We start from the raw sequence: 90,669 nt of genomic DNA on the forward strand, positions 1-90,669 counted from the left end.
ATGTCAGACCGCTATCGCGAGCAAGCTCGCTCCCACAGGTCTGGATGGTTTGAATCAGTGTTTCTGCTTGTCGTCGCCGGAAGACAAATCATGCAAATGACGACGGGACAACGCGAGAAAACGCGGGGTTGGGCCGATGTCTTCGTACAGCGGATCGCCTTCTTCGTCGGTGGCCACGACGGTCGAACCTTTCACGTACGGGAAGCTTTTTTCAAGTTCTTCGAGCGCAGCGCCGATCAACTCGCCGAGCAGTTCTTCGGGGTGCCGTTTGGGGTACATCTCGATGATCGCCGCGAGTCGTGCGGCGGCCTCCACATCCAGATGAATCGCGTAGCCGGTGTCGGTCAGGCGACCCTTGGCGTTTTCTTCCCAATGATGGGCAAGCTCGCGGATTTTCATAAAAACCTCATGGCGCGCCTGCTCGTGGCAGGCAGGGTAAGTGTCCGGTCATGGCCGGCGAAAGCCGTTGTACGGCTTACTCTTCAGACTAGCTCGCGGGCCCAAGGTTTAAAGTCCCTTCGTCGTGTGCTTGTAAGAAGTGCTTTACGGCGGCACTCTTTAACGCACGAAGCACACCGGATTTTTCGCTGGAGAACGGCTGATGACCGATATTGATGCACGCTTGCGCGAGGACGTTCACCTGTTGGGTGAGCTGTTGGGCAACACCATTCGTGAGCAGTACGGAGACGATTTTCTCGACAAGATCGAGCAGATCCGCAAGGGCGCCAAGGCCGACCGTCGCGGTTCGATGGACGCCGAACTGAGCGCCAGCCTCAATCAGTTGAGCGAAGACGAGTTGCTGCCGGTGGCGCGGGCGTTCAACCAGTTTCTCAACCTCGCCAACATCGCCGAGCAATATCAACTGATCCATCGCCGCGAAGCATCGCAGCCCGCGCCGTTCGAAGCGCGTGTGTTGCCGGAGTTGCTCGCGCGCCTGCGCGCCGAAGGCCATGGCGCCGAATCCCTGGCCCGGCAATTGGGACGGCTGGAAATCGAACTGGTCCTGACCGCGCACCCGACCGAAGTCGCGCGTCGCACGCTGATCCAGAAATACGACGCCATCGCTGCGCAACTCGCGGCACAAGATCATCGCGACCTGACCAGCGCCGAGCGCGAGCAGATCCACGCAAAGTTGCAGCGCCTGATCGCCGAAGCCTGGCACACCGAAGAAATCCGTCGCACCCGCCCGACGCCCGTGGACGAGGCCAAATGGGGTTTCGCGGTGATCGAGCATTCGCTGTGGCAAGCGATCCCGAACTATTTGCGCAAGGCCGATAAAGCCCTGCATGACGCCACCGGCCTGCATTTGCCGCTGGAGGCTGCGCCGATTCGCTTTGCGTCTTGGATGGGCGGCGACCGCGACGGCAACCCCAACGTGACCGCTGCCGTGACCCGTGAGGTGTTGCTGCTGGCGCGCTGGATGGCTGCTGATTTGTACCTGCGCGATGTCGATCACCTTGCGGCCGAATTGTCGATGCAACAGGCCAGTGACGCCCTGAAAGCCAAAGCTGGGGACAGCGCCGAACCGTATCGCGCCGTCCTTAAACAACTGCGCGAACGCCTGCGCGCCACTCGAAACTGGGCCCACACGTCTTTGACGACCGCCACGCCGGCCCCCGCCGATGTGCTGCAAAACAACCGCGATTTGCTTGATCCGCTGGAGCTTTGCTACCAGTCGCTGCACGAGTGCGGCATGGGCGTGATCGCCGATGGACCGTTGCTTGATTGCCTGCGTCGTGCGGTGACATTTGGTTTGTTCCTGGTGCGTCTCGATGTGCGTCAGGATTCGTCCCGTCACACGGCGGCGATGACTGAAATCACCGATTACCTCGGCCTCGGTCGCTACGAAGACTGGAGTGAAGAGGAGCGCATCGCCTTCCTGATGCGCGAGCTGAACAACCGTCGTCCGTTGCTGCCGGCGTACTTCAAGCCCTCCGCCGACACCGCTGAAGTGCTCGCCACGTGCCAGGAAATCGCTGCGGCACCGGGTGCTTCGCTCGGTTCGTACGTTATTTCCATGGCCGGCGCCGCCTCCGATGTGTTGGCTGTGCAACTGTTGCTCAAAGAGTCTGGCGTGTTGCGGCCGATGCGCGTGGTGCCGCTGTTCGAAACCCTCGCTGACCTGGATAACGCCGGCCCGGTGATTGAAAAGCTGTTGCTGCTGCCGGGTTATCGCGCGCGCCTGCAAGGCCCGCAGGAAGTGATGATCGGCTATTCCGACTCGGCCAAGGACGCTGGCACCACGGCGGCGGCCTGGGCGCAATATCGGGCGCAGGAACGGCTGGTCGACATCTGCCGTGAGCAGCAAGTGGAACTGCTGCTGTTCCACGGTCGCGGTGGCACCGTGGGCCGTGGCGGCGGCCCGGCGCACGCGGCGATCCTGTCGCAGCCGCCGGGTTCGGTGGCGGGGCGTTTCCGCACCACCGAACAAGGGGAAATGATTCGTTTCAAATTCGGCCTGCCGGACATCGCCGAACAGAACCTCAATCTGTACCTGGCGGCAGTGCTGGAAGCGACTTTGCTGCCACCGCCACCGCCGGAACCCGCCTGGCGCCATTTGATGGACGAATTGGCCGCAGACGGTGTCAGCGCTTACCGCGCCGTGGTGCGGGAAAATCCGCAATTCGTCGAGTATTTCCGCCAGTCCACGCCGGAACAGGAATTGGGGCGCCTGCCGCTGGGCAGCCGCCCGGCCAAGCGCCGTGCCGGCGGGATCGAAAGCCTGCGGGCGATTCCGTGGATCTTCGGTTGGACCCAGACACGCTTGATGCTGCCAGCCTGGCTCGGCTGGGAAGCCGCGCTGAGCAAGGCGCTGGAGCGTGGCGAAGGCGAGTTGTTGGGGCAGATGCGCGAGCAGTGGCCGTTCTTCCGTACGCGCATCGATATGCTGGAAATGGTCCTGGCCAAAGCCGACGCCGATATCGCCCGCTCCTATGATGAGCGGCTGGTCGAGCCGGATCTGCTGCCTTTGGGGGCGCATTTACGCGACCTATTGTCGCAGGCGTGTGCAGTGGTGCTTGGTCTGACCGGTCAGTCGCAGCTACTGGCACATAGCCCAGACACCCTCGAATTCATCCGCCTGCGCAACACTTACCTCGACCCGCTTCATCTATTGCAGGCCGAGTTGCTGGCTCGTTCGCGACAACAGGAGGTGGCACAGGGTAGCCCGGTGGAACAGGCGCTGCTGGTGTCTGTGGCGGGTATTGCCGCCGGTTTGCGAAATACCGGCTGAGGTTTTCGTCGTGGGTTCGGGCGCTCGATACGGGCGTCGAGTGTCGGTCCGCGCAGGGCTGGAAAGTGCTGCCAGGCGACAGTTATTGATGGGGTTGCGACTTGGGGTACCCCGTCGCAGGGTCACACAAGGCGGGGGTTTCTCCGACTTTCGGCGGCTTGTGTGGTCCGGGCCTGCTGTGTATCTTGATCAGCCTTTGGCCGTTTGGGCGGTCACGACCCTGTTTTTGAGATTGGCCCCACGAGGCGAATCCGTTGTTATCTATATAAAAAATTGAGGAGCACATCGATGCGCGTCATTCTGCTGGGAGCTCCCGGGGCCGGTAAAGGTACTCAGGCTAAGTTCATCACCGAAAAGTTCGGCATCCCGCAAATCTCCACCGGCGACATGCTGCGTGCTGCAGTCAAGGCCGGCACCGAGCTGGGCCTGATCGCCAAGAGCGTCATGGACAGCGGTGGCCTGGTTTCCGATGACCTGATCATCAATCTGGTCAAGGAACGCATCAGCCAGGCGGATTGCGCCAACGGTTTCCTGTTCGACGGTTTCCCGCGCACCATTCCTCAGGCTGAAGCCCTGGTGAAGGCCGGCGTCGAACTGGACCACGTGGTCGAAATCGCCGTCGATGACGAAGAAATCGTTCAGCGTATCGCCGGTCGTCGCGTTCACGAAGCCAGCGGCCGCGTGTACCACACCGTCTACAACCCGCCAAAAATTGCTGGTAAAGACGACATCACCGGTGAAGATCTGGTGCAGCGCAAGGACGACACTGAAGAAACCGTGCGTCATCGCCTGTCGGTCTACCACTCGCAGACCAAGCCGCTGGTCGAGTTCTACCAGAAGCTGTCGGCCGCCACTGACGGCAAACCGAAGTACAGCCACATCGCTGGCGTCGGTTCGGTTGAAGCGATCACCGGCAAGGTGCTTGAAGCGCTGAGCTGAAAAGTCTGAACCGCTTCATCTTCTACGGCCCGCTTGCGGGCCGTAGTTGTTTATACTGGCGCACTTTTTCTGACCTCTCTTACGGAAACATCGATGAGCACCTTGCTGGCCCTGGACACCGCGACTGAAGCTTGCTCCGTTGCCTTGCTGCATGACGGCAAAGTGACGAGCCATTACGAGGTGATCCCGCGCCTGCATGCGCAGAAGTTATTGCCGATGATCCAGCAATTGCTCGCCGATGCCGGGACCACCTTGCAAGCGGTCGATGCCATTGCTTTTGGCCGTGGGCCGGGCGCATTCACCGGCGTGCGGATCGCCATCGGCGTGGTACAGGGCCTGGCGTTTGCTCTGGATCGCCCGGTACTGCCGGTGTCGAACCTGGCGGTGCTGGCACAACGGGCGTATCGCGAACACGGTGTGAGCCAGGTCGCGGCCGCCATCGATGCGCGCATGGATGAGGTTTATTGGGGCTGCTACCGCGAAACGGCGGGTGAGATGCGCCTGGTCGGCAATGAAGCGGTGTTGCCGCCGGAAGTGGCGGCGTTGCCGGCGGATGCCAGCGGTGACTGGTTTGGCGCCGGCACCGGTTGGGGCTATGCCGAACGTATCGCCGTCACCCTGAGCGGTCAGGACGCAGGCATGCTGCCTCACGCCGAAGACCTGCTGACCCTGGCGCGATTTGCCTGGGCGCGCGGCGAGGCGATTGTGGCGGATGAGGCGCAGCCGGTTTATCTGCGTGACAAGGTTGCGACGCCGAAAGCGCGTTGAATTAGCCAGTACCGAGTTAGCCCCATCATGCTGGCAAGCCAGCTCCCGCAGGATTCGCGTCGGGCACAAAATGTGTTTGCGACGCAAACCTGTGGGAACTGGCTTGCCAGCGATGGCGATCCAACAGATGTCACCAATCGTCGTTTTATCCCCCCGCTTTTAAACCTTTTCGCTTTTCTGTGTTCTAGTTATCACTCGGCGGTTTGCGAAGTGGGTTATGTGCCACTAGACTGCCATCATCGATACCGAGCATGACTTTATGCGTATAGACGGCCTTTCCTCTCAGTCCTACCCCATCAAGCGCAAGCCTCGCAAAGGGCATGTGGTTGAGGACGAATCCGTCGATATCGAGGGCGAGCTGGAGTTCCCTTCCGAGGAGCAACTGGCGGCCCGCGCTGCCAAAGCCTCCGCGCAGCGCCTGAGCAATCTCCCCGCGCGTCAACAAGACATGATTTACCACCGCGCCATGAGCAAAAGCGTCGCGATGGCTCTGGCCAGCTACCTCAGCACCGCCGGTTTTGTCGATTGGGATTCGGACGTGCTGGGCCTCGACCTGTACATCTGATGCTGCAGCCTTACTACCTTGGCTGCCCGTCCTGGAGTGAAAACGCCTGGCGCGATTACCTCTATCCGCAAGACGCGAAACCCTCCGAATTTCTCACTCTCTATTCTCAAGTATTCAACGCCGTTGAAGGCAACACGACCTTCTACGCAAGCCCGGCTGCCAGCACCGTGCAGCGATGGGCCGAGACCATGCCCGAACACTTTCGCTTCACCGCCAAATTCCCCGGTGACATCAGCCACGGTGGTGACCTGCGCGAACAATTGACCGCCACCGAAACCTTTTTGCAATTGCTCAGCCCGCTAGGTGAGCGGGTGTCGCCGTTGTGGTTGCAGTTGTCGAAAAGCTTCACCCCGCAACGATTGCACGAGCTGGCGGGTTTTATCGACGCGGTGGACCGGCCTCTGGCCATCGAAGTGCGGCATGACGCGTTCTTCGCCAAGGGCGATGCCGAGCGTTCGCTCAATCGCCTGTTGCTGGACCGGGGTGTCGAGCGTATCTGCCTTGATCCACGCGCACTGTTCAGTTGCACCTCGACCGATCCTTCGGTACTCCACGCCCAATCGAAGAAACCCAGGGTGCCGCCCCGTCCGGCGGCTTTCACTCAGTTCCCGCAAGTGCGCTTCATCGGCCATCCGCTACTGGAGGCCAACGACCCGTTCCTGGTGCCCTGGGTCGAGAAAATCGCCCAGTGGATCGAAGAGGGGCGCACGCCGTATATCTTCCTGCACACCGCCGACAACTTGCTGGCGGCGAAACTGGCGCAACGTTTTCACGCAAAACTGATGCTGCGTTTGCCTGGCTTGCCGCCGCTGCCTGAGCTATACAGAGAGCCCGCCGCCGAGCAACTTGGCCTGCTCTGAGGCGGATTCCCTGCCTTTTTCAGGAGCCTGCCAATGGATGCGCAAACCCTTCGAGCCCAGGCGTTCAAAGCACTGCATGAACGCGCCGGCGCTTTTGTCATTCCTAACCCGTGGGACGCCGGCTCGGCGAAAATGCTCGCCAGCTTGGGCTTCGAGGCACTGGCGACCACGAGCGCCGGTTATGCCTTTTCCCAAGGCCGACCCGATGGCGGACTGACACTGGACGATACCCTGGCGAACGTTCGAGCGATCGTCGCGGCGACGGACCTGCCGGTTGCGGTCGATCTGGAAAACGGTTTTGCCGACGACCCCGCCGAATGCGCCCAAAGCATTCTGCGAGCCGCCGCAGCGGGCGCGGTCGGCGGTTCGATCGAAGATGCCACGGGACGCGCAGGCGCTCCGATCTACTGCTTCGAGCATGCGGTGGCGCGGATCGAAGCCGCCGTCGCCGCGGCACGCAGCTTGCCATTCCCCTTCACGCTGACGGCCCGCGCCGAGAACTTCCTGCACGGCAATCCTGATCTGGACGATACGATTCGCCGTTTGCAAGCGTTCGCCGAGGCCGGTGCCGACGTGCTGTATGCGCCGGGTTTGCGCAGTGCCGAAGACGTGTTGGCCGTGGTACGCGCCGTGGCGCCGAAACCGGTCAATGTGTTGATGTCCGGTGGGTTGAGACTGACGGTCGAACAGTTGAGCGAAATGGGCGTCAAGCGCATCAGTGTCGGTTCGGCGCTCGCGCTGGCGGCGCTTGGCGAATTTTATCGGGCGGCGCAAGAGATCAAGACTTCGGGTACGTTCAGCTTTACCTCGCGCTCGATGCCGTATGCGCAGGCCAATCAATTGTTCAAAGGCTGACGATGCGGTTTTTGCGGGTGCTGCTGGTGTTGGGGCTGATGGTGGGTGCGGCAGGGGTGAGCATCTGGCGCGGCTGGATCGCGCTGCCGCCGCAGTGGAACCCGTGGGCGCCGCTGGACGTGAAGGCCGAACCGAACCTGCTGACCCGCTACAAACTGATGCGGCTGCGTGACAACCCGCAATTGTGCGAGCAAGCCCTGAGCAGTTCAGGATTACGCGTGGCTCATCAGGCCGACAGTCCCGACGCAAAGTGCCCGTTGTCCGACACCTTGCGCGTGCAGGGCGGCGACGTCGCGCTGAGCAGCAGTTTCCTCGCCAGTTGCCGCCTGGCGGTGTCGTTTGCCCTGTTCGAGCATCACGCGTTGCAACCTGCGGCGCAGGCGGTCTATGGGCAAGCAGTCACTCGCGTCGACCATCTCGGCAGTTTTGCCTGTCGCAACGTCTACGGCCGCGAGAACGGCAGGCTAAGCCAGCATGCCAGCGCCAATGCGCTGGATATCGCCGGTTTTCGCCTGGCGGATGGGCGCGCCATCAGCGTGCTCAAGGATTGGCCGAAGGACAATCAGGACGCACGTTTTTTACGTCAGGTCCGCGACGGCGCCTGCGACGTGTTCAGTGTGGTGTTGAGCCCGGACTACAACAGCGCCCACCGCAATCATTTTCACGTGGATGTCGGACCGTGGTGGGTGTGTCGCTGAGGGTCAGGCGGCGATGCGCAGGTTCTGCAGCACGATCGGGCGTGCCCAGCCGATATCGAAATCGAAGTTTTTCTGTTGTTCCGCCAGCTCTTCGGGCGGGAACGGCGGGAATGGCTTGTCCAACAGATCGAGTTCGAATTCAGCGATCGGCAAGTGCAGCGCACGCGGTTGCGGTGCGGCACCTGGGACTGGCAGCGGTTGGCCGTTGGTCAGAACGATCGGGCGAACCCAGCCGCTTTCGAAATCCTGCTGTTTCTGTTGCGCAACGATTTCTTCTGCCGGGAACGGCGGGAATGGTTTGTCGGCCAGGTCCATTTCGAACTCGGCAATCGGCAGGAACAGCGGCTCGGGTGGCTTGACCTGGGTTTCCGTCACATCGCATTCGCGTTGGGAAACGATGTGCGCCAGCAGTTCGCTGCCAACCGTGGGTTCTTCCGGGCTCTCGAGATCGACCGGGGGAAAGTTGAGAGACGCCGGCACGACATCGCCCGACTGATCGGCCAGGGCCTGGGCAAAAAAATCCTGCCACAGGTGACTGACGCCGCTCAGTGCTTGGGAGTTTCGCAGGCCAAAATCGCCGTGGGGCGAGATGTAACCTATCGATGTGCGTTGAATGTCTGACATTTCTCTCGGTCGACGCTCAGCTCTGGCAAAATGCTCGTTAGTTTTGTTATCGGCCGTTTTTGCCGATCATTAATTTTTTGAGCGTGTTTTCCCATGATTGAGCAACCGGCGGCTTGCCGCATCCGTGTCGAGGCCCTGGGCGCGGCGTTTCAGCCACAGGCCGAGCAATGGGCCGAGCGCCTGGGCCTGCCTTTGCAGGTCGATGACGGCGAATTTGCCTTGCAGGTGGGTGAACAGGGTTTGCAACTGCAACAGCTCGGCCCGGACGCACCGGGACCGGTGCGGGTGGACTTCGTCGAGGGCGGCGCCGCCCATCGGCGCTTGTTCGGTGGTGGCACCGGTCAGATGATCGCCAAGGCGGTTGGCATTGCCCAGGGTGTGCGTCCGCGGGTGCTGGATGCCACGGCCGGGTTGGGCAAGGATGCGTTTGTGCTGGCGAGCCTGGGCTGCGAGATGAGCCTGATCGAACGTCAGCCGCTGATTGGTGCGTTGCTTGAGGATGGGCTGGCGCGTGGCGCGGAAGATTTCGATGTGGCGTCGATTGTGGCGCGCATGCGATTGCTCAAGGGCAATTCGATCGAGGTGATGCGCAACTGGGAAGGCGAGCCGCCGCAGGTGATCTACCTCGACCCGATGTTTCCCCATCGTGAGAAAACGGCGTTGGTGAAGAAGGAAATGCGCCTGTTCCGGCCGTTGGTGGGGGATGACCCGGATGCGCCCGCGTTGTTGGAGGCGGCGTTGGCATTGGCCAGTCACAGGGTGGTGGTGAAGCGCCCGCGCAAGGCGCCGTGCATTGCCGGGCCGAAGCCGAGTCATGCGCTGGACGGGAAATCCAGTCGGTATGACATTTATCCGAAGAAGGCGCTCAAGCCTTAAGTCCGAGGCGCTTTCATCGCGAGCAAGCTCGCTCCCACAGGGTTTGCGTGATCGCAGATGTTGAACACGACACATATCCTGTAGGAGCGAGGCTTGCCCGCGAAGGCGTCCGTCAGAACGCAATTGATTGATCAGACTGTCTCTGGCCGATAAGCCCGCATAAACAACCCCACCACTTCCCGCACATGTTCCTCGGCCGCATCACCGGTCAACGGCTCGCCACAGCCATACAACAAGCGAAAATTCCCCGCGCCCTTGAGCAGGCAAAAGAAATGCTCCGCCGCATTGCGGGGCTTGTCGATGCTCAACGCACCGCTCTGATCCACCTTGCTCAGCAACCGCTCCATGCCATGCAGCATGCGCTCCGGCCCGGCCTCGAAGAAAATTTGCGAGAGCTTCGGGTCCTGGCTGCCCAGCGTCATCATCAACCGGTGCAGGTTCACCGATTCATCACTGTTGATCAGGTGATGAAAACCGCGCGCGATGTTCAACAGCACCGTTTCCACTGAAATGCCGTCAGGCAACTCGAAAAACAGCGTAGGCAGTTGTTCTTCGCACTTGGCCATAACCGCGGCGGAGAACAGCGTCTCCTTGTCGTTGAAATGGCTGTAGACGGTCAGCTTCGACACCCCAGCCTCGGCCGCGACGGCGTCCATGCTGGTGCTCGCATAACCATTGCTCAGAAACAGGATTTTCGCCGCATTGAGGATGGCCTGGCGCTTGGCCAGATCCTTGGGGCGGCCCGGACCATTGGGTGCTGAAAGATTGTTCGGCATATTCGTTTTTAATACTGGACTGGTGAGTTTGCTATTAATAACATACTGCTCAGTATAATTATTCCAAGCACCATTAGCGAAAGGTCCTTCACCATGTTCCGCTATGCCTTGCCCCTCGCATTGCCAGTCAGTCTGGCGTTTTTATTGTCTGCGTGTGGTCACGAAGAGGCGCCGCAAGTCACTGTTCGGCCGGCCATGGTCGTGCAGCCAGAGCCCTCGGCCCAGGCGATGGAAAGCTTTCCCGGTGAAGTCCGTGCCCGCTATGAGCCGGACCTGGCGTTTCGCATCGGTGGCAAAGTCAGCCGACGACTGGTCGAAGAAGGGCAGCGGGTCAAGGCCGACCAGCCTTTGGCGGAACTCGATCCCCAGGACGTGCGCCTGCAACTGGAAGCTACCCGCGCACAGGTCGCGGCTGCCGAAGCCAATCTCAATCTCGTACGCGCCGAGCGTGATCGCTACAAGACACTGATGGACCGTCAGATGGTCAGCCGTTCCCAGTACGACAATTCTGAAAACCTCTACAGATCCGGTGAAGCGCGCCTGAAGCAGATCAAGGCCGAGTTCAACGTCTCTACCAACCAGGCCAGCTACGCCGTATTGCGCGCGCCTCAGGACGGTGTTGTGGCCAAGCGCGCGGTGGAAGTCGGGCAAGTCGTCGCTGCCGGTCAGACCGTGTTTACCCTCGCCACCGATGGCGAGCGCGAAGTGTTGATCAGCCTGCCGGAGCAGAGCTTCGGTCGATTCAAGGTCGGGCAGCCAGTGTCGGTGGAACTCTGGACCCAGCCCGATCAACGGTTCGCCGGACGCATCCGCGAGCTGTCGCCCGCCGCCGATCCAAAGTCCCGCACCTTCGCCGCCCGCATTGCGTTCACCGCCGGCAAAGTCCCGGCCGAACTCGGCCAGAGCGCCCGGGTATTTATTCAGACTGCCGATGTGGTCTCGCTGTCGGTGCCACTGTCGGCGCTCACCGCGGAAAACGGTGCCACCTACGTGTGGGTCCTTGGCGCCAACAACACCCTGAAAAAAGCCCCGGTCCGGGTCGGTGCATTCGGCGAGAAAACCGTGCCGGTGCTCGAAGGCCTGAACGCCAGCGACTGGGTGGTGGCCGCCGGTGTCCATGTGCTTCATGACGGGCAGCAAGTGCGCCCGGTGGATCGCTCCAACCGCGTGGTCAATCTGGCGGACAAGGAGTAATCCCCGATGGGTTTCAATCTTTCCGAATGGGCGCTGCGTAATCGCCAGATCGTACTGTTCCTGATGCTGTTGCTGGCGATCGTCGGCGCACTTTCCTACACCAAGCTCGGCCAGAGCGAAGACCCGCCGTTCACCTTCAAGGCGATGGTGATCCGCACCAACTGGCCGGGGGCCACCGCCGAGGAAGTGTCCCGCCAGGTCAGCGAACGCATTGAAAAGAAGCTGATGGAAACCGGCGAGTACGAGCGCATCGTGTCGTTCTCTCGCCCCGGCGAATCCCAGGTGACGTTTGTCGCTCGCGACTCCATGCACTCGGTGCAAATCCCGGACCTCTGGTATCAGGTCCGCAAGAAGATCAGCGACATTCGTCATACCTTGCCGCCGGGTATTCAGGGGCCTTTTTTCAACGATGAATTCGGCACTACGTTCGGCAATATCTATGCGCTGACCGGCGACGGTTTTGATTACGCGGTGCTCAAGGACTACGCCGACCGCATCCAGATTCAGCTGCAACGGGTCAAGGATGTGGGCAAGGTCGACCTGCTCGGATTGCAGGACGAGAAAATCTGGATCGAACTCTCCAACGTCAAACTCGCCACCCTCGGTTTGCCGTTGGCAGCGGTGCAGCAGGCGCTTGAAGAGCAGAACGCGATGTCCACGGCTGGCTTCTTTGAAACCACCAGCGAGCGATTGCAACTACGGGTTTCGGGGAATTTTCAGACGGTCGAAGAGATCAAGAACTTCCCCATCCGCGTCGGTGATCGCACGTTCCGTATCTCCGATGTCGCGGACGTGCACCGTGGTTTTAACGATCCACCGGCGCCACGCATGCGCTTCATGGCCGAAGACGCCATCGGTCTGGCCGTGGCGATGAAGGACGGCGGCGATATTCTGGTGCTGGGCAAGGCGCTGGAGATCGAGTTCGCCAGAATCCAGAAAAACCTTCCGGCCGGCATGCAACTGCGCAAGGTTTCCGATCAGCCCGCTGCGGTGAAAACCGGTGTCGGTGAGTTTGTACAGGTGCTGGTGGAAGCCCTGGCCATCGTTCTGTTGGTGAGCTTCTTCTCCCTCGGCGTGCGCACCGGCATGGTGGTGGCGCTGGCGATTCCGCTGGTGTTGGCGATGACCTTCGCCTGCATGTATTACCTCGGCATCGGCCTGCACAAGATTTCCCTCGGTGCGCTGGTGCTGGCGTTGGGCTTGCTGGTGGACGACGCGATCATCGCCGTGGAAATGATGGCGATCAAAATGGAGCAGGGCTTCGACCGGATCAAAGCCGCGAGTTACGCCTGGACCAGCACCGCGTTCCCGATGCTTACCGGCACGCTGATCACCGCTGCAGGCTTTCTGCCGATTGCCACTGCGCAATCGGGTACTGGCGAGTACACCCGCTCGATCTTCCAGGTCGTGACCATCGCGCTGCTGGCGTCGTGGATTGCCGCCGTGGTTTTCGTGCCCTATCTGGGGGAAAAACTCCTACCGGATCTGGCGAAGATTCATGCCGCCAAACACGGCGCCGGTCAACCGGATCCGTACGCCACGCCGTTCTATGAGCGTGTCAGACGTCTGGTGGAATGGTGCGTGCGCTGGCGCAAGACGGTCATTGCGCTGACGGTGGTGTTGTTCATTGCCTCCATCGTGTTGTTCCGTTTTGTGCCGCAACAATTCTTCCCGGCCTCCGGGCGACTGGAGTTGATGGTCGATCTGAAACTCGCCGAAGGTGCTTCGTTGAGCAACACCGCCGACGAGGTTAAACGTCTTGAAGGTTTACTGAAGGATCACGCGGGCATCGATAATTACGTGGCCTACGTCGGCACCGGTTCGCCGCGCTTTTACCTGCCGCTGGATCAGCAACTGCCTGCGGCGAGCTTCGCCCAGTTTGTCGTCCTGGCCAAGACCATCGAGGATCGCGAAACCCTGCGCACCTGGCTGATCGAAACCCTCAACGAGCAATTCCCGGCCCTGCGCTCGCGGGTGACGCGTCTAGAAAACGGCCCGCCGGTCGGCTATCCGGTGCAGTTCCGCGTTACCGGTGAACACATCGAGGACGTCCGCGCCCTGGCCCGCAAAGTGGCGGCGAAGGTTCGCGAGAATCCCCATGTGGCCAACGTCCATCTGGATTGGGAAGAGCCGAGCAAAGTGGTTTATCTGAACGTCGATCAGGACCGTGCCCGAGCGCTGGGCGTAAGCACGGCGAACCTGTCGAAGTTTCTGCAAAGTTCACTGACCGGTTCCAGCGTCAGCCAATACCGCGAAGACAACGAGTTGATCGAAATCCTTCTGCGCGGCACGTTGCATGAACGCACTGAACTGTCGCTGCTGCCAAGCCTGGCGGTGCCGACCGATAACGGTCGTAGCGTGGCGCTGTCGCAAATCGCGACGCTGGAATACAGCTTTGAAGAAGGCATCATCTGGCACCGCAACCGCTTGCCGAACGTGACCGTTCGCGCCGATATCTACGGCAAGGAACAACCGGCGACGTTGGTGCAGCAGATCATGCCCACGCTTGATCCGATCCGCGCCGAACTGCCTGACGGCTACTTGCTGGAAGTCGGCGGCACCGTGGAGGATTCGGCCCGTGGGCAGAACTCGGTGAAGGCTGGTGTGCCGCTGTTCATCGTGGTGGTGCTGACATTGTTGATGCTGCAACTGCGAAGCTTCTCACGCACCGTGATGGTGTTTCTCACAGCACCCTTGGGTTTGATCGGCGTAACCCTGTTCCTGATGGTGTTCCGCCAGCCGTTTGGTTTTGTGGCCATGCTCGGGACCATCGCGTTGTCCGGGATGATCATGCGTAACTCGGTGATTCTGGTGGACCAGATCGAGCAGGACATCGCCGCCGGGCTCAAACCCTGGCAGGCGATCATCGAGGCCACGGTGCGGCGTTTCCGACCGATCGTGTTGACCGCACTCGCTGCGGTGCTGGCGATGATCCCGCTGTCACGCAGCGTGTTCTTCGGGCCGATGGCGGTGGCGATCATGGGCGGATTGATTGTGGCGACGGCGTTGACGTTGCTGTTTTTGCCAGCGCTGTATGCGGCGTGGTTCCGCATCAAGAAAGAACCCGCCTGACCACTCCTACATCTATTTCAGAAACCTCTGATATTGAGTCAGAGGGACCTGAATGCTGTACTCAAGCCTCGGTTTCATGAGGTTTTGAGACAGCAATAATGAAAAAACCACCGATGCTGAAGGGGCGGACCGATCCGGTTTTCGACCTGTTGGGCAAGTCACCCCACAAAGAGCGGCTTTCGGACTACCTCGCCCTGCTCAAACCGCTGGATGATCAAGGGCGCTATCGACCTTTCGGCGAGTTGCGTTACCGCTGGGCGCTGGGGCTGGATTCGAGCCTGTGCTGGGCGCTGGTCAAGAAAGCCCGGATTGCTCAGTACTCAAGCCTTCTGCCACTGGGCGAACCGCTTCAGTGGGGCAACTTCGTGCTCACGCCGCTGGCGCAAAAAGCGATCTCCGCCGTCGATCGACAAGCGACTACGGCCGCGCTGGAATTCATGACCAGTCAGATTGGCGAGCATGCGCACTTCAGCTATCTGCTCAACGATCTGATCGAAGACGAGGCGATCAGCAGCAGTCAGCTCGAAGGTGCGGCGACCACAACGCAGGTGGCCAAGGACATGCTCAAGCGCAAACGCCTGCCACGCACACCGGACGAGCGAATGGTGATCGGCAATTTCAAGATGATGAACTTCGCCTGGGAAAAGCGTTGTGAACCGCTGAGTGTCGAGCTGATTTCATCCATGCACCGGGTTGGCGTCGAGGGCATCGATGATGCTCAGTACTCGCCGGGGCAGTTCAGGGACAACGATGACGTGGTGGTGCAGGACGGCGAAGGCAACACCGTTCATACGCCTCCTCCTGCCGCCGGGGTGCTGTCACGATTGCAATTGCTGTCGAAGTGGATCAACCAGCCGCACAACGATCCCGAGCATGCGGAGTACCTTCACCCACTGATCAAAGGCATCGCGCTGCATTTTGCCTTGGGCTATGAGCATCCTTTCCGTGATGGTAATGGCCGGGTCGCACGGGCGCTGTTTTACTGGTTCATGTTCAAGAATGACTTCTCGGCCTTTCGCTACATTGCGATCAGCATTTTGCTGCGTAACGCGCCGGTGAAATACGGGCGGTCTTATCTGAACACTGAAACCGATGACCTCGATCTGACGTATTTCATCGACTTTCAGTGTGCGGTCATCCTGCGGGCTGTCAGGGGTTTTACCGAGGCTTATCGGAAAAGTCTGGCGTATGCCGACAGCTTTGACCGCTGGTTGTTGGAGTCCGGTTTTTTTGAGCAATTGACCGAGAAGCAGCGTGCCGTATTTCAAGTGGCCAAGAGTGGGATGGCCAAGGAATTTACGGCGGTCAATGTAAAGGAAAATCTGGATTGCTCTTACAACACGGCATCGGCCACCCTGAACGGGTTGGTCGAGATGAACGTGTTCGAGAAGAGGAAGATGGGGCGCGAATGGGTGTTCTTTCTACGGGCTGGATCGACGAGCTGATTCCTGTGGGAGCGAGCAGGCTCGCTCCCACAGGCTCGGTCTTGAGGCTTAAAGCGTACCAAACACCTTCTTCGCCAGACTGGTCGCCGCAGCCGCCGGATTCTTGCGAATGGTTTCTTCCTGTTTGCCGATCATCTCGAACAGACCGTTCAGTGCCTGCTCGGTGACGTAGCTTTCGATGTTGGCATTTTTTGTATCGATCACGCCCATGGTCGCGGCTTGCCCGGCGAACGAGTTGTACTGCTTGGCCAGACCTACCTGGTCGGTGGCTTGCTTGACGATTGGCAGGAACTTGGCGCGGATCTGTTCGCGGCTGGTTTTATTCAGGTATTGAGTGGCCGAATCGTTACCGCCGCTGAGAATCCCTTTGGCATCCTCCACGCTCATTTTCTTCACTGCATCCACAAGGATCGGCTGGGCCTGGGTCACGGCGGTTTCAGCCGCTTTGTTCATGCTGGCTTCCAGTTGATCCACCTGGTCACCCATGCCGAACTGCTTCATCTTGCTGGCGACCTTGCCCAGCTTGCCCGGCAGTTCGATTTTCACGTCCGGGTTGTTGCTGAACCCGCCCGGTGTACCGAGTTGTTTCACAGCCAGTTGCGCACCTTGGGTCAGGGCATCCTTGAGGCCGCCGGTGGCGTCTTTTTGCGACAGGTCACTGAGCGACAGCGCCATGGCGCTGGCGGAAATCATCAAGCCTGCGCAGAGGCCGGCGAAGCGAAGGGTAGGGCGGAACATGGCGGCTTCCTTGTTCATAAAAAAGTGTTCAAAAAAATAGAATTAACGGGCTGCGTCTACGCGGATTTTCAGTGGCTGCGGATCGCTGCCATCCAGCTGCACGGCGTGATGTTCGGTGGTGATGAACATCAGCTTGCCATCCAACTCGATGCGCGCGCTGACTGAGTAACGATGGCCCGGTTTGACCTGAGCCGGATCGTAGCTCAGATGAAAGGGTAATGGCACCTGACCCTTGACGGGGCCTTTCTGTTCGTCGAGGACCACGGCGGGGGCATCGGCCAGAGACACGTCCTGCAAGCTGACGCTCAGGATGGCGGTCGGCGGCAGGGCGATGCGCTGGAGGTAGAAGACTTCGCCATCAAGGCTGGTTTTGGCGGCGGGTTGCATCGATTGGCAGGCGCCGAGCAAAGCGGTCATGGCCAATAGAGAGAGTTTTTTCATCGTACATCTCCACTTGATGCGGGAGCGAGCCGGCTCGCTCCCGCAGGGTTTTGCGTTAGTTCTCGGGTTGTGTGGGGGCCAGATCCGCCGCATCTTCACTGCGATGCAACGCCACCTGACGGATCGACAAACGAATCTCCGCCGGCAATACCCGTTTCGCCGCGCCTTCGGCCAGTTCACCGAGCAGTTCGTGATAGCTCAACTTGCCCGCTTCGTCGCGCTTGAGCACGTCGAGGTCGAGCATCGTCTGGATGAAGTGGCGGAACAGGCTCTTGTCGAAAAATTCCGGTGCGTTCAGGCCATGCAGGATCGACAGGCGCTGGGCCATGACGGTGCAGAGGTCTTCCAGTTCTTCGGCGCTGATGCTGTTCTGGCCGCTGTTGAGCAGCAGGGAAACCGTCATGTAGAAGCGCTGCAAGGTCTGGGCGATGCTCTTCGACAGCAGCGTCAGCAGCACGAAATGTCGCGAACTTGGCGCCGGGCGCAGATAAACGTCGTTCTCGAAACGCAACAGGCCTTGCTCGACGAACGCTTCGAGCCATTGATCAATCACAGCATCCAGTTCGTCCAGCGACCAGCGAATGAACAGCTCCGATTGCAGGTACGGATACAGCGCGCGGGTGTAGCGCAGGATCTGCTCACGGCTCATGCGCGACGCGCTCTGGAAGAAACTCGCGAGCAACGACGGCAACGCGAAAATGTGCAGCACGTTGTTGCGGTAGTAGGTCATCAGGACGGCGTTCTGCTCGTCCAGGTACAGAATTTTGCCCAGCGCATCGCTCTGCTCGGACAACAGGTCCATGTCCTTCACATGCTCGATCAACGCGCGCCCGTCACCTTCCGGCAGCGTGGTGTGTGGCGAGTACGGAACCTTGCGCAACAGCGCCAGATACAGATCGAGCACCCGCGCCATGGCCCGATCATCCAGCGCGAGGCGGCTGGTGGACAGCAATGCCAACGCCACGAGGTTGACCGGGTTGATCGCCGCCGCTTCGTTCAGGTGCTGCGCGACTTTCTCGCCGAGGCGGTTGGTGGTTTCGTTGAGCCACGCCGGTTTGAACTGCGGGCCGAGTTCCTGTTGACGCCAGTCCGGCTGCTCGCTGTCGAGGAATTCCGCCAGTTTGATCGGCTCGCCGAAGTTCACCGCCACTTGACCGAAGCGCTGCTTGAGCGCGCCGATGACTTTGAAGATGTCGAAGATCGATTCTTTCTTTTTGCTCGCGCCGCGCAGCTCACCGAGGTAAGTCCGGCCTTCAAGCACGCGCTCGTAGCCGATGTAGACCGGCACGAACACGATCGGCATGCGCGACGAACGCAGGAAGCTGCGCAGGGTGATCGCGAGCATCCCGGTTTTCGGTTGCAGCATGCGTCCGGTGCGCGAGCGGCCGCCCTCTACGAAGTACTCGACCGGAAAGCCTTTGGTGAACAGGGTGTGCAGGTATTCGTTGAACACCGAGGTGTACAGCGGGTTGCCCTTGAATGTGCGGCGCATGAAGAACGCGCCGCCACGGCGCAGCAGGCTGCCGATCACCGGCATGTTGAGGTTGATCCCGGCGGCGATGTGCGGTGGGGTCAGGCCATTGCGGAACAGCAGGTACGAAAGCAGCAGGTAGTCGATGTGGCTGCGATGGCACGGCACGTAGATCACTTCGTGACCTTGGGCGACTTTCTGCACGCCTTCGATGTGGTTGACCTTGATCCCGTCGTAAATCTTGTTCCAGAACCAGCTCAGCACCACTTCCAGAAAGCGAATCGCGGTGTAGGTGTAGTCCGAGGCGATTTCGTTGCCGTAGCGCAGGGCCTGGGCCTTGGCTTTCTCCGGGGAGATGTTTTCGCGCTCGGCTTCATCGAGGATCGCTTGCTTGACCAGCGGCTGATTCAGCAGGCCTTTGACCAGGTTGCGGCGGTGGGAAATGTCCGGGCCGATCACGGCGGCTTTGAGGTTGCGGAAGTGCACCCGCAAGATGCGCTGGGCCATGCGCACGGTGCGCTCGTGGCCCTTGTTGTGGTCGATCAGTTCGCGCAAGTGGATCGGCGCGGAGAACTGCACGCGGGTCTTGCGTCCCAGCACGATGATGCTCAGCAAGCGCCGCAGGCGCCCGGTAACCGCCCAGCTGTCGGCGAACAGCAGTTTCCACGGGCTTGACTCGCTGTCCGGCGACTGGCCCCAGAACACGCTGACCGGAATGATCTGCGCGTCTTCGGCGGCATTCTGACTCAGGGCGCTGACCAGGCGGGTCAGGGTCGGCGGCGCGCCGCGTTTGTCCTGGCGGCCGAGCCAGTCGGGCTCCGGTGTCAGGTAAAAGAACGCGGCGGGTTCCAGCAGGTTGCCGACAGACACCGGCAGCACCGGGCGCGGCAGGCCCGCCTTGCTGCATTCGGTGTCGACCACGGCGAGGTCGGTCAGCGAAGGGTTTTGCAGGACATAGAACACCGGTCGGCTGCGGTCGAGGTTGAGGGTGAACGACGACTGATTGATCGTCTCTGAGCGAACCCAGAGATAGAGCAGTCGGCGCAGGGTGCCAAACACAAGACGGCGGAACGGGGAACGGGTCATACGGCTTCTGCGTGAGTGAATAAAACCGAGCGTTTGCTCGGGCGGTCGATAGTGTGCCGGATTAGGCGAAAATCGGCAAAAAAGCGCCTAAGTAAAGTGAGTTGAGAGTTTTCATGCCTGTCATATACTCGGCGAGCCCGCACTGGCCAGACAGTGGCACCGATCAGTGCAAGCAATGTTCCCGAGGCTTTCCTGCGAAAAGCCCGATCAATAATAAAAAAGGAGTATGAACAGATGGCAACGCGCGAAACCGGCAATGTGAAGTGGTTCAACGACGCCAAGGGTTATGGCTTTATTCAACGCGAAGACGGGGTGGACGTGTTCGTGCACTACCGCGCGATTCGCGGCGAAGGGCACCGCTCGCTGGCTGAAGGTCAGCAGGTTGAATATGCCGTGGTGACCGGCGAGAAAGGCTTGCAGGCTGAGGATGTGGTGGGGCTGTAAACCCACTCTTCAGAACACCAAAGACCACTGTGGGAGCGAGCTTGCTCGCGATTGCGGTGTGTCAGCCACAGTTGATGTCGACTGACACGCCCCCATCGCGAGCAAGCTCGCTCCCACAGGTTTTGTGTACTGTTTTAAGCGGTTTTCCAGGTGATCTCTTCTTCGCCATCGGCACTGATGCGCATCCAGCGATCCGCTGTCTCTTCACCTTCTTCCTCGACCCAACTGCCCGGCGCACAACGCACTTCGACGTTCAGCGCGGCAAACGCGGCGCGGGCGCAGGCGATGTCGTCTTCCCACGGGGTCTGGTCGCTTTCCAGGTACAAGCTGTTCCATTTTCCTACAGCTTTCGGCAGCCAGGTCACCGGCACGCTACCGGCCTTGCACTTGTAGGTCTGACCTTTCTGAACCCAGTCGGTGCACGGGCCCAAAGCTTCGCCGAGCCACGTGGCAACGGCCTTGTAGTCGACGTCGGCGTCTTTCAGGTAAATCTCGATATCGGGTTGGCGCATGGATGTCCTCACTGCGGGTCTGAAAAATCCATTCGCGGATTTAGCCGGCCTCAAGCTGTTGCTCAAGACCAAAAATTAAGATTGAAGAACAAAGTAATCGTAGCGCATCGAAACGGTGACCTCGAACGGCTCGGCCTGCTCGATGACCGCTGTCCGGCGTTCGGCACTGGCGCGCCAGCCGTGGGGTGTCATGGCCAACAGGTTGGCGCGATCCTGACCATTTGAAAGCGTCAGTTTGAACTCCAGGGTTTCACTGTGTTGCAGCGCCATGCCTTCCGGCACCAAGGCCAGATGCTTGTCGTCGGTGTACTCGCGCACTTCATCGTAGAGCCGTTCGCGCAATTCCATCAGATGGCCGCTGGTCGGCCCGACTTTCATCAAGCCGCCGCCGGGGCTGAGCAAGCGCTTGGCTTCTTCCCAGTCCAGCGGACTGAAGACGCTGGCAAGAAACTGGCAACTGCCAGACGCCAACGGCACCCGCGCCATGCTGGCGATCAACCAGGTCAGCTGCGGGTTGCGTTTGCAGGCGCGTTTGACCGCTTCCCGGGAGATGTCCAGCGCGTAACCGTCAGCGTTGGGCAGGGCCTCGGCGATTTGCGCGGTGTAGTAACCCTCGCCACAACCGATGTCGAGCCAGCGCTGCGGCGCGTATTGCGCTGCCAGTTCTGCCAGTCGCTTGGCCACCGGCGCATAGTGGCCGGCGTTCAGGAAATCGCGACGGGCTTCGACCATCGCCAGGTTATCCCCAGGGTCGCGGCTGTTTTTGTGCTGCACCGGCAACAGGTTCAGGTAACCCTGGCGCGCGCGGTCAAAACGATGCCCGGCGGGGCAGGCCACGCCGTTGTCCACCGCGTTCAGCGGTTCGCTGCAGATCGGGCAGGCGAGCATCAGGCGAGCAACTTGATCAGGGTCTGGTAGTAGATTTCGGTCAGCACATCGAGGTCGGCGGCCAGTACGCGTTCATTGACCTGGTGGATCGTCGCGTTGACCGGGCCCAGTTCAACCACTTGTGTGCCCATGGTCGCGATGAAGCGGCCGTCGGAGGTGCCACCGCTGGTGGACGCCTTGGTGTCGCGCCCCGTGATGTCCTTGATGCTCGACGCCACGGCATCCAGCAACGCGCCCGGTTCGGTGAGGAACGGCAGGCCGGACAGCGCCCAGTCGATATGCCAGTCCAGGCCATGCTTGTCGAGGATGTCGGCAACGCGCTTCTGCAAGCCTTCGACGGTGGATTCGGTGGAGAAGCGGAAGTTGAACACCGCCACCAGATCACCCGGGATCACGTTGGTCGCGCCGGTACCGGAATTCACGTTGGAAATCTGGAAACTGGTCGGCGGGAAGAAATCGTTGCCATGGTCCCAGTGCTCGGCGGCCAGTTCGGCCAGCGCCGGGGCGGCGAGGTGGATCGGGTTCTTGGCCAGGTGCGGATAGGCCACGTGACCCTGCACACCGTGTACGGTCAGTTTGGCGCCAAGGGAACCGCGACGGCCGTTCTTGACCACGTCACCCACCAGCGTGGTGCTCGACGGTTCGCCGACGATGCACCAGTCCAGACGTTCCTTTCGCGCTGCAAGGCGCTCGACGACCGCCTTGGTGCCGTGATGCGCCGGGCCCTCTTCATCGCTGGTGATCAGGAACGCGACCTTGCCCTTGTGATCCGGGTAGTCGGCGACGAAACGCTCGGCTGCCACGGTCATGGAGGCGAGGCTGCCTTTCATGTCCGCCGCGCCACGGCCGCAGAGCATGCCGTGTTCGTCGATCAGCGCGTTGAACGGGTCGATCTGCCAGGCCGTTACCGGGCCGGTCGGGACCACGTCGGTGTGACCGGCGAAGCACAGCACCGGGCCATCGTGTTTACCGTGGGTGGCCCAGAAGTTATCCACATCTTCGATGCGCATCGGTTCCAGGGTGAAACCGGCATCGCCCAGGCGCTGCATCATCTGCTTCTGGCAATCGGCGTCCAGCGGCGTCACGGACGGACGGCGGATCAGGTCGATGGCGAGTTGAAGGGTCGGCGAAAGGTCGGCGTGGGCCGTCATGGAAAAACTCCGGAGATCATGAATGTGGGCGCGGACTAAATGTGGGAGCCAGCCTGCTGGCGATGGCGGTGTGGCAGTCAACATAAATGGTGATTGTTACATTGCCATCGCCGGCAAGCCGGTCTCGCTCCCACAGGGATGGATATCACGCCAAGCCCTGCAAAATGGCGGTTATCTTAAAGCAAAACGGCGGCCATTGGCCGCCGTTTAGTGCATCTGCAAAGATTTAGACTGCCGGTGCCGTTTCGGCTTCGACTGCCGGTTTCGGCAGCGAAGACAGGAACGCCATGATCAGTGCTGCCAGGTACGGCAGCGACTGCACCAGCAACATGATCACCCAGAAGCGCATGTCGTTGCTCGGCAGCCCGTTCACCAGGAAGATCCCCAGCGCCGCGCCCCACAACAGCAACATGATGAACACCTCTTCACGCGCCTCCGAAATCGCCACCCAGAAGCCGTGGTTATCGGCGTTTTTCGGCGTCCGGAAGAACGGAATGCTGCTGGTGAAGAAGCCGTACAACACCGCTTTGGCGATGGTGTGCGACAACGCCAGCCCGGCCAGTGCGGCGCAGAATGCATCTTTGAGGTTCACGCCAACGGCGCGACGGTAAAGGAAGATGATCTTGCCGACCTTGAACACGAACAGCGCCAATGGCGGGATCGCGAAAATCAGCAACGGTGGATCGACACGCTGCGGCACGATGATCATCGCCGCCGACCACAACAGCGCGCCGACGGTGAAGAAGATGTTCATGCCATCCGCCACCCACGGCAACCAGCCCGCGAGGAAGTGGTAGCGCTGGCCACGGGTCAGCTCGGTGTCCTTGCCGCGCAGCAAACTGGCGGTGTGACGCTTGATGATCTGAATCGCACCGTAGGCCCAGCGGAAACGCTGTTTCTTGAAGTCGATAAAGGTATCCGGCATCAGGCCTTTGCCGTAGCTGGTGTGGTAATACGCCGCCGACAAACCTTTCTCGAACACGCGCAGACCCAGTTCGGCGTCTTCACAGATGCACCAGTCGGCCCAGCCCAGCTCCTCGAGCACCGAGCGCCGGGTCATGGTCATGGTGCCGTGCTGGATGATCGCGTCGCGGTCATTACGGGTGACCATACCGATGTGGAAGAAGCCTTTGTATTCCGCATAGCAGAGCTTCTTGAAGGTGCTTTCGTTCTGGTCGCGGTAATCCTGCGGCGACTGCACCACAGCGATTTTCGGATCGGCGAAGTGCGGCACCATGTGTTTGAGCCAGTTCGGGTCGACGCAGTAATCCGAATCGATCACCGCAATCACTTCGGCATCCTTGGCGGTATGCGGAATCAGGTAATTCAGCGCGCCGCCCTTGAAACCGGCCAGCGGTGCGACGTGGAAGAACTTGAAGCGCGGGCCGAGGGTTGCGCAGTAATCGCGCACCGGTTCCCAGACAGCCGGGTCCTTGGTGTTGTTGTCGATGATCAGGACTTCGAAGTCCGGATAGTCTAGGTTGGCCAAGGCGTTGAGGGTCTGTTTGACCATCTCTGGCGGCTCGTTGTAGCAAGGGACGTGAATCGAGACTTTTGGCCTGTAGTCCGAATCGCCCACCACCGGCAGGAATTCGCGCCGGCGTTTGTGGGTCCAGACCGCTTCGGCCAGTTCATGCGCCTCGGTCAGCAGAACGATAAACACCCCGAGCGCGCCGAGTGCGAGGAGAAATCCTACGGTCAGGCTGAACCAAGTGCTGTATTGCTGGCTGTAGTCGTAACCGATCCACACCAGCACCGAACCGCAGAGGAACGCGATAAAGGTCAGGAAGGTGCGGCCACGTTGACGCAGGGCCGAGCCGTCGATCATCAGCAAGGTCAGGGACAGCAAGGCCAGCACTGCGGAACCGATGGCCAGCACGCGCCATTGCGGAATCGCGACCACCGGGCCTTCGAAGTTGAATTTCTGCTGCCGCGCGGCGTTGAACACGCCCCAATACGCACCTACCGAGCCTTCGTCACTGGCCTTCCACGGTTGGTCAAACGCTTCGATCACGAAGTAGTTGAAGCCCTGACGGTTGAGCTTGTTCACCAGCGTGCGCAGGTAGATCGCCTGATCCGCCGGGCTCGCATCGGTGCCGCCACGCATGCGGCCGTTGCTCGGCCAGCCAACCTCAGAGAGCAGCAGCGGTTTTTTCGGGAACATCTTTTTAAGGTCGCGGGCGCGGTCGAGGACGAATTGACCGGCCTTGTCCACCGGGACGTATTCCCAGTAAGGCAGGACGTGCGCGGCAATCAGGTCGACGTGCTTGGCCAGTTCCGGATGCTCTTCCCAGACGTGCCACTGCTCGGACGTGGTGACCGGCACCTTCACGGCGGCACGGACGCGATCAAGGATCACACTCAGTTCCGCTGCGGTAATTTCCTTACGGAAAATCGCCTCGTTGCCTACAACCACGCGAACCACGCTGCGGGAGGAGTTGGCGATTTCGATGGCCCGGGTGATTTCCCGCTCGTTGCGTTCCAGGTCCGGGCTGATCCAGATGCCGAGGGTGACCCGCAGGCCGAACTCTTCAGCCAGCTTGGGAATGTCGCCCAGGGTGCCATCGACCGAGTACGTACGGATGTTGTCCGTCAGCTTGCTCATGATCTCCAGATCGCGGCGCATTTGATCGTCGGTCGGGTACTGCTCTTTCTGCGGGTACTGGCCTTGCTGGAACGGCGAGTACGAGAAGCCGGAGATCTGTTCTGGCCAGTTCGGGGCGGTGACCGGGCGATTGATCAGCGCCCAGAAGCCGGTAAACAAGGCTGCGATGGCGAGCACCACAACCAGGTTGAGTCCAAATTTACGCGATGACATAGCTATTTCGGGTTCCAAAGGCTGTGGAACGAAGGAACGGTCGGCATGGTGCCAAGGGGCGCGCATCCTACACCGTGCTTTCACTGAGCGTACAGCGGACAGGGAAAAGCCTGACGTTGGGCAATCCGGTTTCACATAAGTTCTTACACTTGTAACTGGAAACTTAAAACTTGCCGCTTTGTAGCCCTATAATGCGCGCCGGTTTTTGGGGTATTGGTCATGAGCACAGAAGATCCGCGGTTTGCAGGCATCGCCCGTTTGTATGGCATCGAAGGGCTTGAGCGCTTGCGCGCGGCCCACGTGGCGATTGTCGGCATCGGCGGTGTCGGCTCCTGGGCGGCGGAAGCCATCGCCCGGTGTGGTGTCGGCGAGATTTCGCTGTTCGACCTCGACGACGTCTGCGTCAGCAACGCCAACCGTCAGTTGCATGCGCTGGACAGCACCGTAGGCAAACCCAAGGTCGAGGTGATGGCCGAACGCCTGCGCGGGATCAACCCGGATTGCACGGTGCACGCGGTGGCAGATTTCGTCACCCGCGACACCATGGCCGAATACATCACGCCGAACATCGATTGCGTGATCGACTGCATCGACAGCGTCAACGCGAAAGCGGCGCTGATTGCCTGGTGCAAGCGCCGCAAGATCCAGATCATCACCACCGGCGGTGCGGGCGGGCAGATTGACCCGACGCTGATTCAGGTCTGCGACCTGAACCGCACGTTCAACGATCCGTTGGCTTCGAAAGTGCGCTCGACCCTGCGCCGCGATTACAACTTCTCGCGCACCGTGACCCGTCATTACAGCGTGCCGTGCGTGTTTTCCACCGAGCAACTGCGCTATCCGAAACCGGATGGCAGCATTTGCCTGCAGAAGAGTTTTGTCGGGGATGGCGTGAAACTGGACTGCGCCGGCGGGTTTGGTGCGGTGATGATGGTGACGGCGACGTTTGGCATGGTCGCGGCGACCAAGGCTGTGGATAAGATTGTGGCGGGTGTGCGGCGCCCTGCGGACCGGGTTAAACCTCAAGTTTGAGATTGCGAGTGATGGCCCCTTCGCGAGCGGGCTCGCTCCCATGTTATTGGAATGCGTTCCCCTGTGGGAGCGAGCCTGCTCGCGAAGGCGATTAACCCGCCAACTCATTCATTCGCTGGAGCACGGCGTTGAGGCCGTTACTGCGTGAAGGCGACAGTTGCCGACTCAATCCAAGCTGATTGAACCACTCCGGCAAATCCACCTGCCGCAACTCAACCGCCGACAGCCCGTTAACCCGCGCCAGCAGCAACGCCACCAACCCACGAATCAACCGTGCATCACTGCTCGCCGAAAACTGCCAATGAGCGTTTTCCAGCGAGCCCACCAACCACACCTGACTTTCACAGCCATGCACGCGGTTGGCATCCACCTTGTCCACATCGCTCAACACGGGCAGACGGTCGCCCCATTGCATCAGCAGTCGCGCCCGTTGTTCCCAGCCAGCGGCAGCCTGAAAGGTTTCGAGTGCCGTGACGGCATCAGCGGGCAAGTTCATCGCAACAACTCCAACGCTTGATCCAGCGCTTCAAAGAACCGCTCCAGATCCTCGGAATCGTTGTAAAGCGCCAACGACACCCTAATCGCCCCGGCCAGTTCAAAGCTTTTCAGCAGCGGCATGGCGCAATGATGCCCGGCGCGCACCGCGATGCCTTGTTCCGTCAGCAAATGCGCCAGATCAGCGTTATGCACACCCTCGACGATAAAACTCGCCAGCGCCAGTTGCGGTTTGCCCAGCAGCCGAATGCCGTTGCGCGCTTCCAGGCCTTTCAACAAATAGTCATGCAGGGCGGCTTCATGAGCCGAGACCGCGTCCTGATCGAGGCCAGCGAGGTAATCCAGCGTCGCCCCAAGACCAATCACGCTGGAGATCGGCGGTGTACCGGCCTCAAACCCCAGTGGCGCGGGGCGAAAGCGTGCGTGCTGGTAATCTGCGTCCAGCACCATTTCGCCGCCGAACTGCCAATGGCGCAGTTGCTTGAGCGCCTCATGACGGCCGAACAACACCCCCAGGCCATCGGGGCCATAGAGCTTGTGGCTGGAAAACACATAAAAGTCGCAACCCAGCACTTGTACGTCGTGTCGGCCATGCACCACACCTTGGGCGCCATCGACCACGGTCAATGCGCTGTGTGCCTTGGCCATCGCCAGCAAGGCGGGCAGTGGCTGCCAGGCACCCAGTACGTTGGACAACTGACTGACTGCCAGCAAGCGAGTCTGCGGGCCGATCAGCGACGCAGCGGCATCGAGGTCAATCAAGCCGTCGACATCCAGCGGCAGGACCACCAGGTTCAACTCGCGACGGTGGGCCAGTTGCTGCCATGGCAGCAGGTTGGCGTGATGCTCCAGAGCGCTGATGACAATTTCGTCGCCCGGATTGAACAGGTGTTCCAGGCCATAGGCCAGGAGGTTCAGCGCGGAGGTGGCGCCGTGGGTAAAGATAATCTGCCCGCAATCACCGGCATTCAGCCAGTGGGCGGCTTTGCGGCGGCTGTCCTCGAACGCCTGGGTGGCATGCGCGCCGGGCAAGTGTTGTGCCCGATGCACGTTGGCTGCGCCATTGGCGTAGTAATGCGCCAGGGCATCCAGCAGGGCTTGAGGTTTTTGTGTGGTGGCGGCGTTGTCCAGATAGGTCTGGTCTTGCCGTTGCAGAGCGGCGATGGCCGGAAAATCGGCGCGCCAGGGAGAAGGAATCATCATGGTGTTCGGCCCTGGTCAACATGGGCGGATATGCGCCTGACCTTGTGGGAGCGGGCTTGCCCGCGAAGCTTTTGGCGGCCTCAAGGACCCCTTCGCGGGCAAGCCCGCTCCCACAGGTTCAGTTTCGTTGCCCGTGACGCTTAGTTGTGAGCGTGCAGCGCTTCGTTCAGTTCGATGGCCGACTTGTGGGTTTTGCATTCCACGGCACCGGTTTCCGAATTGCGACGGAACAGCAGGTCAGGTTGACCGGCCAGTTCACGGGCCTTCACGACCTTGACCAGCTTGTTGTTCTCGTCCAGCAGCGCCACTTTGGTGCCGGCGGTCACGTACAGGCCCGACTCAACGGTGTTGCGGTCGCCCAACGGGATACCGATACCGGCGTTGGCGCCGATCAGGCAGCCTTCGCCGACCTTGATCACAATGTTGCCGCCGCCCGACAGGGTGCCCATGGTCGAGCAACCGCCGCCCAGGTCCGAACCCTTGCCGACGAACACGCCAGCGGAAACGCGGCCTTCGATCATGCCCGGGCCTTCGGTGCCAGCGTTGAAGTTGACGAAACCTTCGTGCATCACGGTGGTGCCTTCGCCGACGTAAGCGCCCAGACGGATACGCGCTGCGTCAGCGATACGTACGCCGGCCGGCACGACGTAGTCGGTCATTTTCGGGAATTTGTCGACCGAGAACACTTCCAGCAGCTCGCCGCGCAGACGGGCTTCCAGTTGATGTTCGGCCAGTTCGGCCAGGTCGATCGCGCCCTGGCTGGTCCACGCGACGTTCGGCAGCAGCGGGAACACGCCCGCCAGGTTCAGGCCGTGCGGCTTGACCAGGCGGTGGGACAGCAAATGCAGCTTGAGGTAAGCCTCAGGCGTGGAAGTCAGCGGCGCATCTTCGGCCAGAATGGTTGCGACCAGCGGCTTGTGGCTCTCGGCCAGACGGGTCAGCAGGGCGGCCTGGGCTGCGTCGACACCTTTGAGTGCTTCAGCCAGTTGCGACGCCTGGGCAGTGCTGAACGCGATGGCCTGATTGCCTTCGGTGTAACCCAGAACCGGCGCGATGGCTGCAATCAGATCGGCCGACGGGTTGAGCAGCGGCTGTGCGTAGAACACTTCGAGCCATGCGCCCTGACGGTTTTGAGTGCCGACACCAAAGGCCAGGCTGAATACGGAAGTGGACATGTAAATACCTCTAACAAAATTGAACGGGCTGGCTTACTTGAGCGCTGCCGCGTAGATATCTGGCTTGAAGCCAATCAGGGTTCGGTCACCGAGATCAAGCACCGGGCGCTTGATCATCGAGGGTTGTGCGAGCATCAGTTCGATGGCTTTACGCTGGTCGAGATCGGCTTTGCGTTCGTCGTCGAGCTTGCGAAAGGTCGTGCCTGCACGGTTCAATACCACTTGCCAGCCGTGCTCGTCGCACCATTGGGTCAGGTGTTCGCGGTCGATTCCGGCCGTTTTGTAATCATGAAAGTCGTAGCGGACAGCGTGTTCATCGAGCCAGGTGCGCGCCTTTTTCATGGTGTCGCAGGCTTTGATGCCGAAAAGGTGCAACGTTTTGCTTGAATCGGTCAAGGAATTGCCCCCTTTGCAGGTGCTGGAAAAAAAAGGTGAAGGATTATGCCATGACCAGACGGTTTCGCGTCGGCCTTGGTTGTTTCGTCACTCTGTAGGAGGGCGGTTTCCAGGCGATGCGACATTGGTGCAGCGGTCAACCAGTAGGGTAAGCGGCTAATATGGCACTTCGATGCTGTCGATTGCCGGGGAACCGAGCTTTATGCAAACCGCCTACACCGTCCTGATCCTGTTGATGCTGGTCAGCGTTTCGCGCCTGGTCGGACGGGTGATCCCGTTGCCATTGCCGCTGGTGCAAATCGGTGCCGGCGCGTTGCTGGCCTGGCCGACGCTCGGGTTGCACGTCGCACTGGACCCGGAGTTGTTTCTGTTTTTGTTCCTGCCGCCGTTGCTGTTCTCCGACGGCTGGCGTATGCCCAAGCGCGAATTTTGGCGGTTGCGTGGGCCGATCCTGACCCTGGCGGTCGGTTTGGTGCTGTTTACCGTCGTCGGTGCGGGTTACTTCATCCATTGGTTGTTGCCGAGCATTCCGCTGCCGGTGGCTTTTGCTCTGGCGGCGGTGTTGTCGCCAACGGACGCCGTGGCCGTCTCGGCGATTTCGCAGAACCGCTTGCCGACGCCGCTGATGCACATGCTGCAAGGCGAGGCGTTGATGAATGACGCCTCGGGTCTGGTGACGTTCAAGTTCGCCCTGGCAGCAGCGGTGACCGGCGTGTTCTCCCTGGCCAACGCCAGCGTGACGTTTGTGTTGGTGGCGGTCGGCGGCCTCGCTGTCGGTGTGGCCCTTAGCTGGTTGGTCGGGCGTTTGCGCTCATGGATGATCGCCCGAGGCTGGGACGATCCGGCGACGCACGTTGTCTTCATGTTGCTGCTGCCGTTTGCGGCTTACGTGCTGGCCGAACGACTTGGCGCATCAGGCATTTTGTCTGCCGTGGCGGCGGGGATGATGCAGAGCTGGCTCGATCTGCTGCCGCGCCAGACCAGCACCCGACTGCTCAATCGCAGCGTCTGGTCGTTGCTGGAGTTTGCGTTCAACGGCCTGATTTTCCTGCTGCTGGGACTGCAGTTGCCGGACATCATCAAAGCGGTAGCCAGTCACGAAACGTCTTTGTGGCCGACGCTTCTGTATCGCTGCCTCGACGTGATCGCGATTTTCCTGGTCCTGTTGGTGTTGAGGTTTGTGTGGGTGCAGAGCATCTGGCGGTTGTCGGGGTTGCTGCGCCGCTGGCGGGGTAAAGGCGAAATGACCCAAGTACCCACGGCGCGCTCCTGCTGGTTGCTGACAGTCGGCGGCGTACGTGGGGCGGTGACGCTGGCGGGCGTGCTGTCGGTGCCGATGCTGATGGGCGGCGAGCCGTTTCCCGAGCGCGATCTGCTGATATTCATCGCCGCCGGGGTCATTCTTCTTTCGTTGATTGCCGCGTGCATTGCGTTGCCCCTGTTGCTGCGCGGCATCGAAAAAAGCCCTGACGACAAACGTCGCAGCGAAGTGCGCGATGCCTGGCGCAAGACCGCCGAAGCGGCCATTCACGCGCTCGAAGCCGAAGAGGCCAACCCTCAGGATGCGGCGCAGGCGGCGCTCGCCACCGAGCTCAAGGCGCGAATCATGTCCGAGTATCGCCATCAGTTGGAGGTGTTCAACGACTCGGCGGAGGCTCAGGCGCTGGCGTTTCAGATGGATTTGCTGGAGCGGCGTCTGCGATTGAAGGCTCTGCGAGCGCAGCGCCTGGAGCTGTACAAGCTCAGTCGTCATCACCAGATCGGTGATGACGTGTTGCGCGAAGTGCTGGGGGAACTGGATTTAAGCGAGGCCAATCTCGGCCAAGTGAAATAACCCCGCCGTTGCAGGTCTGCGTTTACTGGCGGCGCTGGATAAAGGCACGAATGCGTTCGGCCGCTTCCACGCACTCCGCCAAGGGGGCGACCAGCGCCAGACGCACTCGGCCCGCACCCGGATTGGCGCCGTCGACCTCACGGGACAGATAAGAGCCCGGCACCACTGTCACATGCTCTTCCTTGAACAGATCCCGGCAGAAAGCCTCGTCATCACCGGCAACGTTCGGCCACAGGTAAAAACCGCCATCCGGGCGCTGCACGTCCATGACCGGGCTGAGGATTTCCAGCACCGCATCATATTTTTCGCGGTACAGATCACGGTTGGCGCGCACGTGTACTTCGTCATTCCACGCGGCAACGCTGGCCAGTTGGGTCTGAACCGGCATCGCGCAGCCGTGGTAAGTGCGGTAGAGCAGGAAGCCCTTGAGAATGTCGGCGTCACCGGCCACAAATCCCGAACGCAGGCCCGGCAGGTTGGAGCGTTTGGACAGGCTGTGGAACACGACGCAGCGCTTGAAGTCTTTGCGACCCAGTTCCACGCAGGCGCTGAGCAGACCGGGCGGCGGGGTTTGTTCGTCGAAGTAGAGTTCGCTGTAGCACTCGTCCGCCGCGATCACGAAGTCGTATTCGTCGGCCAGGGCGATCAGCTTTTTCAGTGTCTCGACCGGGATCAGCGCGCCGGTCGGGTTGCCCGGCGAGCACAGGAAGAGGATCTGGCAACGTTTCCAGATGTCCGGCGCAACGGCATCGAAATCCGGGTTGAAGCCGTTTTCGTCCAGGCATGGCAGGTAATGCGGCTTGGCCCCGGCGAGGAACGCGGCACCTTCATAGATCTGATAGAACGGGTTAGGGCTGACCACCAGGGCGTCATCGCCACGGTTGACCACGGTCTGGGTGAATGCGAACAGCGCTTCGCGGGTGCCATTGACCGGCAGCACGTTGCGCGCCGGGTCAAGCCAGCCGCTCGGTACGCCGAAACGGCGCTCGCACCACGCGGCGATGGCTTCGCGCAGCGCCGGAATGCCGAGGGTGGTTGGATAAACGGCCATCTGATCCAGATTGCTTGCCAGGGCTTCGGCGACAAAGCTTGGTGAACGGTGCTTCGGCTCGCCGATGGACAACGCGATAGCGCGCTTGTCCGGATTTGGCGTGACGCTGCCGAGCAGGGCGCGGAGCTTCTCGAACGGGTAAGGCTGCAATTGGGTCAGGGCGTTGTTCATCGGTAGATCTCGTTCGGTGTGGAGACCTGCCCTTTGCAGGCGCCAGCAAGCCGGCTCCTGCAAAGGACAGATCTCCACAGGGGGAAATTTGTTAATTCAGATACTGATTCGCGACAGTTTGATATCGGGTTCCTGGCTGACGCTGAGTTGTTCGACGATTGCATCCTGCAAACGGCTGCACAACAGCGGGTCGGACAACGGTTGATTGTTGGCGTCGGTAATGAAGAACACGTCTTCCACGCGTTCACCGAGCGTGGCGATCTTGGCGTTCTGCAACGACAGGTCGAACTCGAGGAATATCGTGCCGATCCGCGCCAGTAAGCCCGGGCGATCCGGGGCGCTGAGTTCCAGCACCGTCACGGGGCGCTGGGCGTCGTTGTGGATGGTCACCTGCGGTGCAAACGCGAAATGCTTGAGCTGGCGCGGTACGCGACGCTGGATGATCGTCGGGTAATCGTCCGGGTTGCGCAGGGCTTCGGTCAGGCCTTCGCGGATCTGTTTGACCCGTGCCGGGTTATCGCCGATCGAGTCGCCGTCGGTGTCGAGCACGATGTAGGTGTCGAGGGTGAACTGACTGCTGGACGTGATGACCCGGGCGTCGTGAATGTTCAGGTTCAACTGATCCATCGCCGCCACGGTCACGGCAAAGAAGTCGTGCTGGTCCGGTGCGTAGATGAAGATCTGCGTGCCGCCCTCGAACTCGCGCTGGGTGGTTTCCTTGATTAGCACCAGCGGCCCGCCGTCGGCCGGCTGCTGCAGGATCGCGTCGGTGTGCCAGGCCACATCGCCGGCGGTGTGGCGCAGGAAGTAATCATCACCCAATTGCGACCACAATTGTTCGACGTCGTCCGGGTCGTTGCCGCCCCGCACCAGAATATCGAGGGCGGCGCTTTGGGTCTGGCGGATCTGCATTTCGCGATCAACCGGGTTCTCAAGGCCACGGCGCAAGGCGCGCTTGGTCTCGGTGTAGAGCTGGCGCAACAGGCTGGCGCGCCAGGAATTCCACAGCGTCGGGTTGGTCGCGTTGATGTCGGCGACGGTCAGTACGTACAAGTAATCAAGGCGGGTTTCGTCGCCGACGATCTGCGCAAAATCGTGGATCACCTGCGGGTCGGACAAGTCTTTGCGCTGGGCGGTGGTCGACATCACCAGGTGGTTCTGCACCAGCCAGACGATCAGGCGGCTGTCCCAGACCGGCAATTGGTGACGCTGGCAAAAGGCCTCGGCATCCACTGCGCCGATTTCCGAGTGATCGCCATGCCGGCCCTTGCCGATGTCGTGGTACAGCCCGGCCAGGTAGATCAGCTCGGGCTTGGGCAGCTTGCCCATGAGTTTGCTGGCCAGCGGGAATTTTTCCGACACTTGCGTGTACTGCAACTTACGCAGGTGCTTGATTAGGTTCAGGGTGTGTGCGTCGACCGTATAGATGTGAAACAGGTCGTGCTGCATTTGCCCGACAATGAAGCCGAACTCCGGCAAATAACGCCCGAGGATGCCGTAACGGTTCATCCGCCGCAGGTTACGGTGAATGCCGATCTTGCACTTGAACAGTTCGATGAACAGGCTGGTGTTGCGGATATCGTTGCGGAAATCGTCGTCGATCAGGTGCCGGTTTTCCCGCAGCAGACGAATGGTGTCGGCGCGCACGCCTTTGATTTCCGGCTGCTGGGCCATCAGCACGAAGATTTCGAGCATGGCGAACGGTGTGCGGCGGAATACGTTGTCGTTGCGCGCCTCGATGTACCCGTCGTGCAGCTGGAATCGCGAGTTGATCGGCTGCGGCGGCGCTTCATCTTCCGGCGCGAGGATGAGTTCCTCGAAGTGCTGGATGATCAGGTCGCTGAGCTGGGCGATGCTCATGACCACCCGGTAATACTGCTGCATGAAGTTTTCGATGGCTTGTTTGGCGTCATCGCCTTCGAAACCCAGCAGCCCGGCGATTGAGCGCTGGTGGTCGAACAGCAAGCGGTCTTCCGAGCGGCCGGCGAGCATGTGCAGCGCGTAGCGGACTTTCCACAGGAATTCCTGGGATGAAGCCAGCAGGGCGTTTTCGCTCTCGACCAGGAAACCTTCGCCGGCCAGTGCCCGCAGGTTCAGGGTGCCGTATTCGCGACGGGCGACCCACAGAATCGTCTGAATATCCCGTAGTCCACCGGGCGAGCCTTTGACGTTGGGTTCCAGGTTGTATTCGGTGTCGTTGTACTTGTGGTGGCGGGCTTTCTGCTCGGCGCGCTTGGCCAGGAAGAAGTCCTTGCTCGGCCACATGTGCGCGGTGCTGGTGACGTCGAGCATGCGCTGGCGCAAACGCTCGGGGCCGCAGATGGTACGGCTTTCCATCAGGTTGGTGACAACCGTCAAGTCGGCGCGGGCTTCAATGGCGCATTCGTCGACCGAGCGAACGCTCTGACCGACTTCCAGGCCGATGTCCCACAACAACGTCAGAAAACGCTCGATGGAGTCGCGGAAAACTTCGTGGTCGGCGCTGTCCAGCAGGATCAGCAGGTCGATATCGGAGAAAGGATGCAACTCACCACGACCGTAGCCGCCGACCGCGACCAGCGCGATGTCGGCGTCTTCGCTCCAGTTGAACTGCTCCCAGGCCTTTTGCAGGATGTTATCGACGAACCACGCGCGATCCTCGATCAGCCGGCGAATCTCCCGGCCGCTGCGAAAGCGTCCGTCAAGGACCTCGCGAGCCTGGCGGATCGCCTTCTTGAAGGCCGCGATCGGGCTGGCCTTCAGGGCCAGTTCAGCCTGGAACTGGCCACGGTCGAAGAGTTCGGGATCCACCTGCGGCATCGATTGGCTTTCCTTTCTATAAGGCTGAGAGCTGTGCGGAGCGGATCAGGCCGAAACGCGCGGGATGGTGTCGTCGCTGCGCAGGGTGAAGATCTCATAACCGGTGTCGGTCACCACCAGGGTGTGTTCCCACTGGGCCGAGAGCTTGCGGTCCTTGGTGATCGCGGTCCAGCCATCGCCCAGCACCTTGGTGTCGGCCTTGCCCTGGTTGATCATCGGCTCGATGGTGAAGGTCATGCCCGCTTTCAGCTCCATGCCGGTGCCGGCGCGGCCGTAGTGCAGGATCTGCGGCTCTTCGTGAAACACCTTGCCAATGCCGTGGCCGCAGAACTCGCGAACCACCGAGAAACCGTTCTTTTCGGCATGCTTCTGGATCACTTCACCGATGTCGCCCAAGCGGCAGCCGGGTTTGACGATTTCGATGGCCTTGTACATGCATTCCTGTGTCACTTGCGACAGGCGCTCGGCCCAGACCGGCACGGTGCCGACGTGGAACATGCGGCTGGTGTCGCCGTGGTAACCGTCCTTGATGACAGTGACGTCGATGTTCAGCGTGTCGCCATCCTTCAGCGGCTTCTCGTTCGGGATACCGTGGCAGACCACGTGGTTGATCGAGGTGCAGATCGACTTCGGGTAGCCTTTGTAGTTGAGCGGGGCGGGGATGGCCTGCTGCACGTTGACGATATAGTCGTGGCAGATGCGGTCCAGCTCTTCGGTGGTGATGCCTGGCTTGACATGTTCAGCAATCATTTCAAGCACATCGGCGGCCAGTTTGCCGGCGACACGCATTTTTGCGATGTCATCCGGGGTTTTGAGGGTGACGGTCATACAGGCTCTCTCTGCGCTCGATGGCGCTTGTCAAAACGGAATGGGCAGTGTGCGATCAATCTTCGCCGCCCTGAAAAACGCGATTCTAACAGACGAGCAGCGTAAATCTGAGCCTCTGTACATCGCTTCTCTCTATAGATAGGCGCATTCTTGAGCGATTCCAAGGGTGCGGATAAAGGCACGCGTCAGGAATTGAGAATCCGGGTTCCGTTTTTTACAGCCTTGTGATATAAAATGCGCCGCTTTCCGGGGATACCCCGAAAGGCTTAAATCCACACACGTGTCGACACGATGACCTGGGTGCCTTCAGCTGATGCTGCTGGTTGGTCATTGGGATACGTGGAGGCCAAACCCGACTTATTAAGGAACTATCATGTCCCAAGTCAACATGCGCGATATGCTGAAGGCCGGTGTGCACTTCGGTCACCAAACCCGTTACTGGAACCCGAAAATGGGTAAATACATTTTCGGCGCGCGTAACAAGATCCACATCATCAACCTTGAAAAAACCCTGCCAATGTTCAACGAAGCTCTGACTTTCGTAGAGCGTCTGGCCCAGGGCAAAAACAAGATTCTGTTCGTCGGCACCAAGCGTTCCGCTGGCAAGATCGTTGCTGAAGAAGCAGCACGTTGCGGTTCGCCGTACGTCGATCACCGCTGGTTGGGCGGCATGCTGACCAACTTCAAAACCATCCGTGCTTCCATCAAGCGTCTGCGTGACCTTGAAGTACAAGCCGAAGACGGTACTTTCGCCAAGCTGACCAAGAAAGAAGCGCTGATGCGCACTCGTGATCTTGAGAAGCTCGATCGTTCCCTGGGTGGTATCAAGGACATGGGCGGTCTGCCAGACGCTCTGTTCGTTATCGACGTTGATCACGAGCGCATCGCGATCACCGAAGCCAACAAGCTGGGCATCCCGGTTATCGGCGTAGTCGATACCAACAGCAGCCCGGAAGGCGTTGACTACATCATCCCAGGCAACGATGACGCAATCCGCGCTATCCAGCTGTACATGGGTTCGATGGCTGACGCTGTAATCCGCGGTCGCAACCACGTTGCTGGCGGCACCGAGCAGTTCGTTGAAGAAGCTCCGGCAGCTGCAGCTGAGTAATTGACGCCTTGGCGTTGACTCAGTAAGCAAAAAGGGGGCTTGGCCCCCTTTTTGCCACCTCGAAAACCATTTGTCTGGTGGCGCAATTACAGCGTTTGTAACTTGCAGCTGCTAACAAGGGTGGTTCGGGAAGAATTGAACGCCCGTTCGATCGGGTGGAATGGTTGAAAACCTATCCAAGAGGAATTTTGAAATGGCAGAGATTACTGCAGCGTTGGTCAAAGAACTGCGCGAGCGTACTGGCGAAGGCATGATGGACTGCAAAAAGGCCTTGACCAAGGCTGGCGGCGACATCGAAAAAGCCATTGATGACATGCGTGCTTCCGGCGCCATCAAGGCTGCCAAGAAAGCAGGCAACGTGGCTGCTGAAGGCGCTATCGCTCTGAAAGAAGACGGTAAGTCCGCTGTTCTGCTGGAAGTGAACTCGCAGACCGACTTCCTGGCTCTGCAGGACGACTTCAAGGCATTTGTTGCTGCCAGCATTGAAAAGGCGTTTGCCGACAAGCTGACTGACGTCGCTCCGCTGATCGAAGCTCAAGAAGCTGCTCGCCTGGTACTGGTCGGCAAGGTTGGCGAAAACGTCAACATCCGTCGCCTGGCACGCGTTGAAGGTGACGTTGTTGGTGGTTACCTGCACGGTAACAAGATCGGTGTTGTGGTTGCCCTTAAAGGCGGCAGCGTTGAGCTGGCCAAAGACATCGCGATGCACGTAGCGGCCAGCAACCCTGAGTTCCTGCTGCCATCGGAAGTTTCTGCTGAAGCTATCGAGCGCGAAAAAGCCGTGTTCCTGCAGCTGAACGAAGAAAAAATCAAAGGCAAGCCAGAAAACATTGTTGAAAACATGGTCAAAGGCCGTATCAGCAAGTTCCTGGCTGAAGCAAGCCTGGTTGAGCAGGCGTTCGTCAAGAACCCTGAAATCAAGGTTGGCGAACTGGCCAAGAAAGCCGGTGCTGAAATCGTTTCTTTCACCTACTTCAAAGTAGGCGAAGGCATCGAGAAGCCGGTCGACAACTTCGCTGAAGAAGTTGCTGCCCAGCTGGCTGCCGCCAAGCAATAAGACGGTTTTTAACTGTCGCCCTGAAGAGGCTGCCCGCTTACGCGCGCAGCCTCTTTTCAGATGGGGCACCAATTTTTATTGGTTTCCCTTTGGAACTGGCTTACAAAGCCATGTTCCGATGGCGCTGAAGCAGCGCCAAGCTAGAGTGAACGCCAGCTGTAAACAGCTCGCAAAGAACTTTTAAAATACGCCGCAGGAGAGATTCGCAATGGCTCAGCAGGGCAGTGGTTATCAGGCTCGCTATAAACGCATTCTACTCAAGCTTAGCGGCGAGGCCCTGATGGGCTCGGAAGAGTTCGGGATCGATCCGAAAGTTCTGGACCGCATGGCGCTGGAAGTCGGCCAACTGGTCGGCATCGGCGTTCAGGTCGGTCTGGTGATCGGCGGCGGCAACCTGTTCCGTGGTGCAGCGCTGAGCGCGGCCGGCATGGATCGAGTCACCGGCGACCACATGGGCATGCTGGCCACCGTGATGAATGCCTTGGCCATGCGCGACGCGCTGGAACGTGCCAATATCTCGGCCATCGTGATGTCGGCGATTTCCATGGTTGGCGTGACTGATCACTATGATCGCCGCAAAGCCATGCGCCACCTGAATGCCAAGGAAGTCGTGATCTTCGCGGCCGGTACCGGCAATCCGTTCTTCACCACGGATTCGGCGGCCTGCCTGCGAGCAATCGAAATCGATGCCGATGTCGTGCTCAAGGCGACCAAGGTCGATGGCGTGTACACCGCTGACCCGTTCAAAGACCCGCATGCCGAGAAGTTCGATCATCTGACCTACGATGAAGTACTGGATCGCAAGCTGGGTGTGATGGACTTGACGGCCATTTGCCTGTGTCGCGACCACAAGATGCCGTTGCGCGTATTTAACATGAACAAGCCCGGCGCCCTGCTGAACATCGTGCATGGCGGCGCTGAAGGGACCCTGATCGAGGAAGGCCAACAATGATCAACGAAATCAAGAAAGACGCTCAAGAGCGCATGAAAAAATCCGTGGAGTCGCTGGCGCACAACTTCGGCCGTATTCGTACTGGCCAGGCGCACCCAAGCATTCTGGAAGGCGTGATGGTGCCGTATTACGGTTCCGACACTCCGATCAAGCAGGTAGCGAACATCACCGTCAAAGACGCCCGTACCCTGCAAGTTGTTGCCTTTGAGCGCAATATGCTCGGTGCCGTCGACAAAGCCATCGGTAGCGCGGGTCTGAACCTCAACCCGACCAACCTGGGTGAGCTGCTGCTGATCTCCATGCCGGCCCTGACCGAAGAAACCCGTAAGGGCTTCACCAAGCAGGCTCGCGATGTTGCTGAAGACGCCCGTGTTGCCGTGCGCAACATCCGTCGTGATGCGAACAGCCAGCTCAAGGATCTGGTCAAGGAAAAAGAAATCAGTGAAGACGAAGAGCGTCGCGCCACTGGCGAAATTGATGATCTGACCAAAAAGTACGTGGCTGAAATCGACGCGAATTTGGCGCAGAAAGAAAAAGACCTGATGGCCGTATAAGGGTCGCGTTTTCATGGAAAAGACCAAGCAGACTGTGCCGTCCGCGGTGCCGCGCCATGTCGCGATCATCATGGATGGTAATAATCGCTGGGCGAAAAAACGCTTTATGCCGGGTGTCGCCGGGCATAAAGCGGGTGTGGATGCGGTTCGTGCAGTGATCGAGGTGTGTGCCGAGGCCAAGGTTGAGGTATTGACCCTGTTTGCCTTCTCCAGCGAGAACTGGCAGCGTCCGGCCGATGAAGTCAGCGCCTTGATGGACCTGTTCTTCAAGGCGTTGCGTCGTGAGGCCAAGCGCCTCAACGACAACAACATCAGTCTGCGCATCATTGGTGATCGTTCGCGCTTCCATCCAGAGCTTCAGGCTGCGATGCGTGAGGCGGAAGCGATGACCGCGGGTGCCAATCGTTTCGTCCTGCAGATCGCCGCCAACTACGGCGGTCAGTGGGATATCGCGCAAGCCGCGCAGCGTCTGGCGCGGGAAGTTCAGGCCGGCCATCTGCGTCCGGAGGACATCACCCCGGAACTGTTGCAAACCTGCCTGGCCACGGGCGATCTGCCGCTGCCGGACTTGTGCATCCGTACCGGTGGCGAGCACCGCATCAGCAACTTCCTGCTGTGGCAACTGGCTTATGCCGAGTTGTATTTCTCCGACCTGTTCTGGCCGGACTTCAAACACGATGCCATGCGTACCGCGCTGGCCGATTTCGCTTCTCGCCAGCGCCGCTTCGGTAAAACGAGCGAGCAGGTCGAGGCTGGAGCCCGGGTTTAATGCTCAAACAACGAATCATCACCGCGCTGATCCTGCTACCGATCGCCTTATGCGGGTTTTTCCTGCTCGAAGGCTCCGGTTTTGCGCTGTTCATCGGGCTGGTCGTGACCCTCGGTGCCTGGGAATGGGCGCGTCTGGCGGGCTTCAATGAGCAACCGATCCGCGTTGCCTATGCGGCAGTGGTCGCGTTGATGCTGTTTGTCATGCACATTCTGCCGGGGCTGGCACCTTGGGTGCTGGGCGCTTCGGTGCTGTGGTGGGGGGTGGCGACGTATCTGGTGCTGACGTACCCGCGCTCCAGTGCGCACTGGTCCAGTGCCGCCTGCAAACTGGTGATCGGTCTGTTGATCCTGTTGCCGGCCTGGCAAGGTCTGGTCCAGATCAAGCAGGAACCCTTGGGTAACTGGTTGATCATGGCGGTCATGGTTCTGGTCTGGGGCGCCGACATCGGTGCTTACTTTTCCGGTCGGGCCTTCGGCAAGCGCAAGCTGGCGCCGCAGGTCAGTCCTGGCAAAAGCTGGGAGGGCGTCTATGGCGGCCTTGCGCTGAGCCTGGTGATAACCGCCATCGTCGGTTTCGTGCGTGACTGGAGTTTCGCCCAGATGCTGATGGGTCTGATCGGTGCCGCAGTGATCGTCTTCATTTCGGTGGTGGGAGACCTCACTGAAAGCATGTTCAAGCGCCAGTCCGGGATCAAGGACAGTAGCAATCTGCTGCCAGGCCATGGGGGTGTGCTCGATCGCATCGACAGCCTTACAGCCGCGATCCCGGTGTTTGCGGTGTTGCTGTGGATGGCAGCACCGTGAGCCGTCCACAACAGATTACCGTTCTGGGGGCTACCGGTTCGATCGGACTGAGCACGCTCGACGTCATTGCCCGTCATCCCGAGCGTTATCAGGTGTTCGCCTTGAGTGGTTTCACTCGTCTGAGTGAGTTGTTAGCGTTGTGTGTGCGTCATGCGCCACGGTTCGCCGTTGTGCCAGAGCAGGGCGCTGCCCGAGGCTTGCAGGACGATTTGCGTGCGGCAGGGCTGTCGACCCGTGTACTGGTGGGGGAAGAGGGGCTGTGTCAGGTCGCCGCCGACCCTGAGGTCGATGCCGTCATGGCGGCCATCGTCGGTGCGGCGGGCCTTCGCCCAACGCTGGCAGCGGTCGAGGCCGGCAAGAAAATACTCTTGGCCAACAAAGAAGCACTGGTGATGTCCGGTGCGTTATTCATGCAGGCCGTACGTAAAAGCGGTTCAGTGTTGCTGCCGATCGACAGCGAGCACAACGCGATTTTCCAGTGCCTACCGCAGGATTTCGCTCGCGGACTGAGTGCGGTCGGTGTCCGTCGGATTTTGCTGACAGCTTCGGGCGGTCCTTTCCGACAGACGCCTATGGCTGAACTGGTGCATGTAACCCCGGATCAAGCGTGTGCCCATCCGAACTGGTCCATGGGGCGCAAGATTTCGGTGGATTCGGCCAGCATGATGAACAAAGGCCTTGAGCTGATCGAAGCCTGCTGGCTGTTTGATGCCAAGCCGTCGCAGGTCGAAGTGGTGATTCACCCACAGAGCGTGATTCATTCGCTTGTCGATTACATCGATGGTTCGGTCCTGGCTCAACTGGGCAACCCCGACATGCGCACGCCTATCGCCAATGCGCTGGCCTGGCCGGAGCGTATCGATTCGGGTGTCGCACCGCTGGATCTGTTTGCCATTGCGCGTCTGGATTTCCAGGCCCCCGATGAGGAGCGTTTCCCATGCCTGCGCCTTGCGCGTCAGGCCGCAGAGGCTGGCAATAGCGCGCCAGCCATGCTCAATGCGGCGAATGAAGTGGCGGTCGCGGCCTTTCTCGACGGGCGGGTTCGCTATCTGGAAATCGCGAGTATCATCGAAGAAGTCTTGAATCTCGAACCCGTGGTTGAGGTGGATGATCTCGAGGCGGTGTTCACGGCTGACGCGAAAGCGCGAGTACTGGCCGGGCAGTGGTTGAGTCGTCACGGGCGGTAGTGCTGCAATACGTTGGCCCATGCAGCACCGGATAAGATTGCGGAGAAAGTAAATGAGCGCGCTCTATATGATTGTCGGCACCCTGGTAGCCCTGGGCGTGCTGGTCACCTTCCACGAGTTCGGCCATTTCTGGGTCGCACGTCGCTGTGGGGTCAAAGTGCTGCGTTTCTCCGTGGGCTTCGGTATGCCGTTGCTGCGTTGGCACGACAAGAAAGGCACTGAGTTCGTGGTTGCCGCTATCCCGCTGGGTGGCTACGTGAAAATGCTCGACGAGCGCGAAGGCGAAGTGCCGGCCGATCAGCTCGATCAATCCTTCAATCGCAAATCCGTCCGTCAGCGCATTGCTATCGTGTCGGCGGGGCCGATTGCCAACTTCTTGCTGGCGATGATTTTTTTCTGGGTGCTCGCCATGCTCGGCAGCGAGCAGGTGCGCCCGGTCATTGGTGCTGTTGAATCCGGCAGTATCGCCGCCAAGGCAGGTTTGAGTCCGGGTCAGGAAATTGTTGCCATTGATGGTGAGCCCACTTCGGGCTGGGGGGCAGTGAATCTGCAACTGGTTCGGCGTCTCGGCGAGAGCGGTTCCCTTCAGGTGCAGGTCCGCGAGCAGGGCTCCACAGCAGATTCACCGCGTGAGCTGGTGCTGGATAAATGGCTCAAGGGTGCGGACGAACCGGATCCGATACGCTCGCTGGGTATCCGTCCTTGGCGTCCGGCATTGCCGCCGGTTCTGGCAGAGCTCGATCCAAAGGGCCCGGCACAGGCTGCGGGCCTGAAAACCGGCGATCGGTTGTTGGCCCTGGATGGCAAGCCTCTGGATGACTGGCAGCAGGTGGTCGATATCGTCCGTATGCATCCGGATACCAAAATCCTGCTGCGCGTCGAGCGCGATGGTGCTCAAATCGACGTCCCTGTGACGCTCGCTGCTCGCGGCGAGAAAAAATCGCCCGGTGGTTATCTCGGCGCCGGGGTGAAAGCAATCGATTGGCCGCCGGAGATGATTCGCGAGGTCAGTTACGGTCCTTTGGCCGCGATTGGCGAGGGGGCTCGACGCACCTGGACCATGAGCGTACTGACCCTCGATTCGCTCAAGAAAATGTTGTTCGGCGAGCTCTCGGTAAAAAACTTGAGTGGACCGATAACCATTGCTAAAGTGGCGGGCGCTTCTGCCCAGTCGGGCGTCGCTGATTTCCTGAATTTCCTTGCTTATCTGAGTATTAGCCTGGGAGTTCTGAATTTGTTGCCCATTCCTGTACTGGATGGGGGGCATTTGTTGTTTTATCTGATCGAGTGGGTGCGTGGTCGCCCCTTGTCGGATCGGGTGCAGGGTTGGGGGATACAGATCGGCATCAGTTTGGTGGTCGGGGTGATGTTGCTCGCTCTGGTCAATGATTTGGGTCGTCTGTAACACTTCGCTGAATTGCGAATCTGCCGCATTTTGCGGCAGTTTGTTTATTGCCAGTTGGAATAAGAAAGGACTTCATGAAACGTCTGCTGCTAACTGCGGTTCTCACCGTATTGATGATCGCCGAAGTTCACGCCGAGTCCTTCACTATCTCTGATATTCGCGTCAATGGCCTCCAGCGGGTCTCCGCGGGTAGCGTCTTTGGTGCCTTGCCGTTGAACGTCGGTGAACAGGCGGATGATCGTCGCCTGGTGGAATCCACTCGTGCGCTGTTCAAAACCGGGTTCTTTCAAGATATCCAGCTGGGCCGTGATGGCAACGTCCTGGTCATCACGGTAGTCGAGCGTCCGTCCGTCGCCAGTATCGAGATCGAGGGTAACAAGGCGATCTCCACTGAAGACCTGATGAAGGGCCTCAAACAATCCGGTCTGGCCGAAGGCGAGATCTTCCAGCGCGCCACCCTCGAAGGTGTTCGCAACGAGCTGCAGCGCCAATACGTCGCTCAGGGTCGCTACTCGGCTACCGTCGACACCGAAGTGGTGCCGCAGCCGCGTAACCGTGTCGGCCTGAAGGTCAATATCAACGAAGGCACCGTCGCGGCTATCCAGCACATCAACGTGGTGGGGAACACGGTCTTCCCCGATGAAGACCTGATCGACCTGTTCGAACTCAAGACCACCAACTGGCTGTCGTTCTTCAAGAACGACGACAAATACGCTCGTGAAAAGCTTTCCGGTGACCTGGAACGTCTGCGTTCCTACTACCTGGACCGCGGCTATATCAACATGGATATCGCTTCGACCCAGGTATCGATTACCCCGGACAAGAAACACGTCTACATCACCGTCAACGTCAACGAAGGCGAGAAGTACACCGTTCGTGACGTCAAACTGAGCGGCGACCTGAAAGTTCCTGAGGACCAGGTCAAGTCCTTGTTGCTGGTGCAGAAAGGCCAGGTGTTCTCGCGCAAGCTGATGACCACCACGTCCGAACTGATCACCCGTCGTCTGGGTAACGAGGGTTACACCTTCGCCAACGTCAACGGCGTGCCTCAGCCGCACGATGAAGACCACACTGTCGATATCACTTTCGCAGTCGATCCGGGCAAACGTGCTTACGTGAACCGCATCAACTTCCGTGGCAACACCAAGTCCGAAGACGAAGTTCTGCGCCGTGAAATGCGTCAGATGGAAGGCGGCTGGGCTTCGACTTACCTGATCGACCAATCCAAGACCCGTCTCGAACGTCTGGGCTTCTTCAAGGAAGTCAACGTCGAAACCCCGGCTGTACCGGGTGTCGATGACCAGGTTGACGTGAATTACAGCGTTGAAGAACAAGCGTCCGGTTCGATTACCGCCAGTGTCGGCTTTGCACAGAGTGCCGGTCTGATCCTCGGTGGTTCGATCACCCAGAACAACTTCCTCGGTACCGGTAACAAGGTCAGCATTGGCTTGACCCGCAGTGAATACCAGAGCCGCTATAACTTCGGTTATGTCGACCCGTACTGGACTGCTGACGGTGTGAGCCTGGGTTACAACGCGTTCTATCGCACTACTGACTACAAAGACCTCGATGTCGACGTAGCAAGCTATGCCGTAGATAGCCTGGGTGCTGGCGTGAGCGTCGGCTACCCGATCAGCGAGACTTCGCGTCTGACCTTCGGCCTGACTGCGCAACAAGACAAGATCAAGACAGGTGTGTACACCGTTGACGAGATCTTCGACTTCGTTAACAAGGAAGGCGACAACTACCTGAACTTCAAGGCTTCGGCTGGTTGGTCCGAGTCGACCCTGAACAAGGGCGTGCTGGCGACCCGTGGTCATTCGCAAAGCCTGGTGCTGGAAACCACAACGCCGGGTAGCGACCTGTCGTTCTTCAAGCTCGACTACCGTGGCCAGTTGTTCCAGCCGTTGTCCGAAAACTACACCATGCGTCTGCATACCGAACTGGGTTATGGCGACGGCTACGGTTCGACCGATGGCTTGCCGTTCTATGAAAACTACTATGCTGGTGGTTTCAACTCGGTTCGTGGCTTCAAGGACAGCACCCTGGGTCCTCGCAGTACTCCGAGCCGCGGCACCAACCCGGGTACGGCGCTTGATCCGGACCAGGATCCGCTGCCGTTCGGTGGTAACGTCCTGATCCAGGGCGGGGTAGAGGTTCTGTTCCCTCTGCCGTTCGTCAAGGATCAACGCTCCCTGCGTACTTCGGTATTCTGGGATGTGGGTAACGTTTTCGACTCGACGTGCAAAGAAACCACCAACGCGAACGGTTCGTCGTCCAACACCAAGTGCAACGACATCAGCTTGAGCAACATGGCCAGCTCTGTCGGTGTGGGTGTGACGTGGGTCACCGCACTGGGTCCTCTGAGTTTCGCGTTGGCCATGCCGATCAAGAAACCGGATGAGGCTGAAACTCAAGTGTTCCAATTCTCCCTCGGCCAGACGTTCTAAGCGTCTGACCCAAGATAACGACAATGGATTTTGTAGGAGTGCATCGTGCGTAAGTTGACTCAATTGGTTCTCCTGGCGACCGTACTGGTAGCCGGTCCGGCTTTTGCCGACATGAAAATCGCCGTTCTGAACTATCAAATGGCTTTGCTGGAATCCGACGCGGCCAAGAAGTACGCCGTGGATGCCGAGAAGAAGTTCGGCCCGCAGCTGACCAAGCTCAAGACGCTGGAAAGCAGTGCCAAGGGCATCCAGGACCGTCTGATGGCTGGCGGCGACAAGATGCAGCAAGGCGAGCGTGAGCGTCTGGAGCTTGAATTCAAGCAAAAGGCCCGTGACTTCCAGTTCCAGTCCAAGGAATTGAACGAAGCCAAAGCCGTTGCCGACCGTGAAATGCTGAAGCAGCTCAAGCCGAAACTGGACAGCGCTGTGGAAGAAGTCATCAAGAAAGGTGCTTTTGACCTGGTCTTCGAGCGTGGCGCAGTGATTGATGTCAAACCTCAGTACGACATCACTCGCCAGGTTATCGAGCGCATGAATCAGCTGAAGTAATCCATGACAGCGACCATAAAACTCGGCCAGTTGGCCGAGTTCCTCGGCGCCACTCTACGTGGCGACCCGGAGAAGGAAATTACTGGGCTAGCCACTTTGCAAGAGGCTGGCCCAGCTCAGTTGAGCTTTCTGGCAAATCCTCAGTACCGCAAATACCTGGCTGACAGCCGGGCTGCAGCGTTGTTGCTGAAAGCCGCTGATGCTGAAGGTTTTGCCGGGAATGTATTGGTAGTGCCTGATCCCTACGCCGCCTACGCGCGTGTTTCCCACCTGTTCGATCCCAAGCCCAAGGCGGCTGCCGGCATTCATCCGACTGCAGTGATTGCAGCGGACGCGGTGGTTGATCCAGCGGCGAGCGTCGGTGCCTTTGTGGTCATCGAGAGCGGGGCGCGAATTGATGCCGGGACGACCATCGGCGCGCACTGCTTCATTGGCGCCCGTAGTGTCATTGGCGAAGGTGGCTGGCTCGCACCGCGCGTCACCCTGTATCACGACGTGCGCATCGGTAAGCGGGTGGTGATTCAATCCGGTGCCGTTCTGGGTGGAGAAGGCTTCGGCTTTGCCAACGAGAAAGGCATCTGGCAGAAAATCGCCCAGATCGGTGGCGTTCTGGTCGGTGACGATGTGGAGATTGGCGTGAATACTGCCATCGACCGCGGCGCACTGGCCGATACCGTTCTTGGCAATGGCGTGAAGCTCGACAATCAGATTCAGATTGCCCACAACGTCCAGGTCGGTGATCACACCGCCATGGCCGCGTGCGTGGGCATTTCCGGCAGCACCAAAATCGGCAAGCATTGCATGCTCGCCGGTGGCGTAGGGCTGGTGGGGCATATCGAAATTTGCGACAAGGTTTTCATTACCGGGATGACCATGGTGACTCACTCGATTACCGAGCCGGGCTCCTATTCTTCCGGTACGGCCATGCAACCGGCTGCCGAATGGCGCAAAAGCGCGGCACGTATCCGTCAGCTCGATGACATCGCGCGGCGGCTGCGACAGCTGGAAAAGCGAACAGGGGAAGTGACCCCTGACGGTAATGCTTCATCAGATGGCTGATACCATTTCCATATCAAGTGTGCACAGCCGCTAGACTGCCTCCTTGATTTGCTAGAGGAGCGCGCGTCAGTCGCGCGTTCCCAATCTTTACATAGGCTTCCTCCCGAAATGATGGACATCAACGAGATTCGCGAATACCTGCCTCACCGTTACCCGTTCCTGCTGGTGGACCGGGTCGTGGATCTGGATGTGGAAGGCAAGCGCATTCGCGCCTACAAGAATGTCAGCATCAACGAACCGTTCTTCAATGGTCACTTTCCTGCGCATCCAATCATGCCAGGCGTACTGATCATTGAGGCGATGGCTCAGGCTGCCGGGATCCTTGGTTTCAAAATGCTGGACGTGAAGCCGGCTGATGGCACCCTGTACTACTTCGTCGGCTCCGACAAACTGCGTTTCCGTCAGCCGGTCAAGCCTGGCGACCAGTTGATTCTTGAAGCCACCTTCATCAGCTGCAAACGCAAGATCTGGAAGTTCGAATGCCAGGCATCGGTAGATGGCAAGCCGGTCTGCTCGGCCGAGATCATCTGTGCGGAACAAAAAGTATGAGTTTGATTGACCCTCGCGCAATCATCGATCCGACGGCCATCCTGGCCGACGACGTCGAGGTCGGCCCTTGGTCGATCATCGGCGCAGGTGTGGAAATCGGCGAGGGGACAGTGATCGGGCCGCATGTAATTCTCAAGGGCCCGACCCGAATCGGTAAGCACAACCGCATCTACCAGTTTTCTTCGGTAGGCGAGGACACGCCCGATCTGAAATACAAGGGTGAAGAAACCCGTCTGGTCATCGGTGACCATAACGTCATCCGTGAAGGCGTGACCATTCATCGCGGGACCATTCAGGACCGTTCTGAAACGACCCTGGGCGATCACAACCTGATCATGGCCTATGCTCACATCGGCCACGACAGCGTCATCGGCAACCATTGCATCCTGGTCAACAACACCGCGTTGGCAGGCCACGTGCATGTTGAAGACTGGGCGATCCTGTCCGGTTTTACCCTGGTTCACCAGTATTGTCACATCGGTGCGCACAGCTTTTCCGGGATGGGCACCGCCATTGGCAAGGACGTTCCAGCGTACGTCACCGTGTTCGGAAACCCTGCCGAAGCTCGCAGCATGAACTTCGAAGGCATGCGCCGTCGTGGTTTCAGCGAAGACGCGATCCACGCCTTGCGTCGAGCCTACAAGGTGGTTTATCGCCAGGGCTTCACGGTAGAGCAGGCACTCGCGGAACTGGCCGAACCTTCAGAGCTGTTTCCGGAAGTTGCGGTGTTCCGTGACTCCATCCAGTCTTCAACCCGCGGCATCACTCGTTAATCGTGGCTAATCTGCGTATTGCGCTGGTGGCGGGTGAGGCTTCCGGTGACATTCTGGGCGCCGGCCTCATGCGCGCGCTCAAGGCACAGCATCCGGCAGTCGAGTTCATGGGGGTCGGTGGTCCGCTGATGCAGGCCGAAGGCCTGACCTCGTATTTTCCGATGGAACGTCTCTCGGTCATGGGCCTGGTGGAAGTGCTGGGTCGGCTGCGCGAGTTGCTCAAGCGCCGCAAGAAGCTGATTGCGGACCTGATCGCCGAGAAACCGGACGTGTTCATCGGTATCGATGCCCCGGATTTCAACCTCAATATCGAACTCAAGCTGCGTCAGGCCGGGATCAAGACGGTGCATTACGTCAGCCCGTCGGTGTGGGCTTGGCGGCAGAAGCGGGTGCTGAAGATTCGCGAAGGTTGCGACCTGATGCTGACGCTGTTCCCGTTCGAAGCGAAATTCTATGAAGAGAAGGGCGTGCCGGTGCGGTTTGTCGGGCACTCCCTGGCTGATGCAATCCCGCTTGAAGCGGATCGCAGCGCGGCACGGGCCGAACTCGGTTTGCCGGAAGGGCCGTTGGTCGCGCTGATGCCCGGCAGCCGCGGTGGCGAGGTCGGGCGTCTCGGCGCGTTGTTCCTCGATACCGCCCAGCGCCTGCGCGCCATGCGTCCTGGCGTGCGGTTTGTCATGCCTTGTGCCAGTCCTCAGCGTCGCGCGCAGCTTGAAGAGTTGCTGGTTGGTCGCGATCTGCCGCTGACTCTGCTCGACGGCAAGTCCCATCTGGCGCTGGCAGCCTGCGACGCAGTGTTGATTGCCTCCGGTACCGCGACCCTTGAGGCCCTGCTGTACAAGCGGCCGATGGTGGTGGCGTATCGCTTGGCACCGCTGACGTTCTGGATCCTCAAGCGCATGGTGAAAAGCCCTTACGTCTCGTTGCCGAACCTGCTGGCCCAGCGCCTGTTGGTGCCTGAATTGTTGCAGGACGATGCAACGGTCGAAGCCCTGGCCCAGACGTTGTCGCCCCTGATAGAAGGTGGCGAAGAGCAGACCCGCGGCTTCGACGAAATCCACCGAACCTTGCGTCTGGATGCCTCCAATCAGGCAGCGGACGCAGTACTGAATCTGATCGGCAAAACACAATGACCAAAGCACAACAGATGGGCCTCGATTTCACCCTGGTCGCCGAAGTAGAAGAGCTGGTTGCCGGTGTTGACGAAGTCGGTCGCGGCCCGCTCTGCGGTGCCGTGGTGACCGCCGCTGTGATCCTCGATCCGAACCGTCCGATCCTCGGTCTCAACGACTCGAAGAAGCTCACCGAAGCCCGCCGTGAAAAGCTCTACGACGAAATCTGCGAAAAGGCCCTGAGCTGGTGCATCGCCCGCGCGGAAGTCGAGGAAATCGACGAGCTGAACATCCTCCATGCCACCATGCTGGCCATGCAGCGCGCGATCGAAGGCCTGCACATTCAGCCAAAACTGGCGATGATCGACGGCAACCGCTGCCCGAAACTGGCCATGCGCGCTGAAGCTGTGGTCAAGGGCGACAGCAAGGTACCGGCCATCGCCGCCGCCTCGATTCTGGCCAAAGTCAGCCGCGACCGTGAAATGGCGGCATTCGAACTGATTTACCCCGGTTACGGGATCGGCGGCCACAAAGGTTACCCGACGCCCGTTCATCTGGAAGCACTGGCACGCTTGGGCCCGACGCCGATTCATCGCCGCTCGTTTGCGCCTGTACGGTTGGCGTATGAAGCGCGCGAAAGCCTCATGGAGAGTTAGTCCCAAGGCTGATGTTTTCGCCAAGGCCCGGTACAATCCGGGCCTTGTTGTTTTCATGACATAACGCAGGATCACTATGCCGGCTTCATTCGTTCACCTACGCCTGCACACTGAATACTCCCTGGTCGACGGTCTGGTGCGGATCAAACCGCTGGTCAAGACCCTGGTCGGCATGAACATGCCTGCCGTAGCGGTCACTGACCAGAACAACATGTGTTCCCTGGTCAAATTCTATAAAGCTTCGATGGGCGCAGGCATCAAGCCGATCTGCGGCGCCGACCTGTGGCTGTCGAACAAGGACCCGGACAACGCCCTGAGCCGGATCAGCCTGCTGGCAATGAACGCTGTTGGCTATCGCAACCTGACCGAACTGATTTCCCGTGGCTTCATCGACGGCCAACGCAATGGTTCGGTGATCATCGAGCGCGAATGGGTGGCCGAGGCCAGCGAAGGCTTGATCATGCTGTCGGCGGCGAAAGAAGGCGAGATCGGCCTGGCCATGCTCAGCGGCAATCCGGCGGAAGCGGAAAAACTGGCGCGCGAATGGATGGCGGTGTTCCCGGATCGCTTTTACCTGGAAATCCAGCGCACCAATCGTCCCAACGATGAAGAACAATTGCACGGCGCCGTGGCCCTGGCCGAGAAAATCGGTGCGCCACTGGTCGCGACCAACGATGTGCGTTTCATCAAGCAGGAAGACTTCGCTGCTCACGAAACCCGTGTTTGTATCGGCGAGGGCCGCGCCCTCGACGACCCGCGACGTTCGAAGAATTACAGCGATCAGCAATACCTCAAAAGCGCCGAGGAAATGGCTGAGCTGTTCAGCGACATTCCCGAAGCGCTGGAAAACACCGTCGAGATCGCCAAACGGTGCAACATCGAAGTGAAGCTTGGCACGCACTTCCTGCCCAACTTCCCGATTCCCGATGGCATGACCATCGACGAGTATTTCCGCAAGGTGTCCTTCGATGGCCTGGAAGAACGGCTGTCCGTTCTGCTGCCCAAGGACACCACCGAAGACTATGAAGCCAAGCGCCAGGTCTACGTCGATCGATTGAATTTCGAGCTGGATATCATCATCCAGATGGGCTTCCCCGGTTACTTCCTGATCGTGATGGACTTTATCCAGTGGGCCAAGAGCAACGGCGTGCCGGTAGGTCCTGGCCGGGGCTCGGGTGCCGGCTCGCTGGTGGCCTATGTGCAGAAGATCACCGACCTCGACCCGCTGGAATACGACCTGCTGTTCGAACGTTTCCTCAACCCCGAACGGGTATCGATGCCCGACTTCGACGTCGACTTCTGCATGGACGGTCGTGACCGGGTGATCGACTATGTGGCCGAGAAATACGGGCGCAACGCGGTCAGCCAGATCATCACCTTCGGTTCCATGGCCGCCAAGGCTGTGGTCCGCGACGTGGCGCGGGTGCAGGGCAAGTCCTACGGCTTGGCGGATCGTCTGTCCAAGATGATTCCGTTCGAAGTCGGCATGACCCTGGAAAAAGCTTACGAGCAGGAAGAAATCCTCCGTGACTTCATCAAGGTTGATGAAGAAGCCGCGGAAATCTGGGAGATGGCGCGCAAGCTCGAAGGCGTTGTGCGTAACGTCGGCAAGCACGCCGGTGGTGTGGTGATCGCACCGACCAAGCTGACCGACTTCTCGCCGATCTATTGCGACGAGGCCGGTGACGGCCTGGTGACCCAATTCGACAAGGACGACGTTGAAGCCGCCGGCCTGGTGAAGTTCGACTTCCTCGGCCTGCGGACCCTGACGGTCATCGACTGGGCGCTGAAAACCATCAACCGCGACCGCGCCAAGGTCGACGAGCCGCCGCTGGACATTGCGTTCATTCCGCTCGATGACAAGCCCACCTACCAGCTGCTGCAAAAAGCTGAAACCACTGCGGTGTTCCAGCTCGAGTCGCGGGGCATGAAGGAGCTGATCAAAAAGCTCAAGCCCGACTGCCTGGAAGACTTGATCGCACTGGTGGCCCTGTTCCGTCCGGGCCCCCTGCAATCAGGCATGGTTGACGACTTCATCAACCGCAAGCACGGCCGCGCCGAACTCGCGTATCCGCACTCGGACTACCAGTACGAGGGCTTGAAACCGGTTCTGGCGCCGACGTACGGCATCATCCTGTATCAGGAACAGGTGATGCAGATTGCTCAGGTCATGGCCGGTTACACCCTCGGCGGTGCGGACATGCTGCGGCGGGCCATGGGTAAGAAAAAGCCCGAAGAAATGGCCAAGCAGCGTGGCGGTTTCATTGAAGGCTGCAAGACCAACAATATCGAAGCCGATCTGGCCGGTAACATTTTTGACCTGGTGGAAAAATTCGCCGGTTATGGCTTCAACAAGTCCCACTCCGCTGCTTACGGCCTGGTTTCGTACCAGACCGCGTGGCTGAAAACGCATTACCCGGCGCCGTTCATGGCTGCGGTACTGTCGGCGGATATGCACAACACCGACAAGGTCGTGACCTTGATCGAAGAAATTCGCACCATGAAGCTGCGTCTCGACGCGCCGGATGTGAATACCTCTGAGTTCAAGTTCACGGTGAATGACGAAGGCCGCATCATTTACGGCCTCGGCGCGATCAAGGGTGTCGGCGAAGGGCCGGTGGAAGCGATCACCGAGGCGCGTCAGGACGGGCCGTTCAAGGATCTGTTCGATTTTTGCGCCCGTGTCGACCTCAAACGCATCAACAAGCGCACGCTGGACGGTTTGATCCGCAGCGGTGCGCTGGATCGTCTGGGGCCCTATTTCCATGACGAACCGAAAGCCTATCAAGCGAGCATCGACCAGAACCGCGCGGTCTTGCTGAATGCGATGGAAGGGGCGATCAAGGCCGCCGAACAAACCGCCCGTACCCACGACAGTGGCCACGCCGACCTGTTTGGCGGCCTGTTTGTCGAGGAAGATGCCGACGTCTACGCCAATCACCGCAAGGCGAAAGAGTTGACCTTGAAGGAGCGCCTGAAAGGGGAGAAAGACACCCTGGGCCTGTACCTGACCGGTCATCCGATTGACGAATACGAGGGTGAAATCCGCCGTTTTGCCCGTCAGCGGATTATTGACCTGAAGCCGGCTCGCGATACACAGACCGTTGCGGGCATGATCATCGCCCTGCGTGTGATGAAGAACAAAAAGGGCGACAAAATGGGGTTCATCACCCTTGACGATCGCTCCGGGCGGATCGAAGCTTCGTTGTTCGCCGACGCGTTCCATTCGGCGCAGTCGCTGTTGCAGACCGACGCGATGGTTGTTGTCGAAGGCGAAGTCAGCAACGACGATTTCTCTGGCGGTTTGCGCCTGCGGGTCAAGCGGGTGATGAGCATGGAAGATGCGCGCACCAACCTGGCCGAAAGTCTGCGTTTGAAGCTGCAGACCAAAGATCTGAAAGGCGATCAGCTACGCTGGCTGGGTGAGCTGTTCAAGCGTCACCGCGGCGCGTGCCCGATCACCATGGAGTACACGAGCCCCGATGCGAAGGCCTTGCTGCAGTTCGGCGAGACCTGGCGAATCGACCCGGCGGATGCGTTGATTCAAGCCCTGCGTGACCAGTTCGGGCGAGACAACGTCTTCCTCCAATACCGTTGACGGTCAGGTGCCTTCCATACGCCCTGATCTCGACCTGAATTTTTAATCTCGACCTGAACGCGCCTCTCCCTTAAGGTAGGGCGCGAATAGACAACCGGCCGGCCCAAGCTCTCTTGGATGTCGACCCAAGACGGACGCCTATGAACCCGAATTTTCTAGATTTCGAACAGCCGATCGCCGACCTGCAAGCCAAGATCGAAGAGTTGCGCTTGGTCGGTAACGACAATTCGCTGAATATCGGCGATGAGATCTCCCGCCTGCAGGACAAAAGCAGCACGCTGACCGAAGACATCTTCGGCAAGCTGACCAGCTGGCAGATCGCGCGTCTGGCGCGTCACCCGAAACGTCCCTATACCCTGGACTACATCGAACACATCTTCACCGAGTTCGACGAATTGCACGGCGACCGTCACTTCTCCGACGACGCTGCCATCGTTGGCGGCGTGGCCCGTCTGGACGACCAGCCGGTGATGATCATCGGTCACCAGAAAGGCCGCGAAGTGCGCGAGAAGGTTCGCCGCAACTTTGGCATGCCGCGCCCGGAAGGCTACCGCAAGGCGTGCCGCCTGATGGAAATGGCCGAACGTTTCAAAATGCCGATCCTGACCTTCATCGATACGCCGGGTGCTTACCCAGGCATCGACGCGGAAGAGCGCAACCAGAGCGAAGCGATTGCCTGGAACCTGCGTGTCATGGCTCGCCTGAAAACCCCGATCATTGCCACCGTAATCGGTGAAGGTGGTTCCGGTGGTGCACTGGCGATCGGTGTGTGCGATCAGTTGAACATGCTGCAGTACTCGACCTACGCGGTGATTTCTCCGGAAGGTTGCGCTTCGATTCTGTGGAAAACCGCCGAGAAAGCGCCGGATGCCGCTGAAGCCATGGGCATCACCGCCGAGCGCCTGAAAGGCCTGGGCATCGTCGACAAAGTGATCGGCGAGCCTTTGGGCGGCGCTCATCGTGATCCTGCGGCGGCCGCAGCATCGATCCGTGCCGAGCTGACCTCGCAACTGGCGATGTTGAAGAAGTTCGATAACGAAGCGCTGCTCAAGCGCCGTTACGATCGACTGATGAGCTACGGTCTCTGATCTGACCTCGCTGTACCCATGTGGGAGCGAGCTTGCTCGCGATGGCGGCTGAACATTCAACAAACAGGTTGGCTGTTACACCGCTATCGCGAGCAAGCTCGCTCCCACATTTGATTTGTGGCCAAGTGAACATTATGAGTTCATCCAGCGTTGATCTACCCACCAGGCTTCTTCTGAACCTGGCTCCCTGGCTCAATGCCACAACCTGGCGCATCGCCTTCTCCGGTGGTCTTGATTCCACGGTCCTTCTTCACCTTCTTGCCCATCTCGCAAAAACCAAGCATTTCCCCGCGCTCAAAGCCATTCACATTCATCACGGCCTTCAGTCTGCGGCGGACGCGTGGCCGGAGCATTGCCAGTCGGTCTGTGATGCGCTGGGTGTACCGCTTGAAGTGGTTCGCGTGCAGGTTCAACCCGGTGCCAGCCTTGAGCGTGCGGCCCGGGATGCGCGTTATGAAGCGTTCACCGAGGCCACTCGGGCCAATGAACTGCTGCTGACCGCCCAGCATCGTGATGATCAGGCCGAAACCCTGTTGTTTCGGTTACTGCGTGGGGCAGGGGTGAGAGGGTTGTCGGGGATGCCACGCCAGCGGGTATTGGGCAAAGGGCATCTGTTGCGACCCTTGCTCGATATCACGCGAGCAGAGTTGGAGGCGTACGCGAACCAGCATTCATTGCGCTGGATCGAGGACCCTTCTAACCAGGACCGACAGTTCTCGCGCAATTACCTGCGGCATCAGGTGTTCCCCGTGCTGACCGAGCGCTGGCCTCAAGCAATGGCGACCATGGCCCGCAGCGCCGCGCATCTTGGCGAAGCGCAGGAACTGCTCGATGATCTGGCGCAAATCGATCTGACCCATGCCAGCTCCATCAGTGAATTCGCTTGGCTGGGGGTACCGTCCCTTGAACTTTCGAAGCTTGCCAACCTGTCCGCTGCTCGTCAGAGAAATGCGCTGAGTCATTGGCTCTCCGCACTGACTCGTTTGCCGGACAGCGACCATTGGTCGGGTTGGGAGGATTTGCGTGATGCTGGCACGGATGCTCGTCCGGTCTGGCGCTTGGCCGATGGTGAATTGCATCGGGCGGGCGGGCGGATCTGGTGGCTGTCGGGCGCTTGGTTGCGAACGCCGCTGCCGGTGTCTGATTGGTCTGATCCCTCGCTATCGTTGAAGTTGCCGGACAACGGCGTGCTCACACTCAGCGGTCAAACCCCCGCTGGCCCGCTGCATATCCGCTATCGTGAAGGGGGTGAGGTCATGAGTCTGCCCGAGCGTGGCCATCGTGATCTGAAGCGTTTACTCAACGAACGCGGTGTTCCGGGCTTCGTCCGTGGCAGATTGCCGCTGCTCTACCAGGGCGAGCAATTGCTGGCGGTAGCCAACGTACGGGGCTTGAATGGCAGTGAGCAAGACGGCTGGAATTTGCATTGGCAGCCACCGAGCGAAGATCAAGGTTTGAGCTGAAAGGGGCTTTCCGGTAGACTACGCTCCCTTCTTGATACAACTTCTGTGGATTCGCCTGAATCGCAGGAGTTGCCGATTACCAAGCAGTCTTTGCTGGGCGATTCCAAAAAATGTGTAGCGAGCAACCTACCGGTGTTTCATCTACCGGTCTGTCCCAACGCGGCGGTTTTTTTGAAAGGTGCACTGTGATTAATGCAGGTGATCGGGGGCTTCGGCCTTCCTTCGCTTTCCCCGGCGGCTCGGACCGCTTTAACGCAGACTTCTAGGGTTTTTCATGACGCGCTACATATTCGTCACGGGCGGTGTTGTTTCTTCATTGGGGAAAGGCATTGCATCGGCTTCATTGGCGGCCATCCTGGAGGCGCGGGGACTTAAGGTCACCATGCTGAAGCTGGATCCGTACATCAACGTCGATCCGGGCACCATGAGCCCGTTCCAGCACGGTGAAGTGTTCGTCACCCACGACGGCGCCGAGACCGACCTGGACCTGGGTCACTACGAGCGGTTCATCCGCACGACCATGACCCAGAACAACAACTTCACCACCGGCCGTGTCTACGAACACGTCCTGCGCAAAGAGCGCCGTGGTGATTACCTGGGCGCGACCATTCAGGTGATCCCGCACATCACCGACGAAATCAAGCGCCGGATCATCAAGGGCGCCGGCGACGCTGACGTGGCGATGGTCGAGATCGGTGGCACCGTGGGTGACATCGAGTCCCAACCGTTCCTCGAAGCGATCCGTCAATTGCGTTTCGAAGTCGGCGCCAAGCGCGCGATGCTGATGCACCTGACGCTGGTGCCGTACATCGCCACTGCCGGCGAAACCAAAACCAAGCCAACCCAGCACTCGGTCAAGGAACTGCGTTCCATCGGCCTGCAACCTGACGTGCTGGTGTGCCGCTCCGATCACCCGATCGATATTTCCTCGCGTCGCAAGATCGCGCAGTTCACCAACGTTGAAGAACGTGCGGTGATCGCGCTGGAAGACGCCGATACCATCTACAAGATCCCGGGCATCCTGCACTCCCAGGGCCTGGACGATTTTGTCGTCGAGCGTTTCGGCCTGCAATGCGGCGGCGCCGATCTGTCCGAGTGGGAAGCCGTGGTCGACGCCAAGCTCAATCCTGAGCATGAAGTCACCATCGCCATGGTCGGCAAGTACATGGAACTGCTGGACGCCTACAAGTCGCTGATCGAAGCGATGAGTCACGCCGGCATCAGCAACCGCACCAAGGTCAACCTGCGCTACATCGATTCCGAAGACATCGAAAACCAGGGCACCGCGCTGCTGGAAGGCGTCGACGCAATCCTCGTTCCAGGCGGTTTCGGTCTGCGTGGCGTGGAAGGCAAGATCACCGCCGTTCAATACGCTCGCGAAAACAAGGTTCCGTACCTCGGCATCTGCCTGGGCATGCAAGTGGCTGTGATCGAGTTCGCTCGTAACGTCATGGGCTGGAAAGACGCCAACTCCACCGAGTTCGATCGCACCAGCGGTCACCCGGTCGTGGGTCTGATCACCGAGTGGGAAGATGCCACCGGCGCGGTCGAAACCCGTACTGAAGCATCCGATCTGGGTGGCACCATGCGTCTTGGCGCACAGGATTGCCTGCTGGAACCGGGTTCCCTGGTACACGATTGCTATGCCAAGGACGTGATCGTCGAGCGTCACCGTCACCGCTACGAAGTGAACAACAACCTGCTGCCGCAAATCATGGAAGCCGGCCTGAAAATCTCCGGTCGTTCCGGTGATGGCGCACTGGTTGAAGTGGTCGAAGCCCCGGATCATCCATGGTTCGTCGCTTGCCAGTTCCACCCTGAGTTCACCTCGACACCCCGCGACGGTCACCCGTTGTTCAGCGGTTTCGTCAAAGCAGCTTTGGCTCAACACCAGAAGAAGGCTTGAACCTTATGGCGCAGAAGATCATCCGCGTAGGCGATATCGAGATTGCCAACGACAAGCCAATGGTGCTGTTCGGTGGCATGAACGTGCTGGAAAGCCGCGACATGGCGATGCAGGTCTGCGAAGAATACGTGAAGGTCACCGAGAAACTCGGTATCCCTTACGTGTTCAAGGCCAGTTTCGACAAGGCCAACCGTTCCTCCGTGACCTCTTACCGTGGCCCCGGCCTGGAAGAGGGCATGCGGATTTTTCAGGACATCAAGCAAGCCTTCGGCGTGCCGATCATCACCGATGTCCACGAGCCTGATCAGGCCGCGGTCGTCGCTGAAGTCTGCGACATCATCCAGCTGCCGGCCTTCCTGTCGCGCCAGACCGACCTTGTGGTCGCGATGGCCAAGACCGGTGCGGTGATCAACATCAAGAAAGCCCAGTTCCTCGCGCCTCAGGAAATGAAACACATCCTGAACAAGTGCGTGGAAGCGGGTAACGATCAGTTGATCCTCTGCGAACGCGGTTCGAGCTTCGGCTACAACAACCTGGTCGTCGACATGCTCGGCTTCGGCATCATGAAGCAGTTCGAATACCCGGTGTTCTTCGACGTGACCCACGCGCTGCAAATGCCCGGCGGTCGCTCCGATTCCGCCGGCGGTCGCCGCGCCCAGGTCCTCGATCTGGCGAAAGCCGGGATCAGCCAGTCACTGGCCGGTCTGTTCCTCGAAGCGCACCCGGACCCGGACAACGCCAAATGCGACGGCCCTTGCGCCTTGCGTCTGGACAAACTGGAGCCATTCCTGGCCCAGCTCAAAGCGTTGGACGAACTGGTGAAGAGTTTTCCGACGGTAGAAACCGCGTAATCCTCATTTCTCCGGTAAAGTACCGCACGATTTGTTGCTCAGGCCCTCGGGCCTGAGCCTTGTCGTCCGCAAGTCTGCCCGTTGCACATCACTTGCCGGCGATAAAAGATTTCCTTCAGCTGCGTCGTTTTCGTCAACTTTGGAGTGTTTACAACAATGGCAAAAATCGTCGACATCAAAGGTCGTGAAGTTCTCGACTCCCGTGGCAACCCCACCGTGGAAGCGGACGTGCTTCTCGATAACGGCATCATCGGCAGCGCTTGCGCGCCGTCCGGTGCTTCCACTGGCTCGCGTGAAGCGCTCGAGCTGCGTGATGGCGACAAGAGCCGTTACCTGGGCAAGGGCGTTCTGAAAGCCGTCGCCAACATCAACGGTCCGATCCGCGACCTGTTGAAAGGTACAGACCCAAGCGACCAGAAAGCCCTCGATCTCGCAATGATCAAGCTCGACGGTACTGAAAACAAAGGTTCCCTGGGCGCCAACGCGATCCTCGCCGTTTCCCTGGCTGCGGCCAAGGCAGCAGCACAGGACCAGGACCTGCCGCTGTACGCACACATCGCCAACCTGAACGGCACTCCGGGTGTCTACTCGATGCCGGTTCCGATGATGAACATCATCAACGGTGGCGAGCACGCCGATAACAACGTCGACATCCAGGAATTCATGGTTCAGCCAGTTGGTGCCAAGTCTTTCTCGGAAGGTCTGCGCATGGGCACCGAGATTTTCCATCATCTCAAAGCTGTCCTGAAGGCCCGCGGCCTGAGCACTGCAGTCGGTGACGAAGGTGGTTTCGCGCCGAACCTGGCGTCCAACGAAGACGCTTTGAAAGTGATCTCCGAGGCCGTAGCCAACGCCGGTTACAAGCTGGGCACCGACGTGACCCTGGCACTGGACTGCGCGGCGAGCGAATTCTACGAAGACGGCAAGTACAACCTGTCCGGCGAAGGCCAGGTGTTCACCGCTGAAGGTTTCGCCGATTACCTGAAAGGCCTGACCGAGCGTTACCCGATCATCTCCATCGAAGATGGCCTGGACGAGTCCGACTGGGCTGGCTGGAAAATCCTCACCGACAAGATCGGCGAGAAGGTCCAGCTGGTAGGCGACGACCTGTTCGTGACCAACACCAAGATCCTGAAAGAAGGCATCGATAAAAAGATCGCCAACTCGATCCTGATCAAGTTCAACCAGATCGGCACCCTGACCGAAACCCTGGAAGCCATCCAGATGGCCAAGGCTGCTGGTTACACCGCCGTGATCTCGCACCGCTCCGGCGAAACCGAAGATTCGACCATTGCCGACCTGGCTGTGGGCACCTCGGCTGGCCAGATCAAGACCGGCTCCCTGTGCCGTTCCGATCGCGTTTCCAAGTACAACCAACTGCTGCGTATCGAAGAGCAGTTGAATGGCAAAGCCAAGTACAACGGTCGCAGCGAATTCCGCGGCTGATTGCTACAAGGTAAAAAAGACACCGGATTGTGTCGGAAAAATCGCTACAGCGGCGTTTTTGCCACTAATCTGATGCCTTAAGAGCACAAGCCTGGATATTCCAGGCTTCGTGCTATCAAAAGCTTCAAAGTTTTGGCATGGCTGTCTTTTTTCACTGGATACCTGATATTCGATGCGCAGTCCCAATTGGTTGTTCCTCGTCTTGCTCTTGTTGCTGGCTGGCCTGCAATACCGCCTGTGGGTGGGTAATGGCAGTCTGGCGCAAGTGGCCGAGCTGACTCAGCAGATCGCGGATCAACACGCTGAGAACGAAGGACTGCTTGAGCGCAATCGGGTGATGGACGCTGAAGTCAGTGAGTTGAAAAAGGGCATGGAGACCGTTGAAGAGCGGGCTCGCCATGAATTGGGCATGGTCAAGGACGGTGAAACCCTTTACCAGTTGGCTCAATGAATTCCCCGTTACCGGCCTTCTGGGCCGTGATTCCTGCCGCGGGCGTCGGTGCCCGTATGGCCGCGGACCGTCCCAAGCAATACTTGCAACTGGGCGGGCGCACTATTCTCGAACACAGCCTTGGCTGTTTCCTTGATCATCCTGGCCTGAAGGGCTTGGTGGTCAGTCTTGCTGTTGATGATCCTTACTGGCCGAATCTGGCGTGCGCTGGCGATTCGCGTATTCAACGCGTTGACGGCGGCGTCGAGCGTTCCGGGTCGGTGCTCAATGCTTTGTTGCATTTGCATGCGTTGGGTGCGGACGATGAGGATTGGGTGTTGGTCCACGATGCTGCACGGCCGAATCTGAGCCGAGAGGATCTGGACAAGTTGCTGGGCGAGTTGGCGGATGATCCTGTCGGCGGGCTGCTGGCAGTTCCTGCTCGCGATACGCTTAAACGAGTCGACAAGCACGGTCGCGTGATCGAAACCGTGGATCGCAGTGTGATCTGGCAGGCCTATACGCCGCAGATGTTTCGCCTTGGTGCGCTGCATCGGGCCTTGGCCGATAGCCTGGTGGCTGACGCGGTCATCACCGATGAGGCTTCGGCCATGGAGTGGGCAGGGCTGGCGCCACGCCTGATTGAGGGGCGCGCGGACAACCTGAAAGTCACTCGGCCCGAAGACCTCGAATGGTTGCGCCAGCGTTGGGCTAACCGCCGCTGAGTGATGTGGTGGTCTGCCGCATCGCCATCGCCAGCAGGCTGGCTCCCACCCTTGATCTGCGTTGAACAAAAATTCTGCATCCGCTAAAGATTCCCTGTGGGAGCTCGCCTGCTAGCGATGGTGGCTTCGCAGTCGACGCAAAACTCAAGTCCGGTACTCCGGCCGTTCGGCCAAACCTTCCTTCAGATAATCCACCAACTTGCGCACCTTCGGCGACAGGTGTCGTTGTTGTGGATAAAGCGCCCACACGGCCGTATTCGGCGGTTGGTGAGCATCCAGCAGCGAAATCAGTTCGCCGCTTTTCAGGTATTCCAGCACGTAGTAATCCGGCAGCTGGCACAGCCCGACGCCTTGTAACGCCGCATCCAGCACCGCTTGCCCACTGTTGCACCGCCAGTTTCCCTGCACTCGCTGGGAAAATTCCCGCCCGTTCTGTTCAAGTTGCCAGAGATCCGAGCTGCCGATGAGGCAGTTGTGGCGGCTCAGTTCCGACAAGCTGTGTGGGCGACCATACCGTTCGAGGTAGGACGGCGATGCGCACAGATACATGCGTCGCGGTGCCAGTCGCGTTGCCACCAGTCGCGAGTCCTGAAGGCGGCCGAGGCGGATCGCCAGGTCCAGACCTTCATGCACCAGGTCAAGTTGACGGTTGCTCAGCTCGATATCGATTCGAAGTTGCGGATAGAGCCCCATGAAGCGCGTCACCAGCGGCACGATGAAGCGTTCGCCGTAGGCCACCGCGCAGGTCATGCGCAACATGCCTTTGGGCTCGCTGGTCAGGTCGCCGACTGCTCTGAGCGCTTCTTCACGACCGTCCTGCAACCGCTGGCAATGCTGCAAAAATGTTTGCCCGGCTTCGGTCAGCGTAACTCGACGGGTGCTGCGATAAAGCAGCCGCGTCTGAAGGCGCTCTTCCAGGCGTACTATTTGGCGACTGATGTGGGAGGAAGAAACCCCGAGACGTTCCGCCGCCGCCGTAAATTGGCTGCACTCGGCCACGGCGACGAATTCGTCGATACCTTCCCAGCGGTTCTCGGACATCGATGATTATCCCTGTATGGCAATAATGTTTTGCTTTTGTCCTGATTATTCATCGTTAAGCGGTGTATTACACTTGCTGTCTCGTTTTTATTCACTGGAGAATCCACATGATCAAGTCGCGCGCCGCCGTTGCCTTCGAGGCCAAGAAACCCCTCGAGATCGTTGAAGTCGATGTCGCCATGCCGAAGGCCGGTGAAGTTTTGCTGCGTGTGGTTGCCTCCGGTGTCTGCCATACCGATGCATACACACTGTCGGGCGCTGATCCGGAAGGTATCTTCCCCTCGATCCTCGGCCACGAAGGCGGCGCGGTGGTTGAAGCCATCGGTGAGGGCGTGACCTCCGTGGCGGTCGGCGATCACGTCATCCCGCTGTACACCCCGGAATGCCGTCAGTGCAAATTCTGTCTGTCGGGCAAGACCAACCTGTGTCAGGCGATTCGTGCGACCCAGGGCAAAGGCCTGATGCCAGATGGCACTACGCGTTTTTCCTACAAGGGTCAGCCAATTTTCCATTACATGGGTACCTCGACGTTCTCCGAGTACACCGTGTTGCCGGAAATCTCCGTGGCCAAGATTCCTAAAGAAGCACCACTGGAAAAAGTCTGCCTGCTGGGCTGCGGCGTCACCACCGGCATCGGTGCGGTGCTCAATACCGCCAAGGTAAAACCGGGCGACACCGTGGCGATTTTTGGTCTTGGGGGTATCGGTCTGTCGGCGGTCATCGGTGCTGTAAAAGCCAAGGCTGCACGGATCATCGCCATCGACATCAACCCGGCCAAATTCGAGATTGCCAAGCAGTTGGGCGCAACTGATTGCGTGAACCCGAAAGATTTCGACCGTCCAATCCAGGAAGTCATCGTCGACATGACCGATGGCGGCGTCGACTTTTCCTTCGAGTGCATCGGCAATGTTCAACTGATGCGTGCCGCTCTGGAGTGCTGCCACAAGGGCTGGGGCGAATCGGTGATCATTGGCGTGGCCGGTGCCGGTCAGGAGATTTCCACCCGTCCGTTCCAGCTGGTCACCGGTCGCGTCTGGCGCGGTTCGGCGTTCGGTGGCGTTCGTGGTCGTACCGCGGTGCCGAGCTATGTCGAAATGGCCGAGACCGGTGAGATCCCGCTGGATACTTTCATCACTCACACCATGGGTCTGGAAGATATCAACAAGGCGTTTGACCTGATGCACGAAGGCAAAAGCATCCGCAGCGTTATCCATTTCTGAGGTCGATCATGAGCCTGGAAAATATCTCCTGCCAGAAAAGCTTCGGCGGCTGGCACAAACGCTACCGGCACCGCTCTGACGTGCTGGGCTGCGACATGGTGTTTGCCGTGTACCTGCCGCCGCAAGCGGAGCAGGGCGGCAAGCTGCCGGTGCTGTACTGGTTGTCCGGCCTGACCTGTACCGACGAGAACTTCATGCAAAAGGCTGGCGCCATGCGCATGGCCGCGGAACTCGGGCTGATCATCGTTGCACCGGACACCAGCCCGCGTGGTCCCGATGTGCCGGGTGATCCGGATGGCGCCTGGGACTTCGGTCTCGGCGCCGGGTTTTATCTGAATGCCACGCAGGAACCGTGGTCGCGGCACTATCGGATGCATGACTATGTCGTGCAGGAATTACCGGCATTGGTCGAAGCCCATTTCCCGGCATCGGACAAACGCGGCATCAGCGGTCATTCCATGGGCGGTCACGGTGCGCTGGTGTGTGCGTTGCGCAATCCGGGGCGATATCAATCGGTGTCGGCGTTCTCGCCGATCAACAATCCGATGGATTGCCCATGGGGTCAGAAAGCCTTCTCTCGCTACCTGGGTGAAGACCGGTCGAAATGGCGCGAATGGGACGCTTGCGCCCTGATCGCCGAGGCCAGTGAACAGTTGCCGTTACTGGTCGATCAAGGTGATCGCGATGATTTCCTGGCCACCCAACTCAAGCCGGAAGCCTTGCAACAGGCGGCCAAACTGGCCGGTCATCCGCTGACGTTGCGCCTGCAGCCCGGCTACGATCACAGCTATTTCTTCATCGCCAGTTTCATCGACGATCACTTGCAGCATCACGGGCGCGCTCTGGGCGCCTAATGCAGGTAGAATCACGCCCTGATAAAATTCGGGGCGTTTTTTTATGCGTATTGGCCACGGCTATGATGTGCACCGTTTCGCTGAAGGCGATTTCATTACTCTGGGCGGCGTGCGCATTGCACACGGCTTCGGGCTGCTCGCTCATTCCGACGGTGACGTCCTGCTGCACGCCTTGAGCGATGCCTTGCTCGGCGCCGCCGCGCTGGGTGATATCGGCAAACATTTCCCAGACACCGACCCGACCTTCAAGGGCGCCGACAGCCGTGTGCTGTTGCGTCACGTCGTCGCACTCGTCCACGCCAAAGGCTGGAAAGTCGGCAACGTCGATAACACCATCGTCGCCCAGGCGCCGAAAATGGCCCCGCATATCGAATCGATGCGCGCGCTGATTGCCGCGGATCTTCAAGTTGAGTTGGATCAAGTGAACGTGAAAGCTACCACCACCGAAAAGCTTGGCTTTGTCGGTCGCGAAGAAGGTATCGCCGTGCATTCCGTTGCCTTGTTGCTGCGCGCATGAACGAACTGCAATTGCTTGGCCCGCGGGCCTATGGTGAAGCCCTCGGCACCGCTGTACTGAAAGCCACGGCGGAAGATTTTCAGGTCGATGAAGTGCTCAATATCCCACTCAGCGGCGATGGCGAGCACCTGTGGATCTGGGTGGAAAAGCGCGGACTGAATACCGAAGAAGCGGCGCGGCGAATTGCCAAGGCCGCGGGCGTGCCATTGCGCACCGTCAGTTATGCCGGCCTCAAGGACCGTCAGGCGCTGACGCGCCAGTGGTTCAGTGTGCAACTGCCGGGCAAGGCCGACCCTGATTTGTCGGCGGCGGAAAACGATACGCTGAAAATCCTCAAGACCGGTCGACACAAACGCAAGCTTCAACGCGGCGCCCACTCGGCCAACGGTTTCACCTTGCGCCTGACTCAGTTCGCCGGTGACAAGGCCGCAATCGAAGAGCGTCTGCAGTTGATCGCCAAGCAAGGTATCCCGAATTATTTCGGCACCCAGCGTTTCGGCTTTGACGGTGGCAACGTGGTCGATGCCCGCGGCTGGGCCGCGCGCAAGGCCTTGCCGGAGCAGCGCAACGTGCGGTCGCGTCTGCTTTCCACCGCCCGCAGTTTTCTGTTCAACCAGGTGCTGGCGGCGCGTGTCGCTGATGGCACCTGGCAGCAAGCTCAGGTTGGCGATCTGCTGGCGTTCACCGACAGCCGAAGCTTCTTTCCGGCCGGTGAGGCCGAGTGCAGCGACCCGCGTCTGGCGATTCTCGACCTGCACCCGACCGGCCCGCAGTGGGGCGAAGGTGACTCGCCGGCGACGGGCGCTGTCCATGAACTGGAGCAGGCAATCGCCGCCCGCGAAGCAGACCTTCGCGATTGGTTGATTAATGCCGGAATGAGCCACGAACGTCGCATCCTGCGACTGCCCATTGGTGGGTTGACGTGGCATTATCCCGAGCCTGACATTCTGCAACTGGAATTCGTCCTGCCGGCCGGATGCTTTGCCACTGTATTGGTGCGCGAGCTCGTTGATCTGGTGCCGGTGGGGCAGACGGACAGCCCATGCGTATTCTGATTTCTAACGACGATGGGGTAGCCGCACCCGGTCTCGCCGCGCTTTATGCTGCGCTGGCGGATTACACCGAATGCGTGGTTATCGCCCCGGACCAGGACAAAAGCGGCGCCAGCAGCTCGCTGACGCTCGACCGTCCGTTGCACCCGCAGACCTTGGCCAACGGTTTTATCAGCCTCAATGGCACACCGACCGATTGCGTGCACCTGGGCCTCAACGGCTTGCTGGAACGCGAACCTGACATGGTGGTTTCCGGCATCAACCTAGGCGCTAACCTGGGGGACGATGTGTTGTATTCCGGCACCGTGGCAGCAGCCCTCGAAGGGCGTTTTCTGGCGCTTCCTTCGTTCGCCTTTTCGTTCGTCTCACGGCAAATCGAGAACCTTCCCACAGCCGCTTACTATGCGCGCAAACTGGTGGAAGCCCACGCCGATCTTGACCTGCCCCCGCGCACGGTACTGAACGTGAACATTCCCAATTTGCCGCTGGACCACATCCGCGGAATCCAGCTGACTCGCCTCGGTCATCGCGCTCGCGCGGCGGCACCGATGAAAGTGGTCGACCCGCGTGGCAAGTCCGGTTACTGGATCGCTGCCGCCGGGGACGCCGAAGACGGCGGCCCGGGCACCGATTTCCATGCGGTGATGCAAGGCTATGTCTCCATCACGCCACTGCAACTGGATCGCACCTTCAATGATGCCTTCCGAAGCCTCGATGGCTGGCTGGAGGGATTGCGCTGATGGCTCGTGAACAAGACCCGATGCATCGCGGTATCGGGATGACCTCCCAACGCACCCGCGAGCGTCTGATTCAGCGGCTGTATGAGGAGGGCATTTCCAACGCCAAGGTGCTGGAAGTGATCCGCCGTACGCCGCGTCACCTGTTCGTCGACGAGGCGCTGGCGCACCGTGCCTACGAAGACACGGCGTTGCCGATTGGCAACAACCAGACGATCTCCCAGCCTTACATGGTCGCTCGCATGAGCGAGCTGTTGCTGGAAGCGGGTCCGCTGGACAAGGTCATGGAAATCGGCACGGGTTCGGGCTATCAGACCGCGATCCTGTCGCAGTTGGTGGAACGAGTGTTTTCGGTCGAGCGCATCAAGGTTCTGCAGGACCGGGCCAAGGAACGCCTGGTTGATCTGAACTTGCGCAATGTGGTCTTCCGCTGGGGCGATGGCTGGGAAGGCTGGCCTGCGCTGGCGCCGTACAACGGCATTATCGTGACGGCGGTGGCGACCGATGTGCCTCAGGCCTTGCTTGATCAGTTGGCACCCGGAGGGCGACTGGTCATACCGGTCGGCTCGGGTGAGGTGCAACAATTGATGTTGATCATCCGCGAAGAGCACGGGTTTTCCAGGCGTGTTCTGGGGGCAGTACGTTTCGTTCCATTGCTCAACGGCCCCTTGGCCTGAGCATTTGTCTGGGCGCGGTGAATTCCTTTCGATTGCCCCTGTCTTACAGCGGCGTCGATCGGTTAAACGGGATTCATCATCAGGTAGCAAACGTGTGCTTCACCTCATTAAAGGTAAAGCCTGCACAGACCGTTATACTTGCGACACTTCATGCCGGGAGCACGGCAATTCAACATTTCAGCCACCACAAAGGGAGCGGCGGGTGAGTCTCACAGTCATTGCGCAGCGAATGGGTATAACGAGCTTTCAGCGCCTGGTGACTGGCCTTGTCTTGAGTACCTTGCTGGTCGGTTGTTCCAGCAACAAATCGAGCGACGTACGCGTCGTCGATCGCAACAATGCCGTGGCCCAGCGTCCGGCAGTAACCACTGGCCAGTATGTGGTTCGACCTAAAGACACCCTGTTTTCCATCGCCTTTCGCTACGGTTGGGACTACAAAGCCCTCGCCGCACGCAACAACATTCCTACGCCTTACACGATACATCCGGGTCAGACGATTCGCTTTGACGGTCGCACCGGTTCAACGTCGACGGCGGTGGTCAGCCCGGCCGATTCAACGCCTTCATCGTCGAGTAAAACCACGGTAATCCGGCGCCAGCCAAATGGCGCAACTACGACGACAACGGTGGTTGCACCGTCCGTCGCCAACAAGCCAGCACCCGCTCCAATGCCTCCCGCAGGCCCGGCCCCGACCGGCTGGGGATGGCCTTCTAATGGCATTCTCATTGGAAAATTCTCTTCAAACGGTAGTTTGAATAAAGGAATTGATATCGCCGGGGATTTGGGACAGCCTGTTTTAGCTGCGTCTGATGGGACGGTGGTATACGCCGGGAGTGGCTTAAGGGGCTACGGCGAATTAGTCATCATCAAACACAGCGATACCTACGTCAGTGCCTACGGTCACAACCGCAGGCTGTTGGTTCGGGAGGGGCAGCAGGTCAAGGTCGGACAGACAATTGCCGAAATGGGGTCAACGGGTACAGACCGGGTGAAACTGCATTTTGAGATTCGCCGACAAGGTAAGCCTGTAGATCCGCTGCAATTCCTGCCACGTCGTTGATTTGTTGTCAGCCTGTTCCGTCGCGTAGAGGGAACAGGCTCCAGCGTTGCCAAGGATAAAGGCGCCGCTCGAGCTTGAGGTCGAACTCACCAAAGGACTATAACAATGGCTCTCAGTAAAGAAGTGCCGGAGTTTGACATCGACGATGAGGTTCTCCTGATGGAGACCGGCATCGGTACGGATTCGATGTCGAATGATGAAGGGGCTGCTCCACCTTCCGTTCGTGCCAAATCCAAACACTCCGCCTCGTTAAAGCAACACAAGTACATCGATTACACGCGTGCGCTCGATGCCACGCAGCTATACCTCAATGAAATCGGCTTTTCCCCTCTGCTGTCCCCCGAAGAAGAAGTTCACTTTGCACGCTTGTCGCAAAGTGGCGATCCGGCCGGGCGCAAACGCATGATTGAAAGCAACCTGCGGCTGGTGGTGAAAATCGCCCGGCGCTACGTCAATCGCGGCTTGTCGTTGCTGGACCTGATCGAAGAGGGCAACCTCGGACTGATTCGGGCGGTAGAAAAGTTCGACCCCGAACGTGGCTTCCGCTTCTCGACCTATGCAACCTGGTGGATTCGTCAGACCATCGAGCGCGCAATCATGAATCAGACCCGGACCATCCGGTTGCCGATCCATGTGGTCAAAGAGCTTAACGTGTACCTGCGGGCTGCACGGGAGCTAACGCAAAAACTCGATCATGAACCCTCACCCGAAGAGATCGCCAACCTGCTGGAAAAACCGGTGGGAGAGGTCAAGCGCATGCTCGGCCTGAACGAGCGGGTTTCTTCGGTCGACGTCTCGCTGGGTCCGGATTCGGATAAAACCCTGCTGGACACCCTTACCGACGACCGTCCGACCGATCCGTGCGAACTGCTGCAGGATGACGATCTGTCTCAGAGCATTGATCAATGGCTTTCGGAATTGACCGACAAGCAGCGCGAAGTGGTCATACGCCGCTTTGGCTTGCGCGGGCACGAGAGCAGCACGCTGGAAGATGTAGGCCTGGAAATTGGCTTGACCCGGGAACGTGTCAGACAGATTCAGGTTGAAGGCCTGAAGCGTCTTCGGGAGATTCTGGAGAAGAATGGCCTGTCGAGTGAGTCGCTGTTTCAATAAGCAAATCGCTTGAGCAGCAAGCAAAAAGCCCCGACTGGTTCGGGGTTTTTTGTTATCCAGAAACCCTCTGCAGGAGCCGGCATGCTGGCGATGAACGATTACGCGGTTTGCCAGGTTAACCGCGGTGTTTGCATCACCTGCAAGCTGACTCCTACAGGGGGGGATCTCAAGTTTGTAGTTTCGCGTTGTAAGCCTTTGCTTACTTTTTCGTAAGTGTTCGTTATTTTTACACCTTGGCAGACGACTATTGTTCGTCCGAATTTTTTTTATCTAACTGATATTTATAGATATTTATAAAGATTAAACACATGTGACAGCCGGTTTTGGCTTGGGAAGGTAATTGCACCTGCCCGGGAACGCTCTAGTATTCAGGTTGTGTCGACGGACAGACACGCCCTTCAAGGATGAGGGGAAAGGACATTGCAGGACGCGATTCATCAGGACGATGAAAAGGAACACAGGGAATAGGGAAAAATGTGGGCGGGTCAAACCGCCCCTTTTTTTTGCCTGCAGAAAAGCAAAAAGGCCCGCAAGGGGCCTTTTCGGAAACGCGGGGTCAATCAGCGTTCGAGGTCTTTGATCTTGCCTTTGACGCCATCCCACTCTTCGGCATCGGGCATCGATTCTTTCTTCTCGGTGATGTTCGGCCAGATTTCGGCCAACTCAACGTTCAGCTGAATGAATTCCTGCATCTCTTCCGGGACTTCATCTTCGGAGAAGATGGCCACGGCAGGGCATTCTGGTTCGCACAATGCGCAGTCGATGCACTCATCCGGGTGAATCACCAGGAAATTCGGGCCTTCGTAAAAGCAGTCCACCGGACAGACTTCTACGCAGTCGGTGTACTTGCACTTGATGCAGTTGTCGGTGACGACGAAGGTCATTTCTAATTTTCTCCTCAGGCGGCGGCAGCGGAGCCCCTTCACGTTGGGGTCGCCAGGTTTGGGAGCGATAGTCTGCAGACCAGGCTATTAGCCTGCAGCATCCCAAACCGCGCGAGATTCTAACAGCTTGCACGCAAGTGCGTTAGATCCGTGTCTTTAGTGTATAGAGCATTTCGAGCGCGCGACGCGGCGTCAGGTCATCCAGATCCAGTTTGGCCAGTTCATCGAGCACCGGATGCGGCAGGCTGGCGAACATGTCGCTTTGCTGCGGCGCGGCCGGTTTGCCCTTGGCGGGCTTCGGAGCTTCATGCGGCAGCGCAGTGGCTTCCAGTCGACCCAGGTGCTCGCGAGCGCGCACGATCACTTCGCTCGGCACACCGGCCAGCTGCGCAACGGCCAGGCCATAGCTCTGGCTGGCAGGCCCTGGCAGCACGTGGTGCAGGAACACGATGCGCTCGTTGTGCTCAGTGGCGTTGAGGTGCACGTTGGCCACCAGCGGTTGCGCTTCCGGCAATACGGTCAGCTCAAAGTAGTGGGTGGCGAACAGCGTGTAAGCCCGCAGCTGCGCCAGGCGTTCAGCCGCAGCCCAGGCCAGGGACAAGCCGTCGAAGGTGCTGGTGCCGCGACCGACCTCGTCCATCAGCACCAGGCTGCGCTCGGTGGCGTTGTGCAGAATGTTGGCGGTTTCGCTCATTTCGACCATAAAGGTCGAACGTCCACCGGCCAGGTCATCGCTGGAACCGATCCGGGTGAAGATCCGGTCCACCAGCGACAATTCGCAACTCGCCGCCGGCACGAAGCTGCCGATATGCGCCAGCAACACGATCAGCGCGGTCTGACGCATGTAGGTGGATTTACCGCCCATGTTCGGGCCGGTGATCACCAGCATGCGCGTATTGTCATCGAGGCTCAGGTCGTTGGCCACGAACGGCGTGGTCAGCACTTGCTCGACCACCGGGTGACGACCCTGGCTGATGCGCATGCACGGCTCGTCGACGAAACGCGGGCAGTTCAGGTCGAGGTTCAGCGCGCGTTCGGCGAGGTTGCTCAGCACGTCCAGTTCGGCCAGGGCGGCGGCGGTGTCTTGCAGCGGCGGCAATTGGCTGATCAGGTCTTCGAGCAGCGCTTCGTAAAGCATCTTCTCGCGGGCGAGGGCGCGGCTCTTGGCTGACAGCGCTTTGTCCTCGAAAGCCTTCAGTTCCGGCGTGATAAAACGCTCGGCGCCTTTCAGCGTCTGGCGCCGGATATAGTCGGCCGGCGCCGACTCGGCTTGCTTGCTCGGCAACTCGATAAAGTAACCGTGAATGCGGTTGTAGCCGACTTTCAGGTGCGACAGGCCGGTGCGGGCCTTCTCGCGTGCTTCCAGATCGATCAGGAACTGCCCGGCGTTTTCACTGAGTGATTGCAGGTCATCGAGTTCGCTGTCGTAACCGGTTTTCAACACGCCGCCATCACGGATCACCGCGGGTGGGTTGTCGATGATGGCTTTTTCCAGCAGGGCCGCCAGTTCCGGGTAGGTGCTGGTGGTTTTCGCCAGTTGAATAATGTGCGGCGCTTCCAGCTCGACCATCGCCACTTGAAGCTCGGGCAATGCACCGAGGGCATCGCGCAGGCGCGCCAGGTCGCGAGGACGCGCATTACGCAAACCGATCCGCGCGAGAATCCGCTCGATGTCACCGATTTCCTTGAGCTGCGGCTGCAGCTTTTCGAAACGGTAACCGTCGAGCAGGCAGGTGATCGAGGTCTGGCGCGCCAGCAACACAGGCAAATCCCGCAACGGGCGATTCAGCCAACGGGTCAGCAGGCGGCTGCCCATGGCGGTCTGGCAGCGATCAACCACCGATTGCAGCGTGTTATCGCGACCGCCGGCCAGGTTGGTGTCCAGTTCCAGGTTGCGACGGCTTGCACCATCCAGCACCACGGTGTCGTCCAGGCGTTCATGACGCAGGCTGCGCAAGTGGGGCAGGGCGGTGCGCTGGGTTTCCTTGGCGTAGCTGAGCAGGCAACCGGCAGCGCCGATGGCCAGGGTCAGGTTCTCGCAACCGAAACCTTTGAGGTCCTGGGTCGAGAATTGCTGGCAGAGACTTTTCAACGCCGAGTCGCGCTCGAAATCCCACGGCGCACGGCGACGAACCCCACGACGTTTCTCTGCCGGCAAGTCTTTCGGCCAGTCATCCGGGATCATCAGCTCCACCGGATTGACCCGCTCCAGTTCCGCCAGCAGGTTTTCCCAACCCTTGATTTCCAGTACGGTGAAGTTACCGCTGGTGATGTCCAGCACCGCCAGACCGAACAGGCGCTCGTCACCCAGCACCGCCGCGATAAGGTTATCCCGACGCTCATCCAGCAGCGCTTCATCACTGACCGTGCCCGGCGTGATAATTCGCACCACTTGCCGATCCACCGGGCCTTTGCTGGTCGCCGGATCGCCGACCTGTTCACAGATCACCACCGACTCGCCGAGCTTCACCAGTTTCGCCAGGTAACCTTCCGCGGCGTGGTAAGGAATCCCACACATCGGAATCGCCTGGCCGGCCGACTGCCCACGGGCGGTCAGGGTGATGTCCAGCAACTTGGCGGCCTTCTTCGCGTCTTCATAGAAGATCTCGTAGAAGTCACCCATGCGGTAGAACATCAGCTGGTCGGGGTGCTGGTTCTTGAGGCGCCAGTACTGCTGCATCATTGGCGTGTGCGAGGACAGATCGGTGAGTGCTTTATTCATCGGATATCAGGCAAATTCGTTGAAAGGTGTAGGGCAAAGGAGGGACATCGGCCCGGCTTTTCCGCGATGGGCGCAAGGTTAACATGGGCGGTCCACCCGACGCAGGCATGAAAGCCGCGGGATACATGTCTGCTGTCTATACACGATTTATGCGCTTTTTATGCAATTCTGCATTTGCCTCCGAAAAAAAGATCAAGCACTATGCGCGTTATGCAAAAACGCAATGTTTCTTCCGTCTTAAGAGCGCTGCTCGATCAGCACGGGATCTCCCCCACGGAGCTTCACCGTCGCACCGGCGTGCCTCAATCCACCCTCTCGCGCATCCTCAGCGGGAAGATTGTCGATCCTTCGGATAAGCACATCTCGAAGATCGCCGAGTACTTCGCCGTGAGCACCGATCAGTTGCGCGGCCGCGCGGATGTCGCGCCTGTCGCCCATCCCGAACGCGATGAATTGCATTCCGAACTCAAGGACATAAGCCTGTGGGACGACGATACGCCCGTCGATGACGACGAGGTATCGGTCCCCTTTCTTCGCGAGGTTGAATTGGCTGCTGGATCAGGAAGATTCGTCATCGAAGAGAGCGAGCGCTCTAGCCTGCGCTTTGGCAAGCGCAGCTTGCGCCACAACGGTGTGCAGTTCGATCAGGCCAAATGCGTGACGGTACGCGGCAACAGCATGTTGCCAGTACTGCGCGACGGCGCCACCGTGGGCGTCAATGCCGGCAAATGCGGGATCGGCGATATCGTCGATGGCGACCTGTATGCCATCAACCACAACGGCCAGTTGCGGGTTAAACAACTTTATCGCCTGCCGACGGGGATTCGCCTGCGCAGCTTCAATCGCGATGAGCATCCGGACGAGGACTACACCTTCCAGGAAATCCAGGAAGAACAAATCGTCATCCTCGGTCACGTTTTCTGGTGGGGCATGTACGCCCGCTAACCTCACCGCTGTCAGATAAAACCCGCCACTGCGCGGGTTTTTTTTCGCCTGCTGAAAACCACCAACGGCTTTGCCTGTGGGGCTTTCATGCGTCAGTGCATTATAAATGCATAAATAAATGCATTTGTGCATTGACTGTGTATGCATCCATGCATATTCTTTGTCTCAAGCCGCTCAACAAAGCAGCTCGAAACGAAGTTCTTTAGTTCCACCACAAAGGCAGCGATGAACCGGCCTCAACGGTTCAGAGGGTTGGCAACTGACCCGGGTGTGCAGCGTAAAGCACCACAAGCAGTTATCCGGCGGGCAGGGACCGCGGTCGGAAAAACAATCTGAATGGACCCGTACCGCGCCAGTAGCGCCGAAAGGTCAACGCGAAGGACCGCATTACTGAAAAGCCTGGGTGACCGGGCTTTTTGGAATGCCTGCCTCACGTCAGGTATCTCAACCCCCAATTGGGGACCTACTGCACAACAACCGTTGCGCGATGAATACACTTCACTCAATAGGTAAAACCATGAACGGACTCAAGAAAATCATTGCCCCGCTGATGTTGGCTCTGGCCCTTGTTGGCACTGCTGGCAGTGCCACGGCGGCGAACCTGCTGGTCAACGGCAGTTTTGAACAACCGGGTTGCAGCGACAGTTGCATTCTGGACACGACAGCGAAAGCCAACTTCATCACGGGCTGGACGACCTTTCTGTCGGGAGTCGAATACTTCAACGTGCGCGCCTCGGTCCCTGGCTCCGCCGCAGTGGACGGCGCGGTGATTGTTGATCTGGCTAACTATGTTTATGGCAACGGCGGTGGCATTCAGCAGAACTTCGCAACCGTCGTAGGGGCCAAGTATCGATTGACCTTCAGCATGGGCAACTCGCTGTACGCCAGTCGCTCCGGTGACGGTGTAGTTCAGGTGAAAGTCGCCGGTCAGACCGCCACCTTCAATACGCCAAAGGCCAAGGGCAGTGTTGTCGAGTGGAGCACCGTGACTTATGACTTCACCGCGACTACGTCCCAGACAACGCTGGCCTTTTCCAATGAGCAGAACCCGTACGTCAACTTCGCTTTCATCGACAACGTGATCGTTGAAAAGCTGTAGTTCTTCGTCGATCAAAACCAGGCGGCTCATTTCCGAGAGGCGCATCTCATCGATCCCCAGGAGGCGTGACATGACAAACGAGCAACAAGCGTTGCTGGACATGCCGATCTGGCTGGTCATCGTGCTCGCCTTGATGGGCGGGGTGTCTGGCGAAATGTGGCGCGCCGACAAGGAGGGCGCTCGCGGCTGGTCATTGCTGCGGCGTCTGGCTTTGCGTTCCGGGGCCTGCATGATCTGCGGGGTCTCGGCCATCATGCTGTTGTACGCCGCCGGCCTGTCGATCTGGGCGGCTGGCGCGTTCGGTTGCCTCACGGCGATGGCCGGCGCCGACGTCGCCATCGGCCTTTACGAACGCTGGGCAGCCAAGCGGATCGGCGTGTGTGATGTGCCGCCACGCGATTCCCGCCCGGATCAATAAATCCAGTCCCCTTGCCGTTCTGGCAACCCCCGGTCCGCTGCATGCACCCACGCAGCCGGACGCATCGAAAATTTGAACTGGAAGCCCCTTATGTCCCCCGACATTGATAAGCCGTCACGTCTGTTTTTTGCCATTGCCGACGCGCTGCGTGCAGTTGGCCCGGGTTTGAAGGTCGGAGGTCGTCAGGACTTCGACGGCACGTTCGATCAGGCGTGGGTCCTGATCGCCTTCGAACGCAATGCCCCCGGCGACCGCGCCCATGACGGGCGCATCGCCCATGTTCTGACGGTCTCGCTGCAAATCATTGTGCCGCCGACATTGGCTAACCCTGGATTGGCCGCTGGCGATCTGGCGAGCGTACTCAAGGGATTGGTTACGGATAACCGCTGGGGCCTGCCGGGTAGTCAATGCGACCTGCCCATGAACATCGATGCCTTGCCCTCGACGTTCATCAGCGGTTCGCAGGAGTACCTCGCCTGGACCCTTTCCTTCATCCAGACGATTTACCTCGGCGCATTGTTGCTGGACGACCCGCTGGGCATCCCGAAATTCGCCAAAACCTGGGAAGTCTCGAACATCGACGACCCGGACCAATACACCGCACTTGAGGATTGAGCCATGTTTGATGCGCTTTTACGTCAGCAGCTCGGCCCGATCATTGAGCGTCTGGCCGAGATGGAGGCCGAACTTGAAGACGTGCACCGGCGAACCGACAGCCTGTGTCGTATTGGCGTGTGCAAGGAAGTCGACGCGGCCAGCAACACCTGCCGGGTCAGTCACGGTGAATTGCTGACCCCGGCCATTCGTTTTTTCAACCCCAGCGCCGGGGCGCAAAGCGAGTCGCGGATCCCCTCGGTGGGCGAGCAATGCCTGCTGCTGAACCATGGCGGCGGTGAGGGCGGTGCGCAATCCGTGGCGTTGTTCGGGCTTAACGGCAATCGGTTTCCCCCCGCCTCGACACAGGCTTCGCTGACGCGTCGCCTCTATCTGGACGGTACGGAAAGCGCTTACGACGACGCCCTTCATGCCTTGCGCTGGAAGAACGGCCCGGCGGCGTTCAATGGCTCTCGCGAAGCGCTCGAGTTGAATCTCGGCCCGGCGAGACTTGCGATCACGCCTGAGGTCATCGAACTGCAACTGGGCGCGGTCGGCTTGCGACTCGACGCTTCCGGTGTGCACCTGAGCGGCCCGGTGGTGGATCACCAGGGACGCGTCATCAGTACCGCATAAAGAGTTTCCCATGATCGGAATCGATAGAAACACCGGGGCGGCGGTCGACGACTGGCCGCAGTTTGTGCAGCGCGCAACCCGAGCGCTGACCACGCCGTTGGGCACCCGGCAGAAGCGTCCTTTGTATGGCTCGCTGATCCCGGATCTGCTGGGCCGCAACCTCGGCGACGACGTGCTGATGCTTGCCCAGAGTCATGCGGCGCAGGCGTTTTACAACGAACAGAACGGCATCAGTGATTTCCAGCCGCAGGTCATTGTCGCCGGCCGCCAGGGTGCCGGGCTGGTCCTGCGATTCGCCGGCACCTGGCAAAACCGCAATCAGACTTTCGAGGTGGTGACATGAGCATGTTGATACCCGGCCAGAACCAGTTGGCCGAACCGTCGATCGTCACCGTCGAAGCGTTTGAGGATTTGCTCGCCGAGTTCAAGACGTTTGTCGTCGAGTACGTCGGCGCCCGGTCTCCCGGGACTGCGGCGAAGCTCAAGGCCAGTCTTGAAAACGAAAGCGAGTTGCTGACCCTGGCGCTTGAGGCGTTTTGTGTGCGTTTGCAAATCCACGAGCGCAAGTACAACGCCCGAATCAAGCAGATGCTGGCCTGGTGGGCGACCGGCAGCAACCTCGATGCCCGTCTTGCGGACATGGGCCTTGAGCGGCAATTGTTGGACCCCGGCGACCCGGCGGCATTCCCGCCGATTGCGCCGGTGTTCGAGAGCGACGACGACGCCCGGTTGCGTTACTACCTGGCGCCGCACGCCCCGGCCGCCGGTTCACGCATGCAGTATCGCCGCGAGGTATTCACCCTCGGCGAGCGTCCTGTGGTGAAGGTGGACACCCATGCACCGGGCGAGGTGACGGTCACGTACACCTTCGATCCGGACGGTTACGCGGCGCAGGTCAAGGACGGCAACGGACGTCGCACCGCGCCCGGTGAGGTGATGGTCACGGTGCTGGCACGAGAGGGTGATGGCGCCGCGTCCGAAGAACTGCTCGACGGTGTGCGCCGGCACTTCGCCCGGCCTGACGTCCGACCGGAAACGGATCGGGTCACGGTGCAAAGCGCTCATATCAAAAACTACAAAATCCGCGTCGTCGCCCGAATCAACGCCGGCCCTGATTCAGGGCTGACCCGGGTTGCCGCGCAGCAACAACTGCACGCCTATGCCCAGAGCTGCCATCGACTGGAGGGGCGGGTCGACCCGAGCTGGATCGACTACACGCTGCATAACGCCGGCGCGGTGCAACTCGAGATTCTCGAACCGGTCGAGCCGATTGTGACGACGGCGTTTGAAGCGCCTTACTGCACCGGTGTCGAGGTCGAGGTGCTCACGCTATGAGTGACCAGACACCGCGCCCGAGCCTGTTGCCAGCCAACAGCTCACCCTTGGAAAAAGCCCTTGATCTCGGCTTTGGTGCGTTGCTTGACCGCATCACGCCGCCGTTCCCCGAACTGATGAACCCGACCTCGACGCCTCTGGCATTTCTGCCTTATCTCGCGGCGGATCGCGGTGTCAGCGAATGGAGCGCCGAGGCTGCCGAGGCGGAAAAGCGTTTAACCGTTGAACTGGCCTGGCCCACCGCGCGGCAGGCCGGGACCCGCCAGGCCCTGGAAAACGCCGCGAAAGGATTGCGGTTGATGCCTGAAGTGCGGGCCTGGTACGAGCAGACACCGCCGGGCGCGCCTTACAGCTTTTCCGTCAGGGCGTTCACCGAGCAACCCTACAGCGAAGCAATCGACGCACGTCTCGACCGACGTCTGGCGGACGCCAAAAGCGAACGCGATCTGTTGTCGGTGTCCGTCGGGTTGAGCGCGTTCGGCAGCCACGTCATCGGCGCGGCGACGCTGTGCGGCGAGCTGACCACGGTGTATCCGATTGTCATTGAAGGGCTCGAAGCCTCGGGGCAGGCCTTTATGGCCGCCGGGCTATACGCCGTTGAAACATCCACTATTTATCCTCAGGGGGCCTGAATGGCTGACTATTACACCCTGCTCACGAATGCAGGGATTGCCTACGAAACCGCCTGCAAGGCGGCGGGCGTGCCGATCAAGCTGTCACAGATTTCCGTCGGTGACGGCGGCGGCGCGGTCTACAACCCGGCGGCGACCGCCACTGCGCTCAAGCGTGAAGTGTGGCGCGGGCCACTGAATGCGCTGTTCCAGGACGAGAAGAATCCGAGCTGGCTGCTCGCTGAAGTGACCATTCCGCCAGAAGAGGGCGGTTGGTATGTACGCGAGGCCGGGCTCTGGACCGACACCGGCATCCTCTACGCCATCGTCAAATACCCGGAGTCGTTCAAGCCGGTGCTGGCGACGTCGGGTTCGGGCAAAGAGTTTTACATTCGCTCGATTTTCGAGACCAGCAATGCCTCGAACGTCACGCTGCTGATCGACGACACCGTGGTCAAGGCGACGCGGGCGTGGGTAATGGGGTATCTCGCCGATGAGTTGGCCAAGCTGGATGGCAAGCAGTCGGTGCGTGTGGCGGCTACCGGAAACATCGTATTAAGTGGTGCGCAGCAGATTGATGGTGTCGCGGTGGTGGCGGGTCAGCGGGTGCTGGTGGCGGGCCAAACGGCGGCGAAGGATAACGGCATTTACGTTGCTGCCAATGGTGACTGGGTGCGTTCGGTTGACTCGAACACCAGCGCCAAGGTGACGCCGGGCCTGAACGTGATGGTCGAGGAGGGCACGGCGAATGGTGATTCGCTTTGGCACTTGGTGACGAATGGTCCGATCTCGTTGGGGACTACGGCGCTGAGCTTTGAAATGCTCGCGGGGAGGACGGGGATTCAGGCGGGGACTTACAAGAGTCTGACGGTCGACAAGTATGGTCGCGCCACGGCGGGTGCCAATCCGGAAACGTTGGCCGGATTTGGGATCAAGGACACGTATACCAAGCCGGAAATCGAGGCGTTGATTGCGCAGGCTTCGGCGTTGCCGGTGGGCACGATGGTGGCCTTTCCAAAGGCCGCCGTACCACCGGGATTCCTTGAAATAGATGGCAGTGTGCAGAGCATCGCAATTTACCCGGATTTGTTCGCGTATCTGGGCACTGCTTTCAATACGGGCGGCGAAGGGGCTGGCAACTTCCGTTTGCCTGAGTCGCGTGGTGAGTTTCTGCGCGGTTGGGACCATGGTCGCGGGGTGGATGCAGGGCGTGCGGTGTGTACCTATCAGGCTGACGAATTAAAGAGTCACAAGCATAGTCTGGCCGCAAACGTCGTCACGGAGACTGGCAGTGGTTATGCGGGGGGGATAGCTCAGGACGGTAACCAGTACATCTCTGAAACACAGCAGACTGGCGGCACAGAAACCCGGCCGCGCAACTTGGCGGTGATGTGGTGCATCAAAGCCTGGAACGCGCCGATCAATCAGGGGCAGATCGATATCGCGGCACTAACCATTCTGTCGGCGCAGGCCACGGAAAACAATCAAGGTACGGCCAAGGTCGCAACTGATGCGCAGATGCTCGACAGCGCAAACGATCAGGTGATCGCCACGCCGAAAAAATTCCGCAAAGGCTTTGCAATAAGCCTGCAAGCTAACGGCTACATTGCTTTTCCGACGTGGCTTGGAGGTCTGATTCTTCAATGGATGACAAGCACCCACAGCGGCGAAAGCATCGCCGCGAATATGCCAGTTGCCTTCCCAGCAGCGTGTCTATTTGCGGCGGTGAATATGCAAAGTGATAACGGCGCAGCGGTTGTTATGACAAAGACGAAAACGAGCCTTAACGGAAGTTCCACTCTCTCGGGAACGAACACAACAGGCTCTCACACTTACAACTGGCTAACCCTTGGGTATTGAGGTGGTGTAGATGAAGCGCTTTTACAGCAGTGAAACCGGTTGCACTTATCTTGAGAGTATTCACTCCCTCATTCCGACTGATGCTGTCTTTATCTCCGAAGAACGCTACACGTCAGTAATTGCCAATCCGACTCTAGGCAAGGTTCGTAGTCATGACGCTGACGGTCTGCCTATTCTGATCGATCCGCCCGCCCCTAATTTCGCCGAGCAGGAGAGGTGGTGGCGAGACAGCGAGCTGTCATCGGTGGTCTGGCTTCGTGATCGTCATCGCGATCAACTTGGTCTTGGCACTGAATCCACCCTAACGCCTGAGCTGTTCACCGAGCTGTTGACGTACATGCAGGCCCTGCGCGACTGGCCTCAATCACCGGACTTCCCCGACAGCCAACACCGGCCGACGGCGTCGGACTGGATCGCCGAACAAACCCAATAAACGCCCCGCACCGCCGGGGCGTTTTCTTTTCCGCAATACAACACCCACACAACACCCGACAGCCCCTTCCCCAAGGGGTTTTTTCGTTCAAGGAGAAACAGAAATGGCAGAACGCCAAACGTACACCGTGCTCCTCCCATTCCCTACCGGGGGTGGTCACTGGTCGAGCATCGGCCAGGAACTGCACCTGCTCGATGTGGAGGCCAACGCGTTGCGCAGCGCTGGTCGTCTGGAGCTGAAAAAAACCGAGGCTCCCGAGTCGGCCTCTACATCCACCCCGGCCAAAAAGGCCGCTGCCAAGAAGGCTGAATAACCATGGCTGAGGTTTTGAACTTCGAGCACAACGGCATTACCGTCAATGCCACTGAATCCCCCGAGGCCATGGGTGGCCTGGGCGACAACGTCATCGGTCTGATCGGCACTGCGCCGAAGGCTGATCCGTTGATTCCACGCAATGCGCCGTTCCGCATCAACAGCTTCACCACCCAGGCGCTGCTCGATCCGACCGGCACCGAGGCGGGCACGCTGTATCACGCCGTTTTACAGATCCTGAAAGTGGTCAAGGTGCCGGTCTACGTGGTCATCGTCGAAGAGGGCGCGACCCCGGCCGACACGCTGAACAATGTCATCGGCGGCATCGATCCGCTGACCGGTCGCAAGCTTGGTCTCGCGGCATTGGGCAGCGTGCCTGAAGACCTGACCATCATCGGCGCGCCGGGCTTCACCAGCACCAAAGCCGTGGCCGGTGAGTTCGCGTCTTTCGGCAAGCGCATCAAGGCCCGTGTGGTGCTCGACGGCAAGGACGCCGCGGTCGCCGATCAAGTGACCTACAGCCAGGAACTGGGCGGCGCAGAACTGGGTTTCGACCGCTGCCTGCTGGTGCACAACATGCCGTCGGTGTACTCCAAGGCAGCCAAGAAAAATGTGTTCCTGTCGCCATCGAGCCTGGCCATCGCGGCCCTGGCCAAGGTCAAACAATGGGAGAGCCCGGGCAATCAGGTGACCTTTGCCGAGGACGTGTCGCGGGTCGTGGAATACAACATCCTCGACACCTCCACCGAGGGCGATCTGCTCAACCGCTACGGCATCAGCTACTACGCCCGCACCATTCTCGGCGGCTTCTCGCTGCTGGGTAACCGCTCGATCACCGGCAAGTTCATCAGCTACGTCGGCCTCGAAGATGCGATCAGCCGCAAGCTGGTCAAGGCCGGTCAGAAGGCTATGGCCAAGAACCTGACCAAGTCGTTCATGGACCAGGAGGTCAAGCGCATCAACGACTGGCTGCAAACCCTGGTCGCCGACGAAACCATCCCCGGCGGCAGCGTGTACCTGCACCCGGAATTGAACAGCGTCGAGAAGTACAAGAACGGCACCTGGTACGTGGTCATCGACTACGGCCGCTACGCGCCGAACGAACACATGGTTTATCAACTCAATGCCCGCGATGAAATCATCGAGCAGTTCCTGGAGGACGTTCTCTAATGTTTACCAACCGCGTAAGACAGGCCATCGCGGCCACCCTGCAAGGCCTGCCGTTGTCGGCGACGGTGGAAGAGTTCACCCCGCCGAAGATCGAGTTCGAGATGGAGAGCATGACCGGCGGGCGCTTCATCGGCGAGGAAATGGCCAAGAGCGGCAAAGCCCTCACCGCCACGCTCAAGCTGCAAGGAGTGGGCGCAGAAATCATGCTCGCCCTGGGTGTGAAACTGGGCGACGACATTTTGCTGAACGTCCGTGAGGCCGGTCAGGATCAGGATGGCAACACCTGGTTCACCTACCACACCGTCGGCGGCAAGTTGAAGTCCCTGGCCGAGACGGCGCTCAAAATGAATGACAAACCGACCACCACGCTTGAACTCTCCTGCCGCACCTACAACCGTCTGGAAAACGGCATCCCGGTGATCGACATCGACGTGCGCACGCAGAAGTTCGTGCTCAACGGTGTCGACATTCTCGGCGACGCCCGTCGTGCGGTGCTGATCCCTTAACCCCGCAACCCCCGTCCGGCAAACGCAAAGCCTGTGGGAGCGAGCTTGCTCGCGATGGGGCCGGCACATTCAACACTGATGCTGACAGACACGCCGCCATCGCGAGCAAGCTCGCTCCCACAAGGGCCTTTACTGCCCAGAAATCTGCATCCATCAACCAGCATTGCTCAACGCCTTCTCATGATTCATCAAGGAATTCATTTCATGTCCTGGACACCTCCTGTTCACGTCTTGTTGTCGCCGATCACGGCCGACGATCAGTCGGTGATCGAGCAGATTCAGCTCAAACCGTTGTACTACGCCGCGCAGAAAGAGGCCCTGGCCCGTGCCGGCGATGATGAGGACGATCAGTTCTTCGAACTGGCGCTGCTGGCCACCGGGTTGTCGGCCAAGGCGCTCGATCAACTCAAACGCCCGGACTACGTGAGCATCGCGCAGTACGTGCATGACATGTCGACCTTGCCGTCGTCGCATTTCCTTGAGCAAGCGGACGAGGGTCAACAACCGTCCGCCGATCCCGACGACGTGAGCTTGCTGCAACCGCTCGCCGTGGCGGGTCGCACCCTGACCACGCTGAAGCTGGAAATGCCGGTGCTGCGCGCGACCAAAGCGATGAAAAAACTCAAGACGCCCAAGGAACGCGCCGAGTTCATCACCGCCCATTGCACCGGCCTGATGATTCCCGATCTGGCCCTGCTGACCGTGCCCGACTGGACACAGCTTCAGGTACGCATCGACGATTTTTTAAACAAACCGGCGGCCTTCTTTCGGAGCGCGACATCGAAGTAATCCTCGATGTGGTGCCGCTCATTTATCCGGTAAGTGAAGCGGACATTCTGGAATGGGACGTCGGCAAGGCATTGCGCCGCTACGACATTGCGATCACTCGCCTTGGCGTAAAACAGGAGTAGAGCGGGATGGCGGACGATAGATATTCGCTCAAAAACACAGCCATCAATGATGACTGGCTGACATTCCGAGAGGTGGGCCTGACCACGGCCCTGTCATCGCTGGTTATGGAAGAGAGCGCTCAAGGACTGACGCCCGGCTTCAGTCAGGTGTTGGCTGCGGTGAGTCTCAAACTCAGCCTGCTGACCACGGCTCTGGAGTCGTTGAACCTGACGTTTTCCTCGCAGCGTTCGCTGTCGCCGGCAACCGGTTCCAGCGCGAAGACAGCGCTGGCCAGTCGGCAAAATAACGCGAGCGAGGCGGGCGGCAGTATTGAGCCGCCAGCGCTGCTCAAGTCGGGGAGCGTGAAGAACTCTGGCGAGGCTGATCAATTACCCGAGCGTCAGCGCGAGTCGATGATGCCGTCAAACCAGAGACTGGCCAGTGTTCCGTTGATGGCTGACGCAGTCACCGCGCCGGCGGTTAAAGCCACGGTTTTGGCGGATACAAAGTGGCGCGTACCTCTGAAACTCGACAGTCCTGAGGTTGTTGATCAGCCGCAGGTCATCAAGTGTCCGGGGAAAATAACTGGCGAGCAGCAGTCGAGCATCGACCGCACGCACGACAATCGTTTATCCACGGGCACCGGCAATGCCCAACCGCCGGCCGCAGAAAGCCCGCCTGCCTCCAGTGGTCTGAAGGGGCTGGCTGAAACCGCGTTAGCGCAAATCATGCCGTTGATCGCGGGACTGGGTAAGGTTGTGTTCGATGAGATGACCAATCAGATGGCCAAGCGGGTTTTGGGGGTGGCGTCTGCCCGGCTTCCGAAACAGTTCGGTGAAGTGTTTTCGGAAGACTTCAGAGATAAGACTCGGGCGAACAAGCCGGACACAGGCAAGGGCTCGACAGTGCGTGTGAGTGCACGAGGCTCGCGCGGTACTCCGCGCCTGGTGGCGATGGCGGCCTCGATGCGCTCGCTGACCCGCCGCGCTCCCGGGCCGCTGAAAGCGGTCGGTGCGGCGGTGGACGTCGTCGGAGGCGTGCTTACCGGCAATCGTCGTAAGGTCGGTACAGGCCTGGGCGCAGCAGGTGGCGGCTGGGCGGGTGCTACGGCCGGCTCTGCGCTGGGGGCGACGTTGGGCAGTGTTGTTCCGGTGATCGGTACGGCCATTGGCGGCGTTGTGGGTGGCCTGATTGGTGGCTGGTTGGGCAGTGAGTCGGGTGCAGTGCTTGGCGAAAAACTCGCCGCCCCTGCAACCGACCGACTTGCTTCACCAGAACAGGTCAGCAACGAACTGACCAGCGCACCAACGCAGACACAGCAGATCAATTACGCACCGTCGATCCAGGTCACCTGCACCGGTGGGGAGAGCTCCGAGCACATCCGGACGATCGTGGCGCAGCAGCTGCAAACGCAGTTCCACGGCGAGTTTGTTCCACTGATGACCACCAACGCCCTCGCCACTCGACGTGGCGCGGCCCTGACCGATGGAGGCAGGTAATGCGCCAGCAAATGATCCTGGGCAGTTTCATTTTCGGCTTGTCCCGCAACTTCGCCTACCACAGCATCGTGCACACCTCGGACGGTGGCTGGGTGGAACTGGACATTGTGACCGGCAAGCCGAAATCCAGTCAGACCGGGCAAAAGGCCCAGACGCTGAAAATTACGGGGACGTCGATGTACGGGGTAGCCATGGACCGGCTCAATGAACTGCGCACGCTACAGGAACTGCGCAGGCCGGTGCCGTTGGTGGATGGCATCGGACGCAACTGGGGGCTGTGGCGAATCAACACGGTGACGGAGACCCAGAGCGTGATCATCGATGACGGCACGGCGATGGTCGTCAATTGGGCAGTCGACATATCGGAGTTCATCCATGCGTAGAGTTAGAAGTGTCGCCGGTGATTCGGTGAACCTGTTGCTGTACCGCGAACTGGGGCGCAGTGACGATGCGGTCGAGGAGGCGCTGTGGCGGCTCAACCCCACCCTGGCGGAACGGGGGCCGGTATTGCCCGCGGACGTGTGGGTGGTACTGCCGGAAATTGACTCACAACCCGTGGTGACCACGCCGGTTACCGCGTGGGATTAAGGAGGTTTCATGGCATTGGGTTTCACGCCAGCAGTACAGATTTATGGGGCCAATGAGGTCTTGATCAACAAGCGCTTGATCAGTTGGGAATACATTGATGCCGCCGGTATCGAGTCCGATCAATTGACCCTGACGCTCGATCTGGAAGGGCTCGAAGGGCTGCCGATCCTGGGCGGCAAGGTTGGCCTGCTGGTCGGTTACGTGGAGTCGGGGTTGGTGGACAAGGGCCAGTTCATGGTGTCGCGCCTGACGCCGACGCTGTTCCCGCTACGCTTGACGCTGGTGGCTACCGCCGCACCGTTCAGTGCCGCGGACAAGACCGGGTTCCTGCAGCGTCGATCAGCCAGTCATGGCCCGACCACCCTGGGCGCGCTGTTTCGCGAGATAGCTCTCCGACACGGCTTTTCGCCCCGCGTGGCGCCCCAACTGGCACTGAAAAAAATCGATCACATCGATCAGTCCAACGAAAGCGACATGGCGTTTCTGACACGCCTTGCCCTCAGGTATCAGGCCATCGCCAAACCGATGAATGAGCTGTATGTGCTGGCACTCCCCGGTCAGGTCAACTCGTTGTCGGGCAAGGTGTTGCCGCAGGTGAAACTGTCGGTGACCACTGACAATCGACCAGGCGATCGCGCCTTCATCTCCGCCACGCTCGATGACACTGCGCGGGCGAAAAACCAGGGCTGCAAGACCAGTTGGTGGGACGCGGCGGCCGGGGTGGTGCGGGTGATCGAAACCGGAAGCGCGCCGTTCAAGGTCATAGGCCGGCTCTGCCAGAATGAACAAGAGGCCAGGGACGTCGGCGAGGGTGAAGTGCGCAAATTGCTGCGTGAAAAACTCAAGGTGAAAATCGCCTGCCCAGGCAATCCGGCCTTGTCCGCCGAGAGCGTCTTGCTGCTGGATCCCTCCTGGCCGGATTTCATGCGTGGTTACTGGTCAATCGACAAGGTCACCGCCAGCGGTGATAAATTTCAAAGCTATCGCTGCGTGATCGATGCGACCTGCCTGGACGCCACGCAATAACGCAATAGAACGCACTGGCGCCGGTCTGGCGGATCGATGGCGTACGGAACATCACTCATGCTGCTTACTGTCCTGCAACTACAGCAAATATTCCCAAACGCCCGCAGCCAAGCGGGCGTTTTCATTTCTGCGCTCAACGCCGCCATGGAGGGCCATGACATCAACACGCCCAAACGCAGCGCTGCTTTCCTTGCGCAAGTCGGTCACGAATCCGGGCAGTTGCACTATGTGCGCGAACTCGGCGGTGATCAGTATTTGAACAAATACGACACCGGCACGCTGGCCGTTCGATTGGGTAATACCCCCGCGCTTGACGGCGACGGGCAAACATACCGGGGACGTGGGCTCATTCAGATCACGGGTCGTCAGAACTACCGACAATGTAGCCTGGGATTGTTCGGCGACGAGCGTCTGCTGAGGTTGCCGGAACTGTTGGAGCAACCGCAGTGGGCCGCCGAATCCGCCGCGTGGTTCTGGGCGCAAAACGGCCTCAACGAACTGGCCGACCGCAGCCAGTTCAACAGCATTACCCGGCGGATCAACGGTGGCCTGAACGGGTTGCAGGATCGTTTGCAACTTTGGGCACGGGCGAGGGCGGTGTTATGCCAGCCTTCGGTTTGATGTCCGCGTCCTGGCGAGTCATTGGCGCTGTTGTGTTACTGGCTATGTTGGCCGGCAGTTCGGCGGCGCTGGCCTGGCGATTTCAGGAGGGGCGTTACGGGCGGCAATTGGCGGAGCAAGCCAGGGCGCAGGCCGAGACCTTGAATCAACTGACAGTGGCGGCCGCCACTCGACAGCAGGCCGAGCAGGATAAACGGCTGGCGCTGGAGCAACGGCTATCGGCCAGTGAACACACCCATTACCGAGCGCTGAGCGATGCCCAACGTGATCAAGGTCGCTTGCGCGATCGTCTTGCCACTGCTGATGTGCGCCTGTCAGTCCTCCTCGATGCCCATGACGCTGCCTCAGCCTGCGCAATGCCAACCGCCGCCAGCGCCGGCAGCGTGGATCATGGCGCCGCACGAGCCCGACTTGACCCGGCGCATGCTCAACGAATTATCGCCATCACCGACGCAGGCGACCGTGCACTGATTGCGTTGCAGGCCTGTCAGGCCTACATCAGAGCGCTCGGTCGCTAACATTTTGATCGATCCTGTAACTTGCAAGCGTGATCCGCTCGTGTACGGTAGTTCCCATTCCGCCCGCTCAGGAGATGACCGTGAAAGAAATCACCCAACTGGCCGCTGAACTGGGCAGACGCCTACAGGTTCTCAATGCTCACGTGACGGCAGCCGAGTCCTGTACCGGCGGCGGCATTTGCGAGGCGATCACCCGGATTCCGGGGAGTTCGGCGTGGTTCGAAGCCGGTTATGTGACGTACTCCAACCGTCAGAAGACCGAGCAATTGAATGTCCCTGTCGAGTTGTTCGCGACGGTGGGGGCGGTCAGTCGCGAAGTGGTCGAGGCCATGGTCCGCGGCGCGCAGGAAAAAAGCCGGGCGTCTTTCGCTGTAGCGGTCAGCGGCGTTGCCGGCCCGGATGGTGGTTCACCGAACAAGCCGGTCGGCACGGTCTGGCTGGCCTGGGGCGTGGGTGAGCGGGTGTTCAGCGAAGTGCAGCACTTCCCTGGTAACCGCGATGAGGTCCGCCGACAAACGGTGAAGGCCGCGCTAGAGGGGCTGCTGCGCCATGCCGCTGGAGAAATCTCAAATCAGGGGTAGGCGATCCTGAATCGCTGTGGAATAATACTGGCTACTTATACAGGTGTTGGCCGTCAGGCCTTATTGATTACGTGAGGACTTTAATGGACGACAACAAGAAGAAAGCCTTGGCTGCGGCCCTGGGTCAGATCGAACGTCAATTCGGCAAGGGTGCCGTAATGCGTATGGGCGATCAGGACCGTCAGGCGATCCCGGCTATTTCCACTGGCTCTCTGG

At 59.5% G+C, this 90,669-nt stretch carries 86 protein-coding genes and 1 pseudogene; 67 read left to right on the forward strand and 20 right to left on the reverse strand.

Going from position 1 to position 90,669, the window contains the following annotated elements:
* Window positions 1-54 precede the first annotated feature (54 nt).
* Window positions 55-399, reverse strand: coding sequence for a pilin assembly protein (locus Q7W83_RS05620; RefSeq protein ID WP_150630843.1), 345 nt, complete (start codon window positions 397-399; stop codon window positions 55-57).
* Between the two features lie 202 nt (window positions 400-601).
* Between Q7W83_RS05620 and ppc the strand changes: the two genes are divergently transcribed.
* The 7 genes from ppc (at window position 602) to Q7W83_RS05655 (ending at window position 7,917) form a co-directional block, all read left to right on the forward strand.
* A complete protein-coding gene (gene ppc / locus Q7W83_RS05625; RefSeq protein WP_473655770.1) occupies window positions 602-3,232 on the forward strand; it encodes a phosphoenolpyruvate carboxylase in 2,631 nt (876 codons plus the stop codon).
* Between the two features lie 288 nt (window positions 3,233-3,520).
* Complete coding sequence (adk, locus tag Q7W83_RS05630; protein ID WP_150630841.1) at window positions 3,521-4,171, forward strand: adenylate kinase; 651 nt, start codon at window positions 3,521-3,523, stop codon at window positions 4,169-4,171.
* Window positions 4,172-4,264: 93 nt separating this feature from the next.
* Window positions 4,265-4,939: a tRNA (adenosine(37)-N6)-threonylcarbamoyltransferase complex dimerization subunit type 1 TsaB gene (gene tsaB, locus Q7W83_RS05635; RefSeq protein ID WP_150638919.1), complete on the forward strand. Its 675-nt coding sequence runs from the start codon at window positions 4,265-4,267 to the stop codon at window positions 4,937-4,939.
* Between the two features lie 259 nt (window positions 4,940-5,198).
* Entirely contained in the window at window positions 5,199-5,504 is a 306-nt protein-coding gene (locus tag Q7W83_RS05640; protein WP_150630839.1) for a hypothetical protein, read from the forward strand.
* The gene (locus Q7W83_RS05645) at window positions 5,504-6,364 is read left to right on the forward strand and encodes a DUF72 domain-containing protein (protein WP_150630838.1); all 861 of its coding nucleotides are present in this window, start codon (window positions 5,504-5,506) and stop codon (window positions 6,362-6,364) included. Before Q7W83_RS05640 ends, Q7W83_RS05645 begins: the two co-directional genes overlap by 1 nt.
* A gap of 33 nt (window positions 6,365-6,397) precedes the next feature.
* On the forward strand, window positions 6,398-7,219 hold the full coding sequence (locus tag Q7W83_RS05650; protein WP_150630837.1) for an isocitrate lyase/PEP mutase family protein: 822 nt from the start codon (window positions 6,398-6,400) through the stop codon (window positions 7,217-7,219).
* 2 nt (window positions 7,220-7,221) lie between these two features.
* The gene (locus Q7W83_RS05655) at window positions 7,222-7,917 is read left to right on the forward strand and encodes an extensin-like domain-containing protein (RefSeq protein WP_150638918.1); all 696 of its coding nucleotides are present in this window, start codon (window positions 7,222-7,224) and stop codon (window positions 7,915-7,917) included.
* A 3-nt stretch (window positions 7,918-7,920) separates the two neighbouring features.
* Here Q7W83_RS05655 and Q7W83_RS05660 read toward each other — a convergent pair whose 3' ends face one another.
* A complete protein-coding gene (locus Q7W83_RS05660) occupies window positions 7,921-8,541 on the reverse strand; it encodes an energy transducer TonB (RefSeq protein ID WP_150630835.1) in 621 nt (206 codons plus the stop codon).
* A 93-nt stretch (window positions 8,542-8,634) separates the two neighbouring features.
* On the opposite strand from Q7W83_RS05660, the gene Q7W83_RS05665 reads away from it, so the two are divergent.
* Entirely contained in the window at window positions 8,635-9,417 is a 783-nt protein-coding gene (locus Q7W83_RS05665) for a class I SAM-dependent methyltransferase (protein ID WP_150630834.1), read from the forward strand.
* A 131-nt stretch (window positions 9,418-9,548) separates the two neighbouring features.
* Here Q7W83_RS05665 and Q7W83_RS05670 read toward each other — a convergent pair whose 3' ends face one another.
* Window positions 9,549-10,193 carry a TetR/AcrR family transcriptional regulator gene (locus tag Q7W83_RS05670; RefSeq protein WP_150630833.1) on the reverse strand — a complete coding sequence of 215 codons (645 nt, stop codon included), beginning with the start codon at window positions 10,191-10,193 and terminating at the stop codon, window positions 9,549-9,551.
* A gap of 93 nt (window positions 10,194-10,286) precedes the next feature.
* Here Q7W83_RS05670 and Q7W83_RS05675 point away from each other — a divergent pair, with 93 nt between their 5' ends.
* The 3 genes from Q7W83_RS05675 (at window position 10,287) to Q7W83_RS05685 (ending at window position 15,904) form a co-directional block, all read left to right on the forward strand.
* The gene (locus Q7W83_RS05675; RefSeq protein WP_150653687.1) at window positions 10,287-11,387 is read left to right on the forward strand and encodes an efflux RND transporter periplasmic adaptor subunit; all 1,101 of its coding nucleotides are present in this window, start codon (window positions 10,287-10,289) and stop codon (window positions 11,385-11,387) included.
* A 6-nt stretch (window positions 11,388-11,393) separates the two neighbouring features.
* Entirely contained in the window at window positions 11,394-14,459 is a 3,066-nt protein-coding gene (locus tag Q7W83_RS05680; RefSeq protein ID WP_473655771.1) for an efflux RND transporter permease subunit, read from the forward strand.
* 98 nt (window positions 14,460-14,557) lie between these two features.
* On the forward strand, window positions 14,558-15,904 hold the full coding sequence (locus tag Q7W83_RS05685; RefSeq protein ID WP_473655772.1) for a Fic family protein: 1,347 nt from the start codon (window positions 14,558-14,560) through the stop codon (window positions 15,902-15,904).
* Between the two features lie 48 nt (window positions 15,905-15,952).
* On the opposite strand, the gene Q7W83_RS05690 is transcribed toward Q7W83_RS05685, so the two are convergent.
* From Q7W83_RS05690 to plsB, 3 genes are read right to left on the reverse strand one after another with little or no spacing between them, the layout of a single operon-like run.
* Window positions 15,953-16,642 (reverse strand): DUF4197 domain-containing protein, encoded by a 690-nt coding sequence (locus tag Q7W83_RS05690; RefSeq protein ID WP_473655773.1) that lies wholly within the window; start codon window positions 16,640-16,642, stop codon window positions 15,953-15,955.
* A 42-nt stretch (window positions 16,643-16,684) separates the two neighbouring features.
* Window positions 16,685-17,083, reverse strand: coding sequence for a YbaY family lipoprotein (locus Q7W83_RS05695; RefSeq protein WP_150630829.1), 399 nt, complete (start codon window positions 17,081-17,083; stop codon window positions 16,685-16,687).
* Between the two features lie 55 nt (window positions 17,084-17,138).
* The gene (gene plsB, locus Q7W83_RS05700; RefSeq protein WP_473655774.1) at window positions 17,139-19,640 is read right to left on the reverse strand and encodes a glycerol-3-phosphate 1-O-acyltransferase PlsB; all 2,502 of its coding nucleotides are present in this window, start codon (window positions 19,638-19,640) and stop codon (window positions 17,139-17,141) included.
* A 234-nt stretch (window positions 19,641-19,874) separates the two neighbouring features.
* Between plsB and Q7W83_RS05705 the strand changes: the two genes are divergently transcribed.
* Window positions 19,875-20,084, forward strand: coding sequence for a cold-shock protein (locus Q7W83_RS05705; RefSeq protein ID WP_010462862.1), 210 nt, complete (start codon window positions 19,875-19,877; stop codon window positions 20,082-20,084).
* Between the two features lie 134 nt (window positions 20,085-20,218).
* On the opposite strand, the gene Q7W83_RS05710 is transcribed toward Q7W83_RS05705, so the two are convergent.
* From Q7W83_RS05710 to Q7W83_RS05725, 4 genes are all read right to left on the reverse strand, one after another.
* Window positions 20,219-20,596 (reverse strand): hypothetical protein, encoded by a 378-nt coding sequence (locus tag Q7W83_RS05710; protein WP_150630827.1) that lies wholly within the window; start codon window positions 20,594-20,596, stop codon window positions 20,219-20,221.
* A 75-nt stretch (window positions 20,597-20,671) separates the two neighbouring features.
* Window positions 20,672-21,484 carry a putative RNA methyltransferase gene (locus Q7W83_RS05715; RefSeq protein WP_150630826.1) on the reverse strand — a complete coding sequence of 271 codons (813 nt, stop codon included), beginning with the start codon at window positions 21,482-21,484 and terminating at the stop codon, window positions 20,672-20,674.
* The gene (dapE, locus tag Q7W83_RS05720; protein WP_150630825.1) at window positions 21,484-22,635 is read right to left on the reverse strand and encodes a succinyl-diaminopimelate desuccinylase; all 1,152 of its coding nucleotides are present in this window, start codon (window positions 22,633-22,635) and stop codon (window positions 21,484-21,486) included. The genes Q7W83_RS05715 and dapE overlap by 1 nt, the downstream gene beginning before the upstream one ends.
* 226 nt (window positions 22,636-22,861) lie before the next feature.
* Window positions 22,862-25,453: a glycosyltransferase gene (locus tag Q7W83_RS05725; protein WP_017336690.1), complete on the reverse strand. Its 2,592-nt coding sequence runs from the start codon at window positions 25,451-25,453 to the stop codon at window positions 22,862-22,864.
* A 219-nt stretch (window positions 25,454-25,672) separates the two neighbouring features.
* On the opposite strand from Q7W83_RS05725, the gene tcdA reads away from it, so the two are divergent.
* On the forward strand, window positions 25,673-26,485 hold the full coding sequence (gene tcdA / locus Q7W83_RS05730; RefSeq protein WP_191623655.1) for a tRNA cyclic N6-threonylcarbamoyladenosine(37) synthase TcdA: 813 nt from the start codon (window positions 25,673-25,675) through the stop codon (window positions 26,483-26,485).
* A gap of 91 nt (window positions 26,486-26,576) precedes the next feature.
* On the opposite strand, the gene Q7W83_RS05735 is transcribed toward tcdA, so the two are convergent.
* The 4 genes from Q7W83_RS05735 to Q7W83_RS05750 all read right to left on the reverse strand — a co-directional run bounded on the left by Q7W83_RS05735 (window position 26,577) and on the right by Q7W83_RS05750 (window position 29,754).
* A complete protein-coding gene (locus Q7W83_RS05735; RefSeq protein WP_458377823.1) occupies window positions 26,577-26,981 on the reverse strand; it encodes a SufE family protein in 405 nt (134 codons plus the stop codon).
* The gene (locus Q7W83_RS05740; RefSeq protein ID WP_473655775.1) at window positions 26,978-28,183 is read right to left on the reverse strand and encodes an aminotransferase class V-fold PLP-dependent enzyme; all 1,206 of its coding nucleotides are present in this window, start codon (window positions 28,181-28,183) and stop codon (window positions 26,978-26,980) included. Before Q7W83_RS05740 ends, Q7W83_RS05735 begins: the two co-directional genes overlap by 4 nt.
* A gap of 140 nt (window positions 28,184-28,323) precedes the next feature.
* A complete protein-coding gene (gene dapD, locus Q7W83_RS05745) occupies window positions 28,324-29,358 on the reverse strand; it encodes a 2,3,4,5-tetrahydropyridine-2,6-dicarboxylate N-succinyltransferase (protein WP_150638906.1) in 1,035 nt (344 codons plus the stop codon).
* Between the two features lie 33 nt (window positions 29,359-29,391).
* A complete protein-coding gene (locus tag Q7W83_RS05750; protein WP_150630820.1) occupies window positions 29,392-29,754 on the reverse strand; it encodes an ArsC family reductase in 363 nt (120 codons plus the stop codon).
* A 202-nt stretch (window positions 29,755-29,956) separates the two neighbouring features.
* Between Q7W83_RS05750 and Q7W83_RS05755 the strand changes: the two genes are divergently transcribed.
* Complete coding sequence (locus Q7W83_RS05755) at window positions 29,957-31,588, forward strand: Na+/H+ antiporter (RefSeq protein WP_473655776.1); 1,632 nt, start codon at window positions 29,957-29,959, stop codon at window positions 31,586-31,588.
* Window positions 31,589-31,610: 22 nt separating this feature from the next.
* Here Q7W83_RS05755 and dapC read toward each other — a convergent pair whose 3' ends face one another.
* The 3 genes from dapC to map all read right to left on the reverse strand — a co-directional run bounded on the left by dapC (window position 31,611) and on the right by map (window position 36,437).
* On the reverse strand, window positions 31,611-32,810 hold the full coding sequence (dapC, locus tag Q7W83_RS05760) for a succinyldiaminopimelate transaminase (protein WP_150653690.1): 1,200 nt from the start codon (window positions 32,808-32,810) through the stop codon (window positions 31,611-31,613).
* Between the two features lie 96 nt (window positions 32,811-32,906).
* Window positions 32,907-35,609, reverse strand: coding sequence for a [protein-PII] uridylyltransferase (locus Q7W83_RS05765; RefSeq protein ID WP_150630817.1), 2,703 nt, complete (start codon window positions 35,607-35,609; stop codon window positions 32,907-32,909).
* Window positions 35,610-35,654: 45 nt separating this feature from the next.
* Window positions 35,655-36,437 (reverse strand): type I methionyl aminopeptidase, encoded by a 783-nt coding sequence (gene map, locus Q7W83_RS05770; RefSeq protein WP_473655777.1) that lies wholly within the window; start codon window positions 36,435-36,437, stop codon window positions 35,655-35,657.
* A 373-nt stretch (window positions 36,438-36,810) separates the two neighbouring features.
* Here map and rpsB point away from each other — a divergent pair, with 373 nt between their 5' ends.
* The 23 genes from rpsB (at window position 36,811) to ispD (ending at window position 62,933) form a co-directional block, all read left to right on the forward strand.
* Window positions 36,811-37,548 (forward strand): 30S ribosomal protein S2, encoded by a 738-nt coding sequence (gene rpsB, locus Q7W83_RS05775; RefSeq protein ID WP_007907989.1) that lies wholly within the window; start codon window positions 36,811-36,813, stop codon window positions 37,546-37,548.
* 193 nt (window positions 37,549-37,741) lie between these two features.
* Complete coding sequence (tsf, locus tag Q7W83_RS05780) at window positions 37,742-38,605, forward strand: translation elongation factor Ts (protein ID WP_150630815.1); 864 nt, start codon at window positions 37,742-37,744, stop codon at window positions 38,603-38,605.
* 208 nt (window positions 38,606-38,813) lie between these two features.
* On the forward strand, window positions 38,814-39,557 hold the full coding sequence (pyrH, locus tag Q7W83_RS05785; RefSeq protein WP_003172271.1) for a UMP kinase: 744 nt from the start codon (window positions 38,814-38,816) through the stop codon (window positions 39,555-39,557).
* Window positions 39,554-40,111: a ribosome recycling factor gene (gene frr, locus Q7W83_RS05790; RefSeq protein WP_007907979.1), complete on the forward strand. Its 558-nt coding sequence runs from the start codon at window positions 39,554-39,556 to the stop codon at window positions 40,109-40,111. Before pyrH ends, frr begins: the two co-directional genes overlap by 4 nt.
* A gap of 13 nt (window positions 40,112-40,124) precedes the next feature.
* Window positions 40,125-40,880 carry a polyprenyl diphosphate synthase gene (gene uppS / locus Q7W83_RS05795; RefSeq protein WP_150630814.1) on the forward strand — a complete coding sequence of 252 codons (756 nt, stop codon included), beginning with the start codon at window positions 40,125-40,127 and terminating at the stop codon, window positions 40,878-40,880.
* Entirely contained in the window at window positions 40,880-41,686 is an 807-nt protein-coding gene (locus Q7W83_RS05800; protein WP_150638902.1) for a phosphatidate cytidylyltransferase, read from the forward strand. The genes uppS and Q7W83_RS05800 overlap by 1 nt, the downstream gene beginning before the upstream one ends.
* Window positions 41,683-42,873: a 1-deoxy-D-xylulose-5-phosphate reductoisomerase gene (gene ispC / locus Q7W83_RS05805; protein WP_150653691.1), complete on the forward strand. Its 1,191-nt coding sequence runs from the start codon at window positions 41,683-41,685 to the stop codon at window positions 42,871-42,873. The genes Q7W83_RS05800 and ispC overlap by 4 nt, the downstream gene beginning before the upstream one ends.
* Window positions 42,874-42,925: 52 nt before the next feature.
* Window positions 42,926-44,278 (forward strand): sigma E protease regulator RseP, encoded by a 1,353-nt coding sequence (gene rseP / locus Q7W83_RS05810; protein ID WP_150630811.1) that lies wholly within the window; start codon window positions 42,926-42,928, stop codon window positions 44,276-44,278.
* A gap of 74 nt (window positions 44,279-44,352) precedes the next feature.
* Entirely contained in the window at window positions 44,353-46,728 is a 2,376-nt protein-coding gene (bamA, locus tag Q7W83_RS05815; protein ID WP_473655778.1) for an outer membrane protein assembly factor BamA, read from the forward strand.
* 45 nt (window positions 46,729-46,773) lie between these two features.
* A complete protein-coding gene (locus Q7W83_RS05820; RefSeq protein ID WP_008028980.1) occupies window positions 46,774-47,277 on the forward strand; it encodes an OmpH/Skp family outer membrane protein in 504 nt (167 codons plus the stop codon).
* Between the two features lie 3 nt (window positions 47,278-47,280).
* On the forward strand, window positions 47,281-48,336 hold the full coding sequence (lpxD, locus tag Q7W83_RS05825) for a UDP-3-O-(3-hydroxymyristoyl)glucosamine N-acyltransferase (RefSeq protein ID WP_150630809.1): 1,056 nt from the start codon (window positions 47,281-47,283) through the stop codon (window positions 48,334-48,336).
* Between the two features lie 108 nt (window positions 48,337-48,444).
* Complete coding sequence (gene fabZ, locus Q7W83_RS05830; RefSeq protein ID WP_008028982.1) at window positions 48,445-48,885, forward strand: 3-hydroxyacyl-ACP dehydratase FabZ; 441 nt, start codon at window positions 48,445-48,447, stop codon at window positions 48,883-48,885.
* The gene (gene lpxA / locus Q7W83_RS05835) at window positions 48,882-49,658 is read left to right on the forward strand and encodes an acyl-ACP--UDP-N-acetylglucosamine O-acyltransferase (RefSeq protein ID WP_150638893.1); all 777 of its coding nucleotides are present in this window, start codon (window positions 48,882-48,884) and stop codon (window positions 49,656-49,658) included. Before fabZ ends, lpxA begins: the two co-directional genes overlap by 4 nt.
* 2 nt (window positions 49,659-49,660) lie before the next feature.
* The gene (gene lpxB / locus Q7W83_RS05840) at window positions 49,661-50,791 is read left to right on the forward strand and encodes a lipid-A-disaccharide synthase (RefSeq protein WP_150630807.1); all 1,131 of its coding nucleotides are present in this window, start codon (window positions 49,661-49,663) and stop codon (window positions 50,789-50,791) included.
* Window positions 50,788-51,426, forward strand: a complete 639-nt coding sequence (gene rnhB / locus Q7W83_RS05845) for a ribonuclease HII (protein WP_150630806.1) — start codon at window positions 50,788-50,790, stop codon at window positions 51,424-51,426. The genes lpxB and rnhB overlap by 4 nt, the downstream gene beginning before the upstream one ends.
* A 76-nt stretch (window positions 51,427-51,502) precedes the next feature.
* Entirely contained in the window at window positions 51,503-55,024 is a 3,522-nt protein-coding gene (gene dnaE, locus Q7W83_RS05850) for a DNA polymerase III subunit alpha (protein ID WP_150630805.1), read from the forward strand.
* Between the two features lie 140 nt (window positions 55,025-55,164).
* On the forward strand, window positions 55,165-56,112 hold the full coding sequence (locus Q7W83_RS05855; RefSeq protein WP_150630804.1) for an acetyl-CoA carboxylase carboxyltransferase subunit alpha: 948 nt from the start codon (window positions 55,165-55,167) through the stop codon (window positions 56,110-56,112).
* A gap of 134 nt (window positions 56,113-56,246) precedes the next feature.
* Window positions 56,247-57,575: a tRNA lysidine(34) synthetase TilS gene (tilS, locus tag Q7W83_RS05860; RefSeq protein ID WP_473655779.1), complete on the forward strand. Its 1,329-nt coding sequence runs from the start codon at window positions 56,247-56,249 to the stop codon at window positions 57,573-57,575.
* A gap of 274 nt (window positions 57,576-57,849) precedes the next feature.
* On the forward strand, window positions 57,850-59,481 hold the full coding sequence (locus Q7W83_RS05865) for a CTP synthase (protein ID WP_150630802.1): 1,632 nt from the start codon (window positions 57,850-57,852) through the stop codon (window positions 59,479-59,481).
* Window positions 59,482-59,486: 5 nt separating this feature from the next.
* Window positions 59,487-60,332 (forward strand): 3-deoxy-8-phosphooctulonate synthase, encoded by an 846-nt coding sequence (gene kdsA, locus Q7W83_RS05870; RefSeq protein WP_150630801.1) that lies wholly within the window; start codon window positions 59,487-59,489, stop codon window positions 60,330-60,332.
* Between the two features lie 156 nt (window positions 60,333-60,488).
* Window positions 60,489-61,778: a phosphopyruvate hydratase gene (eno, locus tag Q7W83_RS05875; protein WP_150630800.1), complete on the forward strand. Its 1,290-nt coding sequence runs from the start codon at window positions 60,489-60,491 to the stop codon at window positions 61,776-61,778.
* 172 nt (window positions 61,779-61,950) lie between these two features.
* Window positions 61,951-62,229: a cell division protein FtsB gene (gene ftsB, locus Q7W83_RS05880; protein WP_008028992.1), complete on the forward strand. Its 279-nt coding sequence runs from the start codon at window positions 61,951-61,953 to the stop codon at window positions 62,227-62,229.
* Window positions 62,226-62,933: a 2-C-methyl-D-erythritol 4-phosphate cytidylyltransferase gene (gene ispD / locus Q7W83_RS05885; protein ID WP_150638887.1), complete on the forward strand. Its 708-nt coding sequence runs from the start codon at window positions 62,226-62,228 to the stop codon at window positions 62,931-62,933. The genes ftsB and ispD overlap by 4 nt, the downstream gene beginning before the upstream one ends.
* Window positions 62,934-63,077: 144 nt before the next feature.
* Here ispD and Q7W83_RS05890 read toward each other — a convergent pair whose 3' ends face one another.
* On the reverse strand, window positions 63,078-63,974 hold the full coding sequence (locus Q7W83_RS05890; protein ID WP_150630798.1) for a LysR family transcriptional regulator: 897 nt from the start codon (window positions 63,972-63,974) through the stop codon (window positions 63,078-63,080).
* 107 nt (window positions 63,975-64,081) lie between these two features.
* On the opposite strand from Q7W83_RS05890, the gene Q7W83_RS05895 reads away from it, so the two are divergent.
* From Q7W83_RS05895 to rpoS, 8 genes are all read left to right on the forward strand, one after another.
* On the forward strand, window positions 64,082-65,194 hold the full coding sequence (locus Q7W83_RS05895) for an S-(hydroxymethyl)glutathione dehydrogenase/class III alcohol dehydrogenase (RefSeq protein WP_473655780.1): 1,113 nt from the start codon (window positions 64,082-64,084) through the stop codon (window positions 65,192-65,194).
* Window positions 65,195-65,202: 8 nt separating this feature from the next.
* The gene (fghA, locus tag Q7W83_RS05900; RefSeq protein WP_473655781.1) at window positions 65,203-66,048 is read left to right on the forward strand and encodes an S-formylglutathione hydrolase; all 846 of its coding nucleotides are present in this window, start codon (window positions 65,203-65,205) and stop codon (window positions 66,046-66,048) included.
* A 43-nt stretch (window positions 66,049-66,091) separates the two neighbouring features.
* Window positions 66,092-66,565, forward strand: coding sequence for a 2-C-methyl-D-erythritol 2,4-cyclodiphosphate synthase (ispF, locus tag Q7W83_RS05905; protein ID WP_008029005.1), 474 nt, complete (start codon window positions 66,092-66,094; stop codon window positions 66,563-66,565).
* Complete coding sequence (gene truD, locus Q7W83_RS05910; protein WP_150653695.1) at window positions 66,562-67,620, forward strand: tRNA pseudouridine(13) synthase TruD; 1,059 nt, start codon at window positions 66,562-66,564, stop codon at window positions 67,618-67,620. The genes ispF and truD overlap by 4 nt, the downstream gene beginning before the upstream one ends.
* Complete coding sequence (surE, locus tag Q7W83_RS05915) at window positions 67,608-68,357, forward strand: 5'/3'-nucleotidase SurE (RefSeq protein WP_150630793.1); 750 nt, start codon at window positions 67,608-67,610, stop codon at window positions 68,355-68,357. Before truD ends, surE begins: the two co-directional genes overlap by 13 nt.
* Window positions 68,358-68,395: 38 nt before the next feature.
* Window positions 68,396-69,031 carry a protein-L-isoaspartate(D-aspartate) O-methyltransferase gene (locus Q7W83_RS05920; protein WP_174602683.1) on the forward strand — a complete coding sequence of 212 codons (636 nt, stop codon included), beginning with the start codon at window positions 68,396-68,398 and terminating at the stop codon, window positions 69,029-69,031.
* A gap of 202 nt (window positions 69,032-69,233) precedes the next feature.
* Complete coding sequence (locus Q7W83_RS05925) at window positions 69,234-70,091, forward strand: peptidoglycan DD-metalloendopeptidase family protein (protein WP_150630792.1); 858 nt, start codon at window positions 69,234-69,236, stop codon at window positions 70,089-70,091.
* A gap of 105 nt (window positions 70,092-70,196) precedes the next feature.
* Window positions 70,197-71,204 (forward strand): RNA polymerase sigma factor RpoS, encoded by a 1,008-nt coding sequence (gene rpoS, locus Q7W83_RS05930; protein WP_008154012.1) that lies wholly within the window; start codon window positions 70,197-70,199, stop codon window positions 71,202-71,204.
* Window positions 71,205-71,764: 560 nt separating this feature from the next.
* Here rpoS and fdxA read toward each other — a convergent pair.
* Window positions 71,765-72,088 carry a ferredoxin FdxA gene (fdxA, locus tag Q7W83_RS05935; RefSeq protein ID WP_054047139.1) on the reverse strand — a complete coding sequence of 108 codons (324 nt, stop codon included), beginning with the start codon at window positions 72,086-72,088 and terminating at the stop codon, window positions 71,765-71,767.
* Between the two features lie 142 nt (window positions 72,089-72,230).
* Window positions 72,231-74,810, reverse strand: a complete 2,580-nt coding sequence (gene mutS / locus Q7W83_RS05940; RefSeq protein WP_150630790.1) for a DNA mismatch repair protein MutS — start codon at window positions 74,808-74,810, stop codon at window positions 72,231-72,233.
* A gap of 210 nt (window positions 74,811-75,020) precedes the next feature.
* Here mutS and Q7W83_RS05945 point away from each other — a divergent pair, with 210 nt between their 5' ends.
* From Q7W83_RS05945 to Q7W83_RS06050, 22 genes and pseudogenes are all read left to right on the forward strand, one after another.
* Complete coding sequence (locus tag Q7W83_RS05945; RefSeq protein WP_150638883.1) at window positions 75,021-75,755, forward strand: XRE family transcriptional regulator; 735 nt, start codon at window positions 75,021-75,023, stop codon at window positions 75,753-75,755.
* Between the two features lie 517 nt (window positions 75,756-76,272).
* Window positions 76,273-76,854 (forward strand): DUF642 domain-containing protein, encoded by a 582-nt coding sequence (locus tag Q7W83_RS05950; protein WP_150638881.1) that lies wholly within the window; start codon window positions 76,273-76,275, stop codon window positions 76,852-76,854.
* Window positions 76,855-76,924: 70 nt separating this feature from the next.
* Window positions 76,925-77,272 (forward strand): phage holin family protein, encoded by a 348-nt coding sequence (locus Q7W83_RS05955; protein WP_150630788.1) that lies wholly within the window; start codon window positions 76,925-76,927, stop codon window positions 77,270-77,272.
* Between the two features lie 90 nt (window positions 77,273-77,362).
* On the forward strand, window positions 77,363-77,887 hold the full coding sequence (locus Q7W83_RS05960; protein WP_150630787.1) for a hypothetical protein: 525 nt from the start codon (window positions 77,363-77,365) through the stop codon (window positions 77,885-77,887).
* A 3-nt stretch (window positions 77,888-77,890) separates the two neighbouring features.
* Window positions 77,891-78,502 carry a phage baseplate assembly protein V gene (locus tag Q7W83_RS05965; RefSeq protein ID WP_150638879.1) on the forward strand — a complete coding sequence of 204 codons (612 nt, stop codon included), beginning with the start codon at window positions 77,891-77,893 and terminating at the stop codon, window positions 78,500-78,502.
* Between the two features lie 10 nt (window positions 78,503-78,512).
* Complete coding sequence (locus tag Q7W83_RS05970) at window positions 78,513-78,845, forward strand: phage baseplate protein (RefSeq protein WP_150638877.1); 333 nt, start codon at window positions 78,513-78,515, stop codon at window positions 78,843-78,845.
* The gene (locus Q7W83_RS05975; protein ID WP_473655782.1) at window positions 78,842-79,837 is read left to right on the forward strand and encodes a baseplate J/gp47 family protein; all 996 of its coding nucleotides are present in this window, start codon (window positions 78,842-78,844) and stop codon (window positions 79,835-79,837) included. The genes Q7W83_RS05970 and Q7W83_RS05975 overlap by 4 nt, the downstream gene beginning before the upstream one ends.
* Entirely contained in the window at window positions 79,834-80,469 is a 636-nt protein-coding gene (locus Q7W83_RS05980; protein ID WP_473655783.1) for a phage tail protein I, read from the forward strand. The genes Q7W83_RS05975 and Q7W83_RS05980 overlap by 4 nt, the downstream gene beginning before the upstream one ends.
* Window positions 80,470-82,308 carry a phage tail-collar fiber domain-containing protein gene (locus Q7W83_RS05985; RefSeq protein ID WP_473655784.1) on the forward strand — a complete coding sequence of 613 codons (1,839 nt, stop codon included), beginning with the start codon at window positions 80,470-80,472 and terminating at the stop codon, window positions 82,306-82,308.
* Window positions 82,309-82,318: 10 nt separating this feature from the next.
* Window positions 82,319-82,741 (forward strand): phage tail assembly chaperone, encoded by a 423-nt coding sequence (locus tag Q7W83_RS05990; RefSeq protein WP_473655785.1) that lies wholly within the window; start codon window positions 82,319-82,321, stop codon window positions 82,739-82,741.
* Between the two features lie 103 nt (window positions 82,742-82,844).
* Window positions 82,845-83,054, forward strand: coding sequence for a hypothetical protein (locus Q7W83_RS05995; protein ID WP_458377817.1), 210 nt, complete (start codon window positions 82,845-82,847; stop codon window positions 83,052-83,054).
* A 2-nt stretch (window positions 83,055-83,056) separates the two neighbouring features.
* On the forward strand, window positions 83,057-84,223 hold the full coding sequence (locus tag Q7W83_RS06000; protein WP_473655786.1) for a phage tail sheath protein: 1,167 nt from the start codon (window positions 83,057-83,059) through the stop codon (window positions 84,221-84,223).
* Complete coding sequence (locus tag Q7W83_RS06005) at window positions 84,223-84,729, forward strand: phage major tail tube protein (RefSeq protein WP_150630780.1); 507 nt, start codon at window positions 84,223-84,225, stop codon at window positions 84,727-84,729. Before Q7W83_RS06000 ends, Q7W83_RS06005 begins: the two co-directional genes overlap by 1 nt.
* A gap of 204 nt (window positions 84,730-84,933) precedes the next feature.
* Window positions 84,934-85,518, forward strand: coding sequence for a phage tail assembly protein (locus tag Q7W83_RS06010; protein ID WP_150630779.1), 585 nt, complete (start codon window positions 84,934-84,936; stop codon window positions 85,516-85,518).
* A gap of 128 nt (window positions 85,519-85,646) precedes the next feature.
* Window positions 85,647-87,119, forward strand: coding sequence for a hypothetical protein (locus tag Q7W83_RS06015; RefSeq protein ID WP_473655787.1), 1,473 nt, complete (start codon window positions 85,647-85,649; stop codon window positions 87,117-87,119).
* On the forward strand, window positions 87,119-87,502 hold the full coding sequence (locus Q7W83_RS06020; protein WP_473655788.1) for a phage tail protein: 384 nt from the start codon (window positions 87,119-87,121) through the stop codon (window positions 87,500-87,502). Before Q7W83_RS06015 ends, Q7W83_RS06020 begins: the two co-directional genes overlap by 1 nt.
* Window positions 87,495-87,707 carry a tail protein X gene (locus tag Q7W83_RS06025; protein WP_150630776.1) on the forward strand — a complete coding sequence of 71 codons (213 nt, stop codon included), beginning with the start codon at window positions 87,495-87,497 and terminating at the stop codon, window positions 87,705-87,707. The genes Q7W83_RS06020 and Q7W83_RS06025 overlap by 8 nt, the downstream gene beginning before the upstream one ends.
* 9 nt (window positions 87,708-87,716) lie before the next feature.
* Complete coding sequence (locus Q7W83_RS06030; protein WP_150630775.1) at window positions 87,717-88,733, forward strand: phage late control D family protein; 1,017 nt, start codon at window positions 87,717-87,719, stop codon at window positions 88,731-88,733.
* A 57-nt stretch (window positions 88,734-88,790) separates the two neighbouring features.
* On the forward strand, window positions 88,791-89,354 hold the full coding sequence (locus Q7W83_RS06035) for a glycoside hydrolase family 19 protein (protein ID WP_473655789.1): 564 nt from the start codon (window positions 88,791-88,793) through the stop codon (window positions 89,352-89,354).
* Window positions 89,336-89,872, forward strand: a complete 537-nt coding sequence (locus Q7W83_RS06040) for a lysis system i-spanin subunit Rz (protein ID WP_473655790.1) — start codon at window positions 89,336-89,338, stop codon at window positions 89,870-89,872. The genes Q7W83_RS06035 and Q7W83_RS06040 overlap by 19 nt, the downstream gene beginning before the upstream one ends.
* Before the next feature lie 80 nt (window positions 89,873-89,952).
* Window positions 89,953-90,453 (forward strand): CinA family protein, encoded by a 501-nt coding sequence (locus tag Q7W83_RS06045; RefSeq protein WP_150630772.1) that lies wholly within the window; start codon window positions 89,953-89,955, stop codon window positions 90,451-90,453.
* Between the two features lie 83 nt (window positions 90,454-90,536).
* Window positions 90,537-90,669: pseudogene (locus tag Q7W83_RS06050) on the forward strand (recombinase RecA); the annotation flags it as partial.

It is taken from the genome of Pseudomonas sp. 300, assembly GCF_055803035.1.

Excerpts from the sequence above, each read along its gene's own strand:
- ftsB (WP_008028992.1), top strand. The coding sequence starts at position 61,951 with ATGCGCAGTCCCAATTGGTTGTTCCTCGTCTTGCTCTTGTTGCTGGCT.
- Q7W83_RS06000 (WP_473655786.1), top strand. The coding sequence starts at position 83,057 with ATGGCTGAGGTTTTGAACTTCGAGCACAACGGCATTACCGTCAATGCC.
- kdsA (WP_150630801.1), top strand. The coding sequence starts at position 59,487 with ATGGCGCAGAAGATCATCCGCGTAGGCGATATCGAGATTGCCAACGAC.
- Q7W83_RS05970 (WP_150638877.1), top strand. The coding sequence starts at position 78,513 with ATGATCGGAATCGATAGAAACACCGGGGCGGCGGTCGACGACTGGCCG.
- tsf (WP_150630815.1), top strand. The coding sequence starts at position 37,742 with ATGGCAGAGATTACTGCAGCGTTGGTCAAAGAACTGCGCGAGCGTACT.
- Q7W83_RS05985 (WP_473655784.1), top strand. The coding sequence starts at position 80,470 with ATGGCTGACTATTACACCCTGCTCACGAATGCAGGGATTGCCTACGAA.
- Q7W83_RS05670 (WP_150630833.1), bottom strand. The coding sequence starts at position 10,193 with ATGCCGAACAATCTTTCAGCACCCAATGGTCCGGGCCGCCCCAAGGAT.
- Q7W83_RS05690 (WP_473655773.1), bottom strand. The coding sequence starts at position 16,642 with ATGTTCCGCCCTACCCTTCGCTTCGCCGGCCTCTGCGCAGGCTTGATG.
- dapD (WP_150638906.1), bottom strand. The coding sequence starts at position 29,358 with ATGTCCACTTCCGTATTCAGCCTGGCCTTTGGTGTCGGCACTCAAAAC.
- Q7W83_RS05620 (WP_150630843.1), bottom strand. The coding sequence starts at position 399 with ATGAAAATCCGCGAGCTTGCCCATCATTGGGAAGAAAACGCCAAGGGT.
- fdxA (WP_054047139.1), bottom strand. The coding sequence starts at position 72,088 with ATGACCTTCGTCGTCACCGACAACTGCATCAAGTGCAAGTACACCGAC.
- frr (WP_007907979.1), top strand. The coding sequence starts at position 39,554 with ATGATCAACGAAATCAAGAAAGACGCTCAAGAGCGCATGAAAAAATCC.
- rpoS (WP_008154012.1), top strand. The coding sequence starts at position 70,197 with ATGGCTCTCAGTAAAGAAGTGCCGGAGTTTGACATCGACGATGAGGTT.
- surE (WP_150630793.1), top strand. The coding sequence starts at position 67,608 with ATGCGTATTCTGATTTCTAACGACGATGGGGTAGCCGCACCCGGTCTC.
- pyrH (WP_003172271.1), top strand. The coding sequence starts at position 38,814 with ATGGCTCAGCAGGGCAGTGGTTATCAGGCTCGCTATAAACGCATTCTA.
- Q7W83_RS05980 (WP_473655783.1), top strand. The coding sequence starts at position 79,834 with ATGAGTGACCAGACACCGCGCCCGAGCCTGTTGCCAGCCAACAGCTCA.
- dapE (WP_150630825.1), bottom strand. The coding sequence starts at position 22,635 with ATGACGGCCCACGCCGACCTTTCGCCGACCCTTCAACTCGCCATCGAC.
- Q7W83_RS06015 (WP_473655787.1), top strand. The coding sequence starts at position 85,647 with ATGGCGGACGATAGATATTCGCTCAAAAACACAGCCATCAATGATGAC.
- Q7W83_RS05725 (WP_017336690.1), bottom strand. The coding sequence starts at position 25,453 with ATGTCATCGCGTAAATTTGGACTCAACCTGGTTGTGGTGCTCGCCATC.
- Q7W83_RS05975 (WP_473655782.1), top strand. The coding sequence starts at position 78,842 with ATGAGCATGTTGATACCCGGCCAGAACCAGTTGGCCGAACCGTCGATC.
- Q7W83_RS05655 (WP_150638918.1), top strand. The coding sequence starts at position 7,222 with ATGCGGTTTTTGCGGGTGCTGCTGGTGTTGGGGCTGATGGTGGGTGCG.
- fabZ (WP_008028982.1), top strand. The coding sequence starts at position 48,445 with ATGATGGACATCAACGAGATTCGCGAATACCTGCCTCACCGTTACCCG.
- Q7W83_RS05895 (WP_473655780.1), top strand. The coding sequence starts at position 64,082 with ATGATCAAGTCGCGCGCCGCCGTTGCCTTCGAGGCCAAGAAACCCCTC.
- Q7W83_RS05945 (WP_150638883.1), top strand. The coding sequence starts at position 75,021 with ATGCAAAAACGCAATGTTTCTTCCGTCTTAAGAGCGCTGCTCGATCAG.
- truD (WP_150653695.1), top strand. The coding sequence starts at position 66,562 with ATGAACGAACTGCAATTGCTTGGCCCGCGGGCCTATGGTGAAGCCCTC.
- Q7W83_RS05695 (WP_150630829.1), bottom strand. The coding sequence starts at position 17,083 with ATGAAAAAACTCTCTCTATTGGCCATGACCGCTTTGCTCGGCGCCTGC.
- Q7W83_RS05950 (WP_150638881.1), top strand. The coding sequence starts at position 76,273 with ATGAACGGACTCAAGAAAATCATTGCCCCGCTGATGTTGGCTCTGGCC.
- Q7W83_RS05855 (WP_150630804.1), top strand. The coding sequence starts at position 55,165 with ATGAACCCGAATTTTCTAGATTTCGAACAGCCGATCGCCGACCTGCAA.
- Q7W83_RS05920 (WP_174602683.1), top strand. The coding sequence starts at position 68,396 with ATGACCTCCCAACGCACCCGCGAGCGTCTGATTCAGCGGCTGTATGAG.
- Q7W83_RS05765 (WP_150630817.1), bottom strand. The coding sequence starts at position 35,609 with ATGCCGCAGGTGGATCCCGAACTCTTCGACCGTGGCCAGTTCCAGGCT.
- Q7W83_RS05755 (WP_473655776.1), top strand. The coding sequence starts at position 29,957 with ATGCAAACCGCCTACACCGTCCTGATCCTGTTGATGCTGGTCAGCGTT.
- rseP (WP_150630811.1), top strand. The coding sequence starts at position 42,926 with ATGAGCGCGCTCTATATGATTGTCGGCACCCTGGTAGCCCTGGGCGTG.
- ispD (WP_150638887.1), top strand. The coding sequence starts at position 62,226 with ATGAATTCCCCGTTACCGGCCTTCTGGGCCGTGATTCCTGCCGCGGGC.
- Q7W83_RS05705 (WP_010462862.1), top strand. The coding sequence starts at position 19,875 with ATGGCAACGCGCGAAACCGGCAATGTGAAGTGGTTCAACGACGCCAAG.
- lpxA (WP_150638893.1), top strand. The coding sequence starts at position 48,882 with ATGAGTTTGATTGACCCTCGCGCAATCATCGATCCGACGGCCATCCTG.
- Q7W83_RS05710 (WP_150630827.1), bottom strand. The coding sequence starts at position 20,596 with ATGCGCCAACCCGATATCGAGATTTACCTGAAAGACGCCGACGTCGAC.
- mutS (WP_150630790.1), bottom strand. The coding sequence starts at position 74,810 with ATGAATAAAGCACTCACCGATCTGTCCTCGCACACGCCAATGATGCAG.
- Q7W83_RS05645 (WP_150630838.1), top strand. The coding sequence starts at position 5,504 with ATGCTGCAGCCTTACTACCTTGGCTGCCCGTCCTGGAGTGAAAACGCC.
- Q7W83_RS05865 (WP_150630802.1), top strand. The coding sequence starts at position 57,850 with ATGACGCGCTACATATTCGTCACGGGCGGTGTTGTTTCTTCATTGGGG.
- dnaE (WP_150630805.1), top strand. The coding sequence starts at position 51,503 with ATGCCGGCTTCATTCGTTCACCTACGCCTGCACACTGAATACTCCCTG.
- ispF (WP_008029005.1), top strand. The coding sequence starts at position 66,092 with ATGCGTATTGGCCACGGCTATGATGTGCACCGTTTCGCTGAAGGCGAT.
- Q7W83_RS05995 (WP_458377817.1), top strand. The coding sequence starts at position 82,845 with ATGGCAGAACGCCAAACGTACACCGTGCTCCTCCCATTCCCTACCGGG.
- lpxD (WP_150630809.1), top strand. The coding sequence starts at position 47,281 with ATGACAGCGACCATAAAACTCGGCCAGTTGGCCGAGTTCCTCGGCGCC.
- bamA (WP_473655778.1), top strand. The coding sequence starts at position 44,353 with ATGAAACGTCTGCTGCTAACTGCGGTTCTCACCGTATTGATGATCGCC.
- fghA (WP_473655781.1), top strand. The coding sequence starts at position 65,203 with ATGAGCCTGGAAAATATCTCCTGCCAGAAAAGCTTCGGCGGCTGGCAC.
- dapC (WP_150653690.1), bottom strand. The coding sequence starts at position 32,810 with ATGAACAACGCCCTGACCCAATTGCAGCCTTACCCGTTCGAGAAGCTC.
- Q7W83_RS05715 (WP_150630826.1), bottom strand. The coding sequence starts at position 21,484 with ATGCTCGCCTGCCCGATCTGCAGCGAACCGCTGAACGCGGTGGACAAC.
- tcdA (WP_191623655.1), top strand. The coding sequence starts at position 25,673 with ATGAGCACAGAAGATCCGCGGTTTGCAGGCATCGCCCGTTTGTATGGC.
- Q7W83_RS05740 (WP_473655775.1), bottom strand. The coding sequence starts at position 28,183 with ATGATGATTCCTTCTCCCTGGCGCGCCGATTTTCCGGCCATCGCCGCT.
- Q7W83_RS05675 (WP_150653687.1), top strand. The coding sequence starts at position 10,287 with ATGTTCCGCTATGCCTTGCCCCTCGCATTGCCAGTCAGTCTGGCGTTT.
- ppc (WP_473655770.1), top strand. The coding sequence starts at position 602 with ATGACCGATATTGATGCACGCTTGCGCGAGGACGTTCACCTGTTGGGT.
- Q7W83_RS06035 (WP_473655789.1), top strand. The coding sequence starts at position 88,791 with ATGCTGCTTACTGTCCTGCAACTACAGCAAATATTCCCAAACGCCCGC.
- Q7W83_RS05955 (WP_150630788.1), top strand. The coding sequence starts at position 76,925 with ATGACAAACGAGCAACAAGCGTTGCTGGACATGCCGATCTGGCTGGTC.
- rnhB (WP_150630806.1), top strand. The coding sequence starts at position 50,788 with ATGACCAAAGCACAACAGATGGGCCTCGATTTCACCCTGGTCGCCGAA.
- Q7W83_RS05735 (WP_458377823.1), bottom strand. The coding sequence starts at position 26,981 with ATGAACTTGCCCGCTGATGCCGTCACGGCACTCGAAACCTTTCAGGCT.
- uppS (WP_150630814.1), top strand. The coding sequence starts at position 40,125 with ATGGAAAAGACCAAGCAGACTGTGCCGTCCGCGGTGCCGCGCCATGTC.
- rpsB (WP_007907989.1), top strand. The coding sequence starts at position 36,811 with ATGTCCCAAGTCAACATGCGCGATATGCTGAAGGCCGGTGTGCACTTC.
- Q7W83_RS06025 (WP_150630776.1), top strand. The coding sequence starts at position 87,495 with ATGCGTAGAGTTAGAAGTGTCGCCGGTGATTCGGTGAACCTGTTGCTG.
- Q7W83_RS05660 (WP_150630835.1), bottom strand. The coding sequence starts at position 8,541 with ATGTCAGACATTCAACGCACATCGATAGGTTACATCTCGCCCCACGGC.
- Q7W83_RS05960 (WP_150630787.1), top strand. The coding sequence starts at position 77,363 with ATGTCCCCCGACATTGATAAGCCGTCACGTCTGTTTTTTGCCATTGCC.
- Q7W83_RS06010 (WP_150630779.1), top strand. The coding sequence starts at position 84,934 with ATGTCCTGGACACCTCCTGTTCACGTCTTGTTGTCGCCGATCACGGCC.
- Q7W83_RS05890 (WP_150630798.1), bottom strand. The coding sequence starts at position 63,974 with ATGTCCGAGAACCGCTGGGAAGGTATCGACGAATTCGTCGCCGTGGCC.
- Q7W83_RS06040 (WP_473655790.1), top strand. The coding sequence starts at position 89,336 with ATGCCAGCCTTCGGTTTGATGTCCGCGTCCTGGCGAGTCATTGGCGCT.
- Q7W83_RS05640 (WP_150630839.1), top strand. The coding sequence starts at position 5,199 with ATGCGTATAGACGGCCTTTCCTCTCAGTCCTACCCCATCAAGCGCAAG.
- Q7W83_RS06005 (WP_150630780.1), top strand. The coding sequence starts at position 84,223 with ATGTTTACCAACCGCGTAAGACAGGCCATCGCGGCCACCCTGCAAGGC.
- Q7W83_RS05665 (WP_150630834.1), top strand. The coding sequence starts at position 8,635 with ATGATTGAGCAACCGGCGGCTTGCCGCATCCGTGTCGAGGCCCTGGGC.
- Q7W83_RS06020 (WP_473655788.1), top strand. The coding sequence starts at position 87,119 with ATGCGCCAGCAAATGATCCTGGGCAGTTTCATTTTCGGCTTGTCCCGC.
- Q7W83_RS05650 (WP_150630837.1), top strand. The coding sequence starts at position 6,398 with ATGGATGCGCAAACCCTTCGAGCCCAGGCGTTCAAAGCACTGCATGAA.
- Q7W83_RS05800 (WP_150638902.1), top strand. The coding sequence starts at position 40,880 with ATGCTCAAACAACGAATCATCACCGCGCTGATCCTGCTACCGATCGCC.
- Q7W83_RS05685 (WP_473655772.1), top strand. The coding sequence starts at position 14,558 with ATGAAAAAACCACCGATGCTGAAGGGGCGGACCGATCCGGTTTTCGAC.
- Q7W83_RS05680 (WP_473655771.1), top strand. The coding sequence starts at position 11,394 with ATGGGTTTCAATCTTTCCGAATGGGCGCTGCGTAATCGCCAGATCGTA.
- map (WP_473655777.1), bottom strand. The coding sequence starts at position 36,437 with ATGACCGTCACCCTCAAAACCCCGGATGACATCGCAAAAATGCGTGTC.
- plsB (WP_473655774.1), bottom strand. The coding sequence starts at position 19,640 with ATGACCCGTTCCCCGTTCCGCCGTCTTGTGTTTGGCACCCTGCGCCGA.
- eno (WP_150630800.1), top strand. The coding sequence starts at position 60,489 with ATGGCAAAAATCGTCGACATCAAAGGTCGTGAAGTTCTCGACTCCCGT.
- Q7W83_RS06030 (WP_150630775.1), top strand. The coding sequence starts at position 87,717 with ATGGCATTGGGTTTCACGCCAGCAGTACAGATTTATGGGGCCAATGAG.
- Q7W83_RS05990 (WP_473655785.1), top strand. The coding sequence starts at position 82,319 with ATGAAGCGCTTTTACAGCAGTGAAACCGGTTGCACTTATCTTGAGAGT.
- adk (WP_150630841.1), top strand. The coding sequence starts at position 3,521 with ATGCGCGTCATTCTGCTGGGAGCTCCCGGGGCCGGTAAAGGTACTCAG.
- tilS (WP_473655779.1), top strand. The coding sequence starts at position 56,247 with ATGAGTTCATCCAGCGTTGATCTACCCACCAGGCTTCTTCTGAACCTG.
- Q7W83_RS05965 (WP_150638879.1), top strand. The coding sequence starts at position 77,891 with ATGTTTGATGCGCTTTTACGTCAGCAGCTCGGCCCGATCATTGAGCGT.
- tsaB (WP_150638919.1), top strand. The coding sequence starts at position 4,265 with ATGAGCACCTTGCTGGCCCTGGACACCGCGACTGAAGCTTGCTCCGTT.